The sequence below is a fragment of the Pseudoalteromonas sp. S1650 genome, assembly GCF_005887195.1.
Lineage (GTDB): Bacteria > Pseudomonadota > Gammaproteobacteria > Enterobacterales > Alteromonadaceae > Pseudoalteromonas > Pseudoalteromonas simplex.
In genome coordinates, this window is record NZ_PNDF01000010.1 from 1 (window position 1) to 96827 (window position 96827).

85 protein-coding genes and 1 pseudogene are annotated in these 96827 nt (G+C 41.5%); 38 read left to right on the forward strand and 48 right to left on the reverse strand.

Translation table 11 applies throughout. The features are described from left to right. Positions 1 to 97 precede the first annotated feature (97 nt). Genes CWB80_RS02310 through gpmM form a run of 4 tightly spaced genes read right to left on the reverse strand, consistent with a single transcriptional unit; the run spans position 98 to position 4883 of the window. Positions 98 to 856, reverse strand: a complete 759-nt coding sequence (locus tag CWB80_RS02310; protein ID WP_054550969.1) for a divergent polysaccharide deacetylase family protein — start codon at positions 854 to 856, stop codon at positions 98 to 100. A 35-nt stretch (positions 857 to 891) separates the two neighbouring features. Next, complete coding sequence (locus tag CWB80_RS02315) at positions 892 to 2160, reverse strand: S41 family peptidase (RefSeq protein ID WP_054550970.1); 1269 nt, start codon at positions 2158 to 2160, stop codon at positions 892 to 894. 35 nt (positions 2161 to 2195) lie between these two features. Further along, positions 2196 to 3335: a murein hydrolase activator EnvC family protein gene (locus tag CWB80_RS02320; protein WP_054550971.1), complete on the reverse strand. Its 1140-nt coding sequence runs from the start codon at positions 3333 to 3335 to the stop codon at positions 2196 to 2198. A 3-nt stretch (positions 3336 to 3338) separates the two neighbouring features. After that, positions 3339 to 4883, reverse strand: a complete 1545-nt coding sequence (gpmM, locus tag CWB80_RS02325; RefSeq protein WP_054550972.1) for a 2,3-bisphosphoglycerate-independent phosphoglycerate mutase — start codon at positions 4881 to 4883, stop codon at positions 3339 to 3341. A 192-nt stretch (positions 4884 to 5075) separates the two neighbouring features. Here gpmM and CWB80_RS02330 point away from each other — a divergent pair, with 192 nt between their 5' ends. From CWB80_RS02330 to gpsA, 4 genes are read left to right on the forward strand one after another with little or no spacing between them, the layout of a single operon-like run. After that, positions 5076 to 5507 (forward strand): rhodanese-like domain-containing protein, encoded by a 432-nt coding sequence (locus tag CWB80_RS02330; protein ID WP_054562817.1) that lies wholly within the window; start codon positions 5076 to 5078, stop codon positions 5505 to 5507. 30 nt (positions 5508 to 5537) lie between these two features. Then, a complete protein-coding gene (grxC, locus tag CWB80_RS02335) occupies positions 5538 to 5795 on the forward strand; it encodes a glutaredoxin 3 (RefSeq protein ID WP_054550973.1) in 258 nt (85 codons plus the stop codon). A gap of 41 nt (positions 5796 to 5836) precedes the next feature. After that, the gene (gene secB, locus CWB80_RS02340) at positions 5837 to 6322 is read left to right on the forward strand and encodes a protein-export chaperone SecB (protein WP_054550974.1); all 486 of its coding nucleotides are present in this window, start codon (positions 5837 to 5839) and stop codon (positions 6320 to 6322) included. 3 nt (positions 6323 to 6325) lie between these two features. Further along, positions 6326 to 7333: an NAD(P)H-dependent glycerol-3-phosphate dehydrogenase gene (gene gpsA, locus CWB80_RS02345; RefSeq protein WP_055022087.1), complete on the forward strand. Its 1008-nt coding sequence runs from the start codon at positions 6326 to 6328 to the stop codon at positions 7331 to 7333. A 74-nt stretch (positions 7334 to 7407) separates the two neighbouring features. Here gpsA and CWB80_RS02350 read toward each other — a convergent pair whose 3' ends face one another. Further along, positions 7408 to 9294 carry a putative bifunctional diguanylate cyclase/phosphodiesterase gene (locus CWB80_RS02350; RefSeq protein ID WP_138602164.1) on the reverse strand — a complete coding sequence of 629 codons (1887 nt, stop codon included), beginning with the start codon at positions 9292 to 9294 and terminating at the stop codon, positions 7408 to 7410. Positions 9295 to 9396: 102 nt separating this feature from the next. Further along, on the reverse strand, positions 9397 to 9861 hold the full coding sequence (gene trmL, locus CWB80_RS02355) for a tRNA (uridine(34)/cytosine(34)/5-carboxymethylaminomethyluridine(34)-2'-O)-methyltransferase TrmL (protein ID WP_054550977.1): 465 nt from the start codon (positions 9859 to 9861) through the stop codon (positions 9397 to 9399). Positions 9862 to 9962: 101 nt separating this feature from the next. Between trmL and CWB80_RS02360 the strand changes: the two genes are divergently transcribed. After that, positions 9963 to 10871, forward strand: a complete 909-nt coding sequence (locus CWB80_RS02360) for a cation diffusion facilitator family transporter (RefSeq protein ID WP_138602166.1) — start codon at positions 9963 to 9965, stop codon at positions 10869 to 10871. On the opposite strand, the gene CWB80_RS02365 is transcribed toward CWB80_RS02360, so the two are convergent. Genes CWB80_RS02365 through CWB80_RS02375 form a run of 3 tightly spaced genes read right to left on the reverse strand, consistent with a single transcriptional unit; the run spans position 10850 to position 13868 of the window. After that, on the reverse strand, positions 10850 to 11791 hold the full coding sequence (locus CWB80_RS02365; RefSeq protein WP_138602168.1) for an alpha/beta fold hydrolase: 942 nt from the start codon (positions 11789 to 11791) through the stop codon (positions 10850 to 10852). The genes CWB80_RS02360 and CWB80_RS02365 overlap by 22 nt on opposite strands. A gap of 3 nt (positions 11792 to 11794) precedes the next feature. Next, the gene (locus CWB80_RS02370; RefSeq protein ID WP_138602170.1) at positions 11795 to 13177 is read right to left on the reverse strand and encodes an ATP-binding protein; all 1383 of its coding nucleotides are present in this window, start codon (positions 13175 to 13177) and stop codon (positions 11795 to 11797) included. 1 nt (position 13178) lies between these two features. Beyond that, a complete protein-coding gene (locus CWB80_RS02375) occupies positions 13179 to 13868 on the reverse strand; it encodes a response regulator (protein WP_054550979.1) in 690 nt (229 codons plus the stop codon). Positions 13869 to 14039: 171 nt separating this feature from the next. Between CWB80_RS02375 and CWB80_RS02380 the strand changes: the two genes are divergently transcribed. Then, positions 14040 to 14567 carry a Spy/CpxP family protein refolding chaperone gene (locus CWB80_RS02380; RefSeq protein ID WP_138602172.1) on the forward strand — a complete coding sequence of 176 codons (528 nt, stop codon included), beginning with the start codon at positions 14040 to 14042 and terminating at the stop codon, positions 14565 to 14567. Positions 14568 to 14627: 60 nt separating this feature from the next. Here the strand turns inward: CWB80_RS02380 and yacG are convergent, their stop codons facing one another. The 8 genes from yacG to nadC form a co-directional block, all read right to left on the reverse strand. Then, entirely contained in the window at positions 14628 to 14861 is a 234-nt protein-coding gene (gene yacG / locus CWB80_RS02385) for a DNA gyrase inhibitor YacG (RefSeq protein ID WP_054550981.1), read from the reverse strand. Positions 14862 to 14934: 73 nt separating this feature from the next. Continuing rightward, on the reverse strand, positions 14935 to 16611 hold the full coding sequence (gene pilB, locus CWB80_RS02390; RefSeq protein ID WP_138602174.1) for a type IV-A pilus assembly ATPase PilB: 1677 nt from the start codon (positions 16609 to 16611) through the stop codon (positions 14935 to 14937). A gap of 198 nt (positions 16612 to 16809) precedes the next feature. Then, positions 16810 to 17406 (reverse strand): dephospho-CoA kinase, encoded by a 597-nt coding sequence (gene coaE, locus CWB80_RS02395; protein WP_138602176.1) that lies wholly within the window; start codon positions 17404 to 17406, stop codon positions 16810 to 16812. Positions 17407 to 17408: 2 nt separating this feature from the next. Continuing rightward, complete coding sequence (locus tag CWB80_RS02400; RefSeq protein WP_138602178.1) at positions 17409 to 18305, reverse strand: prepilin peptidase; 897 nt, start codon at positions 18303 to 18305, stop codon at positions 17409 to 17411. A gap of 123 nt (positions 18306 to 18428) precedes the next feature. Next, the gene (locus CWB80_RS02405) at positions 18429 to 19664 is read right to left on the reverse strand and encodes a type II secretion system F family protein (RefSeq protein ID WP_138602180.1); all 1236 of its coding nucleotides are present in this window, start codon (positions 19662 to 19664) and stop codon (positions 18429 to 18431) included. Beyond that, on the reverse strand, positions 19633 to 21537 hold the full coding sequence (locus CWB80_RS02410; RefSeq protein ID WP_171041480.1) for a sulfatase-like hydrolase/transferase: 1905 nt from the start codon (positions 21535 to 21537) through the stop codon (positions 19633 to 19635). Before CWB80_RS02410 ends, CWB80_RS02405 begins: the two co-directional genes overlap by 32 nt. A gap of 113 nt (positions 21538 to 21650) precedes the next feature. Continuing rightward, on the reverse strand, positions 21651 to 22079 hold the full coding sequence (locus CWB80_RS23070; protein ID WP_138602184.1) for a pilin: 429 nt from the start codon (positions 22077 to 22079) through the stop codon (positions 21651 to 21653). A 490-nt stretch (positions 22080 to 22569) separates the two neighbouring features. Then, complete coding sequence (gene nadC / locus CWB80_RS02420) at positions 22570 to 23418, reverse strand: carboxylating nicotinate-nucleotide diphosphorylase (protein WP_138602186.1); 849 nt, start codon at positions 23416 to 23418, stop codon at positions 22570 to 22572. Positions 23419 to 23605: 187 nt separating this feature from the next. Here nadC and ampD point away from each other — a divergent pair, with 187 nt between their 5' ends. From ampD to lpdA, 6 genes are all read left to right on the forward strand, one after another. Further along, positions 23606 to 24148 carry a 1,6-anhydro-N-acetylmuramyl-L-alanine amidase AmpD gene (gene ampD, locus CWB80_RS02425; protein WP_138602188.1) on the forward strand — a complete coding sequence of 181 codons (543 nt, stop codon included), beginning with the start codon at positions 23606 to 23608 and terminating at the stop codon, positions 24146 to 24148. 21 nt (positions 24149 to 24169) lie between these two features. Continuing rightward, positions 24170 to 25021 (forward strand): beta-lactamase regulator AmpE, encoded by an 852-nt coding sequence (ampE, locus tag CWB80_RS02430; RefSeq protein WP_138602190.1) that lies wholly within the window; start codon positions 24170 to 24172, stop codon positions 25019 to 25021. A 435-nt stretch (positions 25022 to 25456) separates the two neighbouring features. Then, positions 25457 to 26206, forward strand: coding sequence for a pyruvate dehydrogenase complex transcriptional repressor PdhR (gene pdhR / locus CWB80_RS02435; RefSeq protein WP_036965924.1), 750 nt, complete (start codon positions 25457 to 25459; stop codon positions 26204 to 26206). A gap of 85 nt (positions 26207 to 26291) precedes the next feature. Further along, a complete protein-coding gene (gene aceE, locus CWB80_RS02440; RefSeq protein WP_138602192.1) occupies positions 26292 to 28958 on the forward strand; it encodes a pyruvate dehydrogenase (acetyl-transferring), homodimeric type in 2667 nt (888 codons plus the stop codon). Positions 28959 to 28967: 9 nt separating this feature from the next. Then, positions 28968 to 30860: a pyruvate dehydrogenase complex dihydrolipoyllysine-residue acetyltransferase gene (aceF, locus tag CWB80_RS02445; protein WP_138686271.1), complete on the forward strand. Its 1893-nt coding sequence runs from the start codon at positions 28968 to 28970 to the stop codon at positions 30858 to 30860. A 188-nt stretch (positions 30861 to 31048) separates the two neighbouring features. Next, positions 31049 to 32473, forward strand: coding sequence for a dihydrolipoyl dehydrogenase (lpdA, locus tag CWB80_RS02450; RefSeq protein ID WP_054550993.1), 1425 nt, complete (start codon positions 31049 to 31051; stop codon positions 32471 to 32473). Between the two features lie 190 nt (positions 32474 to 32663). Here lpdA and CWB80_RS02455 read toward each other — a convergent pair whose 3' ends face one another. The 7 genes from CWB80_RS02455 to lptD form a co-directional block, all read right to left on the reverse strand. Continuing rightward, the gene (locus CWB80_RS02455) at positions 32664 to 34679 is read right to left on the reverse strand and encodes a methyl-accepting chemotaxis protein (protein ID WP_138601742.1); all 2016 of its coding nucleotides are present in this window, start codon (positions 34677 to 34679) and stop codon (positions 32664 to 32666) included. A gap of 141 nt (positions 34680 to 34820) precedes the next feature. Then, a complete protein-coding gene (locus tag CWB80_RS02460; protein ID WP_054550995.1) occupies positions 34821 to 35636 on the reverse strand; it encodes a symmetrical bis(5'-nucleosyl)-tetraphosphatase in 816 nt (271 codons plus the stop codon). A 6-nt stretch (positions 35637 to 35642) separates the two neighbouring features. Further along, a complete protein-coding gene (gene apaG, locus CWB80_RS02465; RefSeq protein ID WP_054550996.1) occupies positions 35643 to 36032 on the reverse strand; it encodes a Co2+/Mg2+ efflux facilitator ApaG/CorD in 390 nt (129 codons plus the stop codon). Continuing rightward, positions 36016 to 36822 carry a 16S rRNA (adenine(1518)-N(6)/adenine(1519)-N(6))-dimethyltransferase RsmA gene (gene rsmA / locus CWB80_RS02470; RefSeq protein WP_138601740.1) on the reverse strand — a complete coding sequence of 269 codons (807 nt, stop codon included), beginning with the start codon at positions 36820 to 36822 and terminating at the stop codon, positions 36016 to 36018. The genes apaG and rsmA overlap by 17 nt, the downstream gene beginning before the upstream one ends. Further along, positions 36819 to 37811, reverse strand: a complete 993-nt coding sequence (pdxA, locus tag CWB80_RS02475) for a 4-hydroxythreonine-4-phosphate dehydrogenase PdxA (RefSeq protein WP_054550998.1) — start codon at positions 37809 to 37811, stop codon at positions 36819 to 36821. Before pdxA ends, rsmA begins: the two co-directional genes overlap by 4 nt. Before the next feature lie 5 nt (positions 37812 to 37816). After that, positions 37817 to 39109 (reverse strand): peptidylprolyl isomerase SurA, encoded by a 1293-nt coding sequence (gene surA, locus CWB80_RS02480; protein ID WP_138601738.1) that lies wholly within the window; start codon positions 39107 to 39109, stop codon positions 37817 to 37819. Positions 39110 to 39145: 36 nt separating this feature from the next. Then, on the reverse strand, positions 39146 to 41392 hold the full coding sequence (gene lptD, locus CWB80_RS02485) for an LPS assembly protein LptD (protein ID WP_138601736.1): 2247 nt from the start codon (positions 41390 to 41392) through the stop codon (positions 39146 to 39148). 103 nt (positions 41393 to 41495) lie between these two features. Between lptD and CWB80_RS02490 the strand changes: the two genes are divergently transcribed. Genes CWB80_RS02490 through djlA form a run of 3 tightly spaced genes read left to right on the forward strand, consistent with a single transcriptional unit; the run spans position 41496 to position 44046 of the window. Beyond that, a complete protein-coding gene (locus CWB80_RS02490) occupies positions 41496 to 42497 on the forward strand; it encodes an aminoglycoside phosphotransferase family protein (RefSeq protein ID WP_138601734.1) in 1002 nt (333 codons plus the stop codon). Further along, complete coding sequence (murU, locus tag CWB80_RS02495; protein WP_054551002.1) at positions 42494 to 43150, forward strand: N-acetylmuramate alpha-1-phosphate uridylyltransferase MurU; 657 nt, start codon at positions 42494 to 42496, stop codon at positions 43148 to 43150. The genes CWB80_RS02490 and murU overlap by 4 nt, the downstream gene beginning before the upstream one ends. Positions 43151 to 43173: 23 nt before the next feature. Continuing rightward, the gene (gene djlA / locus CWB80_RS02500) at positions 43174 to 44046 is read left to right on the forward strand and encodes a co-chaperone DjlA (protein WP_054551003.1); all 873 of its coding nucleotides are present in this window, start codon (positions 43174 to 43176) and stop codon (positions 44044 to 44046) included. On the opposite strand, the gene CWB80_RS02505 is transcribed toward djlA, so the two are convergent. Further along, positions 44029 to 44964, reverse strand: coding sequence for a DUF3530 family protein (locus CWB80_RS02505; RefSeq protein ID WP_138601732.1), 936 nt, complete (start codon positions 44962 to 44964; stop codon positions 44029 to 44031). The two genes, djlA and CWB80_RS02505, sit on opposite strands and share 18 nt — an antisense overlap. Positions 44965 to 45045: 81 nt before the next feature. Then, a complete protein-coding gene (rluA, locus tag CWB80_RS02510; RefSeq protein WP_082401641.1) occupies positions 45046 to 45699 on the reverse strand; it encodes a bifunctional tRNA pseudouridine(32) synthase/23S rRNA pseudouridine(746) synthase RluA in 654 nt (217 codons plus the stop codon). Positions 45700 to 46178: 479 nt separating this feature from the next. Here rluA and CWB80_RS02515 point away from each other — a divergent pair, with 479 nt between their 5' ends. From CWB80_RS02515 to CWB80_RS02535, 5 genes are all read left to right on the forward strand, one after another. Beyond that, entirely contained in the window at positions 46179 to 46838 is a 660-nt protein-coding gene (locus CWB80_RS02515; protein WP_138601750.1) for a tRNA-uridine aminocarboxypropyltransferase, read from the forward strand. Between the two features lie 956 nt (positions 46839 to 47794). After that, entirely contained in the window at positions 47795 to 48799 is a 1005-nt protein-coding gene (locus tag CWB80_RS02520; RefSeq protein ID WP_138601729.1) for a Fe(3+) ABC transporter substrate-binding protein, read from the forward strand. Between the two features lie 77 nt (positions 48800 to 48876). Continuing rightward, positions 48877 to 50511 (forward strand): ABC transporter permease, encoded by a 1635-nt coding sequence (locus CWB80_RS02525; protein ID WP_138601727.1) that lies wholly within the window; start codon positions 48877 to 48879, stop codon positions 50509 to 50511. After that, positions 50508 to 51551, forward strand: a complete 1044-nt coding sequence (locus tag CWB80_RS02530) for an ABC transporter ATP-binding protein (protein WP_138601725.1) — start codon at positions 50508 to 50510, stop codon at positions 51549 to 51551. Before CWB80_RS02525 ends, CWB80_RS02530 begins: the two co-directional genes overlap by 4 nt. Before the next feature lie 61 nt (positions 51552 to 51612). Beyond that, positions 51613 to 52512 carry a Dyp-type peroxidase gene (locus CWB80_RS02535; protein WP_054551011.1) on the forward strand — a complete coding sequence of 300 codons (900 nt, stop codon included), beginning with the start codon at positions 51613 to 51615 and terminating at the stop codon, positions 52510 to 52512. On the opposite strand, the gene argR is transcribed toward CWB80_RS02535, so the two are convergent. Beyond that, entirely contained in the window at positions 52509 to 52976 is a 468-nt protein-coding gene (gene argR / locus CWB80_RS02540) for a transcriptional regulator ArgR (protein ID WP_054551012.1), read from the reverse strand. The two genes, CWB80_RS02535 and argR, sit on opposite strands and share 4 nt — an antisense overlap. Positions 52977 to 53201: 225 nt before the next feature. Here argR and mdh point away from each other — a divergent pair, with 225 nt between their 5' ends. Next, positions 53202 to 54137 (forward strand): malate dehydrogenase, encoded by a 936-nt coding sequence (mdh, locus tag CWB80_RS02550; RefSeq protein WP_054551013.1) that lies wholly within the window; start codon positions 53202 to 53204, stop codon positions 54135 to 54137. An 89-nt stretch (positions 54138 to 54226) separates the two neighbouring features. On the opposite strand, the gene ispB is transcribed toward mdh, so the two are convergent. Next, positions 54227 to 55198 carry an octaprenyl diphosphate synthase gene (ispB, locus tag CWB80_RS02555; protein WP_054562777.1) on the reverse strand — a complete coding sequence of 324 codons (972 nt, stop codon included), beginning with the start codon at positions 55196 to 55198 and terminating at the stop codon, positions 54227 to 54229. Positions 55199 to 55608: 410 nt separating this feature from the next. On the opposite strand from ispB, the gene rplU reads away from it, so the two are divergent. From rplU to CWB80_RS02580, 5 genes are all read left to right on the forward strand, one after another. After that, complete coding sequence (gene rplU, locus CWB80_RS02560) at positions 55609 to 55920, forward strand: 50S ribosomal protein L21 (RefSeq protein ID WP_036965957.1); 312 nt, start codon at positions 55609 to 55611, stop codon at positions 55918 to 55920. A 16-nt stretch (positions 55921 to 55936) separates the two neighbouring features. Beyond that, positions 55937 to 56194, forward strand: a complete 258-nt coding sequence (rpmA, locus tag CWB80_RS02565) for a 50S ribosomal protein L27 (RefSeq protein WP_054551015.1) — start codon at positions 55937 to 55939, stop codon at positions 56192 to 56194. 162 nt (positions 56195 to 56356) lie between these two features. Then, positions 56357 to 57511, forward strand: coding sequence for an Obg family GTPase CgtA (gene cgtA, locus CWB80_RS02570; RefSeq protein ID WP_054551016.1), 1155 nt, complete (start codon positions 56357 to 56359; stop codon positions 57509 to 57511). Positions 57512 to 57590: 79 nt separating this feature from the next. Next, a complete protein-coding gene (folA, locus tag CWB80_RS02575) occupies positions 57591 to 58070 on the forward strand; it encodes a type 3 dihydrofolate reductase (RefSeq protein ID WP_082389164.1) in 480 nt (159 codons plus the stop codon). 79 nt (positions 58071 to 58149) lie between these two features. Then, positions 58150 to 58527, forward strand: coding sequence for a DUF3718 domain-containing protein (locus CWB80_RS02580; RefSeq protein WP_054551017.1), 378 nt, complete (start codon positions 58150 to 58152; stop codon positions 58525 to 58527). Positions 58528 to 58673: 146 nt separating this feature from the next. Here the strand turns inward: CWB80_RS02580 and CWB80_RS02585 are convergent, their stop codons facing one another. Further along, positions 58674 to 59642, reverse strand: a complete 969-nt coding sequence (locus tag CWB80_RS02585) for a class 1 fructose-bisphosphatase (protein WP_063702990.1) — start codon at positions 59640 to 59642, stop codon at positions 58674 to 58676. Between the two features lie 160 nt (positions 59643 to 59802). On the opposite strand from CWB80_RS02585, the gene CWB80_RS02590 reads away from it, so the two are divergent. Further along, the gene (locus tag CWB80_RS02590) at positions 59803 to 62232 is read left to right on the forward strand and encodes a zinc-dependent metalloprotease (RefSeq protein WP_138601723.1); all 2430 of its coding nucleotides are present in this window, start codon (positions 59803 to 59805) and stop codon (positions 62230 to 62232) included. 105 nt (positions 62233 to 62337) lie between these two features. Continuing rightward, positions 62338 to 63120, forward strand: a complete 783-nt coding sequence (locus tag CWB80_RS02595) for a YggN family protein (RefSeq protein WP_063702994.1) — start codon at positions 62338 to 62340, stop codon at positions 63118 to 63120. Positions 63121 to 63181: 61 nt separating this feature from the next. Here CWB80_RS02595 and CWB80_RS02600 read toward each other — a convergent pair whose 3' ends face one another. Together CWB80_RS02600 and rsuA are read right to left on the reverse strand one after the other, a co-directional pair. Beyond that, entirely contained in the window at positions 63182 to 64756 is a 1575-nt protein-coding gene (locus CWB80_RS02600) for a methyl-accepting chemotaxis protein (protein WP_138601746.1), read from the reverse strand. A 154-nt stretch (positions 64757 to 64910) separates the two neighbouring features. Further along, the gene (rsuA, locus tag CWB80_RS02605; protein WP_138601721.1) at positions 64911 to 65609 is read right to left on the reverse strand and encodes a 16S rRNA pseudouridine(516) synthase RsuA; all 699 of its coding nucleotides are present in this window, start codon (positions 65607 to 65609) and stop codon (positions 64911 to 64913) included. Positions 65610 to 65667: 58 nt separating this feature from the next. On the opposite strand from rsuA, the gene zapE reads away from it, so the two are divergent. Further along, positions 65668 to 66777, forward strand: a complete 1110-nt coding sequence (gene zapE, locus CWB80_RS02610) for a cell division protein ZapE (protein WP_138601719.1) — start codon at positions 65668 to 65670, stop codon at positions 66775 to 66777. 48 nt (positions 66778 to 66825) lie between these two features. Here the strand turns inward: zapE and CWB80_RS02615 are convergent, their stop codons facing one another. Beyond that, a complete protein-coding gene (locus tag CWB80_RS02615; protein ID WP_138601717.1) occupies positions 66826 to 69846 on the reverse strand; it encodes a TonB-dependent receptor domain-containing protein in 3021 nt (1006 codons plus the stop codon). A gap of 330 nt (positions 69847 to 70176) precedes the next feature. Between CWB80_RS02615 and CWB80_RS02620 the strand changes: the two genes are divergently transcribed. Then, positions 70177 to 72306, forward strand: coding sequence for a winged helix-turn-helix domain-containing protein (locus tag CWB80_RS02620; RefSeq protein WP_171041481.1), 2130 nt, complete (start codon positions 70177 to 70179; stop codon positions 72304 to 72306). Position 72307: 1 nt separating this feature from the next. Here the strand turns inward: CWB80_RS02620 and CWB80_RS02625 are convergent, their stop codons facing one another. Then, positions 72308 to 72637, reverse strand: a complete 330-nt coding sequence (locus tag CWB80_RS02625; protein WP_054551025.1) for a 5-carboxymethyl-2-hydroxymuconate Delta-isomerase — start codon at positions 72635 to 72637, stop codon at positions 72308 to 72310. Between the two features lie 10 nt (positions 72638 to 72647). After that, on the reverse strand, positions 72648 to 73235 hold the full coding sequence (locus CWB80_RS02630) for an outer membrane beta-barrel protein (protein ID WP_138601713.1): 588 nt from the start codon (positions 73233 to 73235) through the stop codon (positions 72648 to 72650). Positions 73236 to 73338: 103 nt separating this feature from the next. Here CWB80_RS02630 and CWB80_RS02635 point away from each other — a divergent pair, with 103 nt between their 5' ends. From CWB80_RS02635 to CWB80_RS02660, 6 genes are all read left to right on the forward strand, one after another. After that, positions 73339 to 73809 carry a CreA family protein gene (locus tag CWB80_RS02635; RefSeq protein WP_054551027.1) on the forward strand — a complete coding sequence of 157 codons (471 nt, stop codon included), beginning with the start codon at positions 73339 to 73341 and terminating at the stop codon, positions 73807 to 73809. Between the two features lie 3 nt (positions 73810 to 73812). Continuing rightward, the gene (locus tag CWB80_RS02640; protein ID WP_054551028.1) at positions 73813 to 74595 is read left to right on the forward strand and encodes a hypothetical protein; all 783 of its coding nucleotides are present in this window, start codon (positions 73813 to 73815) and stop codon (positions 74593 to 74595) included. 6 nt (positions 74596 to 74601) lie between these two features. Next, on the forward strand, positions 74602 to 75222 hold the full coding sequence (locus CWB80_RS02645; RefSeq protein ID WP_138601711.1) for a LysE family translocator: 621 nt from the start codon (positions 74602 to 74604) through the stop codon (positions 75220 to 75222). A gap of 7 nt (positions 75223 to 75229) precedes the next feature. Further along, a complete protein-coding gene (locus CWB80_RS02650) occupies positions 75230 to 75745 on the forward strand; it encodes a gamma-glutamylcyclotransferase family protein (RefSeq protein ID WP_138601709.1) in 516 nt (171 codons plus the stop codon). Continuing rightward, complete coding sequence (locus tag CWB80_RS02655; RefSeq protein WP_138601707.1) at positions 75742 to 77289, forward strand: serine hydrolase; 1548 nt, start codon at positions 75742 to 75744, stop codon at positions 77287 to 77289. Before CWB80_RS02650 ends, CWB80_RS02655 begins: the two co-directional genes overlap by 4 nt. Positions 77290 to 77357: 68 nt before the next feature. Then, positions 77358 to 78278 (forward strand): histone deacetylase family protein, encoded by a 921-nt coding sequence (locus CWB80_RS02660; protein ID WP_138601705.1) that lies wholly within the window; start codon positions 77358 to 77360, stop codon positions 78276 to 78278. Here the strand turns inward: CWB80_RS02660 and CWB80_RS02665 are convergent. Beyond that, a complete protein-coding gene (locus tag CWB80_RS02665) occupies positions 78275 to 78568 on the reverse strand; it encodes a DUF4144 family protein (RefSeq protein WP_138601703.1) in 294 nt (97 codons plus the stop codon). The genes CWB80_RS02660 and CWB80_RS02665 overlap by 4 nt on opposite strands. A 78-nt stretch (positions 78569 to 78646) precedes the next feature. Between CWB80_RS02665 and CWB80_RS02670 the strand changes: the two genes are divergently transcribed. Next, the gene (locus CWB80_RS02670; RefSeq protein ID WP_138601701.1) at positions 78647 to 81151 is read left to right on the forward strand and encodes an EAL domain-containing protein; all 2505 of its coding nucleotides are present in this window, start codon (positions 78647 to 78649) and stop codon (positions 81149 to 81151) included. Here CWB80_RS02670 and CWB80_RS02675 read toward each other — a convergent pair. From CWB80_RS02675 to rsmD, 13 genes are all read right to left on the reverse strand, one after another. Next, positions 81148 to 81957 (reverse strand): DUF2797 domain-containing protein, encoded by an 810-nt coding sequence (locus CWB80_RS02675; protein WP_138601699.1) that lies wholly within the window; start codon positions 81955 to 81957, stop codon positions 81148 to 81150. The two genes, CWB80_RS02670 and CWB80_RS02675, sit on opposite strands and share 4 nt — an antisense overlap. A 47-nt stretch (positions 81958 to 82004) precedes the next feature. After that, the gene (locus CWB80_RS02680) at positions 82005 to 84503 is read right to left on the reverse strand and encodes an EAL domain-containing protein (protein ID WP_138601697.1); all 2499 of its coding nucleotides are present in this window, start codon (positions 84501 to 84503) and stop codon (positions 82005 to 82007) included. Positions 84504 to 84596: 93 nt separating this feature from the next. Then, the gene (gene purD, locus CWB80_RS02685; RefSeq protein ID WP_138601695.1) at positions 84597 to 85883 is read right to left on the reverse strand and encodes a phosphoribosylamine--glycine ligase; all 1287 of its coding nucleotides are present in this window, start codon (positions 85881 to 85883) and stop codon (positions 84597 to 84599) included. Between the two features lie 15 nt (positions 85884 to 85898). Beyond that, positions 85899 to 86720 (reverse strand): class I SAM-dependent methyltransferase, encoded by an 822-nt coding sequence (locus CWB80_RS02690; RefSeq protein ID WP_138601692.1) that lies wholly within the window; start codon positions 86718 to 86720, stop codon positions 85899 to 85901. Between the two features lie 99 nt (positions 86721 to 86819). Next, complete coding sequence (gene purH, locus CWB80_RS02695; RefSeq protein WP_138601690.1) at positions 86820 to 88406, reverse strand: bifunctional phosphoribosylaminoimidazolecarboxamide formyltransferase/IMP cyclohydrolase; 1587 nt, start codon at positions 88404 to 88406, stop codon at positions 86820 to 86822. A gap of 230 nt (positions 88407 to 88636) precedes the next feature. Then, entirely contained in the window at positions 88637 to 88927 is a 291-nt protein-coding gene (gene fis / locus CWB80_RS02700) for a DNA-binding transcriptional regulator Fis (RefSeq protein WP_002957804.1), read from the reverse strand. A gap of 21 nt (positions 88928 to 88948) precedes the next feature. Beyond that, the gene (gene dusB, locus CWB80_RS02705) at positions 88949 to 89920 is read right to left on the reverse strand and encodes a tRNA dihydrouridine synthase DusB (RefSeq protein WP_138601688.1); all 972 of its coding nucleotides are present in this window, start codon (positions 89918 to 89920) and stop codon (positions 88949 to 88951) included. Between the two features lie 270 nt (positions 89921 to 90190). After that, the gene (prmA, locus tag CWB80_RS02710) at positions 90191 to 91072 is read right to left on the reverse strand and encodes a 50S ribosomal protein L11 methyltransferase (protein ID WP_138601686.1); all 882 of its coding nucleotides are present in this window, start codon (positions 91070 to 91072) and stop codon (positions 90191 to 90193) included. A 64-nt stretch (positions 91073 to 91136) separates the two neighbouring features. After that, on the reverse strand, positions 91137 to 92996 hold the full coding sequence (gene rpoD / locus CWB80_RS02715) for an RNA polymerase sigma factor RpoD (RefSeq protein WP_138601684.1): 1860 nt from the start codon (positions 92994 to 92996) through the stop codon (positions 91137 to 91139). Between the two features lie 123 nt (positions 92997 to 93119). Further along, on the reverse strand, positions 93120 to 94871 hold the full coding sequence (dnaG, locus tag CWB80_RS02720; protein ID WP_138601682.1) for a DNA primase: 1752 nt from the start codon (positions 94869 to 94871) through the stop codon (positions 93120 to 93122). Between the two features lie 136 nt (positions 94872 to 95007). After that, complete coding sequence (locus CWB80_RS02725; protein ID WP_054551044.1) at positions 95008 to 95454, reverse strand: GatB/YqeY domain-containing protein; 447 nt, start codon at positions 95452 to 95454, stop codon at positions 95008 to 95010. 21 nt (positions 95455 to 95475) lie between these two features. After that, positions 95476 to 95691 carry a 30S ribosomal protein S21 gene (gene rpsU, locus CWB80_RS02730; RefSeq protein WP_002957797.1) on the reverse strand — a complete coding sequence of 72 codons (216 nt, stop codon included), beginning with the start codon at positions 95689 to 95691 and terminating at the stop codon, positions 95476 to 95478. Positions 95692 to 95836: 145 nt separating this feature from the next. After that, the gene (gene rsmD, locus CWB80_RS02735) at positions 95837 to 96454 is read right to left on the reverse strand and encodes a 16S rRNA (guanine(966)-N(2))-methyltransferase RsmD (RefSeq protein WP_138601680.1); all 618 of its coding nucleotides are present in this window, start codon (positions 96452 to 96454) and stop codon (positions 95837 to 95839) included. Between the two features lie 62 nt (positions 96455 to 96516). Between rsmD and CWB80_RS02740 the strand changes: the two are divergent. Beyond that, a pseudogene (locus CWB80_RS02740) lies at positions 96517 to 96827 on the forward strand (hypothetical protein); the annotation flags it as partial.

A 96827-nucleotide genomic window follows, 5' to 3' on the forward strand; every position in this document is an offset into this window, starting at 1 on the left:
CCACGCTGTTGGGTTTCGCTTCGCTCTACCCAACCTACGCCAGATTTCCAAACTTTACTCTTGCAACTTTCCCCTCGCTAACTCTCGTTTATAACACTCATTCCCCTTGTTTTTGCTCTGCTTTGGCTAGTTGAATGTACTTTGTTTCGACTAGTTGTGAGAGGGGAACAAGTTCGAAGCCTTGCTGTTGTAGTTCTGGGAGGGCTTGTTGTAGAAAAGCAACGGTCTCTGGGTAGGGGTGGGCAATGGCGATTGCGTAGTTGAAGTGTTGAGCTTTGGTTTTTAGCTCTTCTAGTTGGTGTTGTAGCTGACTTTGGGTGACATTGTTATCAAGAAATACATGGCGAGATACATTTGCGACACCATACAGGTTAGCAACATTTTGTGCTTCACTTTGACTCGTTGTACGGCTGTCTAAGAAATACAAACCACGTTTCTTTAATACTTCCATCGTCCATTTCATTGGCTCGGTAAGCTGTGTTAGCTCAGATCCCATGTGATTATTGACCCCTTTTACTTGTGGTAAAGAGGCTAATGCATGGCCAAGGGTTGTTTGTAACTCTGACTTACTCATAGTATCGGTGAGCGCACCAGGACCAAGTGCTTTAGTTTTATCAAGCGCTTGCATTGGTACATGTAAAAGTAACTCTTTGTGGGTTTTACTGGCGCGCTCTGCAAATATTTGTGAATAGGGGGTATGGGGCAAGATCGAGAAGGTCACTTGCCCTGGTAAGTTTAATATTTCAAGATCGCGCTGATGGTTGCCTATATCATCAATTACTATGGCTATTTGCTTTGCTTGGCAGAATAGCGGTAGGCAACATACGGCGAGTAATAAGCCTTTTTTTAAGTTCACTTTTTGTAATTATTATATCCGTTGTGAGCATTTACTTACTGCATAATAACGAGCTGCTTTGCTGTAAGTTGCTTTTTGTCTTGTCTATCTAGAAGTGAGCTAAAAAGCGCCAATTCTTGGATATTTTTTATTATAACGCCTTGGTCAATTTCTGAAAGCATTGTTTGATTAATACTCACATCTGGAGTGATCCCCTTCCCATCGATAGATTGACCCAAAGGTGTGTAATAACGTGCTGTAGTCAGTTTTAATGCGGTATTACCGTTACCTAGAGGTATCAATGATTGCACTGAGCCTTTACCAAATGAAGTTTCGCCAATTAGCACCGCTCGTTGATTGTCTCTCAGTGCTGCTGCGAGTATTTCAGCTGCAGAGGCTGAGTTTTCGTTAATTAGCACGGCAATAGGAGCGCCACTGAGTATGTCGCCTTTATGGGCTTTAAACTTCTGATTAGCTTCATTAAAGCGACCTTTGGTGGATACGATGGTGCCGTTATCTAAAAACAGATCTGCAACTTCAATCGCCCCTTGTAATGTACCGCCAGGGTTATCGCGTAAATCAATAATTAAACCTGAAAGAGGGAAGCTATTGGTGACCTGCATTTTTGCAAGTTCTCGAGCAACATCGTGCAATGTGTGATTGTTAAATGCGTTGATACTGATAAGCGCAACGCCTGTATCTGCTAAATGGCCATGAACGCTTTGTAAGTTGATTTGTTGGCGCTTTATCGAGAAATTTAGCTCAGTATCTTTCTCTCTTTTTACAGCGACATCGACAGCGCTTTGACCGCTTTGGCGAATTAATTTAGCCACTTCTTCGATACTTTTGTCTAAAATAGATTGTTGATTAATCGCAATAACTTCATCATTTACCTGAAGACCCGCAAGCGCTGCCGGTGAGTTATTAATAGTGTTAACAATATACACTCGACCCTCTTCAATTTTTACTTCTATACCGAGTCCTGTGTATCTACCATTAGTGCTACTGAAGATAGCATCGAGCTCAGTTTCGTCGAGATATTTTGAATATGGATCAAGGCGCTCGAATAACGCTTCGACTTGTAAGTTATCAGGTTGAGTTACAAATGCGTTTTGTAGCTTCAGATCATCAACATAATACGTATGAATATTAAATAGGATTTCGTTTAGTTGCTGATGCTGTAGTGATTGTAACGAGGGTTTTGCAACAGCCTGAAACGATTGCAATATCAGGCATAGCAAGCTGACAAGTAATAGAAAAGACAGCTGAGTAAAAAACTTAGCTGGGGAAAAATGAGCATTGTAAGAGTAAGTTGTGTTTAGCATCAGCTGCTCCTCATAGAGTGCAGCTATTTAATCAATTAAATGCGTCTGCACCATTTTACAGGATTTACTGCGCGTCCTTTGTGGCGTATTTCAAAGTATAGACCAGGATCTGGTTGTCCGCCGCTTTGACCGACTAAAGCAATCGTTTCGCCTTCTCTAACAAGGTCGCCAACATCGCGAAGAAGGGTTTGAGCGTGACCATATAAGCTCATAAAGCCATCGCCATGATCAATAGCGATAACCCAGCCAAAGCCATTTAGCCAGTCAGCGTAAACCACTTGGCCGTTCTGTACGCTTTTAACATTACTGCCTTCTTTGGCGCTGATTAGTACGCCTTTCCAATCTATGTTGCCGTGCTTGCGTTGTCCAAAGCGGTGGCGTAATGCTCCTTTGGTTGGCCAGTCGAGTTTGCCCTTACTACTTTGTAAGCCTAGTAATTCAACTTTTTCGTTTCGCTCTTGTTCAAGCTCTTCAATGGCGGTGATCAGGGTTTGCTCATTTTCTTTTAAGTAATCAATTGAGCTCTTCGTTTCTTTTAACGCTGACTGGAGTTTATTGAGGTTAGTTTTACGCTCTTGCTGTGCATTGACTAGAGCTTGCTGGCGTCTTTTTTGCTCATCATATAAGGCAACTAGACGTTGTTTGGTTTTTTCAAGCTCAGCTTGGTTGTCTGCAATTTCTTGCTGCAGTGCTTTGAGTTCTTCAATTTGCTCAATACGTGCTTTATTTAAGTAATTATAATAACTTAGTGTACGCTCAATTTTGGCTGTGTCTTGTTGGTTAAGCAACATCTTTGAGTAGTCATGACTACCCGCCATATAGGCGCTTTTTAGTTGTGCAGCTAATAAGGTTTGGCGTTGTGCTTGCTGGGCTTTAAGTTGCTCAGCTTTAGCTTGTTGTTCGCGTTGTTGTTGCTCATTTTCTTTAACAGATTGGGCGGCAAGGTTTAATGCTTTGGCATTTTTGGCGATGTCGAGCTCATGGGCGCGCAGATCTTTACGCATTTGGGCAATGGACTTGCGTTGACCTTTAAGCTCAGCCTCTGTTTTTTGTAAAGCTGATTGAATGTCTGATAAGTCTTTTTTGGTTTGATCTTCATTAGCAACAACCGTAGTTGCTACTAATGAAGTCAGTATTAAACCAGTTTTAAGGAAGTGGTTAATACATTTACTCATAGCTTACTTCAGTGTCATGATTGGTTTACCAGTCATTTCACTTGGCTGCTCTAAGCCGAGTAGGTGAAGCATAGTTGGAGCCACGTCACTCAATGTTTTACCATCATGTGGTGTTGCATCACGGCCAACATAGATAAATGGCACTGGCTCACTGGTGTGTGCGGTATGTGCTTGGCCCGTTGCTGGGTTAGCCATTTGTTCAGCATTACCATGATCGGCAGTAATAAGCGCTTCACCACCATGTTCTTCAAGTGCTGCAACTACACGACCAATACAATGATCAACTGCTTCACATGCTTTCACAGCAGCCTCAAATACACCTGAGTGGCCTACCATGTCTCCGTTAGGGTAGTTACAGATGATGGCATCGTATTTGCCGCTAGCGATTGCTTCAACAAGTTTATCGGTCAGCATTTCAGAGTTCATTTCTGGTTGCAGATCGTAGGTTGCCACTTGTGGTGATGGAATTAGTTCGCGAGTCTCACCAACAAATTCATCTTCACGACCACCACTAAAGAAAAAAGTCACGTGTGCGTATTTTTCTGTTTCAGAAATACGTAGTTGAGTTTTACCTTGTTTCTCTAACCATTCGCCTAATACATTTGTTAAAGGCTCTGGAGCAAACGCAATCGGCGCTTTAATGTCTGCTGCGTACTCTGTCATCATTACAAATGCACTTAACTTAGGTGATTTTTTCTTATCAAAACCACTGAAGTCAGCATCAACAAAGGCACGAGTCATTTCACGTGCTCGGTCTGCTCTGAAGTTAGCAAAGATAACAGTGTCGCCGTCATTGATCTCTGCAGCTGCTTGGCCTTCAGGTACAACCGTTGTTGCAGCCACGAACTCGTCGTTCTCGTCACGTGCATAAGCGGCTTCTAGTGCGGTTACACCGTCAGTGTAGCTGTATTCAGCAATGCCACTCACCATAACATCATAAGCAAGCTCGACACGATTCCAACGGTTATCACGGTCCATTGCATAATAACGACCAACAAGCGTGGCTAAACGGCCACAACCAAGTTCAGCAAATACAGCTTCGATACGCTCAATTGAGGCTTTTGCACTGCGTGGTGGCGTGTCTCGACCGTCTAAGAAACCATGGAAGTAAACTTCTTTTGCCCCGCGCTTAGCAGCTAGTTCGATTGTTGCCACAATGTGGTCTTCGTGACTATGAACGCCACCTGGGCTTAAAAGGCCCATGATATGCACGGCTTTGCCTGCATTTACAGCTTTATCGATATTATCAACAAGTGCAGGGTTACTATCGAACTCACCATCTTCAATGGCTTTAGTGATACGCGTGAAATCTTGGTAAACGATTCGGCCAGCACCTAAATTTACGTGACCTACTTCAGAGTTACCCATTTGTCCTGCAGGTAAACCAACATCAAGTCCCGAACCTGAAATTAATGTATGTGGGCGGGTTGCCCAAAGGTTGTCGAGTACTGGGGTATTAGCAGCAAGTATGGCGTTACTTTCTGTGTCTTCACGGTATCCCCAACCGTCTAAGATCATTAATACCAATGGTTTTTTATGCTCTGTCATTATAGCTCCTGATGATTGGCACTTATATATCACTAGCATACCGTGTTTTATGGTTTTGATCAGCTATCAATATGTCATATTAAAATATTTCACGCCCTAGCATTTTCAATTGAAGCACGTATACTTGCGTGGCAAATTTTAATTAACCCATGGCTATGCGCTGTGGTATCTAAATTTCTTAGTGGAAAACGCATGGATCAATATATTGAATTTATCTCGAATCATCCGGTTTTGAGCATTATCTGGTTAGCATTAGTCGCTATGCTGATCAGCAGTTGGTTTAAAAGTAAATTTTCGGCTATCCGTCAAATCAACCCACAGCAACTTACCTTGCTAATTAACCGTGATGATGGTCAAGTGATTGATATACGTGCACAAAAAGAGTTTAACTCTGGCCGTATTGCAGGCGCAACTCACTTAAATCCGGAAAAAGCAAAGCAATCTGATTTTTCAAGCCTTGAAAAGTTTAAGACTAAACCCATTATACTAGTATGTACCACGGGCATGACTGCCTCAGGTATCGCAACTGCAATGCATAAAGCAGGTTTTGAGCGTGTTTATGTATTAGCGGGCGGTATGGGCGCTTGGCAATCAGCTAGCTTACCAACAACGACCGGTCGTTAATAAGGCTCACTGCCCGATAGAGGAATTATTATGAGTAATGTTGTTCTTTACACAAAAGCATACTGTCCATTCTGCCAACGTGCTTTGGCGTTATTAGACAGTAAAGGTGTAGACTACACGAATATCGATATTGGTGTTCACCCTGAGCGTCGTGATGAAATGATCGACAAAGCAAATGGTGGTTACACAGTTCCGCAAATTTTCATTAATGATGAACATATCGGCGGTTGTGACGACATGATGGCAATTGAAGCGCAAGGCCTTTTAGACGCAAAGCTTAACGCTTAATAAATTTTAAATATAAAAACGAATACAAGTTAGGAATTACAATGAACGAAGAAAATCAAAACGCAGCAGCAGAACAAGCCGGCGCTCAATTCTCAATCCAACGCATCTACACTAAAGATGTTTCTTTTGAGACGCCTAACTCACCTGCTATTTTCCAAAAAGAGTGGACTCCTGAAGTTAAGCTTGACTTAGATACTCGTTCTAACAAATTAGAAGAAGGTGTGTTTGAAGTTGTTCTTGCTTTAACAGTAACAGCTTCAATCGGTGAAGAAACTGCATTCCTATGTGAAATTCAACAAGCGGGTATTTTCACAATTGGTGAAGTTGAAGAAGTTCAACTTGCACACATGTTAGGTGCTTTCTGCCCGAACGTACTTTTCCCTTACGCACGTGAAGCAGTATCAAACCTAGTTAACCGTGGTACTTTCCCACAATTAAACTTAGCGCCAGTTAACTTTGACGCACTATTTGCTCAATACATGCAACAACGTGCAGCTCAAGATCAACAGGCAACTGCAGACGCATAAGCTATGAGTACAGCACAATCAGCTGTTACAGTATTAGGGGCGGGGTCTTATGGCACCGCCCTTGCTATTTGCTTTGCCAGAAATGGCCACCCAGTAACTTTGTGGGGCCGCAATAGCGATGACGTTGCTACGCTTGCAGCTGAGCGAAAGAATCAACGTTATGTTCCGGATGTTAGCTTTCCTGAAACCCTCCAACTAGAAGCAGATTTAGAAACGGCAGTTAAAGCAAGCAAGATCATTTTGGTTGTTGTACCTAGCCATGCTTTTGCTGGCACGCTGCAAAAAATCAAACCTTGGTTGTCAGAAGGTGCTGAAGTTGCATGGGCTACCAAAGGTTTAGAGCCAAATACAGGGCGTTTACTGCAAGAAGTAGCGGTACAAGAGCTAGGAGATGATGTTCCTCTGGCTGTGCTTTCAGGACCTACGTTTGCAAAAGAAATGGCAATGGGGTTACCAACCGCTATTTCGGTATCGTCGACTTCTAAAGACTTTGCTAAGCAATTAGCTGACCTTTTACACTGTGGCCGCTCATTTAGGGTGTATAACAATGATGACTTTATTGGTATACAGCTTGGTGGCGCAGTTAAAAATGTCATTGCGATTGGCGCAGGTATGTCTGACGGTTTTGGCTTTGGTGCCAACGCACGTACTGCTTTAATCACTCGCGGTTTAGCTGAGCTATGCCGTTTAGGTTGTGCATTAGGTGCCCGTTCAGATACCTTTATGGGTATGGCCGGCCTTGGTGACTTGATCTTAACCTGTACAGATAACCAATCTCGTAACCGTCGCTTTGGCCTTGCTCTTGGCAAGGGTGAAGGCGTAGAAGCTGCGATTGAATCTATTGGTCAGGTTGTTGAAGGCTATAGAAATACCAAAGAAGTGTATTTACTTGCTGAGCGCACAGGTATTGAAATGCCAATAACGGAGCAAATTTACCAAGTACTTTATGAAAATAAAGATGTAAAAGAAGCTGCGATGGCACTACTTGGCCGTGAGCAAAAATCTGAATAATTTAGATTGTGCACTTTTAAATAAAAAACGCGATTTATTAATCGCGTTTTTTATTTAAAGTATATTTCTAATCATTAGCTTGATTGTTGCTTCTTTAATTTTTCGTTAATAAATTCGCTAACTTGCTCAGCTTTTAATGGCTTACAGTAATAATAACCTTGTTGAAAATGACAGCCCATAATATGTAGCATGTAGGCTTGTTCTTCTGTTTCTACTCCTTCGGCGACCACATTAATATCTAAATATTTAGCTAGTCGCACTATGGTGGCGGTGATATTACGATCTTGGTCGTTTTTATCGATGTCTTTTACGAATGACTTGTCAACTTTTAGCGTATCAATAGGAAAGCGTTTTAAGTAACTGAGTGATGAATGACCGGTTCCAAAATCATCTAGTGCAATATGTACACCTAGTGATTTTATACGTTTCATTTGCTGCTCTGCAAACTCAGGGTTATCCATCATGGCGCTTTCTGTGATCTCAAGTTCTAAGCAATGTGCTGGGACGTCAAATTTAGCCAAATTATCAACGAGTGTTTCTATAAGACTACTTTGTTGAAAGTGTAGGGCTGAAATATTAATAGCTACATTACCAAACGAAATGTTTTGTTTTCGCCACTGTGCCAGTTGATTAAGTAGTTGTTCCATTAGTAATTGGGTAAGCGGAATAATGGCACCATTTTGTTCAGCCAGCGGAATGAACTCATCGGGGTTAATCACACTGCCATCTTCTTGTGGCCAGCGAACTAATGCTTCAAAGCCGTATAACTGATTATGCTGGACATCAAACTTAGGCTGAAAATAAAGCTCAAACTCATTGTTGTTGATAGCTCTAAATAAAGCGCTTTCTTTGGTTAACTCGGTTGGGTCGAGTGTGTGGCGGTCTTTGTCAAAAAATTGATATGTATTATGGCCCATTTTCTTAGCATGATTCAAAGCACTGGTTGCGCTGCGCATTAAGTATTCACAGTTGTAGGCGTTGTCTGGATAGATAGCAAGGCCGCAACAGGCAGATAGCGAAGTCTCAAAACCATCCAACATAAAAGGGGTTTTGAATTGCTGCAGCACGATGTCTGCGGTCTTTTTGGCGAAGAATACCGTTTTACCTGAATAGAGATAGGGCGGCACAAGAATCGCGAATTCATCTGCGCCGAGTCTTGCAATGGTAAAAGCTGAGTTGAGTGCGCCAGTAAGACGGCAAGCAACTTCTTTTAATAAAACATCTCCAACAGTATGGCCCAAAGAGTCGTTTATTTTTTTGAAGTTATCTAGGTCGATAAATATGATTAGCAAGCTTGGGTATGTGTCGTTACAGGCTTTAATCGCTTTTTCGAGCGACTCTATAAAAATGGCGCGGTTTGATAAACCAGTGACAGTATCTTTGGTTGTAAGCTTGAGCATCGTGCGCTCGTTATTCTTACGGGCTGTTATATCTGAAAATACTCCGACATAGCGAACAGATTTTTTGAAAAAGCGTGAAGTCGTAATTTTAGTAATGGATAAATCAAGGGCGTAGGGTTTGCCATTTTTACGGACATTCCAAATTTCACCAGACCAATAGCCATCATCTATAAGCTCTTGCTTTATAATTGCTTCTAATTGTTGGTCACGGCCATTAGATGTATGTGCTTTAAATCGTTTACCGATGACATCATCCTCGCTAAAACCTGAGATTTCGCTAAATGTTCTATTAACCTCAATGATATTGAACTCATCATCAGTAACCCAGACAGCGTCTTTCGATTTTGAAAGTAACGCATCAACAAAAACCAATCTCTGTTTTTTACGCCGTAGAGCAATACTAATAATTATCACTACTGCAATGAGTAATAACAAGGTAAGTGCTGCGGTGATAACATAACTTGTTAAAGCAATCGGTGGGTTGGAAGTGAAAACTGTTGCAGCACTGGCAAAGTGCTGTAACAGTAAAATGATACAGCACACTAGGGTGAAAATACGCATTACTTTCCATCTAAAGTATTAAATCAGCCCTTTTAGATTAGTATATTAAAAAAGGTCGTGCTAAATAATTAGTGGATAATTTTAAATCACATTTTCAGTGCATTATTGACCGTTCACAAACCCTAATTGACGCCAAGATTCATAAACAAATACAGCCACTGAGTTAGATAAGTTCATGCTACGGCTGTCTTTTTGCATTGGAATGCGTACACGTTGCTCTTTCGGTAATGATTGAATGAGTTCATCAGGTAAGCCACGCGTTTCTGGCCCAAACACTAAACAATCGCCGGGTTGGTATTGCGCTTGATGATGAAATTGGCTGCCCTTTGTTGTGCAAGCATAGACTTTTTTTGGTTGGCACTTTTCAAGGTATGCTTCAAACGAGGCATGGCGCTGTACATGGCTAAACTCATGATAATCAAGGCCAGCTCGCTTTACACGTTTATCATCCCACTCAAAACCAAGTGGTTCAATTAGGTGTAACGCATAACCTGTGTTTGCGCATAAGCGAATGATATTACCCGTGTTTGGTGGAATTTCTGGTTGGTACAACACAATATCAAGCATGTGAATCTCATTTTAAAGGATTTGATCTGCTGCTGAGTATACACGAACTAGAAAGAAAAGATGATATACTCAATACAGTTACTCACTTAAGGTAAGTTGTTGTGCAGCATCGTAGTTACGAGTTTTGGGTTAAAACAGCGAGTCTAGTCACCATTGTTATGGTGAGTTTAATGATTGCTGCAAAAAGCTGGGCATGGCTTGCATCTGGCTCGGCATCAATGTTGGGTTCTTTAACTGATTCGTTAATGGATATCACCGCATCACTGATGAGTTTTTTAGTGCTTGGTTATGCACTGCGTCCTGCTGATGACGATCATCGCTTTGGTCACGGTAAAGCCGAAGCATTAGCAGGGCTTGCACAAGCCGCTTTTATAGCAGGTTCTGGTTGTTTTTTAGCGTTTCATGGCATTGAGCGCTTATTTAATCCTGTAACTTTAAAGCATTCTGATCTTGGTATTTGGGTCAGTATTTTCGCTATTGTTTGTACGCTCGTGGTGGTGTTTGTGCAAACTAAGGTGATCAACCACACTGAATCAATCGCCATTAAAGCAGACTCGATTCATTATAAAGGCGATTTAATCTTAAATTTGGCCGTACTACTGGCAATTGTGTTAGCTAAGTACGGTGTTGCTTATGCCGATCCATTATTTGCTATTGGTGTGGCTGTTTATTTACTTTATAACAGTTGGGACATTGCTCGTGACAGTGCTGATCATTTAATGGATAAAGAGCTGCCAGATGAAGAAAAAGCAGAGATACTCGCCATTGTGAATAGTCATCAAGACGTATTTGGCGCCCATGATATTCGCACCCGCCAAGGTGGTAAAATTAAGTTTATTCAGATGCATTTAGAGCTGGAAGACTCTTTATCATTATTAAGAGCACATCAAGTTGCTGATGAAGTCGAAGCATTAATTCAAACGCATTTTGATTGCGAAATGGATATTTTAATGCACTTAGACCCACTTTCAGTAGTTAACAAAACACGTCAAAGCTCAGCACAAAATTGATAAAAATCACAGAGTACTGCTTGTCTGATCTCGTCGCGTTCACACAATAACTCGTGGCGAGCACCTGCGTAGGTTTTTAGTTGTGCTTGCTTTTGTCTATGAGTAAGTGCAAATTGCGCAGCGTTATCGACTACGGTATCTTGCTCTGCGCTGGCGATAAACAAAGGAATATCGACTTTTTTATCCACTAAAGAGGCAATAAAATCAAACGACGCATTAAGCCAACCATAGGTGACGCCACCTAGTTGTAAATCACCTTCTGCTGCATACAGCTCTCTGAACAGCTTATATCGAATTTCACTACTGGTTAGTTCATTAGCTGCAAAGTCGACGGGTAAATAATCGCTTTGGCCAAATGCGTAACTGGGGCCAAGACCAAGTAAGGATGCAATTTTAGCAGCCAGTTTTGCTACAGGTTTTGGCGTGCCTTTGGTATGGATATCAAACATCGGCGCTGATAAAAAAGCCCCTACAAATTGATGTTGATAACGCGATAGGTAATCATAGGCAATGGCACTGCCCATTGAGTGGCCAAGCAAAACCTGCTTTCCTTGCCAGTGTTGCTGCACTACTTTTTCTATAAATACAGCAAAGTCATTTGCGTAATCATTAAAACGGTTTACATAGCCTTTATGAGTATTTTTTAAATGACGATAAGAGCGACCTTGCCCCTGGTGATCAACACTAAAAACCGCAAAACCATTTTGATATAGCTCCCAAAGCAACTCTTTGTACTTAACTAGAGATTCTATACGGCCAGTACTTATGACGATTGCTGTTTTAGCTTGCTGAGGAATAGCATAGCCATAATAAAGCTTGCCATGAGCGGTGCTCAGAAAGTCTTGCTGTAATTGCTCAGAAAAAAACTGGTTAATATTAGGTAGGTTACTAACAAGACTTGCTTCGCTACTGTAAAACATTTACTAACTCTTAATTGGGAGACGGATGTTTACGCATAGTCCGCCATGTTCTTGGTTTTCAAGTGTTAGTGTACCATCATGTGCTGAGATAGCATTCTTTGCAATTGCAAGACCTAAGCCTGTGCCCCCAGTGTTTCTATCGCGAGCATGCTCCTGACGGAAGAAAGGTTCACATAGCCTTGCAAGGTTCGCTTCATCAACCCCTTTACCATCATCACAAACAGTAATGTAAATAGCATCTGATTCAACTAAACCTATTGAGATTGAATGTTCTGCGTATTTAATGGCATTACGTAGTACATTTTCAAGTGCGCTGGCAATTAAGGTTTCGTCGCACTTCAAATCGGCTGTTAGTGTGCCATTGACAATAAGCTCTTTATTGTTTTGCTTGGCTTCAAATTGAGCATCGTTGAGAACATGATCAACAATCACTTGTAAAGACTGCGTACTCAACGCTAGGGTTTGGCTTTTGGCCTCTAAGCGAGACACTTGAAGGACATCGGCAATCATTTTATCGAGCTGATTAGCTTCTTTTTCAATACGTTCTAAATAAGTTTGTTGGGCGTCATCGGCTTGCATTTGTGCAAGGCCTGTAGCCATTTTTAAGCGTGTTAATGGTGAACGTAGTTCATGAGAAATATCTGCTAGTAGTCGTTTTTGAGCGCTAATAAGCTGCTCAAGTTGAACCGCCATGGTATTAAAGTCACGACCAAGTACACCTAACTCATCTTGACGAGTAGGAGATACATCGGCACGAGCTGTTAAATCGCCATGAGCTAGTTTTTTTGCGGTTTCTTTTAAACTATTAATGGGTGCAATTAAGTTGCGGCTAAAGAAGAAACTCAGCATCAAGGATGCAACTAACGCTATCAGTAGTTTAAGCCAAACTGGCATTAGCCATAGGCTGACAAAAAACGGTTTCTTGCGTTTTTCATCGATTTCATAAAGATAAAATTTACCTTCGGGTACATTTAAAGCTACCGGTCCATAAGCTTGGTATTCATCGGTAAAAATAATTTGCGGGCGCATATATTTGGTAAAGTTCAGCAAGCTTAAATCAATGTCTTTGGATACAGGCTCGCTAAGCATTTCAACACCATGCACCTCACCATTTAAGTACAATAACTTATGCTTAGATAAGCGCGGATGAGATAAAACCTCTTGAGTTGGTTTGCCGTGCTTAGCAACAATACGTTCAATACTTTTAGCAGTGTACTCTAGGTTCTTAAGCATGGGTCCACGCAGCTCATCGTTGCCGACATTACTTGTTAATTGGCTTAAAAAAACCAATATTGTGATAGTCGCTATGACGGTAACCCAAAACCAGGCAAATATTTTTAAAAACAAATAATGGCGAGGATGCTTTAGCCAGCTTGGAGTTTGCATATTATTCGCCTTGTATTAATACATAACCACTGCCGCGCATGGTTTTGATCCGTTCATTACTAACGTGTTCTGCAATCTTTTTACGGATGTTGCTGACATGCATATCGATTGAACGGTCAAAAGGGGCAAGGCGTCTACCAAGGACTTGCTCACTTATTTGTTCTTTGCTGATCACTTCACCGGCATGTTGTACTAGCATGGCAAGGATCTCATACTCAGTGCCGGTCAGACTAAGTACATTGTCTTTAACAGAAGCTTCTCGCGTTGCAAAATTAACATTGATGCTGTTAACACTCAATGAGCTGGCCTGTTGGCTCGATAAGCTATTGATATGTTCGATGCGACGGGTAATTGCTTTAACGCGAGCTAGCAGTTCTCTGTGGTTAAATGGCTTAGGAATATAATCATCTGCGCCTAGCTCTAAACCAAAGATACGATCAAAGTCTTCACCTTTAGCGGTTAGCATGATCACTGGAGTAAGCTTATGTTGTCTTAACTGCTTTAACACTTCAAAGCCATCCATAGATGGCAGCATCACATCAAGCAATATTAGCTCATAGTTATGCTTTATAGCTTGTTTTAGGCCTTCAGCGCCATCATGAACACACTCTACTGTAAAACCTTGTGCTGATAAGTACTCGCTGAGTAATTCGCACAATCCTGTATCGTCGTCGATCATTAATAGTTTCATTCTGACACCTAGCTATTTATTTCTTTAAGGTTATTTTACTCAGTAAATTGTGTAAAAGTGAATCTTTACACAACCTTTACACTGGTTTGCGTTCCTTTGCATTGAATTAGTTATAGTTAACCCATCAGTCGGAAACGACAACAGAGCACAACCCAACAAAAGGTAATGATTATGACTATTTCAAATAAGCTTTCTAAATTCGTACTTGTTTGTGGTTTAGCAGCAGCGAGTGTCGGTGCTACTTCAGCAATGGCGAAAGGTGACTTTAACCGTGGGATGAATCCACAAGCACGTTTTTTACTTTCTGAGCGTGGTATTGATAAATTACAACTTACAGAAGATCAGCAAACGCAACTTAAAGCGATTTTTGCCGATCAGAAAACACAATTTGCAGCACTGCGTGGTGATAAAGTTGCAATGAAAGCCGCTCGTACTGCACACAAAGAGAAAATGGATGCATTATTAGCAGCTAAAACATTTGATGAAAATGCCGCATTAGAACTAATTAATGCGCGTCAAGAAAAAGGCCAGCAGTTTGCAATGCTAAAAATGAAATCTGATCATGCCATTTGGCAGGTTTTAAATGCTGAACAGCGCGAAAGCTATCAAGAGATTAAAAAGCACCTGCGTAAAAAAGGTCACAAAAAGGGTCACCATGGTCCACGCGGAGAGCGCAAAGGTGAGCGTTCTGAAGGTTAATACCAAATTACTATTAATATAAAAAATGCGGCAAATGCCGCATTTTTTGTATTTGACGCTTTATTCTTTAAAGAATGAATCATCGTTTTTAGCTAGCATCGCTTCGATATCTTCAATCATATCTTGGCTCAAATCATTAGCATTGCTAATTGGGCTAGAAATTTTATTGTTCTCAAACGACCACTCACCTAAATCTATTAGCTGGCAGCGTTTTGAACAAAATGGACGATGTGGGCTTTGTTCTGACCATTCTACTTTGGCTTTGCATGTTGGGCAGTCTACAACTGTTGGCATGATATCACTCTTAATTAAGCTCTTTCGTCAGATCTTACTGAACAGTTAGTTGAGAATCCAGTAACGAATTTGTTTAGAAACTCGTTACTCGGTTTATTTCTGCCAAAGAGGTAACACCATCGGCGGCTTTTTTTAGGCCTGATAAACGTAGATCATTAAAGCCTGAGCGAAGAGATACTTCAGCGATTTCGAGTGAGTTACCACCACGCATAATAATTTGCGCTATTTCAGGGGTAATTTGCATTACCTCGTAAATACCAACTCGACCTTTATACCCTTCAGTACAGCTGTCACAGCCTTTTGGTGCGAATAGCTGAACTTCATTGAGTTTGTCTTTATCAAAACCTTGGCGAATCAATTCTTCATCAGGCAGTTTTTCTGGTGTTTTACACTTAGGGCAAAGTCGTCTTGCTAGACGCTGCGCAATAATAAGACTGATTGAACTTGCTACGTTATAAGCAGGAACACCCATATTTAAAAGACGAGTAAGAGTTTCTGGTGCTGAGTTGGTATGCAGAGTTGATAATACCAAGTGACCTGTTTGCGCCGCTTTTATTGCAATTTCAGCGGTTTCAAGGTCACGGATCTCACCAACCATTACGACATCGGGATCTTGTCGTAAGAAGGCCTTCAATGCATTAGCAAAGGTCATGTCTGCCTTTGGATTAATTTGTACTTGGTTAATCCCTTCAAGGTTGATTTCTACTGGATCCTCGGCAGTACTGATATTACGCTCTGGCTGGTTAAGAATATTCAAACCAGTATAAAGTGATACGGTTTTACCAGAACCTGTTGGGCCGGTTACTAAGATCATGCCCTGCGGCTGTTCAAGTGCATCCATGTAGAGTTTTTTCTGCTCTGGTTCATAACCAAGTACATCGATACCTAGCATAGCGCTTGATGAGTCGAGAATACGCATTACTATTTTCTCGCCCCAAAGAGTTGGTAATGTACTTACACGGAAGTCGATACTTTTACGTTCAGTGATTTTAAGCTTAATACGACCATCTTGAGGTTTACGCTTTTCTGCAATATCAAGTCGAGACATAACCTTAATACGCGCCGACAAACGGCTCGCTAAGCTATTGGGTGGACTTGCCATTTCATGCAAAATACCATCGATACGAAAACGTACACGGTAACGATGTTCATAAGGTTCAAAGTGTAGATCCGATGCACCTTTTTTTATCGCATCCATCAAAATTTTATTGATGTAGACAATAATAGGCGCATCGTCTTTGTCTTCATCTTTGCTGGTTAAGTCTTTAGGAGCTTCGGTTTCAAGATCGCCAAGTTCTTTAAACTCATCTTCACTTAAGTGTAAACCGCCTGCAGCATCAAGTAATTGTTCTATTTTATTTTCGAGCTGAACGTAATCAACAACAACTACTTCACATGAAAGGCCAGTACTAAATTCAAAGTTTTCAAAGGCTCCGTAATCGGTTGGATCAGAGGCGGCAATGTAGAGTTTACGGCCTTTTTTTACTAAAGGCAGAATGTGGTGTTCACGAATGAGTTTGTCTTTAACAAGTTCTTCAGAAATGTGTGATACATCAAAATCTTTGATGTCAAAATAAGGGACTCTGAAAAGATCTGTGCATTGCTCTGCTAGCTCATGGCCAGCCATACCACATGTTTTAGAAATTAGCTCCGCAGTCGAGCTGTATTCGCGCTGCTTTGATTTTACGGTCTCTGCATCAATGCGACCTAGAGTGATAAATTTTCGAAGTAGCGGTGAGTTAATATTCATTGCGCACCTAGTTTGATCCTTTATTTGCCACAATCTAACAGAAAAAGTAAAACGGTTACATCAGTCTTGTCTGATTTTGGAAAAATTGCAAAATAAATTAACCATAAACTCAAATGTTTAGCTAGTTAATTGGTACTTTGGTATTGTTTTTCTGTGGCTGCTTTTTTACAAAAATAAGTATTTAAATCAATAATATCGTTAAATTAAAGTCAGGTATTTCTCATGCAACTTTTGTACATCAATTTTTACCTCAGAAAGAAGGCGGTTATTATCTAATGTATCTGTCGCTTTTTGTTGCTTATCTGCTCTGGGCATTTGTGAAGCGATGATTTGCTTAGCTAATTCAACAGAGATATTGTCTCGAGCTGTGGTTCTCGTTATTTGCACTTCAACAGGAACATCTATCAATAGAGTATGATCACAGAATTTATCTAAGCCATTTTCGAAAAGTAGAGGCGCAACTAATATCACATATTGGCTGGTGGCTTTCTGTAATTGAGCGAGCATTGACTCTCTAATAAGCGGATGCAATAAATTATTTAGCCATTGCTTTTGTGATTCATCAGCAAAGATAATTGCTCTTAGTTTTGCACGATCAAGGCTGCCATCAGTAGTGAGTATCTCATCACCAAAGTGTTCAGTAATTTTTACAAGTCCCGTTGAACCTGGCTCAACGACCTCTCTAGCCACGATATCAGCATCAACCACTTGAATGCCAAGCTCTTTAAACATGGCGCTTATTGCACTTTTGCCTGATCCGATACCACCCGTTAATCCTAAAATCCAGCTTGCCATAATCAGTAGCTCAAATAATTAAAGTAGTAAGCTTGAATTTGCTCACCCCAAAGCAAGGTTAGCCAACCGGCAATGGCAAGGTAGGGCCCAAATGGAATTGGCGTAGTTTTATCTTTACCTTGAATAATGATTTGCGCAATACCGATGATGGCACCAACGACACTTGATAACAGCACTATGGTTAAAATATCTTGCCAACCTAATAGCGCACCAAACACAGCTAATAGTTTAAAGTCGCCATATCCCATACCCTCTTTACCTGTGGCTAACTTGAATAGCCAGTAGACACTCCACAAGCTTAAGTAGCCAATTGCTGCGCCAATAATAGCGTCGCTTGGAGCAATGGTAATATCCATAGTGGCTGCAATCAGTGCCAACCATACTAAAGGAAGGGTTAGTTGGTCGGGTAGTAACATGTGATCTATATCGATAAAGGTTAAAGCGACTAAAACCCAGGTAATAAATATATAAAGCAGAGCAAGCTTAGTTGGGCCAAAAATTACAGCGACAATTATGCTTAAAACTGCTGTGAGCATTTCCACAATAGGGTAGCGTACAGATATTGGTGATTGACAATTTGCGCAGCGACCTTTTAATAATAGCCAACTTAGAACAGGGATATTTTGCCAAGCTTTAATCGGAGCCTTGCATTTTGGGCAGGTTGAATTAGGTTTTACTAAATTAAAGGGAGCTTGTTCTGTTTGCTGTTTTGAGCTGACTTCATCGGCCAATACAATACGGCATTCAGTTTGCCATTCTCTTTTCATCATCAGTGGTAAACGATAAATCACCACATTTAAAAAGCTACCAATACATAGGCTTACTAAGCCCACAGTTAAAAAATAAAACCACTGCTGACTTTGCATCGCAGTGGTTATATCAAGAAAAAAGTTTTCCATTAAAATACCTAACATCTGACCATTTAGAGGCCGAATTTATTTCGCTGTGTTGAACTGTTTTTATTATTTATTTTATGTAGCAAGTTATCAACTAGCGTTTTGAGTTTTGCTTACAGCCATGTGTTAAATCACCGACCCTAACTGGAATATAGGCAAGTACATAGCAACAATTAAACCACCAACCAGCACACCTAATACAGCCATAATGAGTGGCTCAAGTAAGCTTGATAAACCGTCAACGGCATCATCAACCTCTTGCTCATAAATAGTTGCGACTTTAGCAAGCATGCCATCAAGTGAGCCAGACTCTTCACCAATGGCTACCATTTGGATCACCATATCGGGGAATATTTTAGAGTTACGCATTGCCCAGTTCATTAAATTACCTGAGCTCACTTCTGCTTTAATTTCTAAAATTGCATAGCGATAAACCGCATTACCAGAAGCACCCGCAGCAGAGTCAAGTGCATCAACCAGAGGTACACCAGCAGCAAACGTAGTTGATAAAGTACGAGCGTAACGCGCAACCGCCGCTTTATTCAAAATCATACCAATAACGGGGAGTTTTAATATGGCTCTATCGTTAGCATCTCTGAGTTTTTTACTTTTTAATAAAGCTTCTTTATAAGCAAAACCTGCGGCGATAATTGCAATTAGAATTATCCACCAATATTCCTGCATGAACTCGGAAATACCAATCACCATTAACGTAAAGCCCGGCAACTCAGCACCAAAGCCATTAAAGATATCTTGGAATTGTGGCACTACAAATATAAGTAGAATAGAAGTTACAATGACTGCGACCACCAAAACCGCAATAGGATAAAACATGGCCTTTTTAATTTTCGATTTTAATGCTTCGGCCTTTTCTTTATAAAGCGCAACACGGTCAAAAATTTTATCAAGGGCACCCGACTGTTCGCCCGATGCAACTAGGTCACAATATAAATCATCAAAATAGCGAGGGTGTTTACGGAGCGCTTGAGAAAGTGGTACACCTGCTTTGACTTCATCACCTATGCCTTCCATTAATTTAGTAATACTTTTATTTTTTGTACCGCTCCCTATCATCTCAATAGTTTGGATTAGGGGAACACCTGCCATCAGCATTGTGGCAATCTGTCGTGTAATTAAAGCGATATCTTTTGGCGTAATTTTTTGAACAGATTTAATGCCAAATAACGGTTTTGGTTTACGTTTTACCTTAGAAGGAGTAATCCCTTGTTTTCGGAGTTGGGCTTTTATAAGGGCAATACTTTGGCCAGAAAGTTCACCTTCAAGTTTTTTACCTCTAGCATTAACACCAACCCATAGGAAGGTGTCTAAGCTAGTCTGTTCCCGTTCCTGCTGCTTTGCCATGTGTTTTTCCATCTACTAATAAATAAGGTTTTTCTTTACAGTACATTGCTTTAGCTTGAAATGTATCTTCACTAAAAAGAGAGCATAGCTTCTCTAAAAGTAGAAATGTTATTTCTTTATCGTAAAAATCATTCAAGTTATAGAGGTAATTATTGTCTAAATCTGTAATGAAAGCTGCGTGATCTAACTCTGGGAATATAGATAATTGCCACTTATCGAATATCACTCCTCGCTGCTTTATGCTAACTAATTGTGGGTAAAATTTATTTTTTAAAACTGCTCTCCCTAGCTCATTTACTTCATAAAAACTAATCCCTTGTTTGATAGTACTTGCTAAATCTATTGTGCCATCAACATTGAAACTAGGCTTTAGCGAGCTTTCAATTGGCAAAAACCTTTCTTGCGAGACTTTAAATATGCTTGATCCATCTAAAGTTCTTGTCAAATTAATATTAAGACGGTCAAGTATTGTAGGAGTAATATCTGTTAATGCATAATTAAAGTCGGTATTTGGTTGAGTGTGTTGAATTTCCACACCTTTATTGTACTCTTTGAAGCTTAGTAATACATTAAATTGTGAACTAGAAATAATAGAAGTACCGTGACCTGCAATATTTATTTTATCGCTACTATTCTCTGGTTGGTCTATTTTTCTAGCAAAGCTTTCACCGTGATCTGTGATTATAAAAATTAGCGCATTTTCTAATATACCTTCACTCTTTAAGTGAGAATGAAATCGTTCAACTTGTTTGTCTGCAAGTTTGACAGAATCTAAATACTTGCTAACCGTATCTTTATTATCAGTGGTGTTAAACTTTGTTTTATAGGGCCAATGGGGCAGTGTGAAATGAGCGGCAATAAAAACTGGCTTGCCAGTATTTTTTATTTCTTCTTCGAGCTCTTTATTGAAACGTGGTGGGGAGTATGTTTTCCACGCCCCTCTATTATTTTGCAGTTGTGGCAAGAAGTAAGTAAAAATAGGCAACTGGGAGGTAACGGCTAAAAAGGGGTTGTCTACCAGTTGCCAAATTAATAGCTCACTAACTGTTTCTGATGGCCCAATGACTTTATCAAAGTAAAAAGATTCATCTATATGACTAAACCTTCTTTCATCTAATGAAAAATAAGTTGTGTAACCTTCTTTTTTTAATATATAAGAGAGCGTATTTTCAAGATTTAGGTTATTTAAGTTTGTTAGGTTTAACCTCGCTTGGGTCGTTGTTGGGTAATTACCTGTCAGAATTGTGAACCAAGAAGGAAAGGTTCTAGCTACATGTGTATGTGTATTCGGTAGATGTATTGATGTATTGACGAAACTGCTAATAAAAGGCGTGTTTTTACTATTTATTAATCGTGTATTTAATGAATCAATTCCTATGATTACAACATTCTTTTTTTTAAATGTGCTTTTATTTCTAAGTGGTAATTTAGGAGATGAACTTTCTAAATTGATAGGCACTGAAAAAATACCGAACACTAGTATCATAGAAGCAAGCAGCCTATTCTGTTTTATAAAAAATGACGATAGTAGTAATAGTATTAAAATACATAAAGTAGGCAGTTGGATATAAACTCTTACCCAAGTTTCATGGCTGAAGAATAAATAAGGAAATTGGTAGCTAGTGATACCTAAAGTTAGAGTTATCAGCAGAGCCCAGGTTAGAGAAGCTGATGATAGGCGTGAGAGGTTATGTCCTGCTAGCACCTTTAGATTATGTGTAATTGTGTAAGCGATAATAGAGAAAAATAATATACTCAGTAGTAAGCCTAATATTACTTTAATTATATCAACGAGGAGCGGGAGGCTAAGACTTAAGCTTTCTAATTTATCTTTAAAATTAGTTCCTTTAAATTCAAAAGAAGGGTAATTCAAAAAGCATATTGTAAGAAAAAAGAAGAATATAAGGGCAGAAATAAAAAAATGTATACGCATAGGAGTAATTTACGGGAAAAGCGCAGGGTTACCCTACGCTTATTAGTTATTTATTAACGACAGCTTGCAGGTCTGTATTTCGAGTCAACTGTTCCTGTATTACATGTCCATGAGATAGTACCACCTCCAGATGGAATACCTGGTACAAGAATAAGTGTCGCATCTTGTGTTACTTTTTCATTATAAGTGATTACAATTGTTCCATCACCAGTGATTTCAACGCTGTCAACCGCATTGCCAGTCATAGCTCCTGATGCAGGTAAACCTGCTTCATCGTTAGTGCTAGGCCAATCACCTTCAGATACGTAATATTCAGTTACAGCACCTTTTGCAGCAGCTGCTAAATTTAGACCTTCACTAACGTGTGCGCGTTTCGTGTAATCTTGATAAGCAGGAAGTGCTACTGCAGCCAAAATACCGATGATTGCAACTACAATCATTAATTCAATTAGGGTGAAACCCTGTTGGTTTTGTTTTGTCATTTGTTCCTCTCCTAAAGGATATGATGATTTTGTAAGTTTAGCTGTAACTTCAGCGTTGTAAACCAAGGCTCAATTTACAGGATAAATCTTACAGTTTTAATTAAAACTTCTTTAATAAAGCTTGATTGATAACATAAAACTCTTAGAACTTCCCATGTTCTGAAAACATTAATTAACTTTAGCATTATTCAATGATTTTGAAAGCTATTTTCCTGTTAGCTAGAGGTTTTTTCAGAACTTTCCTACTTTAGTTTGAGACAGGTCAAGCTAATTCAATTATTGCACTGTTTGATATGGCATCCTTGCTAATACTTTGAAGAGTGAAACTAAAATGTGTGTAATAGCCTAGGGTGAAGACATACTAAAGAGTGATATTTTGCCGTATAAATGTTTGTTTTTTGTTACTATTACAAGCTTTGTACGTATTTAATGCTTTTTTTATTTCGTTGTCAACGGATTAGGTAAGCATTAAATACGTGGCTAGCTATTTTTAAGCACTAAAACGCATTGAAAGGTCGATTGATTGTAAATTTTTTGTAAGTGCGCCACTTGAAATAAAGTCAACGCCAGCCTGCGAATAGGTTTTTAAGGTTTCGAGTGTCATGTTGCCAGATACTTCGAGCTTTGCTCGCTTGTCTGTCAGCACGACTGCTTGTTGAATTTGTTCGACTGTAAAGTTATCAAGCATGATGATATCAGCACCAGCTGTGATTGCTTGCTCAAGCTCATCAAGTGACTCCACCTCAACCTCAACTGGTTTTGTAGGGTGATTGATTTTTGCTTGAGCTACTGCTTTATCAATACCGCCACAGGTAGCGATGTGGTTTTCTTTAATTAAAAACGCATCAAACAAACCGATACGATGATTCGCGCCGCCGCCACATTTTACAGCGTATTTTTGTAGCGCACGTAAGCCAGGAATTGTTTTACGCGTATCGAGTAGCTGCGTCGTTGTACCCTCAAGCTCTTTTACATAATGAGCTGTTGTTGTTGCTGTACCTGAGAGTGTTTGTACAAAGTTAAGGGCAGTGCGCTCAGCAGTTAAAATTGCGCGAGCTGAGCCTGATGCGGTGAAGAGCGTGCTATTGGCTGCTACTTTGTCGCCGTCATTTACAAGTACTTCAACGTTTACTGTAGGATCGACTTGGTTAAAAACTTCTAAAATAATGTCTTTACCACAAAATACGCAGTCTTCACGGGTAATTACCTTGGCATTGGCTCGCTCGTTTTCTGGAATTAGTTGCGCGGTAATATCACCGTCATTTGCGCTTTGGTAATTTAAATCTTCATCAAGGGCAAGTTTTACCAGTTGGCTAATTAATGTGTGTGGGACTGACATGTCGAAAGCTCATTGTTTATTAATAAATTGGCGAAATTTTACTATGTTTAACCCCTCAATAGAAGACAAAGATTGGCTACAGTAAAGTATACCCACCGTTACTTTAAGTGATTGAAACAAAGCAACTAGACCCTGAGATTTTAACCCTTTACACTATTTAACTTTATTGTCATCGTTAGTTTTTAATATGCATATAGATGAATTGGGCCAATTAAACAATGTGTTACAAAGGCCCTGTACACATTACGATGAACGCCCAGAAGGCGAGGTATCATTACTTGTTATTCATAATATTTCATTGCCTGCAGGGCAGTTCGCAACGCCTTATGTTGATGATTTGTTCATGGGAACAATTGATTGTACGGCGCATGAAAGCTTTGCTGATTTAAAAGGCTTAAGAGTGTCTGCACATTGCTTTATTCGTCGTACCGGTGAAGTTATTCAGTACGTGCCTTTTGAGAAACGAGCTTGGCACGCCGGTATCTCAAAGTTTGAAGGTAGAGAGCGCTGTAATGATTTTAGCGTGGGCATTGAGCTTGAAGGTACAGACACCAAAGCGTATACCCAAGCCCAATATAATGCATTACACTTAGTGACTAAGGCGTTGATGGCAAAGTACCCTGAGATAAACCGTTCGCGCATTGTTGGCCATTGTGATATTGCACCGGGCAGAAAAACTGACCCAGGTGCGAGTTTTGATTGGCAATACTATTTTGATTTAGTGTTTTAGTTAAAGGATATAGGTAAAGGCATGATCTTAATTTCAATAATTATTGCTTTGGTGATTGAGCGTTTAGGAGCTCGAGCAGATTATTGGCAAATCGGTTTTTATGCCAATAGATATCTTAAACACTCGCAAAAACAACTCTCAGAAAAAGGCTTATTTAATTCGCCAATTGGCTTTTTGATTTGGTTAATGTTGCCTGTCGTTGCCGCAGGTTTAGTCTATCAACTCTCTGATTTTATTATTTGGCAGCTGGCAGTGAATGTTGCTGTGCTGCTGGTATGTTTTGGCTGTGCTAAACAACGTGCTTTATATAAGTCTTACTTAAATGCGTTAACCCGCAACGATCAAGAAGCGGCTACCTTATATGCATTACAAATGGGGCAAAAGAAAACTGAAGATGAGCCTCAAGGTGAGACTTTTGGTCAGACTTTAGCTTGGCTTAACTTTCGCTTTTATTGCGCAGTCATTTTTTGGTTTGTGGTTTTAGGTGTGCCTGGCGCGGTTCTTTATGCGCTAGTTCGAACCTTTGCTGACAAAGTCAGAGACGACCATAAAGTGGCGTACGCTAAGCGTTTTAAGCTGATCCATAGCTTACTGTTTTGGCTTGATTGGTTACCTGCACGAGTTGCAAGCTTTGGCTATTTAGTGATTGGCAACTTTAATAAAGGCACCAGTTGTTGGCTGAAGTATGTGCTCGACTTTTCAGTGAGTAACCGCAAAGTTGTTACGCAAACCGCACTTGCCGCTGAGCAAATAGAGCAACAACATTTCGGTTGTACTTATGAAGCCACTTGCATGATGAAGCTTGTAAAACGAAATGTATTGTTCTTTTTAGTGATCATCGCAGCACTTACTTTATTTGGTGGTTTGGCGTAGTGTGTAAAGTTAGCGAGTTGAAAGAGTAAGCTTGTTGTATAACTTTATTCATTAATTGCTCTACTAATGCACTTCGATTGAGTTCTGATTTTTTCAGCACTGAAGTGCATCCTACTTCGAATATTTTTCAGTACTCAATTCAACTAACATCTAAAACCTGACCTCTAAAAGCTGTTGTTGCTCAATCTGGTCTGACCATTTATTTTTTATTGTTTTTTCCTTCAGAAAAAGCCACTTTAATCCATACTGTTTAATCTTTAGACGAATTACGTTAGGGTGTAACTAGGCGCTGAACGTAGTGAAATTGACAGAAATACGGGTTTTTGATAACGTATGCGAAAAATTTGGTATGACCAATTTACCTTTTTGGTCAAAGCACAAGGCTAAATACCCGATATTTATGGGGTTAGCGCATAACAATGCGGACGTTAATAAATGTCTTTAAAGATTAAAGCAGCAAAATTATCTGATGTAATTTTACAACAACTTGAGAATATGATTCTTGAGGGGTCGTTAGCGCCAGGCGAAAAGCTGCCTCCTGAACGTGAATTAGCGAAACAATTTGAAGTATCGCGACCTTCACTGCGTGAGGCGATTCAAAAGCTAGAAGCCAAGGGGTTAGTAACGCGTCGCCAAGGGGGTGGAACGTTCGTAAAAAATCAGCTTGAAGAGGGGCTCACTGATCCGCTTTTTGATTTGATTAGTAAGCATCCAGAGTCACAATTTGATTTACTTGAATTTCGTCATGCCCTTGAAGGAATTGCTGCATATTATGCAGCTATGCGCGGCACAACGAATGACTTCAAAAAAGTAAAACAAAGCTTTGACAACATTGCGCTCGTTAATGACGACATTGTGCAAAAAGCAAAAGCAATTAATGCATTCCATTTTAGTGTGGCAGAAGCGTCTCATAACGTTGTACTGCTACATTTAGTACGTGGTATGCAGGCCTTGTTAGAGCAAAATGTATTACAGAATTTAACTGTACTGTTAAAAAAACCACAGATCAGCCAACAGCTCGCAGAACATAGACGACTGTTGATGGATGCGGTTATTGAAGGAAACCCAGAGCAAGCACGTCTTGCTAGTAATGCTCACTTAGCCTTTATCGAAGAAGCCTTACTTGAGGCTGGCAAAGAGCATTCGCGGATTGAACGTAGTTTAAGACGCACCAAACAACATTAAGCAAGTGATTAGCTAAGTTTAGTTAACTACTTAATTTTAAGATTTATTAAAATAATTAGTATTTTAAACATAAGGAAACCTCCATATGTCTGAAGTCAATAAAATTGACGTAGACGCGCTAGAAACACAAGAGTGGTTACAAGCCCTTGAGTCTGTTGTGCGTGAAGAAGGTGTTGAACGTGCTCAATTCTTACTTGAGCAAGTGTTAGAGCAAGCCCGTTTAGACGGTGTTGATATGCCTACTGGCACAACCACTAACTACGTTAATACCATTCCGGTAGATCAAGAACCTGCTTACCCAGGTGACGTAAACATTGAACGTCGTATTCGTTCAATCATTCGTTGGAATGCGATCATGATCGTATTACGCGCGTCGAAAAAAGATCTAGACTTAGGCGGCCATATGGCGTCTTACCAGTCTTCAGCTGCATTCTATGAAGTATGTTTTAACCACTTCTTCAAAGCACCAAACGATGTTGATGGCGGTGATTTAGTTTATTACCAAGGTCACATTTCTCCAGGTATCTATGCACGTGCATTTGTTGAAGGTCGTTTAACTGCTGAGCAGCTTGATAACTTCCGTCAAGAAGTTGATGGTAAAGGTCTTCCTTCATACCCACACCCTAAGTTAATGCCTGAATTCTGGCAGTTCCCTACGGTATCTATGGGTCTTGGTCCAATTGCTTCAATCTACCAAGCTCGTTTCTTAAAATACCTAGACGGTCGTGGCTTAAAAGACACTAAAAACCAACGTGTATACGCTTTCTTAGGCGATGGTGAAATGGATGAGCCAGAATCACGTGGTGCAATCTCATTCGCTGCGCGTGAGAAGCTAGATAACTTATGTTACCTAATCAACTGTAACTTACAGCGTTTAGATGGCCCAGTAATGGGTAACGGTAAGATCATTCAAGAGCTTGAAGGCCTATTCAAAGGTGCAGGCTGGAACGTGATTAAAGTTGTATGGGGTAGTGGTTGGGATATCCTACTTGCTAAAGATACATCAGGTAAATTACTGCAGTTAATGAACGAAACGATTGACGGTGATTACCAAACATATAAAGCAAAAGACGGTGCATATGTTCGTGAGCACTTCTTCGGTCGTTACCCAGAAACAGCAGCACTTGTTGCTGATATGACTGATGAAGAAATCTTCGCACTTAAGCGTGGTGGTCATGAGCCTTCTAAACTTTACGCTGCATTCAAAAAAGCGGAAGAAACTAAAGATCGTCCGACTGTGATCCTAGCTAAAACTGTAAAAGGTTACGGCATGGGTGAAGCAGCCGAAGGCAAAAACATCGCGCACCAAGTTAAGAAAATGGACATGACCCACGTTGAGCACTTACGTTCACGTTTAGGTCTACAAGATTTAGTTTCTGATGAAGAAATTAAAGACTTACCATATCTTACTCTTGAAGAAGGCTCTGAAGAGTACAAGTATCTTCACGCTCGCCGTGAAGCGCTACAAGGTTACACACCTAAGCGTATTCCTAAGTTTTCTGAAAGCTTAACATTGCCAGAAGTTGAGGCGTTCAAGCCACTACTTGAAGAGCAAAAGCGTGACATCTCTACAACAATGGGCTTTGTACGTGCACTTAACGTATTACTAAAAGACAAAGGCATTGGTAAAAACATCGTTCCTATCATCGCTGATGAAGCGCGTACATTTGGTATGGAAGGTTTATTCCGTCAAATCGGTATTTACAACCCGCATGGCCAAAACTACACACCACAAGACCGTGACATTGTTTCTTACTATAAAGAAGCAACATCAGGTCAGGTACTACAAGAAGGTATCAACGAGTTAGGTGCAATGTCATCATGGGTTGCTGCTGCAACATCATACAGCACTAACGATTTACCAATGATCCCATTCTACATCTACTACTCAATGTTTGGTTTCCAACGTGTAGGTGATATGGCGTGGATGGCTGGTGACCAACAAGCACGTGGTTTCTTACTAGGTGCTACGGCAGGTCGTACTACACTAAACGGTGAAGGTTTACAGCATGAAGATGGTCACAGCCACATTCTTGCTAACACGGTTCCTAACTGTATTTCTTATGATCCGACATTCGCATACGAAGTAGCGGTAATCATGCAAGACGGTATCCGTCGCATGTACGGTGAAGACCAAGAAAATGTGTTCTATTACCTAACGCTAATGAACGAAAACTACCATCAACCAGCAATGCCAGAAGGCGCTGAAGAAGGTATTCGTAAAGGTATCTACAAGCTTGAAACTGTGGCTGGCGATAAAGCGAAAGTACAGTTACTAGGTTCAGGTACTATCATGATTGAAGTGCGTAAAGCGGCACAAATCCTGAGCGAAGAGTATGGTATTGGTTCAGATGTATTCTCTGTAACGTCATTCAATGAGTTAACGCGTGACGGTCAAGACGCTGAGCGTTTCAACATGCTTAACCCTGAAGCAGAACAAAAGACTGCTTACATCACGAACGCATTAACTGATGCCGTGACTGTTGCTGCAACAGACTACATGAAGAACTACGCAGAACAAGTTCGTTCATTCGTACCAAGTAGCAACTACAAAGTGTTGGGTACTGATGGTTACGGTCGTTCTGATAGCCGTGAAAACTTACGTCGTCACTTCGAAGTGAATGCTGGTTATGTTGTGGTTGCAACACTATCTGAGCTTGCTAAACGTGGTGAAGTTGAGAAGTCAGTGGTTGTTGAAGCAATCAAGAAATTCGACATCGACACAAACAAAGTTAACCCGCTATACGCATAAGAGGTTCCAATGAGTATTGAAATTAATGTACCAGATATCGGTGGCGATGAAGTTGAAGTAACCGAAATCCTTGTTAGCGTTGGTGATAAGGTTGAGGTTGACCAATCGTTATTAACGGTTGAAGGCGACAAAGCATCAATGGAAGTACCTGCTGCACAAGCAGGTACGGTTAAAGAAATTAAAGTAGCTGAAGGTGATACGGTAACTACTGGTTCACTTATCATGATCTTCGAAGGTGAAGAACAAGCTGCGGCTCCTGCAGAGGCTAAAGAAGAAGCGCCAGCTCCAGCAGCTGCGCCTGCAGCTTCTGCTACACAGGAAGTAACTGTGCCAGATATCGGCGATGATGAAGTTGAAGTAACTGAAATCATGGTTGCGGTAGGTGACACGGTTGAAGAAGAGCAATCTTTATTAAGCGTTGAAGGCGATAAAGCATCAATGGAAGTACCTGCTCCAATGGCGGGTACGGTTAAAGAGATCAAAATCGCGACTGGCGATAAAGTGAAAACGGGCTCTCTAATCTTCGTTTTTGAAACAGCTTCAAGCGGTTCAGAAGCGCCTGCTGCAGAATCAGCACCTGCTGAAGCAGCGCCGGCAGCAGCGGCATCAAGCACTAAAGAAGTTAACGTGCCTGATATCGGTGGTGACGAAGTTGAAGTAACCGAAGTGATGGTTGCTGTAGGCGACAAGGTTGAAGAAGATCAGTCAATCTTAAACGTTGAAGGCGATAAAGCATCAATGGAAGTACCAGCACCATTTGCCGGTACTGTTAAAGAAATCAAAGTAGCAGCTGGGGATAAAGTATCAACTGGCTCACTTATCTTTGTATTTGAAGTAGCGGGTAGTGCACCAGCTGCAGCGGCACCTGCTCCTGCAAAAGCTGAAGCAGCGCCTGCAGCAAAAGCGCCTGCGGCTGAAAAGCCTGCATCAGCACCTGCAAGCAACGAAGGCTTTGCAGATAACAAAGCGTATGCACATGCATCGCCTGTTGTACGTCGTTTAGCGCGTGAATTTGGTATTAACCTAGCAAACGTAAAAGGCACGGGTCGTAAGAATCGTGTTGTGAAAGAAGACGTACAAAACTACGTGAAAGATCTTGTGAAGAAAGTTGAGTCAGGTCAGCTATCTGCAGGTAAAGGTAATGCCGGTGGCGGTGAGTTAGGTCTTATCCCTTGGCCTAAGGTTGACTTTGCTAAGTTTGGTGAAATTGAAGAGAAGAAACTTTCTCGTATCCAGAAGCTATCAGGTGCAAACTTACACCGTAACTGGGTGCAAATCCCGCATGTCACACAGTTTGACGAAGCTGATATCACAAGCCTTGAAGCATTCCGTAAAGAGCAAAATGCCCTTGCTGAGAAGAAAAAGCTGGGTGTTAAGATCACACCACTTGTATTTGTGATGAAGGCAGCGGCGAAAGCATTGGCTGAATTCCCAACGTTTAACTCTTCACTGTCTGAAGACGGCGAAAGCTTAATCTTGAAGAAATACATCAACATTGGTGTTGCAGTTGATACGCCAAATGGCTTAGTTGTTCCAGTGTTCAAAGATGTTGATAAGAAAGGCATCATTGAGCTTTCTCGTGAGTTAATGGATATTTCTAAGAAAGCACGTGACGGCAAGCTAACTTCATCTGATATGCAAGGCGGTTGTTTCACAATCTCAAGCCTTGGTGGTATTGGTGGTACAGCGTTCACACCAATTGTAAATGCGCCAGAAGTTGCTATCTTGGGTGTATCTAAGTCAGAAATGAAACCTAAGTGGAATGGCAAAGAGTTTGAACCTAAATTAATGGTTCCATTATCAATGTCATACGACCATAGGGTTATTGACGGTGCACTAGCAGCACGCTTTACTGTGACGCTAGCAAGCTACATGAGCGATATTCGTCAACTAGTGATGTAGTCGTTTTACAGTTTATAAGAATCAAATCCCAGCAAGTTGTTTTTTGCTGGGATTTTTACCATTGGCAATGATACAATCTTTGCCATAGAACAATCTTGGTATAGATATCTGCTCTCCCTTTCTGCCTTGCAGAAACATGGCAGTTAAACTTAGGGGCAGTGTCCCGTTCAAACATTTAAGGTAATAGCATGAGCAACGAATTAAAAACTCAAGTTGTTGTACTAGGCGGTGGTCCTGGTGGTTATTCTGCGGCTTTCCGTGCTGCTGACTTGGGCTTAGAAGTAACATTGGTAGAATCTCGCAACACATTAGGCGGTGTATGTCTAAATGTGGGTTGTATTCCTTCAAAAGCACTTTTACACGTAGCTAAAGTGATCGATGACGCTGCAGAAATGTCATCTCACGGCGTTACTTTTGGCAAGCCTGAAATCGACCTAGACAAAATCCGTTCTTGGAAAGAGTCTGTAATCGGTCAATTAACTGGCGGCCTAGACGGCATGGCTAAAATGCGTAAAGTGAAAGTGGTTAACGGTTACGGTAAATTCACTGGCAGCAACACCATTGCTGTTGAAGGTACTGACGGTACAACAACAATCACGTTTGACAATGCTATTATTGCAGCAGGTTCTCAACCAGTTAACTTACCTTTCATCCCTGAAGATGACCGCGTAATTGACTCAACAGGTGCGCTAGAGCTTAAAGACGTTCCTGAGAAACTACTTGTTTTAGGTGGTGGTATCATCGGTCTTGAGATGGGTACTGTATACCGTGCACTAGGTTCTGAAATCGACGTTGTTGAGTTTGCTGATCAATTAGTACCAGCAGCAGATAAAGACGTTATCAAGATCTACCAAAAATACGTTAAGAACAAGTTCAACGTAATGCTTTCTACTAAAGTTGTTGGTGTTGAAGCGAAAGAAGACGGTCTATACGTTTCATTCGAAGGTAAAAATGCACCAGCTGACGCAGTACGTTACGACAAAGTACTTGTTGCAGTAGGGCGAACACCTAACGGTAAGCTTGTTGATGCTGATAAAGCAGGTGTTAATGTTGATGAGCGTGGTTTCATCAATGTTGATAAACAGCTTAAAACAAACGTTGGTCACATCTTCGCTATCGGTGATATCGTTGGTCAACCAATGCTTGCACACAAAGCGGTACACGAAGGTCATGTTGCTGCAGAAGTTATCTCTGGTCAGAAACACTTCTTCGATCCTAAGTGTATCCCTTCAATCGCATACACAGATCCAGAAATCGCATGGGTTGGTGTAACTGAGAAAGAAGCAAAAGAGCAAGGCTTAAGCATCGAAACTGCTGTATTCCCTTGGGCTGCTTCTGGTCGTGCAATCGCTTCAGCACGTACTGAAGGTCAAACTAAGCTAATCTTCGATAAAGACTCAGGTCGTGTTATCGGTGGTGCTATGGTTGGTATCAACGCAGGTGAAATGCTAGGTGAAATCGGCTTAGCTGTTGAAATGGGCGCAGACGGTGAAGACCTAGCGTTAACTATTCACGCTCACCCCACGTTAAACGAATCAATCGGTCTAGCTGCTGAAATCTTCGAAGGTTCAATCACTGACCTTCCAAACAAAAAAGCAGTTAAAAAGAAGTAAGTTCTTTTGACTAATCATTTTAAAAACCCAGCTCCGGCTGGGTTTTTTGTTTTTTAACCATCAGCACATTTTAGTTATTCGCAATAAGACTGAATCAAAAGCCAGCTGTTAACTTCGTTAAGAATTACTATAAAAAAACCGCGTTTGCTTTCACAAACACGGCTTCTATTCTTCATTAGCTTGTAGCTTACTATACTTTAAACGCATCTACCGATAAACGCAGTTCTTCAGCCAGTTTTGCTACTTCAGAGCTTGAGATATTAGTTTGGTTTGCACCTTCAGCTGTTTGCTCTGCGATTGCTACAATCGACTCTAAACGTTCACTGATCTCTTGAGATACTTGCTGCTGTTCGTGAGCGGCTGTTGAAATCTCTTCACTTACGTTATGAGCCTGTGCAACGGCAGCAGTGATTGAATCAAGGGCCGTGTTTGCAAGGTCTGATTGCTCAACACACGACTCAGCTTGTTGCTTACCTTTCGACATAGCCGATACAGCAGCCTCAGCGCCAACCTGAAGCGATTCAATCATTGCTTGGATCTCTTGGGTCGACTCTTGAGTCTTGCTTGCTAGAGAGCGTACTTCATCAGCAACTACGGCAAAGCCTCGGCCTTGTTCACCGGCACGGGCTGCTTCAATGGCTGCATTAAGCGCAAGTAGGTTGGTTTGCTCAGCAATGCCACGAATAACATCTAAAATGCCACCGATTGAAGCGCTGTCTTTATGAAGCTGGTTGATAACTTGCGATGCATCATCGACTTCACGAGCTAGTTGTTCAATGGTTGCTTTATTTTGTGATGAAATGCCTTTGACACGATCTGCTTCTTTGTCAGCGTTCTTTATTTCACTAAGAGCTTGTTGAGCACTGCTACTTACCGCTTGTGATGTACTGCTCATCTCAGTTGTTGCCGTTGCCGCTTGTTCAACCTGTGCTTGTTGATTACGTATAGCTTGGCTAGATTCTTCAGTGATTGCCGATGTCTCTTCAGAAGCAGCTGCTAGCTGTGTAGAGCGAGAGATTATACCTTGGATAAGCGTACGCAAACTTTCAATTAGCGTATTACAGCTACGTGATAGTTCACCGAACTCGTCTTTAGCTGAGTCGTCAAGACGCTGTGTCATGTCACCGCTTGCCACGATATCAAGGATACGGTTTACTTCAGAAAGGGGCTTGGTTATACGATTAACAGTCACAGCAGCAACGATGATAGCAATTAAAGTAGCAATCACCATGGCAACCCAAGTCCAAATAGTTGCTGTTGAGACATTACCGCTGACATCTTGCTGCAAGTCAAAAGCCAGCACTGTAGCTTGGTCAACTAGTTCTTTTAATTGCTTTAATGCTTCACTAGTAGAGTTTTCTGCGTTTGCTAATTCAGCTTCTGTTTTAGCAATTGCATCAATTAAACGTTTTTTATTTGCAGATAAACTGTTATTACCACGAACATTATCTGAAAGCGTTTCAAAGTAGCCGTTTAAATCATTATACAAACCGGCGTTATTATCAATAATTGCTGGGCGAATGAGCCCTAAACTACGCTCAACTTCTTCTAAGTAATAAACCTGTTCATTTTTTACGATGTCTAATGTGTTGAGAGTTTTCACCGTAAGCATATCAGTGCTGTTAGTGACGACTGATTGGAAGTTGTTTTCCATGTTATTGGCGGCTTGATAAGCACGTGAATGGTTTTCTTCAAGTCCATCTATATCAATAATATCAAGCACCACTGAATTTGCATCTTCAGCACTGATTTCGATGTTTTCAAGCTGGGTGCGTAGTGTTTTATTTAGCTCAAGTTGAGTTTGTTTATCTGCAAACAGGTTGTCGACAGACTTAACAAAGCGCTTATAAGTTTGCTCAACTTGTTGGCTGCTTTGTTTTAGCTTTGGATCGTTGCTAACAATTTGTTGAAGCTCTTGGTAGGAATTATCATATCGTTTTTTTTGTTGGTTGAAATTTTTTCTTAATGTCGCCAGTTCATCTTGCGCACTAGTATAAAAACTTGCCTGAGCTGACTTACTCATTAAAATAAATTCAACCTGTAACTCATAACTCTTATCGAGAGCTGGCAGCGAAAGCTGGTTAACTCGCTGTGTTGATTGATCTATGTTGGTAATTTTTACCAACGAGTTACCACCAATAAAAAGCAGGAGTAACGTAATAACAATAAAGCCACCCCAAATGCGCTGTCTAACGGTCAAGTTCATATGCAATTCCAGAAAATAGTACTAATCAACACTTATCGGCAAGGTTGCCAATTAGTTAAGTATTTAAATTTAATTAGCTTTAAATTAAATTTATTTTAATTGTTATAAATCTAACAGATGTTCAGCTATTTTTCAGTTTATTTAGATAAAAGAGTGGGATTTTTCGACGAAATAGTCTTTTGTGTTGAGTTCCATTAGGGTCATTGCGCCACCCCAAACACAGCCTGTATCAAGAGCGTGGATGTTTTCTTGTTTGACTTTACCTTCTAAAGCAGCCCAGTGGCCAAATGCAATATGCTGTTTTAACTTAGAAATATCAGGGTGATCGAACCAAGGTATTATTGAGCTGTCTTCACTAATACTGGTTTTGTTTGCAAAATCGAGTTCACCTGTAAGGTTTACGAACCGCATCCGAGTGAAATAATTAACAATATAGCGAAATTTAGCTTCACTACTTAAATTCGATTGCCACTGTAACGGATGGGGATCGTACATATTGGCGAAGTAATGAGTTGCATCAGCTCCTTGATAGCATTGCTGGGCAAAACTAGCACGTTTCAATGCTTTTTTTATTGACCAGCTAGGATTTAGGCCAGCATGACTTATCAGCATGTTATAGCGTTCAAGCCAAATAGCTAATGGCTGTTGCTGTAAAAAATGAATATATTCAGCGCGTTTTGGACTATTAAAAACATCGGCCAGCTTATCTTTGGGGTTTGCAGGTTTATTTAGATAATGACAAGCGATAAGGTGTAAATCATGATTACCAAGGGTAATAGTTACACTGCCTTGCATAGTATGAAGACGCTCGAGACAGGCGAGTGAGTCAGGACCTCGAGCGACTATATCGCCGACTAAATAAAGGTGATCTTGGCTTGGGTTGAAGTTGACCCGTTTCAATAACGCATCAAATTCACTATAACACCCCTGTAAATCACCAATTGCATAATCAGCCATCGTTATTTAGTGCAATATGTTTGGGCGAGCTAAACGAAACACCTCGATTGGTGCTTCGAATTCAGTCCCAAATTCGTTACGCATGGTGTAATGACCTTGCATTGTCCCAACTGGGGTATCAAGCACAGCGCCACTGGTGTATTTGTAGCTTTCACCTGGGGCAATGGTTGGGGTTTCACCAACAACACCTTCACCTTGTACTTCCACTTCTTTGCCGTTAGCATCAGTAATTAACCAATAACGGCTCAAAAGCTTAGCACTGCATAAACTGTGGTTTTTAATGGTGATAGAATAAGCAAAAACGTATTTATCTTGTTCAGGCTCTGATTGACCTTCTACGTAGAAGGTCTCAACCGACACCTTAATTGGAGAACCTAGATTACTGCTTGTTGTCATAAATCCAATTAGCTATATCAATAAATTGTTGTAAAGACAGGCTTTCAGCACGCAGCGTGATATCAATGCCGATGCTTGTTAGTTCTTCAGCTATAAGTAAGTTAGATAAACTATTACGCAGAGTCTTACGGCGCTGATTAAAGGCTTCTAAGCATACTGTGTTAAGAAGTTTTGTACTTTTAGCTGAACGCTGTTCAGGCTTTTTAGGGATCAAACGAATTACTGCTGAATCGACCTTAGGGGCTGGCTTAAAGCACTCTGGTGGCACATCAATCACTGGCATTGCGTGACAGTAATATTGTGTCATTACACTCAAGCGGCCAAAAGCTTTGCTGCCTGGGCCTGCGACCATACGTTTAACTACTTCTTTTTGCAGCATAAAGTGCATATGCTCAACATTGTCTGCAAATTCAAATAAATGGAATAACAGCGGGGTCGAAACATTGTAAGGTAAGTTACCAAAAATCTTTAATTTTTCGTCTGACTTGATCAAAGAGCTAAAGTCGAACTTCATTGCATCGCCTTGATGCACTGTTAACTTTGGCCCTAAGAATGGGTGGCTCGTTAAACGTTCTGCTAAGTCTTTATCTAACTCAACAACCGTTAGGTGGCCACTTAAATCAGCGACTGGCTCAGTGATAGCACCAAGACCCGGGCCGATTTCTACTAAATTATCTTCAGGTTTAGGATCAATGGCCGTGACGATTTTGTCGATGATCATGTCATCGTTTAAAAAGTTTTGACCAAAACGCTTACGAGCGCGGTGTCCTAAATGTACTTTATCTGTCATTGATTCTGTGCTTTTTCATGGGCGAGCTTAATTGCTTCGCGGATCGCTAATTCAAAACTACCTACATCAGCAGTACCTGTGCCGGCTAAATCGAGAGCCGTGCCGTGATCTACTGAGGTGCGAATAAATGGCAGGCCAAGAGTGATGTTGACCGAATTGCCGAAACCTTTGTATTTTAGCACAGGTAATCCCTGATCGTGATACATTGCAAGCACTGCATCTGCTTGCGAAAGATATTTATCTTGGAATAGGGTATCAGCAGGCAATGGGCCAATTAAGTTCATACCTTGGTTATTTAATAGCTCAAGAGTTGGCGTTATAGTGTCAATTTCTTCAGTGCCTAAATGACCATCTTCGCCGGCATGTGGGTTTAAGCCACATACGAGAATGCGTGGCTTTTCAATGCCAAACTTTGTTTGTAAGTCATGATTTAATATTGTGGCTACTTTGCTTAAACGCTCAACGGTGATTGCGCGCGATACATAAGCAAGCGGTATATGGGTCGTAACAAGTGCCACACGCAAGCCTTCAGTTGCTAACAACATCACCACATCAGCAGTATTTGATTGCTGTGCAAAATACTCTGTGTGACCGCTGAACGAAATCCCCGCTTTGTTGATAATCCCTTTATGAACAGGGCCTGTAACAACAGCAGCAAAAGTACCATCCATATTTTTTTCACTGGCAATGCGCAGTGTATCCAACACATATTGACCGTTAGCGTCATTAAGTACGCCCACTTCAACGTCTGTGCCTAAATCTACTTGGTGTAAGTAAACGCTGCCTGCAGGGGCAATGCTTGGTGCTTGGCTATCATCGAAGTCAATTAAATTGATATCTAAACCAAGCAACTTAGCGCGCTGTTTTAATAACGCGCCATCAGCAATCACCACCAGTTGGGCATCCCACTGGTGCTGCGCTAACTTGATAAGTAAATCAGGGCCAATACCAGCTGGCTCACCTGGGGTAATTGCAATTCTAATGGTCATAATTATTATTCTGTTGGGAAAATATCAACGTGTGCTTGCTCACGCATTTCTTGCTGCCAGTTGAAACTTTCTTCTTTAAATTTACGATTAAACAGTAGTTGGTGAGCGCGGTTACGTTTAGCTTGCTCTGTTTTATCTGCTACACGCTTATCAAGTAGCTGTACAATGTGCCAACCAAACTGAGTTCTGAATGGCTCACTGATTTCATTTTTATCTAGAGAAAGCAGGGTATTTTTAAATTCTGGTACATAGGTGCTTGGGTCAGTCCAGTCGTACTCACCACCTTTTAGTGCTGAACCTGGATCTTCAGAGTACTCTTTAGCAAGTTCTGCAAAGTCAGCTTTACCATCACGAAGATCTTTTGCAAAGCCTTTAAGCATGTCACGCGCTTTTTCTTCGCTTAAAATAATTGATGGTTTAACTAAGATATGGCGTGAACGAACTTCTGTTGTTTCAACAACTTGACGACCACGAACATCTTGCACTTTGATGATGTGGAAACCAGCACCTGAACGAAGCGGACCAACAATGTCATCTTTTTTATGACCTTTTACAGCTTCTGCGAATAGCGATGGCATTTCGTTGATGCTCATCCAACCAAGCTGACCACCCTCAAGTGCCTTTGAGCCGCTTGAAGATGAAATAGCAATACGCTTGAACTCTTTGCCTTCTTTTAAAAACTCAATAACTTTCTCAGCTCGCGTTTTAGCGCTCGCAATTTCATCCGCAGTAGCATCACTAGGAATATCAATCAAGATATGGCCAATGTCATATTCTTCGGCATTTTTACCTTGTGTTTCCATGATTTTTAACAGGTTATCAATTTCTTGCGTACTGATATAAATACGGCGATCCACGTTCATACGAGTTACTTGTTGCGTGGTGATCTCTTTACGGATTTCTTCGCGATATGCAGGGTAGCTGTCTCCAGCCGCTTCAATTGTCCGACGTAAGTCAGCAATACTGCCACCTTGCTCACGCGCCATATTTTCTAAAGTTTGGTCTAATTGCGAGTCTGAAATCTCAAGACCCATACGCTCAGCAAGTTGCATCATTAGTTCTTGGCTAACTAAACGCTCAATGGCTTGAATTCGCAGTGTATCATCAGAAGGTAATTCTTGACCTTGCTCTGCAGCCTGGGTCTTTACGCGATTAACAATGGTATCTACTTCACTTTGTAAGATAACACCTTGGTTAACAACGCCCACCACTTTGTCAATTTCAACTGGTTTTGCGAAAACGCTTTGGCATAGGCCAACTGTTAATAATGCTGATGCAAATAATTTTTTTAAATTCATACTTTTTCTAATACTCTTGCTAATAGTACTGCGGTACTAGTTATTAAGAAAATACGGTCTACGATAGCCAAAAATACCTTGTTGTAATAATTTTTGTGCATCATAACGGCTTTTGCTTCCAAGCCCTTTTAACACAATATTGAAACCAATACTTGTGTCAAAGGTTGCTTGCTCTTGACCAATCGCCTGGTTCAAATCAGTTTCGATTTGACGACGGCCTGTGATTTGAAACGCCCAACAGCATGATTCATACTGAAGACCGCTGAAAACCTCAATACTACGACCGCTCTCTAAATCACGGTGGTAGCTGCCAACAAACTGCCAATCTTCTGATAGCGGAATGCTGGTAAATAGACCAACTTGCTCGATTGTATTGCCTGAGACATCATTTGCATAGCGATGGTTCAATTGCACGAGCTGTTTATCGTCACCTTTATAATCTAAGGTGATATTTGACTGAATAATTTCTTTACCATCAGTGTCGTACTGGATACCACCTGATAAATACCAACGACGGTGCCAATGTAACATGGTTTGCGCTGCAAACAAGGCATTGTAGTTAGTGTCGGAGTCGATACCTTGTGATGTAGGCTTGGCATCATTACTTAAATAAAAAATTTGTCCGGCACTGAAGTTAAATACTTCTTCATTTTCACTACTAAATAAGCGTGTTGTTGCACCTAACGTAAATTGGTTTGCGGTTGCTATCCGGTCGATACTTGAAAAACGGCGATCTCTAAATAAGCCAAAGAAATCGTCTTGTAATTTTGCTGTATCGTAAAGACCAATATTTGATTGGTCTTTATTTGGCGTATATAAGTACTGAATTTGTGGTTCAAGAGTTTGAATACCATCTTTAAAGAAAAATGCAGTATCACGCTCAAAATTTAATTGGCTGTATAAACGCACTTTAGGTAGGGTTCGAGTGACATTTTCATCAAACTCGGTACCAGCTAAGTCACCATGTTGGTTGTATTCAGTATGTAATAAGCTGAACTCAGATAAAAATGACCATGCGTATTCTTGGTAACCAAAACTTGCTTTAGGCTCTATATGAACACGGCTTGCTTCATCAATTACAGCTTCATCATTAGTGAAATAACTGAGCTCACCATCAAGGGTTAAATCAATGCCATAAAAATCATATGCATCAGTTTGCGAAAAACTAATTTGTGGCAGCGCCGCATATGATTCACGGTGATCACCAAGTACTTCAAAACTTTGCAACTTGATATTGGTGCGCCAAGTGTCACCTAAGTGGGTTAGAGAGCCGGTGCGGTACAACTGAGTATCGGTGCGAGTCGCATAACCAGAGTTTAAATCGGTTAAGTAGTTATCATCACTGACGTTTGTTATGTCGATATTAGCACGCCAGTTTTCACCTAAATAACTTTGCTGTTGCCAGTGGAACAGGTAACGAGAGTCTACATTTGGCTCTTCGTCATCTTTGTCTAGGTACTCAACAGCAACTAAGCCATTATTTTGCTCAGTTAAGTAACGAAACTCCCCAATCATTTGTAAACCGCGTTTAGACATATAGCGCGGTGTTATAGTCGCGTCGTAATTTGGTGCAATATTCCAGTAATAAGGAGTAATGGTTTCGATACCATAGCGGCCTGAGCTCGAGAAATTAGGTGTTAGTAAACCTGACTTACGACGGTCATCTAATGGGAAAGTAAAATAAGGAACATAAAGTACTGGGGTATCAAACACTCTAAGCACAGTATTATGTGTTTCGCCCCAACCTTCTTCTCTTGATAAGTCGATTTCGTCAGCTTCGATGGCCCACACAGGTGTTTCACCCGGACAGGTAGTAAAGCTTGCGTTCATCAGGTTTAGGCCAGACTCATTAACTGTTAGTTTTTCTGCGCCGCCATGACCAAGTTGATCAGTAAACTTATAGTCTGCGCCTAGCAAGCTCAATTCAGAATTGTTTAAATCTGCATTGAGTCCAGAGCTATTAATTTGGCTTACTTTATCGCGATAAACGATAGGACCGGTTGCATTAAGTAACCCACGTTGTTTGTCAATCAGTGCACTTTGTGCGGACAAATTCATCGTTAGGGTGTTAATATCTACATTACCGGTAAATTCTGCGCTTTGGGTACCCAATAGTTCAATATCATCGGATTTGATATCGATCATATTAAGTTCAAGGCCAGGGAGCGGTTGCCAAGCTCTGGTTTGCATTGAAGTGCCACAAAAATTGTGTGTCAGTTCAGTTTCGGCGAACGATGGTGCGCTAAGTACGCTTAGCATCATTATGCCCCAGGTTTTGCTCATTTAATGACCTTAATGCTCTTTGGTTGGATATAAGCTAGACATAATAAAGGAAAACAATGGCAAATACAGTAATTGACTTAGTGAAAAATAGATATCTTACTAAATGAATCGTTATAAAAGTTTACAGCAGTTTTTAAATCCTCACTTTAAAGAGGATGAATATCAATTAGCCGCCATCACTGGGGATGCGAGTTTTCGCCGTTATTTCCGCGTAAATACAGGTGATCAAAGCTATATTGTCATGGACTCAGATCCAGACAAACTGGATAACACACCTTATATAGAACTCAACAAAGTATTTTCTCAGCATGGGTTTAAATTACCAAAAATTCTTCAGGCTGATGAAAAACAAGGCTTCTTCTTGCTGAGTGATTTAGGCAATACTCATTTGGCTGATTTACTGGGCGACGAAGACCGCACTTTACACTACAAACATCTAATAAAGTTAAGTGCACAGTGGGCGCAAATCCCGCCTGCCCAATATATGAAAGTATTTGATGGCGAGTTTTTACAGTTTGAGCTAAGTATTTTTAGAGATTGGTTAGTCGATAACTTTATCGGTGAGCAACTCTCTGCTGATGAACAGCAAATGTGGCAACAAGCCTGTGAGTTATTAATTAATAATGCCCTTGAGCAACCAATTGTTACGGTGCACCGAGACTTCCATAGTCGCAATATTATGCGCACAGGGCAGCAATGGGCAATCATCGATTATCAAGATGCCGTACAAGGGCCGGTGTGTTATGACCTTGTTTCATTATTAAGAGATTGCTATTTCAAGCTACCAGAACAAGAGCTCGACTACCTTTTACATTACGCTTATGACGAATTTAGCGAGCAGCAGCTATTGCAAGACACTTCGTTTGCGATGTTTAAACGTTGGTTTGACTTAACCGGCGTGCAGCGTCATTTAAAAGCTGCGGGCATATTTTGCCGCTTAAAATTACGTGACGGTAAGTCTGGCTATTTGAATAATGTACTGCCAACCCTTACATACATCAGTAATGTCAGTAAAGAATACCCAGAGTTAACAGCCCTTGGTCAGTGGATAGAGCAGATAATTATTCCACAGACTAAGCAGCGTTTAACGAAAGAGTCCAAATGAAAGCAATGATCCTAGCTGCGGGGCGTGGTAAACGCATGATGCCGCTAACCGAAACGCAACCAAAGCCGATGCTAAAGATTAACGGCAAGCCACTATTAGAGCATCATATTAATAACTTACGTCAAGCCGGGGTTACCGATATTGTTATTAACCTTGCCTGGCAGGGCGACAAAATAACAGAGTATTTCGGTGATGGTTCGCAGTTTGGTGTATCGATCACTTACAGCCAAGAGCAGGCTGGGGGGCTTGAAACCGCCGGGGGGATCATTCAAGCATTGCCGTTATTGGGCGAACAATTTATTGTCATCAATGGTGATGTGTTTACTGATTACGATGTGACTTCGTTAATGCAGTTGCACCTGCAAGCCGGTGAGGCGCATATTGTCCTTGTTGAAAATCCCGCGCATAATCCTGATGGTGATTTTGCGCTGAGTCATCTAAGCCCAGATAGTCAAAAGTATACTTTTTCCGGTATAAGTCGCTATCATGCTGATTTCTTTAAAGGTCTCAGCACTGGTATTCGTCCACTTGGGCCTATTTTGCGAGAAAAGCTCAGTGAGTATCAGGTTTCGACTGAACTTTATTTAGGTCAGTGGGATGACATTGGCACACCAGCCAGACTCGACGAAATCAATCAGCGTTTCGCTTTGTAAAAACAACAGAGGTTTGCCAAATTATGTGGGGAAAAGTACTCGGTTTTTGTTTTGGCTTTATGTTTGGCAAATTTATAGGAGCCTTACTAGGCCTATACCTAGGCCATATGTTCGATCGCAGCTTAAAACAAGATTTTGATAAAGCAGGTGGTTTTTCTGGTTTGTTTAAAGGCGATGATATTAACGAGCGCCAAGCACTTTTCTTTTCTAGCTGCTTTGCAGTGATGGGGCATATCGCCAAATCGAATGGTCGCGTTAGTGAAACGCATATTCGTGCTGCAAGTTTGTTTATGGACGAAATGGGTTTATCGGGTGATGAGCGAAGAGAAGCACAAGATGCCTTTCGTAGTGGTAAAGAAAGCGACTTTTCATTAAAAGAAACCGTTCATGACTTTAAAGAGCGCTTTGCTCGACGCCATGATTTATTGCAACTGTTCCTCGAAATACAAATTCAAATGGCCTTTTCTGATGGTCACCTTGCAGAGCAAGAAAAGCAGCTTTTGCAAGAGGTGAGTAAGCAGTTAGGTATTTCACGTACTCAGTTTGCAATTTTATTAAAACGCTACCAAGCCGAATTTGCATTTCGTCAGCAACAACAGCGTTTTTATGAACAACAACGTCAACAAAGTCAGCAAAATCGCAGCAGTCATAGTGAACAAAGAGGGCACAGTGTGCCACCGAATAATAGTATGAATCGCGCCCAAGCGTTGGCTCTTTTAGGTTTAAACAATGATGCTTCTGCGAGAGATATTAAAGTTGCTTATCGAAAGCTCATGGCTCAGCATCATCCCGATAAGCTGGTATCGCAAGGTTTACCAAAACATATGATGGAAGTTGCGGTAAAGAAAAGCCAAGATATTCAAGCGGCTTATGAGTATTTAAAAAAGGCGGCGTAAAAATCCGTCGACTTCTTTGAGCAGCCGCTGGTGCTGCTCAGGCTCTGAAGGCACACCAAATAACTCTCTTTGTCGGTAGTCATATTTTGCGTGTTTTCTTACCCAACGTTTTCTGTCTTTAACACTTTGCAGCGTGTCAGGGTTACCCTCACTATAAAAAATATCCAGTAACGGTGGGCTGATAGTCGAAAGCGTGGCATTGAGATGCTGGTTACGAATACTGTTAGGTAAATAACTACCTAGGCTAATAAAAGCGTTTAGTTCGTTGTTTGGAAAGCTCGCATAATGTTCAATCAATAGCCCCGCACTGGCACCTTGTGCTACTACAATAATGTTGCCGCCTTCATCCATGGCACTGTTATACAAGGCATTGAATCTGGCAATTAGCTTTAATTTATAATCATCAAGTACGGCTTCACTAATATTAGGTTCACCTGTAACAAAATGCGGCGCTTGTTGTGTTTCGGCTGGTGGAGCAGGAGTTGATTGCTCATCGCCTTGTTGACTACTTTGTATTGTTGACTCAGCTTCAGAGCTTTCTGGTGACTCGGGCGTTGTCACATCGACAGGGTGCCAATCAATGTCAGGCATGGTCATGGCAAGGGTTGCATAGCCAATTTCGTTTAACTGCTTGCGCAAAAAGTTAATACCAGCATTATTAGTGGGTAAGTGCTGCCAATCAGGAATGATTAGCACAATTCCGCGTTGATTGGCTGCCATCGATTGACGGTATAAGCTAATGAACTCATCTTCACCGGCAAGCAGAGTGCGTACTTCATCGCTTGGTAAAAAGCGCTGAATATCGTTAGTGACTAAACTTGACCAAGGGGTGGGTTTAATAAAATCGGCAGCATTCACATTACCCATCAACGCAAAACAGGCTGCGTAAGCTAAGCGATGTGCGGGTTTTAAATTCATGCCGATATTACCAGAGTCTTTAATTAAATCAGTGATTAAATTAACTATCGGCAGTCTTTATTAAATATTTAGCGAATTGTCTTAAAACTCAGGAGCAGCTTCAAAAATCAATGTTTCACCGCTGGCTGGGTGGGCTAAGGTTAGCATTTCAGCATGTAGTTGTAAGCGAGGAGCCATGGCGAATGCCTCGGGGTGAGCATACAACTTATCGCCTAAAATAGGGTGACCTAATGACAGCATGTGCACACGTAGTTGGTGAGAACGCCCAGTAATAGGGGTCAGCTCAACACGAGTCGCATTCTGTTCATACTCTAGCACTTTAAAGTGGGTTAATGACGGTTTGCCATTGTCGTGATCAACCATTTGCTTTGGGCGGTTCGGCCAATCACAAATAAGTGGTAAATCTACAGAACCAGTTTCTTGCTCAAGCTTACCAAATACACGAGCAATGTAGCGTTTCGCGGTTTTTCTATCTTGAAACTGAATGCTTAAATTACGATGCGCTTCTTTATGCATAGCTAAACAAATAATGCCAGAGGTCGCCATATCAAGGCGGTGAACAATTTTTGCTGTTGGGAAAACGCGATTAATGCGAGCAATAAGGCAGTCGGCGTGTTTTGGGTCTTTTCCCGGCACAGTAAGTAAACCACTTGGTTTATTCACAATAAGTAAGTCATCGTCTTGATAAACAATACTTAAATAAGGTGTCATTGGGGGATTATAATTGAGTAACACAGCCAGCCTCGATGATATGCAAGGGCGCTATTTTAAAGGAGTATGAGCGCTTACACAATGCCAGAGCTGGTTTTAGAAAAGTAGTTAAGATACAGTAAATTCAGCTATGGAGTTTTAAGAGAAGGACAAACAAATGTTTCGCTTTGGTTTAATTCGCAGTAAGCCTTGTTCACGATGTGGCTTAGAAGTAAATTATCTTGAGCCAGAGTGCCCGCACTGTAAAGGCTTATCAGATTTACAGGTCGTGTTTTTAAAGAAGTCCCACAGAGATGATTTACGTAATAAAAATAGCGATTTAATAGCCGTTTTTTGGAAGCTAACCCTTGTTGCATTTTTTATAACACTACTTCTCTTCATTTTTTAGAAATAGCTTGCTCTTTGGGCTTGCAGATATCTATTCCCCTTATTTTTAGCTACAATACGCGCCGTTTAATTATCTGGTAAATACAGTGGCTACTATCTCAAATAATTCCGTGTTAATGCTTCGTGCTCAGCAAATGACTGAGTCTCGTCGTGAATTTAAAGCGCGAGGAGCAAAGTTAACGCGTTGTGAGCGATGTTTATTAGCCGAACACTATTGTATTTGTGATGGTGTTGAACAGGCAAAGTGTGATGCCGCGGTTTGTTTACTTATGTACCATAATGAGAGTTTTAAGCCGTCAAATACTGGCCGTTTAATTGCTGAAATCGTGCCAGATAACCATGCCTTTAAATGGGATAGAACAAATCCAGATGAAGCCTTATTAAGCTTATTGGCAGATCCCCAGTATCAGCCAATGGTTATTTTTCCTGCTAGCGATGTAGACGACGAAGAGCGGGTGATCACCGAAGTAACCCCTGTTGAAGGTAAACGTCCATTGTTTATCTTTTTAGATGGTACTTGGCGCGAAGCTAAGAAAATGATCCGTAAAAGCCCTTATCTAGATAATTTTTCTGTGCTTTCAATTACACCTGAAAAGCTTTCGGATTATCGATTGCGTGTTGCCCCGCATGAGCATCAACTAGGTACTGCTGAGGTGGCTATTATGGTTCTTGCTCTTGCTGGTGAAGAAGATGCAACTCAAAAGCTTGAGCAACATTTTATTAAGTTTAGAGATGCTTACCTGCTTGGTAAGCGAAATAAGGGGCGACCGGAGTAATAGTACCAATCCGCAATAATACTTAATCATTTTGAGGGATTAAACCTGTCGCTACCTGCGTTAAAAATTACTGATTTAGAACAACTAAATAACGAAATTTTTGCCTTGTTATCGACGAGGTTTTATTGCCTCAAAATAGACTACTTAATTAAGCGAATTGGTATAACTCTTTACTAAATTTTAGGCAAAAGAAAAGCGCGTACTATCTCTAGTCGCGCTTGCGGAATCTTCTTAATTTTTTGCATCCTGCAATTGAATCTAATCAACTCCCTAAACTTTGCCAATCCATGCGATTACACTTTACTTATTGGTTCTGTGTAATATAAGGCAATCCCGCCTTGTTTCCTTGTTAGTCCTTTACATCCTTGCTGGTAATCACTTTACCATTCCCTTACGTGCCATCCCGACACTATCCCTTTCTTTGCAAATCCGTTGCGATGCCCTAACGGCCTGTCCTTTATTCCACTTTTTGAACTTCCTGTATAACAACATCCTGTTGTTATGCCATTCCACATCATCCTGATGCTGTCCGTAGGTTGTCACTCCATTGCGTTACTCTTCCTGAGCCTGTCCTTGATTCCTTATTCTCCTAATGAACCTTATTCCGCGGTATTATGAGTAATGCTTCCTTATCCATCTACTCATTAAGCTTCTTGCTTAGTTGATGTAAGTAATTATAGAGAAATAGGCAAAGCTGAGTAGGTCAAAATCTTACTTAATCTGCTGGTTATTTTATTGTCATTTAATATATTTCATTAAATTTCAGTTGGTTAGGTTTTTTTATGCAGTGTTTGCTGGTGCTTTTTACTCAATAACTGCCATGCGGGTGAGATATGTCTTACATGCAAATTCCTAAATGGCAGCTATGTTGATTGAAATATAAGTTTAAACGGGTGCACTTTGCCCTAACTCTAGGTAAAATATTTTGATAATTGTTACTATTTAGGTGCTATAAAATGAAGAAAACAGCCTTAGTATTACTTAGCGCATTATTAAGCGCGCCTACATTTGCTGCAGATGTAGTAAATATTTACTCGTTTCGTCAACCATTCTTAATTCAGCCTATTTTGGATGATTTCACTAAGCAAACAGGCATTAAAACTAATGTGGTATTTGCAAAAAAAGGGCTGATTGAGCGTGTTAAGCGCGAAGGTAAACACAGTAAGGCTGATTTAGTATTAACTTCAAATTTTAGTGCGCTGATTCAATTAGAAGATTTAGGCTTAACGCAATCAATTAATAGTGATGTAGTTAATGCGAATGTGCCAAGCACTTTTCGCGATGCCGACGGTCAATGGATAGCACTTACTAAACGTGTACGTAATGTTTACTCTGCAAAAGAGCGCGTTGGTGCGCTTGGTGAGTTAACATACGAAGATTTAGCGGACCCAAAATACAAAGGTAAGATCTGCACTCGCTCTGGTAAACATCCATACAATTTAGGTTTAGTTGCTTCTATGGTTGCTCACCATGGCGAAGCAAAAACTAAGCAATGGCTTGAGGGCGTAAAAGCCAATTTAGCACGTAAACCGCAAGGTAATGACAGAGCGCAAGTCAAAGCCGTAAAAGAAGGTTTATGCGATCTGGCGTTAGGCAACAGCTATTATTTTGGCAAAATGATGCAAGATGAGCAGCAAAAATCATGGGCTGAAGCGGTTTATATTAACTTCCCTAACCAAACGAACCGTGGTTCTCATATCAATGTATCGGGCGTTGTTATGACCCGTTATGCTAAAAACCCTGAAAATGCCTTGAAACTGGTTGAGTATATGACCGACAATAAGGCGCAAAATATGTATGCTTCCGTTAATATGGAATACCCTGTAAAGCAAGGGGTTGCATTATCAGAGATGGTTGCATCATGGGGTGAGTTTAAAGAAGATAGTCTACCTCTTGATGAGATCAGCAAATATCGCCCTGTGGCACTGAAGCTGATTGATGAAGTAAAGTTTGATTTATAACGAGGATATTTCTCGTAACACATTTTTATAAAAGCTGTTTTTTAACAGCTTTTATTTTATCTGGTATTAATCCACTTATGCATGTGAAGTTTTCGCTGTCGCGTTGGCAGCTTATAGCCTGGCTGATTGGCCTGTTGCTTGTTACGCCATTAGGCTTTTTATTATTTGAATCTCTACAAGGAGATTCAGATGTATTTCAGCACCTTTTCGATACCGTGCTGTGGGATTATACCCGTAATACTCTCATACTCATTGCAGGGGTAGGGCTGTTAAGCTGTGTAATTGCATTGCCGTTAGCTTGGTTAACTGCATATTGTGACTTTCCTGGGCGTAAGCAATTTGAATGGGCGTTAATGCTGCCTTTAGCAATGCCAACTTATCTTATCGCCTACGTGTATACCGACTTACTTGATTATGCAGGGCCTGTACAGATCGCACTCAGAGACTGGTTTGGTTGGCAATCACCAGACGATTACTGGTTTTTTGATATTCGTACATTGACTGGGGCTATTTTTATGATTGCCTTGGTACTCTATCCTTACTTATACCTAATTTTTAAAACGGCACTCAGAGAGCAGTCTTTTAAACTAGTGCAAGCTAGTCAACTAATGGGGCTATCACCATTACAAAGTTTTTTACGCGTTAGTTTGCCTCTTGGTCGTGGGGCGATTGTGGCAGGGGTTACATTAATCAGTATGGAGGCCATGGCTGATTTTGCTACCGTCAATTACTTTGCTGTAAGTACGCTCACTACCGCTGTTTATGATACATGGCTTGGCTATTACTCATTAACCGCAGCGGCGAAAATCTCAGGCATTATGTTACTGATTTTGTTTTTAACCATCATGGTTGAGCGCTTTAGTCGTCGCAATCAAGCTGTGTATGAACGTCAGTCAAGCGTAAACAGCGCAACTTTGTATCGCTTAAAAGGCGGTGCGGCATGGGCTGCAAGCTTGGCTTGCACCGTTGTGCTGGTATTGGCTTTTATTCTGCCGGTTGGGGTATTAGTTAAATATGCCATTGTCTATGCAGATGAAGCATGGAATGGGGCATTCTTTAATTACGCTTGGCAAAGCTTTAAAGTGGCTGTAGTGGTGAGCATTGCAACTATCCTATTGAGCTTATTGGTATTGTTTTATCAACGCATTGCGAAGCAAGCTTACCCCTTGATCCCTGGGCGTTTAGCAAGTACTGGCTATGCCTTACCTGGTACTGTATTAGCGATTGCTGTATTGCTCCCATTAACTCAGCTAGATGATGCATTAAATAATTGGCTTGAGCCTTTTGGTTTATCACCAGGGTTACTTTTAAGCGGTACTTTATTTGCGATGATTTTTGCTTATGTTGTACGTTTTTATGCGATTGCGCATGGCGCGCTTGAAAGCAGTTTTTTACGTATTAGCCCATCGTTAGATATGGCTAGCCAATCAATGGGCAAAGGGCCCTTACAAACCTTGTGGCGAGTACATTTACCGCTATTAAAACGCGGTATTTTAACAGCTGGTTTATTAGTGTTTATTGAGTGCATGAAAGAGTTACCTGCGGCTTTATTACTCAGACCTTTTAATTTTGAAACCCTAGCAACTCATGTTTTTCAATATGTTAGTGATGAGCAATTGGAGCTTGCGTCAATTTCAGCCTTGTTTATCGTGTTAGTTGGGTTAATCCCTTTGTATTTCGTTAATCGTTCGATGGAGCAAAATCACTCATGAGTCATTTGATAATTAAAGACTTAGCTTATCAGTACAATGCGACTCAGGTGTTGAGTGAACTAAACCTCAATGTTGAACAAGATGAAATCGTCTGTTTGCTTGGCGCAAGTGGCTGCGGCAAAACCACCACCTTAAAGGCAATTGCCGGGATTTTACAGCCTGATCAAGGCTATATGAGTATTGATTCAAAAGTGGTCAACGATAGTGGGCTGTTTGTTGCACCGGAAAAACGTAATATTGGCATGATGTTCCAAGACTATGCGCTGTTTCCTCATTTAACGGTAAGCGACAACATTGCGTTTGGTCTTAGCAATATGAGCAAAGCGCAAAAGCGAGAGCGTGTAGATGAAATGCTTAGCCTTGTTAAACTCGATGGTTGTGCACAGCGATACCCTCATCAGCTTTCTGGTGGACAGCAGCAACGTGTGGCAATAGCCCGTGCACTTGCTTACAAACCAAGTTTATTATTACTTGATGAGCCATTTTCGAATATTGATACACAAGTGCGTTTTGAGCTTATTGCAGATATACGCCGAATTATTAAAGCTCAGCAGGTTTCTGCGGTATTTGTTACCCATTCGAAGGAGGAAGCTTTCGCATTTGCTGACACGCTTGCGGTTATGCATGGTGGAAAAATAGCCCAACAAGGCTCTCCTGAGCAGTTATTTAGCCAACCTAACTCAAAGGTGGTTGCAGAGTTTCTTGGTACGGGCATATACTTAACGGCAAAAGTATTAACGCCAACTGAATACGAAACGGCGTTTGGTGTGGTTCACTCATTGACACCGAACAATGCAGATTGTCAGCAAGGTCAAGTGTATATAAGACCGCACCATATTCAGTTGTGTGAAGCTGCGCACAGTGACGCAAACAGTTTAACTATTTTGCACAGGCGCTTTATCGGTACGCGTTATGTATATCGAATTAATATTGCAGGGCAAGAGTGTGAAGTTGCTGCAGAGCAAGACCGCGTGTTAGCTGTTGAGCAACCTGTAAAAATAAAAATAATGACGCACACAGTCAATTTTTTTCATGATTAGTAATAAATAACAATCTTGAATCCTTGGCTTTGTGCAAATAACGAGAAGCTAAGGATTCACTATGGCGCAAGCGCAATCTGGGATTTGTGCTGAAGCAAACTTACATGGTTTGCACCTGTTTTTTAATGTTTACGATGGCCACGATGAGTCATTACGTAAAAAACTAAAACGCGTTAGCGTCATTCAAGATGAGTTTGCTGATCAGTTCTCAGAAGCCATGCTATCGTGCGTGGTTGCCCTTGGTGCTCAGTATTGGCCGCATATCTTGCCCGAGTTTATTCCTAGTCAATTGCAAAGCTTTCCGAATGTAACTCACAGTGATCATGTGATGAGTGCCCAGCCATTTGATTTGTTTGTACAAATTCGCTCAGACCGTGAAGATGTAAACCATCTATTTGCCCTGCAAATCCTAAAATTATTAACACCGGATGTTGAGCTGGTGGAGCAGGTCCGTAATTTTCGGTTTTTAGATGGACGTGATTTTAACGGCTTTATTTATGCAGGCGATACACCTCATGGCCGTCAAAAGCGTAGTACAGCACTTATCGACAAACCGGGTCACTTTGAAGACCAAGGCAGCTATATCCATGTTCAGCGCTTTGTGCATGATTTGAGTGTCTGGCAGCATTTATCGTTATCAGAGCAAGAGCAAATCATGGGGCGCACGCGTCTAGATAACACCTTGATTGTGCCTGCTGTAGAAACCAGTCATGCGGTTCGTAGTGAATTAAAAGATGAGCATGGCCAGCCTCTCTTGCTAAACCAAAGCATGCCATTTGGTGATGTGCATAAGCAGGGAATTTTAATGGTTTCGTGTGCTGCGCAAGGGGATGCGTTTGAGCAGGTATTAAAGAGTCGCTTGGGGCAGGGCGATTGCTATGATCATTGGCTCGATTTTACTCAAGCCGATATGGGATCTGCGTTTTTCGCCCCGTCAGTAAACTTCTTAAAGCAACTTTAAACGGTATCGAATAAAGTGCGCACGCGATCGAGCGTCACATCGATTTCAGAAATCTTCGCAGGGGCGATAAAAATAGTGTCGTCGCCTGCAATAGTGCCTAGTACGCCATCTGCTTTACCGAGTGAATCAAGTAAACGAGCAATTAATTGTGCTGCGCCTGGACTGGTGCGAATAATGATCATCATTTCGTTATGCATAATATCAATAACAAGCTGACGCAGTGGGCTTTTCGCTGTTGGCACACCCATTTCAGCCGGTAAGCAATAGACCATTTCTTGTTTTGCATTACGAGTACGTACCGCACCAAATTTGCTTAACATGCGAGATACTTTACTTTGACTAATATTATCAAAGCCTTGCTCTTTTAATGCTTCGACAATCTCACCTTGTGAACCGAAGTTTTCTTCTTTTAATAGCGCTTTAAACGCTTTGATCAGTGCTTCTTGTTTGTCTTGTGGTTGCATGTTGCCGTTTCTTTATTCATAAAATGTATGGTAATTCTACACAACTCTGCATATTTATGCAGTATTAGTTTACAAAGTCGTCCAAAATGCTGTGTCTTTACAGCCAAGTTTACAACTATGGTCGAAATTATACGCGAAATAAGCAGGATAAATTTGTTTTTAGTCGCTAATTTCATTATCTTTAGGGCCACAAATATTTCCTACCTCAAATTACGGAGAATTCCAATGAAAGTTGCTGTTTTAGGCGCAGCTGGCGGTATCGGCCAAGCATTGTCTTTATTATTAAAAACAAGTTTACCTGCAGGTTCTGAATTATCGTTATACGATGTTGCCCCTGTTGTTCCTGGTGTAGCGGTTGATCTTTCTCACATCCCAACAGACGTTAAAGTTGAAGGCTTTGGTGCTGACAGCTTAGACGCAGCATTAGCTGGTTGTGATATCGTTCTTATCCCAGCGGGTATGCCACGTAAGCCAGGCATGGACCGTGCGGACCTTTTCAACGTAAACGCAGGTATCATCAAAACATTAGCTGAAGGCATCGTTAAAAACTGTCCTAAAGCGTTAGTAGGTATCATCACTAACCCAGTAAACGGCACAGTGCCAATCGTTGCTGAAGTATTCAAAAAAGCGGGTACTTACGATGCAGGCCGTGTATTCGGTATCACAACGCTTGACGTGATCCGTTCAGAAGCATTTGTTGCTGAACTTAAAGGTTTAAGCGCAACTGACGTTAAAGTTCCAGTGATCGGCGGTCACTCAGGTACGACAATCCTTCCTCTTCTATCTCAAGTTGAAGGTGTTACTTTCACTGACGAAGAAGTTGCGGCATTAACTCCACGTATCCAAAACGCAGGTACTGAAGTTGTTAACGCTAAAGCGGGTGGCGGTTCAGCGACTCTTTCTATGGGTGCTGCAGCAGCACGCTTCTGTATGTCTTTAGTTAAAGGCTTACAAGGTGAAGAAGTAGTTGATTACGCATACGTTGCAGTTGAAAACGGTGACGCAGCATACTTCGCACACCCAGTTCGTCTAGGTAAAAACGGCGTTGAAGAAATCCTTTCTTACGGTGAGTTAAGTGCATTCGAAGAGCAAGCTAAAAACGACATGCTAGCTACACTTAACAAAGACATCCAAGAAGGTGTTGATTTCATCAACGGTTAATTCCGACAGATGATAGGCGATTTTTTAAATCGCCGAAAACAAAAAAGCCTGCAAATGCAGGCTTTTTTAATGGCTCGAATAAATAGTGTTTAGTGATCGCGGGCAACGGCGATACGGGCCAAACTCTCTAAGGCTTGTTTGTACGGTGTATCTGGTAAGAACGCAATACAAGCAATTGCTTTGTCAGCTTCTTGCTCAGCTTTTTGCATTGCAAACTCAAGGGCTTTAGTGTCAGCTAATGCCGCTAGAATGCTTTCTAAATGGTCCATACCATTACCAAGCTCAATAGCTTCGCGTACTAGCTTAACTTGCTCTGGTGTGCCTTTTTGCATTGCGTAGATAAGCGGTAGGGTAGGTTTACCTTCAGCTAAATCATCGCCAATGTTTTTACCAAGTTGCTCGGCATCGGCGTTGTAATCAAGTACATCATCCACTAATTGGAATGCAGTGCCAAGATGCATTCCATATAAGTTTAATGCTTCAAGGGTTTGCTCGTCTTGCTCGGTAATAATTGCAGCAAGGCCGGTTGCAGCTTCGAACAATTTTGCCGTTTTGCTGTAAATAACCTGCATATAGCTTTGTTCTGTGGTGTCAGGGTCATTACAGTTCATTAGCTGTAATACTTCACCTTCAGCGATGACATTGGTTGCATCCGCTAAAATTTGCATGATTGGCATTTTACCTAGGCCAACCATAAGCTGAAATGAACGTGTATAGATAAAGTCACCGACCAAAACGCTAGCTGCATTACCAAACTCTGCGTTGGCTGTAGGCGTACCACGGCGCAAATGTGACTCGTCGACAACGTCGTCATGCAATAAAGTGGCGGTATGAATAAATTCGATGATAGTGGCAAGCGTAATATGGTCTTTGCCCTCATAACCAAGTGCTTTTGCCGCTAAAATGGCCAACATAGGACGAACGCGTTTACCGCCACTGTTTACTATGTATAAACCGAGTTGGTTAACCAATGCGACATCTGAGCGCATTTGGGCATGTATAAGTTGATTGACGTCATCCATTTCATTTTCGATTAACGTCTGGATAGCTTTTATATCCATTGATCTCCGAGCCAATATTTATGGGTATACGGGGCTGATTGTACAACAAAAAAAGCGCTTGCTCGATATTTTGTGATGATTCAGTAAAAAAACACTGTAAAGTTTTTTATTTGAGATCAATTTTGCCAAGATAAATTTATAACCTTGATTAATAAGTGAACAGCTTTTTGAATTTTAAAGGTGCCTATTATTAGCGTAATTTAATTGTCATGAGATCGTAAAAACCGCTTGGCATGTGGTGTTTTTAGGATAGAATAGGGGAAAATATTGAATTGCTCTCAATGCAGCTATTTTTTATTCATTTTATCGAAAAAGAGGCTTGCTAGTTTTTGCACATTAGCGTAAACTTCGCGCCCTATTGAAGAATATTTTAGTTGCGTCGATTTGAGGGCGCACAGACGGAGTTAATTATGTACGCGGTTTTCCAAAGTGGTGGTAAACAGCACCGTGTGACTGAAGGTCAAACAATTCGTCTTGAGAAATTAGACGTTGAAACTGGTGCAGCAGTTGAATTTGATTCAGTACTTTTAGTTGCTGATGGTGAGAAAATCGAGATCGGTGTACCGTTCGTAAACGGTGGTAAAGTAACAGCTGAGGTTGTTTCACACGGTCGCGGTGAGAAAGTTAAGATTGTTAAATTTAGACGTCGTAAGCATTCTCGTAAGCAAATGGGCCATCGTCAATGGTTCACTGAAGTTAAAATCACTGGCATTAGCGCTTAATTAGAGGTACTGAGAAATGGCACATAAAAAAGCAGCTGGTAGTACTCGTAACGGTCGCGATTCAGAAAGCAAACGCCTAGGTGTTAAGCGTTTTGGTGGCGAATCAGTTCTAGCGGGTAGCATCATTGTTCGTCAACGTGGTACTCGTTTCCACGCTGGCGCAAACGTAGGTATCGGTAAAGACCACACTATCTTCGCAAAAGCAGATGGTAAAGTTCAATTCGAACAGAAAGGTCCTTTAAACCGTAAATACGTAAATATCGTAGCTGAGTAATCATCTCGATATTTGAAAAACCCCGCCTTTGCGGGGTTTTTTGTTTTAAGGCACATAATAGTGCGTATAAATATATACCTAAGCGCCTTGGCATTGGGTGCTGAATAGGGCACTTAGGTATATAATAGAGTTATTAACAAGCCAATCTTAAAGTGAGTAATCATGAAGTTTGTAGATGAAGTAGAAATTCGTTGTGACGCGGGTGATGGCGGCAGCGGTGTCGTATCTTTCCGACGTGAAAAATATGTACCAGATGGCGGTCCTGATGGCGGCGACGGCGGCGATGGCGGCAGCGTTTATCTACAAGCCGATGAAAACTTAAATACGTTAATTGATTACCAATTTGAGCGTTTTCATAAAGCAGAGCGCGGCACAAATGGTCAAAGCCGTAACATGACTGGTAAAAAAGGCGCTGATTTAACGCTTAAAGTGCCTGTTGGTACACGTATCATTGATGTTGATACTGAAGAGTCATTAGGTGATTTGACCAAGCATGGTCAAAAGGTTGTTGTTGCAAAAGGTGGTTTCCATGGCTTGGGGAATGCACGTTTTAAATCAAGTACAAACCGCGCTCCACGTCAAAAAACACTAGGTACACCTGGTGAAGTTCGCAGCTTACGTCTAGAGCTAATGCTACTTGCAGATGTTGGCTTACTTGGTTTACCAAATGCTGGTAAATCAACGTTTATCCGCAGTGTTTCTGCAGCTAAACCAAAAGTGGCAGATTACCCGTTTACGACGCTTATTCCTAATCTTGGTGTAGTACGCCCAGATGCGAATAAGTCATTTGTAATTGCTGATATCCCAGGTCTAATCGAAGGCGCTTCAGATGGCGCAGGCCTTGGTATTCGCTTCTTAAAACACTTAGAGCGTTGTCGTGTATTACTGCATATCATTGATGTTATGCCTGTTGATGGTACAAACCCGGTTGATAATGCCTTTGCGATTATTAATGAGCTACACCAATACAGCCCTAAACTTGCTGAAAAGCCGCGCTGGTTAGTATTTAACAAAATTGACCTATTACCAGAAGATGAAGCTGAAGCCCTGTGTAATGAAATTGCCGAAGAGCTAGGTGAAGAGGTTAATGTTTACCGTATTTCTGCTGCGAATAAACAAAATACTCAAGCATTGTGTCATGACATTATGGCGCTACTTGATAGTATGCCGAAAGAGAAATTCGCTGAAGAAGAGAAAGAAGAAGTTGAATTTAAGTGGGATACTTATCATCAGAAAGCGACCTCTCAAGATGATGATGATTGGGATGACGACTGGGATGATGATGACTACGATGTGGAAGTTATCTACCAACGATAAAATTTAAAACTGAAAAGGAGCCATGCGCTCCTTTTTTATTAATAAGAAAAAAGTATTAAGGTTTAGTGTGAAAATTTCAATGATTGCTGCGATGGCAAATAACCGAGTAATTGGCCAAGACAACCAAATGCCATGGCATTTACCCGCCGATCTGCAACACTTTAAAAAAGTAACCATGGCAAAGCCTGTGATCATGGGCCGTAAAACATTTGAATCAATAGGTCGGCCTTTACCGGGTCGTCAAAATATTATTATCACGCGTAATGCTGATTACACAGCTGAAGGTATTGAGGTGGTTACTTCACCAGAGGCTGCGCTGGAATTGGTTGCTGATGTTGAAGAAGTAATGATTATTGGTGGCGGAAATATATACGAACAATTCCTGTCTCAAGCAGATCGTCTATACTTAACTTTTATCGACCTTGAAGTGGAAGGTGATACGCAGTTCCCAGATTACGAAAGTGTTGCTAATTGGACAGTTGCCGAGCAAGAAAAGCATCAGCCTGATAACAAAAACCCTCACTCGTATACTTTTGTAACCCTGTACAAAAATTCGTAACATTATTGCGGTAAAATTAATTAGTTGGTACAATATTACACAATCTTGGTAAGAAAAAAGTATTACATAAGGGCAAAATATGATGAAGTTACCAAATATGTTACTTGCAGCGGCTGTTGTATCAGCGTCAGTTGCGTATACAGCACCAGCAAAAGCTGATGATCAATTAGCGGTTTCTATCTGTGAATATATCGCAGCTGATGATAAAAACCGTTTGCGTAGTAAGCTTAAAAGCTCACGTGTGAAAATTCGTAACATTTTTGATGCTGTGAAATGCAATGGCAATAACATGCTTCGTCATGCAATCGAAAGCGGCGCGGCAGATACTGGTGAGTATATTGTTAAGAACTTATCAAAAAGCTCTTTAGAAGATGGTGCTGATATTGCTTGGGCTGAGTCGAACGGTCACGGTGGTTCACCACTAATCGCTGTTATTAAAGACCGCGCAGGCCTTTAATTTAAGCGCCAAAAGAATTTAAGAAACCGCACTCGTTGCGGTTTTTTTGTGCCTGTAAGGTAAGTAACTTGTTGAGAATCTCTCGTTTATTAAAAACTGGAAGCTTCTAAAGTTGAAGCCTTCCAGTTTGAGGCATTTACTGCTTGTTATTTATGGTAGCTTAAACAGGTTTCTACTTCGTTCTTCGAACCTAATATCACCGCCACACGTTGGTGAATAGCGTCAGGTTGAATGTCCATGATGCGCTCAGTGCCTGTAGAAGCTATGCCGCCAGCTTGTTCGATTAACATTGCCATTGGGTTTGCTTCGTATAATAAACGTAATTTGTTTGGTTTGTTTGGATCTTTCGTGTCGGTTGGGTAAGTAAAAATACCACCACGGCATAATACACGGTGCACATCACCCACCATTGCAGCAATCCAGCGCATGTTAAAGTTACGACCACGTGGGCCTGTGTCACCAGCAATTAAGTCATTGATGTAATTTTGCATCGCAGGTTGCCAATGGCGTTGGTTTGAAGCATTGATAGCAAATTCGCTGGTCTCTTCAGGTACGCTTGCAAAATCTTGTGTTAATAAGAAGGTACCGTGCGTTTTATCTAAGGTGAAAAAGCGTGTGCCTTTGCCAGTTGTTAACGCCAGCACGGTTGATGGGCCATATAATACATAACCCGCTGCAACTTGGTTTTTACCCGGTTGCATAAAAATACTAGGATCAGCCGGATCAGCCCCTTCAGGCGCCGCCATAATTGAGAAAATCGTACCAACGAGTGAGTTGATATCAGTATTTGATGAGCCATCAAGTGGGTCGAATGCAACAATGTAGTTGGCATCTGGATTACCCGCAACGGTGAAGTCTTCTTCTTCAGAGGCAATGGCTTTTACGTAGCCCGATTCTAATAAAATATCTTTTAAAAGTTGGTTAGTTAGAACATCGAGTTTTTTCTGTGTTTCACCCTGAATGTTTTCGTCTAGGGTTGAGCCTAATACGCCAGATAGGGCGCCTTGACCAACACGAAATGAAATTTCTTTACATGCCGCAAGTACCGTTCTGATCAATGAGATCAGTTCACGAGGGCAACCATCTTCTAACAATACCGGTGGGAGTCTACGCATTCTATTTTCCTGATAACGTTGTAGCCAGACATTTTTAGTGTGAGAGAGAATGTCTTAGCAAGCGCTGAATTTCGTCTTAAATAGCTGATTTTTCTTGGCGGTACTTTATACTGCTTAATACCTATACAGTATTTAAAACGCGAATAACAAAGATAAGATCATGCAAAAAATACCATTACTACGATATCTGCTCTTAGCTGTGCTACTTACTATGATAACTCAAGCACACGCAGCAATTAAGTCTATAAATGATTTTACTGAAAAAATGACTCATTTTTCAGGCTATTTTTCATTTTACTACGACACAGAAAACGGCAAATTGTATCTTGAGGTGGATAAACTCGAGCAACAATTTTTATTACAACAAAGCCTACCTTACGGTGTTGGTTCAAATGATATTGGCTTAGATCGTGGTCAGTTAGGCGATACTCACTTAGTTCAATTTGAGCGTTTTGGCGATAAGGTGATGCTAAGAGCCATCAATACTTATTACCGCGCTAATACTAATAACCTTGCGGAACAACAAAGTATTAAAGAGGCGTTCGCATCAAGTATTTTAGCGGGCTTTAGTGTTGTAGCTCAGTCAGACACTGCTGTATTAGTTGATTATACACCTTACCTATTAAGCGATGTTCATGGTGTGAGCCCCCGTTTATCGGCAACCGGGCAGGGAAGTTTTAATTTAGATAGCAACCGCAGTGCAGTTTATTTAGCACGCTCAAAAGCATTTGAAAAAAATACTGAATTAGAAGCCGTGCTTACTTTTCAAGGAAATAACCCGGGTAAGTATGTACGCCAAGTGAGTGCCGACCCTTATGCACTGACAGTGCATATGCATCACTCATTAATTGAGTTACCGGACGATAACTACACCCCGCGCAAGTTTCACCCTCAAGCAGGTTTTTGGAGCATTGAGCACAAAGATTATGCGGCAGCGCTGGGTGAGTCTATGTATGTGCGTTACATCCCGCGTCATCGTTTAGCAAAAAAAGATCCGAGCCTGCCAATCAGCGAGCCCGTTGAACCGATTGTTTATTACTTAGATCCGGGCGTACCAGAGCCAGTTAAAACAGCGTTACTTGATGGTGCTAAATGGTGGAATGATGCCTTTAATGCAGCAGGTTATAAGAACGCATTTATCGTTAAAGTGCTCCCTGATGATGCCGACCCTATGGATATTCGCTACAACGTAATTCAATGGGTGCACCGTGCAACCCGTGGTTGGTCGTATGGCAGTTCAGTGATTGACCCTCGAACTGGCGAAATTATCAAAGGTCATGTGACACTGGGTTCACTGCGTGTTCGTCAAGATATCCTAATTGCAGAAGCATTAGCAGCTCCCTATTTTGAAGGCAATGAAGTAGCTAAGCGTTTACAAGCTATGGCACTTGAGCGCATCCGTCAATTAAGCGCTCATGAAGTTGGACATACTTTAGGTATTTCGCATAACTTTGCAGCGTCAGTGGCAGACAGAGCCTCTGTAATGGATTATCCACACCCACTACTGAGCTTTGATGAGCAAGGTAAATTAGATGTAAGCCGAGGCTATGCTGCTGGCATGGGCGTGTGGGATACCCAAGTTATTAAATACGGTTATAGCGATTTCACTAATCAAGATGAAGCACAGCAATTGGCTGCTATTTTAGCCGAGAACAAAAGCAAAGGGCTGGAGTTTATCTCAGACAGTGATGCCCGCGCTCAAGGGGGCGCTCACCCAACTGGGCATTTATGGGATAACGGCAGTTCACCGAGTGATGAGCTTATGCGGGTACTAGATGTTCGTAAACAAGCGCTGACGAGCTTTGGTATCGAAAACATCAAAACGGGCACTGCTTTATCACAACTAGAAGAAATGCTGGTGCCACTTTATTTGTTCCACCGCTATCAAGTTGAAGCGGCGGTTAAATTAATTGCCGGTGTAAATTACGAGTACGAAGTTCGTGATGGTTCACAACCAAAAGGGGCACAGGTTGTGGCAAAGCAAACACAGCAAGCGGCAGTGGATGCCGTACTTGCGACATTAAAAGCTGAGAACCTTGTTTTGCCTGAGTCAGTATTAGCCCTTATTCCACCAAAAGCGTATGGTGAATCAAAATCACGGGAGAGCATTGTTGGTCGCACAGGACTAACGCTCGATGCGATGGCACTGCCTGAGGTTGCTGCAGCACATAGCTTGAGCTTACTTTTTAATAGCCAACGCATTAACCGTTTAGCGCAGCAGCAAGCACGAAGCGATGCATTTTATGGTTTAGATGCGTTATTAGCACAAACTTATCAGCAAGTTTTCGAACAAAAAACTGCCTCAGGGATGGCAGGTAAAATTAGCCAACGTGTGCAGCTTTTAACGGCGAAACAATTTGCCGACTTAGTTGCTAGCAATGAGGTGGCACCCGAAGTACAAGCTCAGCTTCGTTACTACTTAGCTAAACTTGCAAAGAGTTACCAGCAAGAATCAATGCTAGGCAGTGTATCCGTTGGCAACAGTGCATTTAAGCAATATTTAAGCGAGCAAATCAGTCACTTTTTAGAAAACGGTGAATGGCCTGCAAACTTTAAAGTGTTGCCAATGCCACCGGGCTCACCAATTTAACTCACCTTTCTTTTAAGACGCCTAGCATAGCTAGGCGTTTTACTTGCATAAAATTGGATATTTGCTAATCTAGCGGCCTTCCTTTTTTGTCTTTTTGAGGTGTATATGGCGTTCTTTTCTCGCTCGTTGTTAGCAGCGGCCATTACATTCTCTAGCTTTTCCAGCTACGCAACCCTAGAAAAAAAACAATGCGATGTAGAGCTAAGTCATGGCTTGATCATCACCGATGATGTCATTCGTATTGTTGATAAAGGTCAAACTCGCGTACAGATTAACAACGATAACCAATTGTTTATACGAGGTTATTGGGTTGATTTAAGCCCTGAAGAAAGCAAAGTTGTGGAGCAGTTCAGTCGGGGTATTAGGCAAACCGTCCCTGAACTTGTTGACTTAGCGACCGATGGTGTAAACCTTGGCTTAAGTGCTATCGAGCAAGTTGTTGAGGGCATGTCAGACAAAGAGCCTGAAGTGCTAAAAACTCAACTGCAATATGTTGAGCGTGCACTAATGGATAAATTTAAGCGTGGCGATGACTTTTTCTTTATTGCTCCGCAGTCGCTGTCGAAAATCGATGACTTTTTTACCAAAGAAATCAGCCAAAAAATTCACTCTGCAGTTCACGGTTCACTTGGCGCTATTTTAGTTTCGCTAGGTGATGCCTTTAAATCGCGCGAAGGTAACATCGAAGACCGTATCAATGATATGGGGCAGCGTATGGATATCATCTCAAAAGAAATTGATAAATCACTACAAAAGAAAGCAGAGCAATTAGAGATGAAAGCCTCAGAATACTGTGAGTGTTTGAACTCATTAGATGTCACTGAGTCACGATTACAACAAATGGTGCCGGGGATGGCCGATTTTGATTTGGTACAAATAAAGTCTTAATACGAACTTAAAACGAAAAAGCCCAGCAGTTGCTGGGCTTTTTCGTTTTTACTTGTTTGAATTAGCTAAACTTAGCGGTTTCAGTTTCTAAATCGCTAGTAAGGCCTTTGATCAAATCGGTTGCTGTATGAGCCTGATTAGATACATTAGCCGTTTGTGAAGCCGTGTCTGAGATAGTTACGATGCGCTTGGCGGTGTCTTCACCAGCATCAAGCTGCTCTTTTGCAGCAATAGCTATTTGATGGCTCATTTGCGCGATTGCGCTGAGTGAGCTGGCAACGCGTTTTAGTTCTTCATTGGCTTTAGTCGATTTTTCTACGGTTTGTTCACTGGTACTCATACTGAGCGAAACAGATGACTTGGCATCTTGGGTTGCAGCTTGTAGTTTGCCAATCATATTGCGGATTTCTTCAGTGCTGGTCTGTGTGCGTTGGGCAAGCCCACGAACTTCATCAGCAACCACAGCAAAACCTCGTCCTTGCTCACCTGCACGGGCAGCTTCTATTGCCGCATTAAGCGCAAGTAAGTTAGTTTGTTCGGCAATACCTTGAATAACACTCAGCACATTTGCGATGTTATTTACTTCATCATCAAGCACTTGAATATTATTACCAGCGCTGTCAATTTGCTGCTCTAAAAGCGCGATGGTATCAGCAGCCTCGCTGGTTAAGTGGCTGGCACTTTGACCTTGTTGCTCAGCTTCTTGCACTGAGTAAGCGGCTTGCTCAGCATGTTCTACAACAGTTTGTGCTGAGGCTGTTAACTCGGTAATAGCTGAAGCTACCATTTGAGTTTCTTCGTTTAGGCTACGAGTGAGTTTGTCGAGCTCAACAGAGCGATATTCGTTATCGACACTTTGATTTTTTAAGCTATCTGTAACCCCTTTAATGCCACCAACAACGCCGCGTAACCCTTGCTGCATATAATGCATGGCTGCAATAATGCTTTCAGGTGGGGTATCTTGGCGAATATGTGAGTTTAAGTTGCCACGAGAGACATTCTTAACAATACCAATTACTTCATCAATTTCGCCGCCTAAGGCATTGGTGAGTGATGAGCCAAAGCGAGCAATGGCAAAGGTCAGCGCAATGGCAATAAGCATAGATAAGCCCAGCAGCCACTTTGCAGTATTCCAATAACGTTCATCAACTTCTTTGGCGCTAATGCCTGTACCAACATACCAGCCAAACAGCGGTGTTTTTTGTACTACAGAGGTTAAATCAACGGTTTCACCATCTCGCACTGAATCCCAGTGATAGGTGATGATTTTATTGGTCGTGTTACCCACGAGATTTTCGACCATACGGCCGATACTGTTGCCGCTGGCATCTTTAAAATCGTTAAAGCTGGTGCCGTGTAGTTCTGGGTCGTGCGGAGTGGCGACAAAATCTAAGTTGTTGTCGACGACATACACATATTCTGAGTCGTGGTATTTATTTTCTCGAAGTACCTGAATAGCGAGTTTCTTTGCTTGTGCTTCTTCGAGTTGATTGCTTTTAACCATCAACTCAAATTGCTCAACAATATTGGTGGTGCTCTTCATGAGCTGGTTGATACGGGCGATGTTGTCGCTTTCGCTGGCATGGCGTAAAGATTGTAAGCCAAGTAATGCTATCGCCGATAACGCAATAAACATAGCGATAGCAAATAAGGTGATTTTTGTTTTTAAAGCTAATCCTGATAACACAGTCAGCCTCCTTTATTATTTCCCCTGTTAACTTTTACCACGTTTGTCTGGTTTTATTAAGGAGAAATGACAGCGTTATCATGACTTTTGCTCAAGTACCTATTTAGAGCTTTAGTTCGGCTTCTGTGAGGGCACGATATTCACCGCTTGCAAGGCTTTCATCGAGGGTGATGCCAGCTATTTTTTCACGATGTAATTCAACAACTTTATTACCTACAGCCGCAAGCATTCGCTTAACTTGATGGTATTTACCTTCGCAAATTGAAAGGCGTAAGCTGTAGCTTGCAAGTTTTTCAACAACCGCAGGGCGAGTTAGCTCTTTTTCGTTGTGCAATTGCACCCCTTGCTCTAACGCTGCAATGGCTTCTTCATCAATAGGTTCTTGAGTTTCAACTAAATAGGTTTTGAATTTGTTATGCTTTGGTGCAGTAATTTTGTGTGACCAGTCGCCGTCATTGGTGATGATCACTAACCCTGTGGTGTCGATATCTAAACGGCCTGCAACATGAAAGTCGCTCATATTTGGTTCATCAAGTAAATCAAATACAGTCGGGTGAAGGTCATCTTTATTGGCACACACATAGCCAGCTGGTTTATGGAGCATGAAGTAGCGTTTGCCTAAAAATACCAGTGGCTCGCCTTGCCAGCGCACATCGTCATCTTGGTTGATTGAATAATCAAATGAGGTGATCACCTCGCCATTAACGGTGGCGTATTTACGTTTGATACCTGCTTTGGTTTTACTGCGAGGTAACTCGGCAATATGGCTAATAAATTTATCTAAACGGCATGGAAATTTCATTGGGATCACATTTTTAGTCGGCTACAATGGCGGCGAGTATAGCGGATACTAGTTACCTATGACAGTACACCAAGGACAAATATTACAGCATTACCAAGCACAAATAGCCAAAGGTGATTTGCAAGAAGACCGTGCCCAGCGCACAGCGATTAATGCTCTGGATAATCTAGCCATAGAACTGGCTGCACCAAGCCATTGGTGGCAAAGCGCTAAGCCAATAAAAGGGGTTTATTTGTATGGTCCAGTAGGGCGTGGTAAATCCATGTTAATGGACGTGTTTTTCAAGCTTGTTGATATTGAAGCTAAGCAGCGTTTGCACTTTCATCATTTTATGAAGCAAGTGCATGAGCGCTTAACTCAGCTGCAAGGGCAGAAAAATCCGCTGACGGTGATTGCTAAAGAGTGGGCAGAGCACATTCGCTTGATTTGTTTTGATGAGTTTTTTGTGTCTGATATTGGCGATGCCATGATCTTAGGTGGCTTATTCAAAGCCCTGTTTGAGCAACAAGTAGTGTTAGTGGCAACGTCGAACTGTCAACCGGAGCAGTTATATCGCAACGGTTTACAGCGAGCACGGTTTTTACCCACTATCGATTTATTAAATGAGCATTGCCATGTTTTAAGTGTTGAAGGCGATACAGATCATCGCTTTCGCTTTGGCAAACAAACCGCACATTATTTTATTAATAACAAAGAGGCGCTAACAGAGCGCTTTTTAAAGCAAGAGCAAGTAATACAAAGGCAAACAGCGATAGAGGTTTGCCATCGCGAGCTTAGCTGTATCTTGCTCGCTCAAGACGCCATTATGTTTGATTTTATGGCGCTTTGCTCAGGACCTAGAAGTACCGCGGATTATATTGATTTGGCAGAGCGTTTTCAGCGTGTTTATTTACTCAATGTGCCTGTAATGGGGCGCGGAGCCACAGGCAAACAAATTGTGCATGGTATTGAAGATAGCTACCAGCGAGAAAAGCAGGATTTACAAGAACACTTTTTAGATGATGAAGCGCGGCGCTTTATTGCTTTGGTTGATGAGTTTTATGATCGCAGCCGATTATTGGTGATTTCGGCCGAGGTGGGCATTAGCGATTTATATCAAGGACAAAAACTGGCATTTGAATATGCGCGTACCGAGTCTCGATTAGTTGAGATGCAAAGCTGGCATTGATAAAGAAACACGCCACTGAGGCGTGCTTCTTATTTTCGAGCGCTGAGGCTAGAAGCTGTATGATACACCTATGTATGCATAGCGCCCCTTGCCACCACCGTATTTTGAATAATAATTACCGCGGCCTGATGGGTAAAAGTCCCCTTTATTATCAAAAAGGTTATTCACACCACCAAATAAACGTAAATCACTTTTGTTAGACAGTTCTAATTTATAAGAAACTGACAAATCATGTCTTAGGTATGAGCCGTAATCTTGAAAAGCTAGTTTTTCAGGGTTTGTAACGCATTCATCGCTTCCTTCTGCGCAGCGTTCATCATTATCTGCTAAGTAGCCTAAGTATTCTTCTTCTCTACTTTGGCTTGCTTTAAATGAGCCTAAGTATTTAGTGCGCCAACGGATCCGTAACTCATCTTTTCGCCAAGTTAAAGACATTGAAGCTTTATCTTTACTTTCGCCATAGCCCGCATAATGTGTAGTCACTTTACCGCCATCAGGGCTTTGGTATGTTTGCGAGTTCTCGATGACATGATTGTAGTCAAGTTTAAATGCCAACTGACCTAAACTTTGTAAATCATATTCATACTGAGCTGAAACATCATAACCACGTGCAGTTAGCTCATCGAGGTTGTATTTACGTTGTACTATTTCAATGATATTACCTTCATCATTACGGGTAATATCATTACAAAAAGAATTATTTTCACCCCATTGTGTACCTGAGTCATAACACTCTCGTTGAATATTATCATTACTTAATTCAGAGATAGCATCAGAGACAGATATGTCATAAAAATCAATCGCAAGATTAAAATCAGGGATAAACTGAGGGGCAATACTCACACCGAAAGTATAGGTATCAGCGGTTTCTTCTTTGAGCTCTTTATTACCCACACCCGGTGAATAACGGTTGTTATCATCATCAAATTCAAAGTTAGGATCTTCTGCAATTAGGGCTGCAAGTGTTGGCTCTTTGCGGCAGTTATCATGCCCTGCGTCAGTTGATGTAGCTGTTAGACCATCACAGATATCATCATAGCTGTCATAGTCGCCGCGTGGTGGTGATAATAATTCTGTGATAGTTGGAGCACGTTGAGCACGGGCATAGTTAGCTCTAAAAGCATAGCCGTTAGTAATTTCCCACATTACGCCTAATTTATAACTGGCAACAGTCCCGACATTATTCATACTGTAGTTAGCTACACGTAAAGATAGGTCTGTATCAAGTGACTTTGCAAATGTTGCATCCCTTAAAAGCGGTAGTGCAAGCTCAGCAAAAGCTTCATATACATCAACTTCACCATAAAAAGTAGGCACATAATTAAAAGTAATACCGCCTGCTTTTATATCATCACTGGTTTTGAGGTCTTGGCTATCTTTGCGGTATTCACCACCAAACACAGCTGCAACTGGCCCTGCAGGGAGCTCAAACAGGTCACCAGTAATGTAGCCTACCGCACCATATTGTTTTATCTCGGTATCAATAATTGGGTTGCTGCGGATCCAAGCGGCCATCTCTTCGGTAATAGAGCCTTCACCAAATAAGTTAATTGCTACACAGCCTTCTGCGCGAGCCGCTTCATCAATACACTGAATTGTGCCATCAGCTAACTCTTCAGCTTGTAAAGCTTGATTAAGTCTAACTGTATTTAATTCATTGCTTCGTACTTGATGTTGTTTAAATCGACCATAGCTGACTGAAAAATCCCAGTCCCACTCGTCATTAAATAGAGTGCCTTGAAGGCCAGCCCAGCTGCGAATAGTTTTTCGACTATTGTCAGTAGTGATGTTACCAACCTCATGAAAGCGACGATCCCAATAAATACGGTCTTTGTATGGGTTTGCATCAAGAATCTCTTGTGGAACATACGGATTGTCAATTGGAATATAACCCGGTTTTACAAGCCCTAAAGGCTCACCTGTAGCCGGATCAAACTGCGGTGCTGTGGCACCCTCATATTCGTCTTCTGGTGATTTATGATTGAACGAATCACTGTCACTGTATTGCACTTGCGCGTAAAACATCACATTGTCAGTAAGGTCATAATCAATTTTAACTGCAGTAGAGAAGTTATCGCTTGGTACATCAAGCATTACATACTGATTTGAATTGATACCATAAATTTCTTCATTACCTTTCCAATCATCACGCAGGGTTTGTCCGTCGTACCAGAACTGTGTGTCGTTTTTGCCATTTTCTAAAAACACACCACCAGGAAGACCATCACTTTTACTCACCCAATCAGCTTGCGTGATGTCGCGCATACATTGATCGCCATCTGCTGTTTGCATTACATTACACATGCGATCTTTATCGTAATCGTAGCTATCTTCTATTTGTGCGCGTTTACGGTCGTAAAAAGTCATCCCGAAATCACGGTCCCAGTTTGAACTGAAATAAGCATAGCCGCGACCATCATCGAATGACGTACCATAGTTTAAATCGAGGCTAAACTCTTTACTGCCTCCTTCAGTTGACTCGCCAGTTTTAGCTTTAAAATCAAACCCTTCTTTTTTTGATTGAGTGATGATATTAACAACACCGGCCACAGCATCGGCACCATAAGTTGCAGAAGCGCCACCACTGATTATTTCAACGCGCTCAACCATACCGCTAGGAATGGTATTTAAACTGACATAGTTGCCACTGTAGCTGTTTGAAACAACACGACGACCATCAATCAATGTAAGGGTACGGTTAGCGCCTAAATCTCGAAGTTGTACTGTCGATAAACCGGTAGTTGAAACGCTTGATTGGCTGGTGGTGTTACCGATGCTCTCGCTAAGAGCTGGCATGTTATCAACTAAAATATCTGATAAGTTGCTTAATCCTGTATCGGAAATAGCGTCACGATCCATCGTTACTAAGGGGGTTGAAATGGAAAAACTATCACGCTTTATTCGTGAACCTGTTACGACAATTTTTTCAGGTTCTTCAGTTTGCTCATTGGCTGTTGGGGTGGTATTGGCAGTGCGAGCTATTTCAGCCTCATCTGCAAAAGCATGTTGACTAAAACCACTGGCAACGGCAAGTGCAATGGCACAAGGTTTGGTTAGTAAATTTCTCACAGGCGTTCCTAGTTGTTATATTTTTAGTTTTTAGAACCAGAGTGATGCTCTTTTTAAGGGCAGTTAAAATTTACAGCGAACAACACTCTGGTTGGTCGGTATTGACGTTAAAATAATTATAGAAATGTGAACTTAACTACAATCTTAGGTTGCTCGTTTATGTCTCTATTTTATATCTATTGAATATCTATTCATTTAAAAACAGTGCGTTAGGAAAATTCTTATTGTTAATTAAATTGCAATTCTAGACTGGTTAATACTTGGCTTTTACGTTAGATTGGTAGGGGCTTACACTGCTGTTTATCTAAAATGAGGTTTTATTTAGAGTTAATGGAAACATCTAATCGCGCTTATCAGCTGGGCCCATGTGTTGTTAACCCGCTCGAAAATAAACTGATATGCAATGGCAGTGAACAGCTTTTGCAGCCTAAATTTATTGAGCTATTAGGCTGTTTAGTTGGGCGCTACCCTGAACCTATCACCCGTGAAGATCTTATTAACCATGTGTGGGAAGGTAATTTTTATGTTGGGGAAAAAGCGTTAACGAATGCTATTTGGCATTTACGAAAAACATTTAAAGAACTCGACCCAGAACAAACTTATATAGAGACATTACGTAAAACGGGTTACCGGGTACTGTTAAAGCCTGAACCAATAGCTACAGCCGATGAAGTAAAAACCGAGGGCTTTAGTATCACAGCAGTACAAATAAGGCAGTTGTTTGTGGCTTTTTGTTTAATAAGCCTAGTGGGAATATATTGGTTGTTCTCATCGCCCTCAGAGCAAATCAATTCAAGCTTTGTGTTGCCACTTAATAGCATCGAAAGTGTGACGGCAAGCCCTGGTCGTGAGATTTATCCTTCAATTTCAGATGATCAACACTATTTGGTGTATTCATGGCGACAACTTGGGAAACAAAATAACCTCTATTTACGCGATTTACATTTTCCTGAACACCCAGCCAAGCAATTAACAGACTCACCTTTTACCGAAGGACGCTCTGTGTTTAGCCCAGACTCAAATACTTTATACTATTACCGAATGGCGTCAGATGTTTGTGAAATTGTAAAACTGTCTTTGGTGAATGCCACCAGTGTTGTACTTGGCGAGTGCAGTAATAGCTATGCAGCAGATCTTGATATCAGTAGTGATGGCAAAACTCTAGCCTACATTGCAGATCATACTGGGCAGTCAGGCAACAGGGTGACTCGTATCAAGCTACTTGGGTTACAGGAAAAACAAACAAAAGAAACAGTTATTCCTTGTAATGATGACTGCGAAACTGTGTATGAGTCGGTGTCGTTTTCGCCCGATGCACAGCGAATTGTGGTTACTCGTAATGTTAAAAACAACCAAAAAGCGTTGTTTTTAATAGATGTAAAAACAGGGCAAAGCCAACGGCTAACTCATGATTTTGTTGATATTCATGGTGTAGATTGGCATCCGTCTAAAGAGCAATTAGCGTTTAGTGCGGTAGAGGGCGGTAAGCGTTATGGCTATTTTTATGATATTAAGAATAAAACCTTAATCAACACGCAAATTGCTGGTATGAGTTCACCTAACTTCAGTGGCGATGGGAGTGTTTATTATCATCAATGGGATTTAGATAAGGTGATCACGCGACTGAAAATAGACGAACAGGTGGCAAGCTCGCCATTTTCTATGTTGTCGACTAACTTTAGCTCGCTCTTTCCCGAGTATAATCAGCAACAGAATAAACTGCTGTATGTGTCGAATGAGTCAGGCAGTTCGCAGCTTTGGATTGTAAACCCCGATAGTAGCTCGCGAAAACAGCTTACTAATATTTCACATAGTACCGCTGAGATCCGTGACCCGACCTGGTCAGCCGATGGACGTTATATCTTGTTTTCATTGAACGATAACGGCAGCGCTCGTTTATATTTTTATGATTTCAAAGTAGAGCAAAGCCAACAAATCGAACTGCCATTTAGCTATGCTGCTAAACCTAAGTTTAGTGCTGATAGTCAGCATTTTTTAGTCTCTGATGGTGACTATCTTTACCGTTATGATTTATCAGGAAAAAACCAAGGAAAAGCTGTTGAAATGCCAGCACAGTATGGCGTTGAAACACAATCGGGCGATATTTTATTTACCAATTCGCGCCATGCTATTTGGATTAAACATCATGATACAGGTGTTGAAGAAATGCTGGTGAACGATGTTAAGTTGGCGCGCAAATATGCGTGGTTACGAGTAGCAAAAAACGCGTATCATGAAGGGCGTATTTATTATTATAAAGAGCGCCGAGGTGATTATCGTATTAGCTACTATGACTTAGCTAGTAAACAACATCATGATTTAATTGCTTTGCCTGAGCGCGCTTATAGCCGTTCATCGGGTCTGACCTACATACCCGATGAACGTTGGTTGGTTTACACTGCGTATCTATCGCCTGAGATAGAAATCAAGCGTTTACCCGCAGCTTATTTACCAAAGTAAGCTAGCACTTACGATAGATATCAGCATCCATATCATAAATATTAACGCTTAGACTATACGAGCGGCGGCAGTATGTTCTTAAGCAATTTAATAATTGCTCACTAAGCATCTGCTTTTGCTCTACGGTTCTTCCTGCCATAATTGATGCGCCGATGTGTATAAAGCCATCTTTACCTTCACCTAACTCGTAATGTTGATAAGCGATTGCACGAGTCTTTATGGTCGAAAGATCAAATAAGCCTGAGTCAAAAACGGCTTGGTGAACTTTTTCAACTAACACTTGTGGCAGAATTGGCAAGTCTTCTGAGTGTTCTATAACAATGTGCGGCATGGGGTTTTCCTTAAAAGCGGTAACTAAAACCGATGTTTGTTTGAAATTGGTTTAATACATCACCATCAAAGTGCCATAGACATTGGCTGTCTTCAGATGCTGGTAATGTGCATGATACGTTACTTGCATTATTTACAATAGTTGCCAACCAGCGAGTTTCAATATAAACCCGTGCTTGATCAGTAAATAAATACTCGGCGCCACCATAAAGACCTGTGGTAAAGAATGTGTCAGAGTCGGCAAAATCTGTGCTGACATGATTTGCGCCAATTTGAGCGCCAACAAAACCTACAATACGATTTGCTAATGGTACTTCTATAGCACTTTGAAATAGCAGGTATTGCATCTCGACTTGCTTGTTGGTTTGGTCTTTCATGTCGAGTTTGGTAGCTGAATAAAAGAAGCCATAGCGGGCATTATTAAGGGTTCTATCTAGGCTGACAGTAAAATGGCTGTCATCCTCAAGCTCAATTTTTAGGTTTTCTTCGGTTTGCACCGAGTTAGTAAAGTTTTTGCCGAAACCAGCGCTAATAGAGTAGTCAGCGTGAGCGGTAGTACTTAAGAACATTAAACACAGTAAACCAAGCGATTTTTTCATTGTTTAGGTGCTCGTTGTTGAAGATATTTTGAGATAGTATTGAAACATAGCAAGCAAATCGTTGTAAACGGACAACTATCGCTTTTTAATAAGGAACACTAGGATGAAGTTACTAAAATTAGCTGCACTTACTGCGCCACTGATTTTGTTGAGCGGTTGCTCGGATGACGCTGCTTCGGTGAGTTTGGGGTTATTTACGACCAAAGATATTAAAGTGGTATCACAACAAGACCCGCTTATAAGCGGTGTTACTTGCCATATTAGCCATATTGAAGCGAATCTTGATTTTGCAGATCCATCTGATATGTCTATTGCCTGTCGTCAAACAGGACCTATAACCGCTGAACAATTACAACAAATTGACCGCAGTAAATCGGGCGAAGTGGTGTTTAAGTCATCGAAAAGTATTTTGTTTAAGTCGTTAAAAGTGCGTCGTATTTATGATGCGCCAACACGCACATTATTATATTTGTCTTATTCAACGAAAGAGTCGAGCGGTAGCCATCATCATGCTTTATCAACTGTGCCTCTTTACAATACGGATGCATGGCAATGGGCACAATCACAAGAGTAATTTATGTTAGCGTTATTTAAGTCAGCCCCACTTGTTGATGAGCAAGAGCAGCAGTGGTTAATCGATACCTTTTTATGGGCTGTTGAACACTTTGATAGTGAATATTTTTTAAAACACACACAAATCATTTTACCTAACGGACAGTTCTTTCCGGATAGGGTGTCGAGCGTCAGTGAAATGGCTGAAAAGGTATTTAGTCGAGTTGTTGATTATGCGGGGATGCAGGCGTGGCCAATTAACTTAGTTGCGCCATCCGGGCTTACACCTCAGGTGTTTCCACACTTTGAATTTCAAGACAATTTACGTGGTAGCGAGGCGAGTTTAATTGTGCCGGCAAATCATCCGGTGAATATCTCATTTAACCCGAACCAAATCAATCAACCGCAAGATTTAGTGGCAAGTTTTGCTGGTACCTTAGCAACCATTTTGATTCACCATGTGGGTGTCTTACCTCCCGGTGGTAAAGAGTATTTACCGCAAGCGAGCGATGCGTTGGCATGCTATTTAGGCTTTGGGGTGATGATGAGTAATACGGTGTATCAATTTAAAGGAGGCTGCGGCTGCGGTTATAACCCTTATGCTAATCGCCAAGCGGCGTTGACTGAGCCACAAACGCTATTTATGCATGCGCTGGTTACGCATTTTAAAGGGGATAATCAGTCGAAGAAGTTTTTAAAGCCCCATTTACGCAGCCAATATAAAAAAGCGCAAAAGCAAATTAAAGCATTGGTGAGTGACAGTGCAAATCCGTTGTTATTAGCATTAGATGAACAAGCAGTAGGGTAATATTGAGTGCAGTATTTAGATGAGTTTTTATTGATAGCCATTGCTCACTTTTTTGCAGTAGCAAGCCCAGGCCCTGACTTTGCAATTGTACTAAAGCAAAGTATTCAACAGGGTCGTAAAAATGCACTTTGGACCAGTGCAGGGGTTGGTGCGGCTATTTTGCTGCATATTGCTTATTGTGTATTAGGTGTGGCATTAATTTTATCCCAGTCACCTAGCTTATTCATGGCTTTAAAATACCTTGCAGGGGCTTATTTGGCTTACTTGGGTGTGCAAGCTTTACGAAGCGCAAAACCTAGCGATAGTAAACAGCAAACCCTTGCTCCTGCTGAGCCTGAATCTGTATATAAAGCATTTCGACGCGGCTTTTTTACCAATGCCCTTAATCCCAAAGCAACACTGTTTTTTATGTCGTTGTTTACTCTTGTAATAAGCCCTGAAACACCTGTTGTAGTGCAGGCTGGTTATGGCGTGTATATGGCAATGGCGACTTGGCTGTGGTTTTCATTTTTATCATTGATGTTATCAAAAGCATCAGTGCGAGCATTTTTCTTAAAAAGCGGATACTGGTTTGATAGAGGCATTGGTGTGATCTTAATTGCCTTAGCTATTCGCGTTGTTGTGTGAGGTAAGTATGGCGTTATATAACTTTTCATTTGGTTCAAATATGTCATCGAGCAGATTGCTGGCAAGGTTACCTGAAGCAAAGCGGGTAGGCACAGCTACTTTAAAGGGCTATGAGCTGACGTTTGATATGGTCAGTACCGACGGCTCTGCAAAGTGTAGCGTGCGCAAAACAGATCAGGCAGATGCCTTGGTATATGGTGTTGTGTATCAGTTAAACGAAGCTGAAAAATCGATTCTTGATGGTATTGAAGGGCCGCGTTATGACTGTGTGGATATCACCGTTGAACTCATCGATGGTGAGCAACTTGCTGCCCATTGTTATATTGCCAACACCTTAGATGAGTCATTATTGCCATTCGACTGGTATCTTCAGCATGTTCATCGCGGAGCGCTTGAAGCAGGTGTACCAAATCATTACAGTGAAGCAATACTCGCAAGACCAAGTTGCGATGATCCAGATAAAACCCGAGCAGCGAAAGAGTTCGCTATTCACAACAATAAAAATCACCAAGGGATATTATGATATTTCGTAAATTAGCCGTTGCCGCGGCGCTGTTATCGAGCTGTTCGTTTTACAGTTATGCCGATATTGATACTAAAAAAATTGAAAAAGTAATCGAAACGTCAATGGCACGTTTTGATGTGCCGGGTATGGCAGTGGCGATTGTTGAAAATGACCAAGTCGTGCTAGCAAAAGGTTTTGGTGTATCTCACCTTGATACCGGTAAAAAAGTAAATAAAGACACTTTATTCGGTATCGCGTCAAACACCAAGGCATTTACCGCAGCAGCGTTAGCTAAATTAATTGATGAAGGTAAGCTTAGCTGGGATGACAAAGTAATTGATCATCTTCCTGAGTTTCGTCTGTATGACCCTTATGTAACACGTGAAATGACCATTCGCGATTTATTAAGCCACCGTAGCGGTTTGGGTTTAGGGCAAGGCGATTTAATGATTTGGCCAGATACTGACAAATCAGTTGATGAAATTATCGCAGGGCTAAAATACTTAAAACCAGCGAGTAGCTTTCGTAGTAAATACGCCTATAACAACTTAATGTTTGTAACAGCCGGTGAGGTAGTAGCCCGTGTTTCAGGCATGAGCTGGAATGATTACATCGAGAAAAATATTCTTCAGCCACTTGATATGAAAAACTCACGCGCAGGTTTTTCACGTATCCCTAGTAGCAATAAAAACTGGGCGACGGGTCATATTCCAATGGATGGCCAACTTCATCCATTTTTTGTGAACTACCTTGAAGATTTCCGTGGCGCAGGTGCGATTGCATCAAGCGTGAGCGATATGAGCCAATGGCTACGCACGCAGCTTGCTCATGGCAAAATGCCAAATGGCCAGCAGTTATTCACTGAAAAGCAGCAGCAACAAATGTGGCACCCGCATATTACATCAATGGCATCAAAAAGTGCTTATGAAGCTTACCACCAACAATTTAGGGGCTATGGTTTAGGCTGGAGCATTGAAGATTTCCACGGCATTAAAAAGCTAGGCCACGGTGGTGGTATCTTAGGCATGGTGTCTCAAGTGACTTTATTACCTGAGAAAAACCTCGGTATTGTTATTCTGAGTAACCAGCAAGCATTCAGCGCGCTCTCTGCGGTGACCTATGAAGTGCTCGAAGATGCATTAGATCTTGAAGATAAAGACTGGGTTGAAGATCTTGCTAAAAAGCACTTTGAAGGTAAAAAAGAAGCTTATGAAAACGCAAAACCAGAAACACCTGCGGATTATCAAGCGAAACTACCAAACATCAACTATACAGGCACGCTGCATGATAACTGGTATGGTGATGTGGTTATTGAAGAGTTAAATGGCCAGCTACGTATTGATTTTACTCATACAAAGCGTTTGAAAGGTCAGCTTGAGCATTACACCGGCAATACATTTATTGTTAAGTGGGATGAAAAGTTACTCGAAGCAGATGCTTACATTGAGTTTCAAATGAGCCCTGATAACCGAGTGAGTAGTGCAAAAATGCGCGCTGTCTCAACGGCGGTGACAGACTTTAGTTTTGACTTTAGGAATTTAGATTTACGCGCTAAAAAGTAAACCAAAGTCGCAAAGCCACCATTAGGTGGCTTTGTTATACTGGGGGAAAATAATTCAAGGAGCGTATTATGAGAACGGCAGTTATCTCACATCCATTTTGTCGTAAACATAAAATGATTGAGGATCACCCCGAATGCCCTGCGCGTTTAGATGTGATCACCGACCGCTTGCTAGCAAGTGGTGTTGATATAGCAATTACTCACTTACAAGCTCCTAAAGCCAGCCGCGACGACTTTTTACGTGCTCATGATGAACCTTTGGTAAGCCATGTAGAGCAAACAATTCCAGATGAAGGACTTGCTGAATTAGACGGCGACACTTGGTTGTGCCCAGATTCAATGAAAGCGATTGAACGAGCCGTTGGTGCTGGATTACTCGCCGTTGATGAAATCCTTGCTGATAAGCTGGATGCCGCGTTTTGTTCTGTTAGACCACCTGGGCATCATGCAAACCGCAGCACCTCTGCAGGGTTTTGCGTTTTTAATAACCTAGCCATTGCCGTGAAATACGCGCAAAGCAAAGGTGTTAAACGTATCGCTATTTTGGACTTTGATGTACACCACGGTAATGGCACGCAAGATATCTTTTTAGATGATGACACTGTGTTGTTTTGCTCTTTGTTTCAACACCCTTTTTACCCAAATACCGCCGTTGAAAATAACGCGACCTTAGTGAACTCACCGCTGCCAATTGCCAGTGATGGTAATGACTTAAAAGCTGTTTACCTTGAGCAGTGGCTACCAAAACTCAATGAATTTAAACCTGAACTATTGTTTATTAGTGCCGGGTTTGATGCTCACCTTGAAGATGACATGGCAAGCCTGAAGTTTGTTGAAGACGATTACGCATGGCTAACCACGCAATTAGCTGAATTTTGTCAGCAGCAAGGTTGCAAAGGGATTATCTCTTATCTTGAAGGGGGCTATGCTTTATCAGCCCTTGGTCGCAGTGCCGTTGCGCACATTAAAGCGCTGGTGGATGCCCCTTAATCTACCAGCATCGCAAAGGCTTGCGCTGATGTAAGCCGAGTAACCTTACTTAAGCAGCACACTCCTTCTTGTGCTAGATACTCTGTCACTCTATTCGCAAGTTCAACGTCAGTTAACGCTTTCACGCTTTCTCCCTGCAAGTTGACATACAGCCCTGTTGTTAAAAGCAAGATAGCTTCTTGCTGCTGCTCTTCACTCAAACCATATACAAAGCTTTCTATATCGGCTTCATCTTCTACTAATGCTAATTCATGGTCTGAAAAAATAATCTTAGGAAATGATGAGTGCATTTATTGTCCTGTGTCAAAGCTGCCGAGGTTGAAATGATTATAATTGCCAATTCATGTAAGAACTAGGAAAGTCTACTTATGAATCAACCAAGACGACATCAAAAGGTGAGTGATGTTTTTTCGCAAAAGCTGGTATCGTGTCCTGCGCATACGCCTTTGGTCGATGCGGTGAGGTTGATGCATGTTCACAATGTAACGGCGATTTTTATCAAGCATGAGCAGTCTGTTGTTGGTATTTGGACTGAGGCTGATTGTTTGAAAATTGACATCAGCAGCCCGCTCTATAAGAACCTTGCCATTCACGAGGTCATGTCTGCGCCTGTTATTACAGTGCCGAATCAATGCTCAGTCAGTGATGCAACCCTGCGTTTTCAACAGCATGGCATTCGTCATTTATTGGTGATGGATAGTGAGAATCAGCCTGCAGGTATGTTGAACTTATCTGATATTGTGCATAACCAAGGTTTGGACCACTACCTACAATTTCGACCTATTCATGAACAGTATTGCACTGACCTAGAGATAGTTGATGCGCAAACACCGATAGAAGAGGTTGTGCAACTGATGCGTGCAGGCCGCCTTGATAGTGTACTGGTTTATAACCAAGAGCTTGAACTGCACGGTATTATTACTCAGCGTGATATTGTTGAGCTGATCATTCAAACTGAGTGGCTAAATCCTTGTTGGCAATATGCCAGCTACCCGCTCATTGAAATTGATTGTGAAAGCAGTTTATTTGATGCGTATCGCACTATGACAGATCGTAATGTGCGTCATTTGGTGGTCAGAGATGATGAAATTTGCGGGGTAATTTCATTCGCTGATTTGATCACTGAGATTGAGTCAGCTTATTGCTGCGAGCTTGAGCGGGCAATTGAGCAGCGTGATATTGCTTTGCAAAAGTCACAACGTAACTTGTTTTTGGCAAATAAAATTATTGATGCCTCACTCGATGGCATAATGCTAACCCGTAAAGACGGCACGATTATTCAAGTTAACCCTGCTTTTACTAAATTGACCGGCTTTGCTGAGCATGAAGTAATTGGAAAGCGCCCTAATATTTTAAGCTCTACAAAACATAGCCGTTCGTTTTATCAAAAGATGTGGCATGCCATTGAATACGAAGGGGTCTGGCAGGGGGAGATCTGCAATTGCAAAAAAGATGGTGAAGAGTTTGTTGAGTGGCTCACCATTATCCAGATTAAAGATCCTAACTTTGATGAAGTACTTTATGCGGCAATTTTTAGCGACATTACAGAGCGCAAGCGTGCAGAAGAAAAAATTGCCCAGCTCGCCTATTACGATGAACTGACAGGCCTGCCTAATCGGCGCTTATTTCATGACCGACTCTCAATAGCTCTTAGCAGCGCCAAACGAAACCATGATCTATTAGCGGTGATGTTTATCGACTTAGACCGCTTTAAAGAGGTGAACGACAGTTTAGGGCATGACGCTGGCGATAACTTATTACAGCAAGTGGCAGAGCGTATTTTATCAATTCTTCCTGAAGGGGATACCCTTGCACGCTTAGGTGGCGATGAGTTTGTCCTGTTATGTGAAGTAAATCGGGTTGAAACACTGCTCAACTTTGCCGAACAAGTATTACAGCAAGTGAGTATGCCGCTTGCTATTAACGAGCATGTGGTTGCAATTACAGCCTCAATTGGCGCTGCAGTTTTCCCTGATGATGGCGTAGATAGCGCTACGTTGCTCAAGCATGCCGATATTGCTATGTACCGTGCTAAAGAAGTGGGGCGTAATTCATTTCAATTATTCAAACCTGCGATGAATGCACGCTCTTTAGAGCGATTGGCTATGATGAGCCGATTACAAAACGCCATCGAAAGCGATGAGTTTGAGCTTTATTTCCAGCCTAAGCAGCAGTTAAATTCTGGCAAAATTTTAGGGGTAGAGGCGCTCTTACGTTGGCATGAGCCAAATCTTGGGGTGATATCACCCGCTAAATTTATTCCTCTTGCTGAAGAGCTTGGCCTAATTGTGAAGCTTGATTTATGGGTCATCGAGCAGGCCTGTAAAGAGTTAGAAAAATGGCAGCAACAAGGCATTGAAGCAGGGCGCTTAGCAATTAATATTTCGGCTAATCACTTACGTCAGGGGCAACTAGCATCAAATGTAGAGCGCTTACTCGAGCGTTACGATGTAGACCCACACAAGCTTGAAGTAGAGCTTACAGAAAGCTGTTTTATCAGCCACTTTAGTGAGGCTAAGCAAGAGTTACTCGCGCTTAAAAAGTTAGGCGTGCATATAACGTTAGATGACTTTGGCACGGGCTATTCGGCTTTAAGCTACTTAACCAAACTGCCAATTGATACGTTAAAAATTGATGCCAGCTTTATCGCAAAAGTGCCAGATGAATACGGTAATAGTGAAATTGTCACGGCGATTATTAGCCTGGCGAAAAGCTTGAGTATTCATGTTGTCGCGGAAGGGGTAGAGAAGGTAGAGCAGTTAAATTACTTACGTTCACTTAACTGCGATACCATTCAAGGCTATTACTTTTGCCGCCCAATAGCGAAGCAACAATGGTATGACTTTTATCTCAATACCGAAAAAAGAGCCTAAGCTAGGCTAATTTCGTAAGAAGTGAACTTACGAATATTAATGACGCCAGTATCAAAAATTAAGTACTGGCCTTTAATGCCTTTTAAAATACCCGATACTTCTGGTGCTTTATCAAAATTGAAAGAGCTGATCTTGCTTGGGTATTCACTTACTGGGTAGTCTAGCTCGACCACCTCTTCATCGAGCTTTTCAATGGCTGTTGCGCCAAATAGCTCTGCAAGTTCACTCAGCTTAGCATCAATTTGTGGGATCAACTCTGCTGCCGCAGCTTTTAAATCAATCGCTTCAGATTGGCCTTTTAGCATGTTTCGCCAATTGGTTTTATCAGCAATAAACTCGGCTAAAGCAACCTCAACTAAACCCGATTGAAGGCGGGTTTGTACTTTGAAGATAGGTAAAGCTTGCGTCGCACCTTGGTCAATCCAGCGTGTAGGAATTTGAGTATGGCGGGTAATACCTACTTTTAGGCCAGAGGTGTTGGCTAAATACACGTAATGCGGGATCATGCAGTTTTCTTCACCCCACTGTGGCTCACGACAGGTGCCCTTATCAAAGTGACACGTTTCAGGTTTCATGATACACATGTCACAACTAGCCAGTTTGCGCATACACACAAAACAGTGGCCTTGAGAGTAGCTTTTCTTGGTTTTCTTACCACAGTTACAGCAAAAAATATTGCCGGTGAAAGTCAGCGAGAGCGGCTTACCAATATAGTCATTTAATAAAACTAGCTCATCACCGATAGGTAATTGATATTCGACAGGAGAGGTCAGTGTCGACTTTAATTTTCTGATCGTACCTTGCATCTTTACATGGCCCCTAAAGATGTTAAAAAAGGGCAGTGTAACACGGCCTATTTAAATTGTGAGGCAATAAAGCTTAGATACTCATTAATCGGCACCGCTTTGCTGTAATAATAGCCTTGCCCTTGATCTGCGCCCATCTTGATCAGCATTTTTTCTGTTTCTTGGTCTTCAATGCCTTCGATGGTGATATTCATATCAAGGTTATGGGCCATATCAATGGCCGTTTTTACCACCACTTGGTTGGTAGTGTTATTCACTAAATCCAGAATAAAGCTCTTATCGACTTTAATCGTACTAAAAGAATAATTCACTAAGTAGTTTAACGACGAGTAACCAGTACCAAAATCATCGAGTACCACCTTGCTACCGAGTTTATTGAGTTCGCTGATAAAGCTGACCATTTCATCATGGTTCTTTATAAGCGCAAACTCAGTTAATTCAAACTTTAACTGATCCGCAGTAATGCCATGTTTTAGAATGGTGTTTTCGACTTTTTCGACCAGCTTAGGGATCGCGAGATTCTTAGCACTTAAATTAACGCTAATGGTATGGTCGCGATAGCCTTGTCGATTAAGCTTTGCAGCGGCTAGGCAAGCCTGATCAATCACCCATAAGCTCAATTCGTTAATTAAACCAGTGCGCTCAGCCAATAAAATGAGTTGCTCAATATCAAGATGTTTACCTGCTGTTGGCCAGCGTAATAATGCCTCTGCACCAGAAATAGCACCGCTGCGTAAACTAATAATGGGTTGTAAGTAAATAGCTAAGGTATTACTTCGCATTGCTTGTTGTAACTCAGCAGCAAGGCTCACATCCATATCAATATGAGCTTTACTAAAGTCTATATTTTGATGTTTTTGCGATAAACCTAAGTAGCCACGTTGCAGCCAAATATCAAAGCCATCATCACTCACCGGTTCAGTAATGCTATAGCGGTAATAAAGCTGAAGGTCTAAGCCTGCCACTTTATATTGCTTAGGTAGCTGCTTGCATATATTGCTAAGTTCTTGATAGATTTCTGCTTTCGATTGAATTTTGGTCGAAATAAAAGCCAGTACACCATTGCCTAAGTCAGCCACTTTTGGACTGTTATCTAACGCTGATTCTAAATTAATAAATTGCCTATTTTTATTAATTTGATGCTCTAGCGATTGGGCAACAGTAATAATTATTTGGCTGCTTTGACTTGGCTTTAGAATGCTCATAAGGGCATTGAATTGCTCTATTTTCACTAAACAAAGGTTAGCGAGTCTTTGCTCCGAGGCAATCGCCATATAGGCTTGTTTGAGCATTGCTTGGTTGAGTAGCTCAGTTTGTTGCGTATGGGTTGCATGATACAGCGCTTTTTCACGTTGATAACGAACACGGTCTGCCAGCGCCATTGCCATAAGCACAATCTCACAGAGAATGGCGACTAAAAATATGTGCCTAACAGCAAAACTGTAGGGAATAAAGCCCGTTAGTTCTAACGGCTGAATGGCAGCGCCTACAATCAGTGGCACCCACGACATGACGTAAAACTTTGCCCACCGAAAACCACTCACCAACTTTTTGTAAATCATGCAAATACATAAAATGTATAACGGCACCATGATGGCAAAAAAGATTTTCGAGGAATGGTATTCCAACATAAAAAAGCTGAGCAAACCGAGGCTGAACAGCAAGGCTAAAAAGCTGATACTGAGTTTGTATAAGCGGCAATTGTCTTTATGGTAGCGTAAGAACATGGTGCAAAAGGCGACGGTGAAAAATGCAATCGCGTAGTTACTGAAGACCACTTGCTCATTAAAAAAGATTTGCCACGATAACGGCCATAAATAAAAACCAAAGCCTAGCACTGAGCCCATAAGTAGTAGTGCTGAGATGATGTAGCCTATATAAATAAGATAGACGCGGTCACGGATCCCTAAAAATAATACCAAGTTATACAGAGCTGCCATGATCAGCACACCAATGAAGATCCCCCAAATTCCTGATTGCGAACGTAGTAGGTCTTGAAACTCTTTTTCACCATAAATATTAATAGGTGTTTTGCTAATCCCAACCGTATCTATTTTTATAATGAGGGATGTTTGTTCATAGCCCTGCATGGTGAGCATGCTGTGCGGTGTACTGTATTGAAACAAACTAAGGCCAGAGACTTTATCACCTAGCTCGGTTGTATCTATAAGCTGCCCTGTATCATCAACATGATAAACGCTAAGGTAATCAACCATAGGGTTGTCAAAGTGAATCGCCAGCTCCACAGGCTTAGCTTGACGGTTTTCTAAATCAAGCTTTAACCAATAATCTTGCGCTGCTAAATCCCATTCAACATCTTTAAAAGGGCGATGTTTAAGCTTGTCTGGCTCAGCTAAAAACTGCTCGAGTGTTAGCGCTTTACTGCTATCTATTCGATACGCCGTATTACTGTAGATGGGGGCTGTTTTATCTATGGTGTAGCGGGTAGGGCTGGCTAAATGTGCAGCTAGGGTAGCAATGATAAAAAACAAAATTGTCAGAATAAGAAATGAAACAAAGTTATATTTCAGTGCTTTATTATTCAAAATTAGTTCTTTATCTAGGAAAATATTCTCATAGTGTAGCATTAAAAAAGCGCAGATAAACTGCGCTTTTTTCAGAATTAGACTGGTTTGACCTTAATTCTGTTCGCGAGCAATTGCACGATAGGCGATATCAGTACGATATTCCATGCCTTCCCAGCTGATTTGATCAACTAGTTTATAAGCACGTTGCTGCGCTTCAGTTACAGTGTTGCCAAGTGCCGTAGCACACAGTACACGACCGCCAGCTGTTACTACGTTGTCGCCGTCTTGCTTAGTCCCTGCGTGGAATACTTTCTCACCTTCAGGGTAAGTAACTTGTAAGCCGCTGATTGCATCACCTTTCGGGTAGCTATCTGGGTAGCCTTTAGCTGCTAATACAACACCGACTGCTGCACGTGGGTCGAACTCGATTGCTGTTTTATCTAGTTCTTCACGGTTAGCCGCTTCGATAAGTTCAACAAGGTCAGACTTAAGACGAAGCATCATAGGTTGTGTTTCAGGGTCGCCAAAACGACAGTTGTATTCGATTACTTTTGGCGTACCATCAGCGGTGATCATTAAACCAGCGTATAAGAAACCAGTATAAGGGTGGCCTTCTTTTGCCATACCTTCAACTGTTGGGTTGATCACTTCGTTCATAATACGTTGGTGAATTTCATCTGTAACAACTGGAGCCGGTGAGTATGCACCCATGCCACCAGTGTTTGGACCTTGGTCACCGTTGTAAGCGCGTTTGTGGTCTTGGCTAGTTGCAAATGGCAGTACGTTTTTGCCATCAACCATCACGATGAAAGAAGCTTCTTCACCTTCTAAGAACTCTTCGATAACTACACGGCTACCGGCTTCACCGAAGCTGTTGCCTGCAAGCATATCGCGGATAGCTTCTTCAGCTTCAAGCTCTGTCATCGCAACGATAACGCCTTTACCTGCTGCTAAGCCATCAGCTTTAACAACAATTGGCGCACCTTTTTCTTTTAGGTAAGCCAATGCAGGATCGATTTGCTCAAACGTTTGGTAATCAGCTGTTGGAATGTCGTGACGTGCTAAGAAGTCTTTAGTGAATGACTTCGAGCCTTCTAGCTGTGCAGCACCTGCTGTTGGGCCAAAGATAGCTAGACCGTTTTCACGGAATGTATCAACGACACCTAAAACAAGCGGTACTTCTGGACCAACAATAGTTAACTCAACGTTGTTTTCTTTAGCAAAAGTAACTAAACCTGCTAGGTCTTCAACGTTGATAGCTACGTTTTCAAGTTTTGGCTCTAGTGCAGTACCTGCGTTACCAGGAGCTACGAAAACGGTGTTTACTTTAGTATTTTGTGCAGCCTTAAACGCAAGAGCGTGTTCGCGGCCGCCACTGCCGATGACAAGTACATTCATGGCGTATAATCCTATTTATAGCGGTTTTTTAAACTTCAGCGTCATACGATCACTTTCACCAATCGCTTTATACTTCGCGGCATCTTGCTCGCCTAAACGAAGGCTTGGTGGTAGTGTCCACACCCCTTTAGGGTGATCTGCTGTATCAAGTGGGTTTGCATTAATGTCACTGCTTGCCACCAGTTCAAAGCCAGCTTGCTTTGCAATATCAACTACATAGCTTTGCTTCATATAACCTGATGATTTCTGATCTTCATCGCTGCGCGCTTCAGGTAGACGGTGTTCAACCACACCTAAAGTGCCGCCTGGTTTAAGTGCTTTATAAAATGCTTTAAACGCACTTAACGCGCCTTCTTTATCTTTACCCATGTACCAGTTGTGTACATTTCTAAATGTTAAGACAAGATCTGCGCTACCCGCTGGTGCAATATCAAGATGTGTTACTGGTGCAAATTCAGTTAGTTTAACTTCACTGAAGCGTGCGTCATCGCTCATCTTTTTCTTAAAACCAGCTAATGAACGTTGGTAATAACCCACCTCAGAATCAGCAGGGAAATGTGCCGCGTAGTAAACACCATGGCCTTTTACAGCTGGCGCAAGGATTTCGCTGTACCAACCACCGCCCGGCGCAATTTCAACAACGGTCATGTTTGGCTTAAAGCCAAAGAACTCAAGTGTCTCAACTGGATGGCGATATTTATCACGTGCGCTATTTTTAGCATCACGTTCACTTGATTGCACGGCTTGTGTAAGCGCTGATTCATAAGAATGGCTTAGAGCCTGTGCTGATGTCAGTGCAAGGCTGGCAACGAGTAACGTTTTTACGGCAAATTTCATCATCTATTCCTTCATTATATGGGTAATTATTATTAATCAGAATACGTGAATTTGTGGCAAACAAAAAGGGTTAAGCTATTTGCTTAACCCTTTATGTGATTAGTGGCGGAAATGGCGCATACCTGTAAATACCATTGCCATACCAGCTTCGTCAGCTGCAGCGATAACTTCTTCATCGCGCATTGAGCCACCTGGTTGAATAACTGCGGTAATGCCAGCCTCTGCTGCTGCATCAATACCGTCACGGAATGGGAAGAATGCATCCGATGCCATAACTGAACCTTTAACTTCAAGGTTTTCGTCAGCGGCTTTGATACCCGCAATTTTAGCTGAGTAAACACGGCTCATTTGGCCTGCACCTACACCAATCGTCATACCGTCACGTGCATAAACGATTGCGTTAGACTTAACGAATTTAGCTACTTTCCAGCAGAATAAAAGATCTTTTAATTCTTGCTCAGTTGGTTGACGCTTAGATACAACTTTAAGGTCGCCTTGCGTTACCATGCCTAGGTCGCGGTCTTGAACTAGAATACCGCCATTAACACGCTTGATGTCGTGACCTGTTGCATTACCAGACCACTCACCACACTCTAATAAACGTACGTTTTGCTTAGCAGATACGATTTGTGCAGCTGCTTCAGATACTTTAGGTGCAATGATAACTTCAACGAATTGACGAGCAACAATTGCTTCAGCTGTGTCTGCATCAAGTTCTTTATTGAATGCGATGATGCCACCAAATGCTGATGTAGGGTCAGTTTTGAATGCACGATCATAAGCTTCAAGAATGTTGTCACCAATTGACACACCACAAGGGTTCGCATGTTTTACGATAACACACGCTGGTAAGTCGAATTCTTTTACACACTCTAATGCTGCGTCAGTATCAGCAATGTTGTTGTAAGAAAGTGCTTTACCTTGCAGTTGAACTGCCGTCGCAACAGATGCTTCAGTTAAGTCGTTTTCAACATAAAAAGCAGCGTCTTGGTGTGAGTTTTCACCGTAGCGCATATCTTGCTTCTTAGTGAACTGCATGTTGATAGTACGTGGGAACTTAGTCTCTTCAGCTGCTTCCTCTGTGTAGTCAGGAACCATCTTGCCAAAGTAGTTTGCAATCATGCCATCGTACTGAGCTGTGTGCTCGTAAGCAGCAATAGCTAGATCAAAACGTGTTTTATACGTTGTTGAACCGTTGTTGCTTTGCATTTCGCTGATCACACGGTCGTAATCTTTTGCATTAACTACGATAGTTACGTCTTTATGGTTTTTCGCCGCAGCGCGAACCATAGTTGGACCACCGATATCAATGTTTTCAATCGCATCTTCTAGGCTGCAGTCTTCTTTCGCAACAGTGTTTGCGAAGGGGTATAAGTTAACTACAACGATATCGATAGCAGAGATGTTATTCTCGCTCATTACGTCTTCATCTTGACCGCGACGCGCTAGGATGCCGCCGTGAATTTTTGGATGAAGTGTTTTTACGCGACCATCCATGATCTCAGGGTGACCAGTATGGTCAGATACTTCAGTGACTTTGATGCCGTTATCAGCAAGTAATTTGCAAGTACCGCCAGTTGATAAAATATCCACGCCTTGTGCTTCAAGAGCGCGAGCAAATTCAACGATACCGGTTTTATCTGACACACTTAATAGTGCGCGACGAATTGGACGATGTGTATCCATTGTAGTTTTGATTACCTCAATGTTTGAGCTAGCTTAGAAAGGCGGTATTTTAACTGAATCTGCTTTAAAAAACGACGTTTAAAGCGTGAGGATTTTGCATAGTTTTTAACAGCTATAAAAAAAGCACCCTAAGGTGCTTTTTTCAAATAACTTATTACCAGTTACTATGAAGCTGTAAGCAATTATAACGATAGCTCGTTAAACTGATTACGGATTCAATATAACGGGTATCAGTTCATGCCGTATTTTTTAAGCTTCTTACGTAAAGTACCACGGTTGATACCTAGTAAGATTGCAGCACGAGTTTGGTTACCACGCGTGTACGTCATTACTTCTTCAAGTAATGGTGCTTCTAGCTCAGAAAGAACAAGGTCGTATACGTCTTGTACGTCTTGACCATTAAGTTGCTTTAAGTAGTGATGAACAGCTTTTTTCACTGCATCACGCAACGGCTGTGGTTTCTCGTGTGACTGTACATGAGGGTTTGTGATAAATGGAGAAGTCACGTTTTGTTCGAACATCGTTATATGTCTCTTTCTTTCTTAGTTAGCTGCTAGTGTTTTAAAGTATTCTTCTAATGCGTCGACTTGTGCCTGTGGGTTATCTAACGCATTAAATACTCGCCTAAACTGACCGTCACTGTCATGGGTTTGCAAATACCAAGATACATGCTTTCGAGCGATACGCGCTCCCATTGGCTCCCCGTAAAACTGATGAAGATTGTCTAAATGCTCCATCAAAATGCTACGCACCTCTGCAATTTCAGGTGCTGGCAAATGTTCTCCAGTTCGCAAATAGTGGTCTATCTCCCTAAAAATCCAAGGGCGACCTTGGGCGGCTCGACCAATCATAATGGCATCTGCACCCGTAAAATCCAAAACCTGCTTTGCTTTTTCTGGTGAAGTAATATCACCATTGGCAACGACAGGGATAGACACTGAACGTTTAATATCCCTAATTGTGGCGTACTCTGCTTCACCTTTATACATACATGCGCGCGTTCGCCCATGTACTGCCAGTGAGGCAATGCCATAACGTTCAGCTATTCTCGCAATCTCGACACCATTACGGTTATCCTGATCCCATCCAGTACGGATTTTTAAAGTGACAGGGACATCGACAGCGTTTACAACGGCATCGAGTATCTCTTGTACTAATTCAGGAAACTGTAATAAGGCAGAGCCTGCGAGTTTCTTATTCACTTTTTTAGCTGGGCACCCCATATTGATATCTATGATCTGTGCACCATTGCTGACATTGAATTGTGCTGCCTGTGCCATAAGCTCAGGATCGGCTCCGGCGATTTGCACCGAACGAATTCCCGATTCACCGCTGTGATCCATACGGTTCATCGATTTTTCAGTTTTCCATACTTTCGGGTTTGACGAGAGCATTTCAGAAACAGCAAGGCCCGCACCTAAGCGACGGCAAAGTTGTCTAAATGGTCTGTCTGTAATGCCTGCCATTGGCGCGACAATTACATTGTTCTCAAGTTGGTATGAACCGATACGCACTGTTATTCAATTGGCCTCTTTTCAAGGGGCGCTAAGTTTACGGTTTTTTTGGCAAAAATCAAAGGCTATAAATTGAACAAAAGTGACTTTTTTTTGCCCTTTTCGTATTGACTTTTGATAACAGTTTGACGGGTAGGTTGATTTGTTTGATATTTAAACAGAAATTTTTTTACTCGCAAAAAAGTGCGAAACGATTAACTGTAAAAATAAGGTAAAGCCTGTTAAATATAGGCTTTACCTATTATGTTTGAGTAAATGCTCTAGTGCTGTTTAAGCTTTTTTGACGCCGCTGACACGGGTCCATTCACCTTCAACAGCCACTTCATCAAGTGCTAAAAACGGGGCATAAACATCGGCTACAGACTGAGCTTGTTCTTCTAAAATTCCTGACATAGCAATTTTACCATTCGGTTTTAAAAGACCTAAAATCACTTCATGTAGTTCACGAAGTGGTTGAGCTAAGATGTTTGCAACCACAATATCGGCTGTAAACTCTGGTTGATCTTCAGGTAAATACACTTCAAGTTTATCTGCAACGCCATTACGTTTTGCATTGTCGCGGCTTGCTTCAAGGGCTTGAGGATCTATATCGATACCGATCATACGCTCTGCACCGAGTTTGATCGCCGCAATTCCTAAAATACCTGAGCCACAACCAAAGTCGACCACGGTTTTACCTGTTAAATCTTGGCTTTCTAGCCACTTCAAACAAAGCGCAGTGGTTGCATGGGTACCTGTGCCAAAAGCAAGGCCAGGGTCGAGCAATACATTAACCGCATCAGGGTCGGGAATATCGCGCCAACTTGGACAGATCCATAAGCGCTCACCAAATTGAATAGGGTGGAAGTTATCCATCCACTCACGCTCCCAATCTTTATCTTCAAGCTGTTCAATTTTATAAACGAGCTTATCGGCGAGTGTTGCTTCAGCATTTAATGTTGCTACAACGCTGTCCATATCATGGTTTGCGTCATACAGGCCAATCACAGTGGTATCAGCCCATAACTGCACAGTCCCAAGCTTTGGCTCATAAATAGGAGTATCTTTGGCATCAACATAAGTGACTGAGGCACTGCCAGTGTCCATGAGTAAGTCGCTGATTAATTCAGCGTTGTCTGCGTTTGCATTGATGCGAATTTGGATCCAAGCCATGAATATCTCTCGAATAGAAAAAAGGCCGCAACAGCGGCCTTTTAGTTAATAACGCGATACTAAATTACTTAGCATCTAAGAAGCTTTTCAGTAAGTCAGAGCGAGAAGGGTGACGTAATTTACGTAACGCTTTCGCTTCGATTTGACGAATACGCTCACGTGTTACGTCAAATTGTTTACCTACTTCTTCTAATGTATGGTCAGTGTTCATGTCGATACCGAAACGCATACGTAATACTTTAGCTTCACGTGCTGTTAAGCCCGCTAGTACATCGTTTGTTGCGCCACGTAGTGATTCCATGGTTGCAGAATCAATAGGTGAATCGATTGTGGTATCTTCAATGAAGTCACCTAAGTGCGAATCTTCATCATCACCGATTGGTGTTTCCATTGAAATAGGCTCTTTAGCGATCTTAAGTACCTTACGGATCTTGTCTTCAGGCATTAACATACGCTCAGCTAATTCTTCTGGGCTCGGCTCACGCCCCATCTCTTGTAGCATTTGACGAGAGATACGGTTTAACTTGTTGATCGTCTCAATCATGTGCACAGGAATACGGATGGTGCGTGCTTGGTCAGCAATCGAACGTGTGATTGCTTGACGGATCCACCATGTTGCATAAGTTGAGAACTTATAACCACGGCGGTATTCGAACTTATCAACCGCTTTCATTAGACCAATATTACCTTCTTGGATAAGGTCTAAGAATTGTAAACCACGGTTGGTGTATTTTTTCGCAATTGAAATTACAAGACGTAAGTTCGCTTCAACCATTTCTTTCTTCGCACGGCGGGCTTTCGCTTCACCAATACTCATACGTCGGTTGATGTCTTTAATTCGTTCGATGCTAAGGCCAGTGCTTTCTTCAATTGCACTTAGTTTGCTGATGCAACGAATGATTTCTGGTTTAACTGATTCAAGTGCTACTGAGTATTTCTCGTTTGCAGCAATCTCAAGGTCGATCCAGCTTGTGTCTGTTTCGTTATTTGCAAAGTGCTTGATAAAGTTCTTTTTCGGTAACTTAGCAATTTGTACAGCTTGCTTCATGATGATACGTTCTTGTACACGAACGCGGTCCATCATTTCACGCATGTTGTTAACCATGCGGTCAAACTGTTTTGGCACTAATTTAAATGTTTTAAATAGTTCGCCGATTTCTGCAATAGCTACAAGTGAGTCAGGGTGTGAGCGACCTTTTTCTTCGAACGTTTCGCGTGCTTTATTATAAAGCTCACGTAAGTTTTCGAAGTGAATACGGGCTTCTTCAGGATCTGGACCTGTGTCGCCATCGTTATCATCATCGCTATCATCGTCACTATCTTCGTCATCATCGTCTTCGTCGTCTTCTTCGTCGAGTTGCTCTTCGTTTAACTCAGAACCGATGTGTGTTGCAGAAATTTGTGATTCGTCTTCATTATTAGGATCAAAGAAGCCAGAGATAATATCGCTTAAGCGCATTTCTTCAGCTTCGAATTTGTCCCATTGCTCTAGTAGATAAGTAATTGCTTCTGGGTATTCAGCAACTGAAATCTGTACTTGGTTAATACCTTCCTCAATACGCTTAGCGATTACGATTTCGCCTTCACGCGTAAGAAGTTCAACAGTACCCATTTCACGCATATACATACGTACAGGGTCAGTTGTTCGACCGATCTCTTTTTCTACAGTCGCAAGTGCAGCTGCCGCGGCTTCTGCTGCGTCTTCGTCTGTCGTTGTTTCTTGCATCATTAATTCATCGGCATCAGGTGCGTTTTCACTTACCTTGATACCCATATCATTAATCATGCTAATGATATCTTCTACCTGATCTGAGTCGATAATGTCTTGTGGAAGGTGATCATTAACTTCTGCAAAAGTTAAATAACCTTGCTCTTTACCTTTTTGAATCAGAAGCTTTAATTGTGACTGAGGAGTTGGATCCATAGAGATTTATTCTTCCACTCTGAAAGTTGATACAACAGGCGCCAGCTCGCTTACTAATTAAGCGACACGAAAACTAACTAGACGCAGTGAATAGCACAGTATAACAGCATTATTCAATTCTGACTAGCTGTTGCTGCCTTTTAACGCTTGCGTCAGTAAGTGGCATTCCAGCCTTTCTTCGCTGCTTAAGCCTTGGGTCTTGTCTTTTATTAATAGGGTCTCTAGTCGATAATTTAAACACTGGTCTTCAATAAATTTAAAAGTATTTTTAAAAACCGTCTCTAAACGATCGTCATTTATTTGATGCTGCCAAGTGGCTAATTTCACCAGCGCGTCATATTCAGCGCCATCCCTAAATGACTCTAAAATTTGTGCGGTGGTGATACCTTCACGTTCTAGTGCTAAGTGCTGAATGCGTAAAAATAGCTCAATACCGGCTATTTTCATCTCAGCTAACTCCGGCATATAAGCAATGCTGGTCGCCAAACTTGGGTGTTGCAATAAAATACCAATCGCTTGGCGCATCGGCGTTATTTTAAATTTACGCTCAATCGCATGCTGTTGCTTTGGTGACTTAACGCGGTTATTTAATTGCTCTCTTGTTCGACCAATTAAGCGGCCAAGATGTTCTAAAATATTTTCTTGATAAAAATCACTAGGGATTTTTTCAATTAGTGGTAGAGCATTACTAAGGAGCTTTGCTTTACCTGCGTCTTGTGTAAGGTCTATCTCTTGGCTGAGTTTATTAAACAGCACCTTAGTAAAATCATCGGCTTCGCTTAACCTAGCTTCGAAAGCGTCTTTACCTTCTTTTTGTACCAGTGAATCAGGGTCTTCACCATCAGGTAAAAACACAAACTTCAACGACTTACCGTCGGCAAGATAAGGCAGTGCATTCTCAAGCGCTCGCCAAGCAGCATCGCGACCTGCACGGTCACCGTCGTAGCAGCAAATCACTTTATCCGTGGTTCTAAATAAAGTGTGCATATGCTCTGCGGTCGTTGCTGTGCCAAGGGCGGCGACGGCATATTCGATGCCTTGCTCAGCTAAAGCAACGACATCCATGTAGCCTTCAACAATTAAAATATGTTCAAGTTTTTTATGCGCTTGCTTGGCTTCGTATAAACCATAAAGCTCAAAGCCTTTATGGAAAATACGGGTTTCTGGTGAGTTAAGGTATTTAGGACCTTGATCCGCTTGCATAACACGGCCACCAAACGCAATCACCCGACCGCGTTTATCGCGAATAGGGAACATAAGTCGGTCACGGAAGAAGTCAAATTGGCGACCAGGCGACTTTTCAGAGGCTAGTTTTAGTTCTACAAGCTGCTCTTTTTGTTCTTTATTGCGGCCAAGTTGCTGGCATAGCGCTTCCCATTCACTTGGCGCATAACCAATCATGAATTTTTTCGCTGTTTCACCGCTTAAACCACGACCCTTGATATAGTCGATAACCGTTTTCGAGTTGGCATGATGCTTTAATTGATGTTGGTAAAAGCGAGCAGCATGTAACATTAAATCGTAATCAGAGCGCTTTTGTTCTGCGGTGCGTTGCGGGCCTGAGCTTGTGCCTTGTTCGCGAGGTACGTCTAAATTGAGCATACTCGCTAATTCTTCAATGGCGTCAACGAACTCTAATTTGTCGTATTCCATGACAAATGAAATTGCATTGCCATTGGCACCACAACCAAAGCAGTGGTAAAACTGTTTATCTTGAGAAACGGTAAAAGAGGGTGACTTTTCGTTGTGAAATGGGCAACAGGCTTGGTAGTCTTTACCTGCTTTTTTTAGGCCAACTCTCGAATCAATTAACTCAACAATATCTGTGCGTGCGAGTAAATCATCAATAAACTGTCGAGGGATCTTTCCGGCCATAGCTGTTGTTTTTTCCTGCGCTATCTATGCGTTGTAAAATAAGATTTGAACACAATTACTGTGTTTATGAAAGACTAAAAGCAAGAAACCGAGCACTAGGCTCGGTTTGCTTGAATCATACATCTGTATGTGGGGGTTAGGCAGTTAATCGTTGCTTGATTAAGCCAGAAATCTTACCTAAATCGGCACGACCTTCAGCTTTGCTTTTGATAACTCCCATTACCTTACCCATGTCTTGCATACCCGCTGCGTTTGTATCAGCTATAGCCGAGTCAATAAGAGCAATGATTTCTTCTTCACTCAATTGTTGAGGTAAGAATTCTTCAAGTGCTTTAATCTCACTGGCTTCAATTTCAGCTAAATCTTCACGACCCGCATCAATGTACTGGGTGTAAGAATCGCGACGTTGCTTAACAAGCTTTACTAAAACAGCGGTAATACCGTCGTCATCAAGTGTAATTTGCTCGTCAATCTCACGTTGCTTGATTGCAGCAAGTACCATGCGGATAGGTTTAAGACGTTCTTTGTCTTTTGCCTTCATCGCATCTTTTTGCGCATCTTTTAGCGTTAATAAAAGGCTCATTTATACAAGACCAAATACTGATTAGTATAATTTAACGCGACGTGCGTTATCGCGAGAAAGCTTCTTCATGTGACGCTTTACTGCAGCAGCTTTTTTACGCTTACGCTCAGCTGTTGGTTTTTCATAGTGCTCGCGACGACGAACTTCTGAAAGGATACCTGCTTTTTCACATGAACGCTTGAAGCGACGAAGTGCTACGTCAAACGGTTCGTTCTCTCTTACTTTAATTACTGGCATTAAAAATTCACCTACCTAAATAATGAGCGTTGCTCAAGTTGATCGAATAACGACCAAGTGGTTCAAAAATGGTGCGGTATTGTAATCCGAAGCAACACCACATGTAAAGAATAATATTAACAGAAACTAGGTTTGCAAAACAGTGTTAATTTGTCTGGCGTTGATATAGCCGACAAATTACTTGTCCGGCAGTTTTTTCTTTTAAAAGCATCCAGTTATCTGGTGAGCTTAGGTCGCTTAGTTCGCTTTCGACCTCAACATATATAAGTGCTTGGGCAGATAACCAGTTATTTTTTTCGAGTAAAAAACAACTTTTTTCAGCCAAGTTTTGTCGAAATGGCGGGTCAACAAAAATTAGATCAAATTGCTCGTTTTGCGTCTTTTGTTCTAATAATGAAAGGCTATTGCCTTGTTTTACGACGGCATTATCCAATTTAAGCATGTTAATGTTTTCTTTTAGCTGGCTAGCGGCACTTTTATCTAGTTCGAAAAACACAGCATGATCAGCAAAGCGCGATAAAGCTTCAAACCCTAAGCCGCCAGAACCAGCAAAGCAGTCAAGAACAGCTGCGCCTCGGGTATCTTGCATGAGCCAGTTAAATACTGTTTCTTTTATACGGTCTGTGGTTGGACGCAAGCCTTGCACATCTTTTACTGGTAATTTTCTACCGCGAAATTGCCCACTAATAATACGAATAAAACCATTTGCTGATTTATTGTTCGCTGCTTTTGCTTGGCGGTTAGCTGTTGATTTTTTTCTCATTTAACTCACTAATCATTGGTAACTGACCCCTAGCTCAGATAATATTGTATGCAATAGCTAGCGTGTCATTTTTCTACTGCGCTAAAAGTGATAGTATTGCGACCTTAGCGATAGATGGTACCTGTTTATGTTTGGCTAAAAAGCTGAACTGTCACCAAACTATTATTCATGTAAGTTTATCAGATTTTTATAAGTGGTTATTAGCAAGTATGGCAAAAAAAAGTAAATTCCTGTCTTGGTTTGGTTTTGGCAAATCAGATAAGCAACAAGCAGAGCAAGCAGCAAAAGAGGCTGATAACCAGAAGCAAATAGAAGAACAACAGCGAATTGAAGCCGAAAAGGCAGAAGCTGAACGTTTAGAGCAAGAACGTAT

Excerpts from the sequence above, each read along its gene's own strand:
- CWB80_RS02665 (WP_138601703.1), bottom strand. The coding sequence starts at position 78,568 with ATGCACTCATCATTTCCTAAGATTATTTTTTCAGACCATGAATTAGCA.
- nadC (WP_138602186.1), bottom strand. The coding sequence starts at position 23,418 with ATGTCAGTCCCACACACATTAATTAGCCAACTGGTAAAACTTGCCCTT.
- CWB80_RS23070 (WP_138602184.1), bottom strand. The coding sequence starts at position 22,079 with ATGACAAAACAAAACCAACAGGGTTTCACCCTAATTGAATTAATGATT.
- CWB80_RS02620 (WP_171041481.1), top strand. The coding sequence starts at position 70,177 with ATGGAAACATCTAATCGCGCTTATCAGCTGGGCCCATGTGTTGTTAAC.
- CWB80_RS02660 (WP_138601705.1), top strand. The coding sequence starts at position 77,358 with ATGAGAACGGCAGTTATCTCACATCCATTTTGTCGTAAACATAAAATG.
- CWB80_RS02725 (WP_054551044.1), bottom strand. The coding sequence starts at position 95,454 with ATGAGCCTTTTATTAACGCTAAAAGATGCGCAAAAAGATGCGATGAAG.
- CWB80_RS02400 (WP_138602178.1), bottom strand. The coding sequence starts at position 18,305 with ATGGAAAACTTTTTTCTTGATATAACCACTGCGATGCAAAGTCAGCAG.
- aceF (WP_138686271.1), top strand. The coding sequence starts at position 28,968 with ATGAGTATTGAAATTAATGTACCAGATATCGGTGGCGATGAAGTTGAA.
- CWB80_RS02455 (WP_138601742.1), bottom strand. The coding sequence starts at position 34,679 with ATGAACTTGACCGTTAGACAGCGCATTTGGGGTGGCTTTATTGTTATT.
- CWB80_RS02655 (WP_138601707.1), top strand. The coding sequence starts at position 75,742 with ATGATATTTCGTAAATTAGCCGTTGCCGCGGCGCTGTTATCGAGCTGT.
- prmA (WP_138601686.1), bottom strand. The coding sequence starts at position 91,072 with ATGGCTTGGATCCAAATTCGCATCAATGCAAACGCAGACAACGCTGAA.
- yacG (WP_054550981.1), bottom strand. The coding sequence starts at position 14,861 with ATGCCAACAGTTGTAGACTGCCCAACATGCAAAGCCAAAGTAGAATGG.
- CWB80_RS02525 (WP_138601727.1), top strand. The coding sequence starts at position 48,877 with ATGCATGTGAAGTTTTCGCTGTCGCGTTGGCAGCTTATAGCCTGGCTG.
- coaE (WP_138602176.1), bottom strand. The coding sequence starts at position 17,406 with ATGGCAAGCTGGATTTTAGGATTAACGGGTGGTATCGGATCAGGCAAA.
- CWB80_RS02675 (WP_138601699.1), bottom strand. The coding sequence starts at position 81,957 with ATGCAAGGTACGATCAGAAAATTAAAGTCGACACTGACCTCTCCTGTC.
- CWB80_RS02315 (WP_054550970.1), bottom strand. The coding sequence starts at position 2,160 with ATGCTAAACACAACTTACTCTTACAATGCTCATTTTTCCCCAGCTAAG.
- rsmA (WP_138601740.1), bottom strand. The coding sequence starts at position 36,822 with ATGACAGATAAAGTACATTTAGGACACCGCGCTCGTAAGCGTTTTGGT.
- murU (WP_054551002.1), top strand. The coding sequence starts at position 42,494 with ATGAAAGCAATGATCCTAGCTGCGGGGCGTGGTAAACGCATGATGCCG.
- CWB80_RS02460 (WP_054550995.1), bottom strand. The coding sequence starts at position 35,636 with ATGGCTGATTATGCAATTGGTGATTTACAGGGGTGTTATAGTGAATTT.
- ampE (WP_138602190.1), top strand. The coding sequence starts at position 24,170 with ATGATCTTAATTTCAATAATTATTGCTTTGGTGATTGAGCGTTTAGGA.
- CWB80_RS02630 (WP_138601713.1), bottom strand. The coding sequence starts at position 73,235 with ATGAAAAAATCGCTTGGTTTACTGTGTTTAATGTTCTTAAGTACTACC.
- CWB80_RS02640 (WP_054551028.1), top strand. The coding sequence starts at position 73,813 with ATGTTAGCGTTATTTAAGTCAGCCCCACTTGTTGATGAGCAAGAGCAG.
- cgtA (WP_054551016.1), top strand. The coding sequence starts at position 56,357 with ATGAAGTTTGTAGATGAAGTAGAAATTCGTTGTGACGCGGGTGATGGC.
- fis (WP_002957804.1), bottom strand. The coding sequence starts at position 88,927 with ATGTTCGAACAAAACGTGACTTCTCCATTTATCACAAACCCTCATGTA.
- pdxA (WP_054550998.1), bottom strand. The coding sequence starts at position 37,811 with ATGACCATTAGAATTGCAATTACCCCAGGTGAGCCAGCTGGTATTGGC.
- mdh (WP_054551013.1), top strand. The coding sequence starts at position 53,202 with ATGAAAGTTGCTGTTTTAGGCGCAGCTGGCGGTATCGGCCAAGCATTG.
- zapE (WP_138601719.1), top strand. The coding sequence starts at position 65,668 with ATGACAGTACACCAAGGACAAATATTACAGCATTACCAAGCACAAATA.
- CWB80_RS02520 (WP_138601729.1), top strand. The coding sequence starts at position 47,795 with ATGAAGAAAACAGCCTTAGTATTACTTAGCGCATTATTAAGCGCGCCT.
- CWB80_RS02585 (WP_063702990.1), bottom strand. The coding sequence starts at position 59,642 with ATGCGTAGACTCCCACCGGTATTGTTAGAAGATGGTTGCCCTCGTGAA.
- grxC (WP_054550973.1), top strand. The coding sequence starts at position 5,538 with ATGAGTAATGTTGTTCTTTACACAAAAGCATACTGTCCATTCTGCCAA.
- lptD (WP_138601736.1), bottom strand. The coding sequence starts at position 41,392 with ATGAGCAAAACCTGGGGCATAATGATGCTAAGCGTACTTAGCGCACCA.
- CWB80_RS02580 (WP_054551017.1), top strand. The coding sequence starts at position 58,150 with ATGATGAAGTTACCAAATATGTTACTTGCAGCGGCTGTTGTATCAGCG.
- CWB80_RS02625 (WP_054551025.1), bottom strand. The coding sequence starts at position 72,637 with ATGCCGCACATTGTTATAGAACACTCAGAAGACTTGCCAATTCTGCCA.
- CWB80_RS02635 (WP_054551027.1), top strand. The coding sequence starts at position 73,339 with ATGAAGTTACTAAAATTAGCTGCACTTACTGCGCCACTGATTTTGTTG.
- CWB80_RS02365 (WP_138602168.1), bottom strand. The coding sequence starts at position 11,791 with ATGTTTTACAGTAGCGAAGCAAGTCTTGTTAGTAACCTACCTAATATT.
- rpsU (WP_002957797.1), bottom strand. The coding sequence starts at position 95,691 with ATGCCAGTAATTAAAGTAAGAGAGAACGAACCGTTTGACGTAGCACTT.
- CWB80_RS02535 (WP_054551011.1), top strand. The coding sequence starts at position 51,613 with ATGGCGCAAGCGCAATCTGGGATTTGTGCTGAAGCAAACTTACATGGT.
- rsmD (WP_138601680.1), bottom strand. The coding sequence starts at position 96,454 with ATGAGAAAAAAATCAACAGCTAACCGCCAAGCAAAAGCAGCGAACAAT.
- CWB80_RS02320 (WP_054550971.1), bottom strand. The coding sequence starts at position 3,335 with ATGAGTAAATGTATTAACCACTTCCTTAAAACTGGTTTAATACTGACT.
- CWB80_RS02590 (WP_138601723.1), top strand. The coding sequence starts at position 59,803 with ATGCAAAAAATACCATTACTACGATATCTGCTCTTAGCTGTGCTACTT.
- CWB80_RS02595 (WP_063702994.1), top strand. The coding sequence starts at position 62,338 with ATGGCGTTCTTTTCTCGCTCGTTGTTAGCAGCGGCCATTACATTCTCT.
- apaG (WP_054550996.1), bottom strand. The coding sequence starts at position 36,032 with ATGACAACAAGCAGTAATCTAGGTTCTCCAATTAAGGTGTCGGTTGAG.
- ispB (WP_054562777.1), bottom strand. The coding sequence starts at position 55,198 with ATGGATATAAAAGCTATCCAGACGTTAATCGAAAATGAAATGGATGAC.
- lpdA (WP_054550993.1), top strand. The coding sequence starts at position 31,049 with ATGAGCAACGAATTAAAAACTCAAGTTGTTGTACTAGGCGGTGGTCCT.
- secB (WP_054550974.1), top strand. The coding sequence starts at position 5,837 with ATGAACGAAGAAAATCAAAACGCAGCAGCAGAACAAGCCGGCGCTCAA.
- CWB80_RS02330 (WP_054562817.1), top strand. The coding sequence starts at position 5,076 with ATGGATCAATATATTGAATTTATCTCGAATCATCCGGTTTTGAGCATT.
- djlA (WP_054551003.1), top strand. The coding sequence starts at position 43,174 with ATGTGGGGAAAAGTACTCGGTTTTTGTTTTGGCTTTATGTTTGGCAAA.
- rsuA (WP_138601721.1), bottom strand. The coding sequence starts at position 65,609 with ATGAAATTTCCATGCCGTTTAGATAAATTTATTAGCCATATTGCCGAG.
- gpmM (WP_054550972.1), bottom strand. The coding sequence starts at position 4,883 with ATGACAGAGCATAAAAAACCATTGGTATTAATGATCTTAGACGGTTGG.
- surA (WP_138601738.1), bottom strand. The coding sequence starts at position 39,109 with ATGAATTTAAAAAAATTATTTGCATCAGCATTATTAACAGTTGGCCTA.
- CWB80_RS02490 (WP_138601734.1), top strand. The coding sequence starts at position 41,496 with ATGAATCGTTATAAAAGTTTACAGCAGTTTTTAAATCCTCACTTTAAA.
- CWB80_RS02600 (WP_138601746.1), bottom strand. The coding sequence starts at position 64,756 with ATGTTTATTGCGTTATCGGCGATAGCATTACTTGGCTTACAATCTTTA.
- CWB80_RS02370 (WP_138602170.1), bottom strand. The coding sequence starts at position 13,177 with ATGCAAACTCCAAGCTGGCTAAAGCATCCTCGCCATTATTTGTTTTTA.
- rpmA (WP_054551015.1), top strand. The coding sequence starts at position 55,937 with ATGGCACATAAAAAAGCAGCTGGTAGTACTCGTAACGGTCGCGATTCA.
- dnaG (WP_138601682.1), bottom strand. The coding sequence starts at position 94,871 with ATGGCCGGAAAGATCCCTCGACAGTTTATTGATGATTTACTCGCACGC.
- CWB80_RS02405 (WP_138602180.1), bottom strand. The coding sequence starts at position 19,664 with ATGGCAAAGCAGCAGGAACGGGAACAGACTAGCTTAGACACCTTCCTA.
- argR (WP_054551012.1), bottom strand. The coding sequence starts at position 52,976 with ATGCAACCACAAGACAAACAAGAAGCACTGATCAAAGCGTTTAAAGCG.
- CWB80_RS02650 (WP_138601709.1), top strand. The coding sequence starts at position 75,230 with ATGGCGTTATATAACTTTTCATTTGGTTCAAATATGTCATCGAGCAGA.
- rpoD (WP_138601684.1), bottom strand. The coding sequence starts at position 92,996 with ATGGATCCAACTCCTCAGTCACAATTAAAGCTTCTGATTCAAAAAGGT.
- CWB80_RS02670 (WP_138601701.1), top strand. The coding sequence starts at position 78,647 with ATGAATCAACCAAGACGACATCAAAAGGTGAGTGATGTTTTTTCGCAA.
- folA (WP_082389164.1), top strand. The coding sequence starts at position 57,591 with ATGATTGCTGCGATGGCAAATAACCGAGTAATTGGCCAAGACAACCAA.
- CWB80_RS02380 (WP_138602172.1), top strand. The coding sequence starts at position 14,040 with ATGACTATTTCAAATAAGCTTTCTAAATTCGTACTTGTTTGTGGTTTA.
- pdhR (WP_036965924.1), top strand. The coding sequence starts at position 25,457 with ATGTCTTTAAAGATTAAAGCAGCAAAATTATCTGATGTAATTTTACAA.
- purH (WP_138601690.1), bottom strand. The coding sequence starts at position 88,406 with ATGGATACACATCGTCCAATTCGTCGCGCACTATTAAGTGTGTCAGAT.
- purD (WP_138601695.1), bottom strand. The coding sequence starts at position 85,883 with ATGAATGTACTTGTCATCGGCAGTGGCGGCCGCGAACACGCTCTTGCG.
- rplU (WP_036965957.1), top strand. The coding sequence starts at position 55,609 with ATGTACGCGGTTTTCCAAAGTGGTGGTAAACAGCACCGTGTGACTGAA.
- gpsA (WP_055022087.1), top strand. The coding sequence starts at position 6,326 with ATGAGTACAGCACAATCAGCTGTTACAGTATTAGGGGCGGGGTCTTAT.
- trmL (WP_054550977.1), bottom strand. The coding sequence starts at position 9,861 with ATGCTTGATATTGTGTTGTACCAACCAGAAATTCCACCAAACACGGGT.
- aceE (WP_138602192.1), top strand. The coding sequence starts at position 26,292 with ATGTCTGAAGTCAATAAAATTGACGTAGACGCGCTAGAAACACAAGAG.
- CWB80_RS02515 (WP_138601750.1), top strand. The coding sequence starts at position 46,179 with ATGCTTCGTGCTCAGCAAATGACTGAGTCTCGTCGTGAATTTAAAGCG.
- CWB80_RS02690 (WP_138601692.1), bottom strand. The coding sequence starts at position 86,720 with ATGAAATTTGCCGTAAAAACGTTACTCGTTGCCAGCCTTGCACTGACA.
- CWB80_RS02530 (WP_138601725.1), top strand. The coding sequence starts at position 50,508 with ATGAGTCATTTGATAATTAAAGACTTAGCTTATCAGTACAATGCGACT.
- ampD (WP_138602188.1), top strand. The coding sequence starts at position 23,606 with ATGCATATAGATGAATTGGGCCAATTAAACAATGTGTTACAAAGGCCC.
- CWB80_RS02350 (WP_138602164.1), bottom strand. The coding sequence starts at position 9,294 with ATGCGTATTTTCACCCTAGTGTGCTGTATCATTTTACTGTTACAGCAC.
- CWB80_RS02505 (WP_138601732.1), bottom strand. The coding sequence starts at position 44,964 with ATGAATTTAAAACCCGCACATCGCTTAGCTTACGCAGCCTGTTTTGCG.
- pilB (WP_138602174.1), bottom strand. The coding sequence starts at position 16,611 with ATGAATATTAACTCACCGCTACTTCGAAAATTTATCACTCTAGGTCGC.
- CWB80_RS02375 (WP_054550979.1), bottom strand. The coding sequence starts at position 13,868 with ATGAAACTATTAATGATCGACGACGATACAGGATTGTGCGAATTACTC.